The organism is Pseudomonas sp. Root401 (assembly GCF_001425105.1).
GTDB classification, from domain to species: Bacteria; Pseudomonadota; Gammaproteobacteria; order Pseudomonadales; family Pseudomonadaceae; genus Aquipseudomonas; species Aquipseudomonas brassicacearum.
This window is the reverse complement of sequence record NZ_LMDO01000001.1, coordinates 632,442-746,449: the sequence shown is the minus strand read 5'-3', so window position 1 is coordinate 746,449 and position 114,008 is coordinate 632,442. Positions and strand designations below refer to the sequence as shown.

The following is a 114,008-nucleotide window of genomic DNA, read 5'->3' as shown; positions in this document are numbered from 1 at the left end:
CCACAGGGGATTTTTGTTGGAAGGGAAATCGCAGGCTGACACCGATCCAAACTGTGGGAGCAAAGCTTGCTCGCGATGACGGCGGACATCCAACATCAAGGCAGACTGACACACCGCTATCGCGAGCAAACTTTGCTCCCACAGGGGATTTTTGTTGGCAGGGAAATCCCAGGCTGGCACCGATCCAAACCGTGGGAGCAAAGCTTGCTCGCGATGACGGCGGCACATCCAACATCAAGGCAGACTGACCCACCGCTATCGCGAGCAAGCTTTGCTCCCACAGGGGATTTTTGTTGGGAATGCATCCCGTGACGCTCTGCGTCACACTCCAGAAGCGGAACGCGGAGCGTCCCTGGCGACATTCCCACGCAGGAGCGTGGGAACGATCGATATGTNTGGGAATGCATCCCGTGACGCTCTGCGTCACACTCCAGAAGCGGAACGCGGAGCGTCCCTGGCGACATTCCCACGCAGGAGCGTGGGAACGATCGATATGTGTTTCAGCCTTAAAAATCGCATGGTTGCAATTTGTTCCATGAGAGCTTGCTCCCGCTCGGCTGCGCTGTAGGAGCTGTGTAGGAGCTGACGAGTGCAACGAGGCTGCGATCTTGTCCCAGACAATTGAGTCCCAAGCGAAAGATCAAGATCAAAAGATCGCAGGCTTGTAGGAGCTGACGAGTGCAACGAGGCTGCGATCTTGTCCCAGACAATTGAGTCCCAAGCGAAAGATCAAGATCAAAAGATCGCAGGCTTCGCCAGCTCCTACAGCCCCAGCGGGAGTAAGCTCCCCCGCCACAGGGGTAAGTGCAAACTTGAACCCTGGATTGTCTAGAACAAACTCTGCACCTGCTCCAGCACCGCGCGGTTCATCTGGCCGGTGTGGGTGTGCAGGCTCACATAACTCTGCAGCATGTCGAGCTTGGTGTTGAGCAGGTCTCGACGGGCCTGGAACAGCCGTTGCTGCGCGTCAAGAATATCCACCGTGGAGCGCACGCCGCCCTGGAAGCCTTTTTCCGTCGAGATCAGTGCTCGCTGATTGGACTCCACCGCCCGCTGCATGGCCTTGCTCTTGGCAAACCCGGCGACGACGCCCAGGTAGTCGGCCTCGATATCCTCGGCCAGTTGCTGGCGTTGCACGTCGTAGTCGGACTGGGCGCCGGCCAGTTGCGCTTCGGCCTTGGCCACCGAGGCCCGTACCGCCCCGCCGCGATACAACGGAATATCCAATTGCACACCCACGTAGTAGGTGTCCTGGCGCGGGTCGAGCTCCTGGTATTGACGGGTTTCCCGGCGGGTCAACTGGGTGGTCAACGACAAGGTTGGATAATGCCCGGCGCGCTGGCTGTCGGCCTGGGCCTCGGCCACTTTCACCGCCGCCAGCCGAGCGGCCAGTTCGGGGCTGGCTTCACGGGCAATCGCCGTCCAGTACGGCAAGTCCTGCTCCGGCGGGATCGGGCTACCGGCGGCCAATTCTTCGCGCATCGGCTGGATGTCCTCGATGGGCACGCTGGCACGCCCGGACAAGGCCCGCAACGCCGCCACGCGACGCGCATGGGCTTCAGCCTCCTGGGCTTGCACCAGGTCGAGCCGCGCCTGGGCTTCGTCGATATCGGTGATCGAGCCTTGGCCGCCCTCATAAAGCTTTTTGCTCTGGATGACCAAGCCTTGGATGGCCGCCTTTTGCTGCTGGATCAACTTGATCTCGTTCTCGGCCCGGGCGACGTCGAAATACCCCTTCGCCACCCGGTCATACAGGGTCTGGCCGGCCACATCGAACACCGTGGTACCCAGTTGACCGCGCGCCTTGCCCTCCTGATACGCCGCCCAGCGGGCCTTGTCGTAGAGCGGTTGTTGCGCCGCCAGGGTGACGTTGTTCGCCTGGTAATCGTTGCTGTTGACGTAGGTGCTGTCGTCACCGCCATCGGTTCGCCCGCCGTAGCCGTAGCGCGAGCTCAGCGACACCTGCGGGTAAAGGCCGCCACGCCCGATGTCCTCTTCATGCCGCGAAGCTTCAAAGGCGTGGGCCGCCGATTGCACGGTCGGATCGTTGAGGCGCGAGGCATCGTAGGCGGCGGTCAGGCTCAGCCCCCCCTCAGCGGCCCACCCCGGATTGAACGCCGCCCAACCCGCACACAGGCTCAGCAACACACGCAAACGGTAGCGGTAACGATCGACCATGCTCATTCCTCCTTGAAGGCTGCAAGCAAGCGTTCACGCAAAGGCTTCATCAGGTAATTCATCAAGGTGCGCTCGCCCGTCACCACCGTGACGTCGGCGAGCATGCCCGGGCGCACCAGCAGGCCGGCGCTCTGCAACGCAACCACGGTGTCGGCGGGAATCTCGACCTTGGCGGAGAAGTACGGTTGGTGTGTCTGCTCATCGATCAACTGGTCCGCCGACACCGTCGTCACCGTGCCGGTAACCGTCGGCGTATCCACCCGTTGCAGCGCGGTGAAATGCACATGCACCGGCAGGCCCGGGCGCAGTTTGTTGGCCATCAGCGGCTCGAAACGCGCGGTGATCGCCATCGGTGCATCCAGCGGCACCACCTGCATCAGGGTCTGGCCGGCCTGCACCACGCCGCCGACGGTATGAATGCTCACGTCCATGACCTGCCCGGCCACCGGCGCACGGATCGCACCGTTGTCGACTTCAAACTGCAAGGCGCAAATCTGATCGGCATAACCGGCAGCCTCGGCCGAGACTTCGCTGAGCTGGGTTTCGGCATCGCGGCGGAACTCCTGCTGCGCCTGCAAAGCCTTGAGCCGGCTTTCATTGATCGCCTGACGAGTCCTGCCGACATCACCCACACCAGAGGCGATCTGCCCCGCCAACTGGGCCGCGTTACGCTCGGCCTCGAAGAGTTTGTTGCGCGGAACGTAGCCTTCCCGGGCCAAATCGCGCAGGCCTTCAAGCTCCTGCTGCTGGAAGCGCATCTGCGCGTCGTAGTTGCGCTTGACGCCTTCGTAGCCAAGCAATTGCTGCTGCAAGGCCGCGGCTTCGTGCTCGATGATCTGCAAGCGGCTGCCCAGCTCCGCGCGACGGGTGAAGAACAACTGGCTCTGCAAGGCCATGGCCGCCTTGACTCGCGGTTCGTCGGCGTGGGCCAGCAGTTCCGCGGGCCATTGGATCTCGGCGTTGCCCAGGCGCTCGGCAATCAAGCGCGCCTCGATGCTGCGGTCATTGAGGAGCTTGCCCAGGGTCACGTCCAGTTGCGACTGCGCCTGCACCGTATTGAGCTGCACGAGCAATTGCCCTTGGGTGACGCGGTCGCCATCGCTGACCAGCAGTTTTTCCACCACGCCGCCGACCAGCGACTGCACCGCCTTGCGCTCCCCCGCCACCACCACGGTGCCGCTGCCTACCACCCCCTGGTCGAGCGGCGCCAGGCAGGCCCAGAGCAGGAAACCACCCAGCGTCAGGACCAGGAATCCCACGCCATAACGCGCCGCGCTTCCGGCGTCGGTACTGGCGCTGGGCAGCGTCGTGGTGCTGCGCACGCTCAGCCCTTGCTCGCTGTACGCTTGTGCCCCTGGAGTCAGATCACGCATCGCCGCCCGCCTCCCTGACCGCGGCCGGTCTCGGCCCCGGCATCAATGCCTTGAGCACCCGGTCCCGTGGGCCGAACGCTTGTTGAGTACCGTCCTTGAGCACCAGGATGTGATCGACCACCGCCAGCACACTGGGGCGGTGAGTAATCAACACCACGGTGCTGCCGGCCGCCTTGAGCGCACTGATAGCCTGCACCAGCGCCAGCTCACCGGCGTCATCGAGATTGGAGTTGGGCTCATCGAGCACGATCAGCGATGGCCGTCCGTAGAGCGCGCGAGCCAGGCCCAGGCGTTGTTTTTGCCCACCGGACAAGCCAAGCCCACCAGGGCCCAACGGCGTGTCGTAGCCCTTGGGAAAGCGCAGGATCATTTCGTGGATGCCGGCATGACGCCCGGCGGCGATGATCTTGTCGGCGTCCTGCTCACCGAAGCGGGCGATGTTGTCGGCGACCGTGCCATCGAACAACTCGATGTCCTGTGGCAGGTATCCAAGGTACGGCCCCAGGGCGTCGTGGGACCACTGGCTGATCTCGGCATCGTCCAGGCGCACCGACCCGCCCATGGCCGGCCAGACCCCGACCAAGGCGCGCGCCAGTGTCGATTTACCACTGGCGCTGGGCCCGACCACCGCAAGCACATCGCCCTTGGCGAGGCTGAAATTGATCCCGCGCAGGATCGGCTGCGAAGCACCTGGCGGACCGACATACAACTGTTCCAGGCGCACCGCGCCGGTGGGCGGTGGCAACGGCATGCGCAGACGCTCACGCGGATGCTGGGCCAGCAATTGACTCAGGCGCTGGTAGCTCTGGCGTCCGGCGTTGAACTGCTTCCACGAGCCGATGGCGATTTCCACGGGCGCCAGGGCTCGCCCCAGCAACAGCGACATCGCAATCATCATGCCCGCCGACAGTTGGCCTTCGAGCACCAGCAAAGCGCCCAGCCCCAGCGCCAGGGACTGCCCGGAGATCCGCACGAAACGGGTCGTCGAGGTGATACGCGCGCTCCGGTCGCTGGCATGGGCCTGGGCGGCAATGATCCGTTGCTGCAACAGGCTCCAGCGCTGACGCAACGGCCCGAGCATGCCCAGGGCCTGGATGACTTCGGCATTGTGCAGCGTGCTGTTCACATAGATCGACGACTGCACCCCCAGTCGATTGGCCTCCCCCAGGGGCGCTCGCGTCGCCAGTTCTCCCCACAGCGCCAGGCCGATCAGCACCAGGGCCAACACCAGTGTCAGCACGCCGAACCAGGGGTGAAAGATGAACGCCACCAGCAGGAAGATCGGCAGCCAGGGTGCATCGAGCAAGGCGATCAGGCCCTGCCCGGTAATCAACTGGCGCAGCGTCGCCAGGTCGGTGAGCACTTGCGCCGGGTTGGCGTTGTGCTCGCGCAGGCTGCGAGCGAAGGCGGCGTCGAAAATCCGCTCGCCCAAGGCTTCGTCCAGCCCCGCGCTCATGCGAATCATCACCTCGCCACGGACCCACTCGATCAGGGCACTGAACATGAACAGCCCCACGGCCATCAAGGTGAGCATGAACAAGGTGGTTTCGTTGCGGCTGGTCAAGACCCGGTCGTAGACCTGCATCATGTACAGCGACGGCACCAGCACCAACAGATTGATCACGCCACTGAACAATGCCAGCGCCCAGAACACCCGGCGGTAGCTCAATAAGGCAGCATCAATGTCATGACGCGGATCGAGTAGAAACCCCATGGGAAATCGCCTGCAAGAGAAATGGTCGGTCCAGGACGCAATCCATCGCAAGGCTCTTTTTCCCGAGAGTGATCGAGAAAAAACTATCCAGCTGGCGCGCTGTTATCAGGGGCGATCCTCATCCCTACAGGCGCCAATTACTGACAACGCAGCCGCGGGTTAGTGCCGGTTTGCAGGGGTGTGCTTGCAAGTGGGTGACAGGCGGACGGGCCGCGCTTCGAGACGAAGCTTATTGCCTCTCGAATGGGCCTGAAAAGCGGTTTTGTTGACGCCAGTAACGTGGCGTCAACAGGGTAAAAACAGCACGGCTAGCCGAGGGAAACGACCCGCTCAGGCTGGGGCGAATGCCGCGACGTCACCAGGCCGATAAAGGAAATGACCAGCGCCAGGCCCAGGGTGGTACTGACCTCACTGCGGTGCTCGGGCGTGATCATCATGACCGCCAGCGCAGCCGAGATGAACACGATGACCAACCAGGTCAGCCAGGGGAACAGCCACATGCGAAAAGGCAGCTCGATATTCTGCCGTTGCAACATCCGGCGCATGCGCAGCTGCGAGATGGCGATCACCAGATACACCAGCAACGCGATGGCGCCGGAGCTGGCGAGTAGAAATTGGAACAGGCCGGCGGGCATGAAGTAACTGAACAACGTGACGCCCGCGCCCAGCACGGTACTGGCAATCACCGCGGACCTTGGGACACCGGCCGAAGACGTGACCTTCAAGGTCTTAGGCGCATCGCCGCGACGCCCCAGGGAGTACAACATCCGCGAAGCGATGTAGATCGAGGAGTTCATGCAACTGGCCACGGCGATCAGCACCACCACATCCACCAGGAATTTGGCGTGGGGAATGTTCATCAGCTCCAGCGCTCGCTGGTAGGAACCCACTGAAGCCAGGAGTGGATCGTTCCAAGGCACGACGGAAATGACCACGAAGATCGACAGCAGGTAGAACACACCGATGCGCCAGATCACCGAACGGGTGGCCTTGGCAATGTTCTGCGCAGGGTTATCGGATTCGGCAGCAGCGATGGTCACCGCCTCCGTACCGATGAAGCTGAACATGATGGTAATGAACGCGCCCACCACCGCCGACAGACCGTTGGGGGCAAACCCGCCATGCTCCTCCATCAAGCGACTCAGGCCGCTGGCCTCACGCTCGGGAATCCACCCCATCAGCACCGCAAAACCCAGGGAGATGAAACCGATGATCGCCACGACCTTGGCCATGGCGAACCAGAACTCGAACTCGCCGTATTTGGACACACTGAACAGATTCGTCACCGCCAGTAGAACGATCGACACCGAGGCGAACAGCCAGGCATCGACGGCGGGAAACCATTGGTTCAACACATGGCCGGCGGCCAACGCTTCGATGGGAATCACCAGCACCCAGAACCACCAGTAGAGCCAACCAATGGTAAAGCCTGCCCAGCGTCCGATGGCCTGGTCGGCATAGGTAGAGAAGGAGCCGGTGTCCGGATTGGCAACCGCCATCTCGCCCAGCATGCGCATGACCAGGACCACCAACAGCCCGGAGAACAGGTAGGCCAGCATGACGGCCGGGCCGGCGGCGGCAATGGCATGGCCCGATCCCACGAACAGACCCGCACCGATGATTCCGGCAATGGACAGCATGGTGACGTGACGAGGCTTGAAGCCCTGTGCCAAATGGCCGTTCGAATCCTTGAAGCTGGGGCTGGTCATTTTCTTATTCTCTTGTGATCGAACATTGAGACGCGCGCAGGGGCAGTCGGTGCTCTGGTATTCCCGCCCCTCCTGGAAGCGGTACCTCTTGGTCGGGTTGATCCACCCTGGGCGAACGTGCGCACTTGCGGTGAAAAGTCGCGCCACGTTACCTGTCTTCCCTCCCGAGTCAGTTACCTGAACGCGCCATCTCTGTGCCTGATTTCGCCAAGTGGGGCATGGCGTTTTGCCGCTTGCCAGGTGTCTGGATCGCGGTATTCAGCCGCGTCCTTGAGGGGAGCCATGAAATAAACCCTTTAAAAACTTTACTGGGTTAAGTATTTTGCGTGATGCACTGGGCGCTATTGCATGCCTGTCAGTTCCTGTGGGAGCGAGCCTGCTCGCGAATGCGGAGTGTCAATCACATCAATGTTGGCTGACTCATCGCAATCGCGAGCAGGCTCGCTCCCACAGGTTGATTTCCAACTGGCTGGCATTACGCCGTTCGCCCTTTATTATTTCAACGACAAGGACCTCCCGTGAGCGGACTGCGTGAACGTCAAAAAGCCGAACGCCGCCAAGCCATCAGCAAGGCGGCGGTCGAACTGTTCGAGCGCCAGGGTTTCCAGAACACCACCATCGAACAGATCGCCAACCAGGCCGGCGTATCGGCGCCTACCGTCTTCAAGTACTTCGGCAACAAGCAGGAGATCATCCTGGAGATCCTGCACGACGCCGACCAGCGGGCACTCACGGACACCCGCAGCCAGATGCCTGAAATCGAGGACCCGGTCGAGGCGCTGTGTTATCTGGAGCGATTGTTGACCGGCTACGCGCTGGAGGTCATGCATCCGAGCCTTTGGCGCGAGTTGCTGCCGCTGATTCTGTTTGGCAGCGACAACGGGCTGCCCGAGGGTTATCGCGCCATGAACGATGCGCTCAGGGCCGAAATCAGTGGGCTGATCAGGGAATTGCAAGAGGCCGGAAAGCTGCGCGCCGACCTCGACGTCGACCTCGCCGCCTTCCTGTTGAACGACTATTCGCACTTGCAGCTGTTCAGGTTGGTCAACCAGGAACAGCCGGACATCGAGGCACACTCCACCCAGGTCCGGCGTATCACCGAATTGCTCTTCCTGGGCATGCGCGCCTGAGTGAACACCCCACCGATACGGACCCGGCGCCGCAACACCGGGTCACACTGATCAGCGATGCGTCTTGATGCTGGTCCAGGTGCGGGTGCGGATCCGCTCCACCGCCGCCGGCACCGGTTCCAAGGCGAACAGCGTCTTGCGCGCCTCGTCCGGTATATACATGGCGGGGTTGTTGCGAATTTCAGCATTGACCAGTGCCGTAGCTTCCTTGTTCGGGTTGGGGTAACCGATCTTGTTGCTGATCCGGGCAATGACATCGGGACGCAAGATGTAGTTGATGAACGCGTAGGCCTCTTGGGTATGAGGGGCGTTGGTGGGCACCATCATGACGTCCGACCACATCGGCGCGCCCTCCTTGGGCAGCGCCATTTCCACCTTGACCCCCTTCCCTGCGTCCTGGGCCAGTCGTTTGGCCAGGGCCACCCCACCGGACCAACCCACCCCGACACAGATCTCGCCGTTGGCCAAGTCCATGCCGTAGCGCGACGAATTGAAGTAAGTGATATACGGCCGAACCTTGAGCATGGCCGCCTGCGCCTTTGCGTAGTCCTCACGCTTCTGGCTGTTGGGGTCCAGACCTTCGTAGTGCAAGGCGATGGGCACGATCTCGTTGGCGGCGTCGAGCAGTCCCACACCGCAACTGGCCAGCTTGGCCATGTTCTCTTCCTTGAAAAGGATGTCCCAGGTGTTCATTTGCACATCGGCGCCCAGCACCTGGCGCACCTTGTCGACGTTGTAGCCGATCAGCGTCGTGCCCCACAGGTACGGCGCCGCATAGCGGTTACCTGGATCACCCACCGCCTCCAGGGACTTCATGAACTCGGGGTCCAGATGCTGCCAGTTCGGCAATTGGCTGCGGTCCAGGGGTTGGACGGCACCAGCGGCAATCAGGTGGCTGACGTTGGAACTGCTCGGGTAGACCACGTCATACCCGGAGTTGCCAGTCAGCAGCTTGGACTCCAAGGTCTCGACGCTGTCGAAGACGTCGTAGATGGGACGGATGCCGGTTTCCTCCTGGAAACTCTTGAGGATTTCTGGCGGCAGGTACTCGATCCAATTGTAGATTCGCACCGTCCGCTCTTCGGCCAGGCTTGCGCCACTGACCAGCATCGAAACGACAGCGCCCAGCAAGGTGTTGCGCAAATACATGCTCATGATCAAACACTCCAGCGCGGCCGCGAAGGCTCGCGGCACTTAATAGCGGTAGGTGAAGTAGAGTTCCAGCGCGCTGAATTTCCGGTCGTCGCCGAAGACTTGCTTGGCCGCTGCCATGGGCTTGACCCAGTTATAGGACAGCGAGGTGGACAGCGACTTCGAAGGCGCCCAATCCAGGAAGACTACACTCTCGTCGGCAAACCGTTTGTCGCTGACGGCGGTGCCCATGTAGTTTTTTTCGTCGAGCCAGAACTGGTAGTGGATCGCACCGAGCGTAAGGGTTTCGTTGAGGTGGGTCTTGAGGGAGAACTGCTGGACGTTTTCGTTGCTGTTGAACAGCAGGTAGTTGCCGACGACATCGCCGATCAGCCAGGTGCTCCAGTCGACGAAGCCCTTGCTCAACGGATCCCAGGCTTTCTGTCGGTTGTCGGTGAGGTTGTCGTCGCCGGAAAAGCTCGCGTAGCGGTAGCCGATCACCGGGGTCAACGGCAGCGTGCTGAAAGTGTAATCCGCCTGGCCGTACCAGGCCTTGGCGTCGTAATCCACGCCTTCGCCGCTGCCTCGCTCCAGGGCATATTCGGCATTCAGGGTCAGGTCCGCGATGCCCGGGAGCTTGGCGTTCAAGGCCCTGACGTTGTACACCAGCATGCCATCGCGGCGACGCGGCAATGTGCTGCCCTTGGGGCCCATGGCCTTGACCTTCAACGCGGTGGCGCCCAGCGTCACCTGGTCGTCGAGGTTGTAGTCCAGGTTCGCGCCGCTCATGCGGAAATCACCCAGGTCACTGTCGGTGCCCAGGCTGAAGCCCTGGACCTTCAACGCGCCGTGGTCCCAGGCGACCACCGCCGAATCCTTGAAGGCGGTGCGCGGGGCGAGCCAGTAGGCCCCGTCGTTCAATTGGTCGAGGTTGCCATCCATCACGATGAAACCGTTGCCGATCATATAATTCTGGCGACCGCCCGTGACCGTCCACTCCCCGGCCCGGAAACCGCCATAGAACTCTTCGGTCGACAGCTTGCCGTCGGAACTGCGGGTGAAGCCACCGGCATCGCCGTCACCGAAGGTGGTCGCCCCCACCAGGGAGCCGCCGGCCAACAGGCTGAAATCCGGCTGCACGGCATATTCCAACTTGACGCCCGGCTTGACGTAGAACTCCTGCCAGTCGATTTTCGTGCCGCGATTCTTGCCGCTGCGCATGTCCACCACGCCGCCGCCAAAGTTGACGTTGCGGGTAGACAGGACTGCGCCACCGGCCGTTAAGTTGACCTCGCCCTTGAGGTTGCCCTCCTCGAAGGTGTAGCCCGCCCAGGCAACCTGGGCGGTCAAGGGTAACCCGAGCACGAGGAACGTTCGGGACAAACGCATCATGGAAACCATATGGAGCTCCTGTGTGATTATTGTTGTTACAGGGCAGTAAATGGCGGCGCAAAACCGCGCCAACACCTGGTGGGGCCAGGTGAGCGGAACGAAATTCTTGTGTTTATCGGATGAAGTCAGGGCGTCAGTTGCGCCGCGATGGCACGCAACATACGCACGCTATCGCCGTCGAATGGGCTGACGGCTTCGCCCAGGGACGACTGCTTGACGATCACCACGCCGGACGGTTTGTCGATGAACAGGTATTGACCGTGGATGCCACCGGCCATGAGCGCCTGGCTGTGGTCGTTGAACACATACCACTGGCTGCGGTAGGACGCGCCTGGGGTCCAGCTCGAAAAGTCGGGGGATGCAGCGTAGATCGCCGGGTCGGCTCCGGCGGCGATACCGGCCAGCACCTCGGCCGAGAGCAGTTGTGTCCCACCCTGGCGGCCATCGTTGGCCAGCAGGCGACCGAAGCGCGCCATGTCACGCAAGGTCGCACTGAAACCGGCACCGGCGACGCTGCGGCCCCAGGGATCCGCCAGGAAGTAGCCGTCACGCTCACAGCCCAACTGGCTCCAGATCTCTTGCAGTAACTGATGACAGGCCTTGCCTGACGCCCGCTCCATGACCCAGGCCAACGCCTCGGTGGTGGCCGTCACGTAATGGAAAAAGCCGCCGTGACTGCCGCGTTTTCTCAGTGAGGGCAAATACTGATACAGGGATTCGAAGGTCGCATACTGCGCTGGCGCCGGCTGGAAACCGCAGGCGTAACCGTATTGGGAGCTCTCTGAATCCGGGTCCTCATAGACCTCGCTGTAATCGACGGCCACCGCCATGTCGAACAACTGGCGCACGGTGGCATCGGCAAACGCGCTGCCCGCCAACTCCGGTACGTAATGCTTGGCCGTCAACGTAGGGTCCAGCAAGCCTTCGCAGACCAGTTGCTCGCCCAAGGCACCGATCAGCGACTTGGTCACCGAAAACATGATGTGTCGGTCCTGGGGACGCTGGCCGTTGAAGTAGCGCTCAAACAGCACGGTGTCGCCCTGCAAGACCAGGAAAGCATCGGTCTGGCTGGCGACCAGGTGATCGATCACGCTGATGCTCAAGCCACACTCGCTGTCGAAGTGCAGCTCATCCAGCGGCTGGAGCGCCTGCTTGAACGCGCTGACCGGCCCACTGCCGGCCTGCACATCGATGGAAGGACGCAAGCGCGCCAGGTTGCGGAAACCCCATTGGTTGAACGGCGGGCTCATCCAGTTGTGCCAGGTGACGCGGCGCTGGGGTTCGGCGGGAAAGCCTTGCATGAGTGAAGGTGCCAGGCGTGCGTCAAATGGCGATTCGTGAGTCTCGACGTAAAGACTGGCCAGTGAAGGCACGGTGTTCTGATTCATCGGGTTGCCCCTGCAAAATGACTCTGCGTGAAAGCAGATGCAGGGAAATAATTACCCGATGTTATTTTTTAGTCAATAAAACTTTTTATCGTCATTCAATTAATTTCGTTAACGGCGACATGACCAATAGATCTGTGCTGAATTCTGGGACGAAAGCCCTAAGAAAATAACTAAAAGTTATTTGTTGTCTGTTTTTTAGATCACTTAGATTAAGCCTTAAGCCCAATGGCTTCGCGGTACTGCCTCAAGAACGTTGGCAATTACCCCTCCTCAGTCACGGCAAATCTCATTAACGGGCCACCGTCATGCAGCTTCTAACACTTCCTCCCTCCCCCGGCCTGGCCACCTCGATTCGTGCCACGGCCCAGGTCTTCGAAGACCCCACCTCCCGCGCTTTGCTGGCTCACCTGCAGCAAGTCGCGCCCAGTGACGCCAGCGTGCTGATCATCGGCCAGACCGGGACCGGCAAGGAACTGGTGGCGCGCCACGTACACAACCTCAGCGCCCGTCGCCACAAACCGTTTGTTGCGGTCAACTGCGGGGCGTTTTCCGAAACCCTGGTGGAGGCCGAGTTGTTCGGCCATGAAAAAGGCGCGTTCACCGGCGCACTGACGGCCAAGGCCGGTTGGTTCGAGGAAGCGGACGGCGGGACGTTGTTCCTGGATGAAATCGGTGATTTGCCGTTGCCGATCCAGGTCAAGTTGCTCCGGGTGCTACAGGAGCGCGAGGTGGTCCGGCTGGGTTCGCGCAAGAGCATCAAGATCAATGTGCGCGTGTTGGCGGCCACCAACGTGCAGTTGGAAAAAGCCATTAATGCCGGGCACTTTCGCGAAGACCTCTATTACCGCCTGAATGTGGTGAGCCTGGTGCTCAAGCCGCTGCGCGAACGCCCCGGTGACATCCTGCCGCTGATCCGCCACTTCATTGCCGAGTACAGCCGCAGGCTCGGGCACGGCGAGGTGACGCTGGATGCCCAGGCCCAGCGCAAATTGCTCGACTATTCCTGGCCGGGGAACATCCGCGAGCTGGAAAATGTCATCCACCACACCCTGTTGATTTGCCGTAACAACGTGATCGGCGTGCAGGACCTGCACCTGTCGAACTTGCGTATCGAACGCCAGGACAACCCACCACAATCGCCCCCTCAAAGCGCAGAGGCGCTCTTGCACAAAGCCTTCGAGAAACTGCTCGAGCAAGAACATGGCGACTTGTATGAAAAGGTCGAGGCCGAGCTGTTGCGCACCGCCTACCGCTACGCCAATTGCAATCAGGTCCACACCGCCAGCCTGCTGGGCCTGAGCCGCAATGTCACCCGCACGTTGCTGATCAGGATTGGCGAGCTGGTGGTCAATCGACGCCGCCCGGCACTGGACACCCGGGATGGCCGGGATGGCCGGGTGGTCAACCTGTCGACCTGAGCCCCAAAGGCTCCCGCTGGCCCCTGGGATCTCTGATCGTTCCCACGCTCCCGCGTGGGAATGTCTCCAGGGACGCTCCGCGTTCCACTTCTGGAGTGTGACGCAGAGCATCACGGGATGCGTTCCCACGCAGGAGCGTGGGAACGATCATGCTCCCTGGCCTCTCGTCCGCGCTCCCAGGTAGAAACCCTGCAGATCACTGCGAGCCGCCAGTTGTTCGGCGCTGCCTTCACTGACCACACGACCACTTTCCAACACGTAGCCATAGTGGGCGTAACGTAGGGCGACGTTGATGTTCTGTTCGGCGATCAGGAAACCGACGCCGTCGTGCTGATTAAGCTGGCGCACGATCTCGAAGATTTCCTCGACGATCTGCGGCGCCAGGCCCATCGACGGCTCGTCGAGCAAGACCAGTTGCGGCTTGGCCATCAGCGCACGGCCTATCGCGATCATCTGTTGCTCACCGCCCGAGGTGTAGCCGGCCAGGCTTTTGCGCCGCAGTTTCAGGCGCGGAAAATGGCCGTAGACCAATTCCAGGTCAGCCAGCAACTGGCGCCGTTTTGGTCACCACTTTGCGTTGCTCCAATTCACGCACCAGCGGCAGCACCTTGCGGCCGAAATACTCGACTTCTTCCTGGAAGTGCAGAAACCCGGCGAGCACCAGATCCACACCCACGGCCTTGAGCGCGACGATGCGTTCGGCGATCTGTTGCGGTGTGCCGATCAGGTTGGTCTTGAAGCCATCGTTGTACTGCACCAGGTCCTCGAAGCTGGACTTGGCCCAATTGCCCTCGCCTTCCGGGCTGGACTTGCCGGCCTGCTTCGCCGCATCGCCAAAGGCATTGACGGCCTCGGGATCGGCCTGGTCGATGATCTGGGCAAGGACCGCCCGCGCCTCTTCTTCGGTGTCGCGAGCAATAACGAAGGCGTTTACACCAACCTTGACCTTGTGATTGCTGGCCGCGGCTTTTGCCTGGAGGTCATTGATCTGCGCCTTGACGCCTTCCACGGTATTGCCGTTGGTGAAGTACCAGTCCGATACCCGGGCCGCCATGTCCCGCGCCGCCCGCGAGCTGCCGCCCTGGAAAATCTCCGGGTGCTGCTGCAGTGGTTTTGGCTTGAGGGTGTAGTCGTGGAAGCGGTAGAAGTCACCGCGCAAGGTGAAATTGTCCGTGGTCCAGATGCCCTTCAGCGCGGTGATGAACTCCTCGGAACGGCGATAGCGCTCATCGTGCTCCAACCATGGCTCGCCAATGGCGGTGAACTCGCCCTTGAACCATCCCGACACGATGTTGACCGCTACCCGGCCGCCGGTCAGGTGATCGATGGTTGCGATCTGCTTGGCCAATACCGACGGCGTCCACGGCCCAGGCAAAACCGCTGCGATGACTTTCAGGCGCGTGGTGGCGGCCAGCAAGGCATGACTGAACGCCACGGACTCATGCTGGTATTCGGCACCGTAACCGGCGGTAAAGCGCACTTGGGACAGGGCGTAGTCGAAGCCGGCCGCTTCAGCGATCTGGGCCAGCTTGCGGTTGTAGTCGATGCCCCAGTCGGTGCGTTGCTCGATTTTGCTGACCACCAGCCCGCCACTGACGTTGGGCACCCAGTAGGCAAATTTGATCGTGTCCTGGCTCATTGCATGTACTCCACGGCTCGTTTTGAAAGGAAGAGATTGATCAGGCGGCACTGGCGTCGCGTCGAACGCTCGGGACCAGGCTCAGCAACGCCGCCTCGACGGCGCGCTCGATACGCTCCAGCACCTCAGCGTCTGCACAAGATGTAGAGCAGCAACCGTGCCATCCTTATATTTCGTTAATAATCAATGCATTAGGAACAGTTCAGAATCACTGCACTGTCGCTCGACGGACAAGCTGTTGCTCCGCTGTTGCTTGGCGAACACCTGGCATGTCGATGCCCGTCGCAGCAAGTGTTGCCGGGCGCACAGTGGTGCAACAGATTGTCCACAGCAGGGACAGCCTTTCGCTGATGAGCGCTGTACAGCCCCCGTATTTACGGGCGTTGGGGCCTGGGCATGGACCGTGCAATGGCCGTTGGCACTGGCAGGTGCCCCCTGCCGGCCCACTCGCCATCTAGAAGGAACATCACCATGACCGCACAGCAACAACACCTGCCACCGATCCTTTCCACCGGCACCGACTATGAGCCCCTGGCCGAACGCTTTCGGCCGATCTTTGCACGCATCCAGGCCGGCGCCCTGGAGCGTGAGCAGACGCGCAGCCTGCCTTTTGAACAGGTGAAATGGTTGAAGGAAGCAGGCTTTGGTGCCATTCGCGTACCGGTCGAATATGGTGGCGCCGGGGCTTCGTTGCCGCAGCTGTTGCAACTGCTGATCGAACTGGCCGAAGCCGATTCCAACCTGCCCCAGGCGCTGCGCGGGCACTTCGCATTTGTCGAGGACCGTCTCAACGCCCACGCCAGCAGCCCACAAGACGTCTGGTTCAAGCGCTTCGTCGAGGGTGAACTGGTGGGCAATGCCTGGACGGAAGTCGGCGCCGTGAAAATCGGCGACGTCGGCACCCGGGTTTCCCGGCAAGGCAATCAATGGGTGGTTAATGGCACCAAGTACTACAGCACCGGCAGTATCTTCGCCGACTGGATCGACGTGTATGCCCAACGCGACGACAACGGCGCCGACGTGATTGCCGCCGTGCGCGTGCGCCAGCCGGGCGTCAAGCAAAGCGATGACTGGGACGGTTTTGGCCAACGCACCACCGGCAGCGGCACGTCGCTGTTCGAGAATGCGTTGGTCGAGACGGAAAACCTCATCGACTTCTCCACCCGTTTCAAATACCAGACCGCGTTTTATCAACTGGTCTTGCTGGCCGTGCTGACCGGTGCCGGCCGCGCTGCGGTTCATGACATCACCGAGCAAGTACGCAAACGCACGCGGGTCTTCAGCACCGGCAATGCCAGCGAAGTGAGCCAGGATGTGCAGGTGCAGCAAGTGGTCGGTAGGGCTTCGGCCCAGGTCTATGCCGCCGAAGCCACCGCCCTGCGAGCCGCGAGCGCCTCCCAACGCGCCTACGAAAGCCGCTTCAGTCAGAACGACGAGACCGAACACACCACCAACATCGCCGCCGAACTGGAATCGGCCCAGGCCCAGGTGGTCATCTGCGACCTGGTGCTACGCGCCACCAGCGACCTGTTCAATGCCCTTGGTGCCTCGGCCACCAGCACCAGCAAGGCCCTCGACCGCCACTGGCGCAACGCCCGCACCGCCGCTTCCCACAATCCGCTGATCTACAAGGAGCGCATTATTGGTGATTGGGAAATCAATGGTACGGAACCGCCGTATGTCTGGCAGATTGGCGGGGGGGCCAAGCAGGGGTGAGTGCTTGGGGTCCGTGTGTATATCCGTTGGCATTGCTCCGTGGGAGCAAAGCTTGCTCGCGATGGCGGTGGCTCAGTCGATGAAAATGTTGAATGTGCCGGCCTCTTCGCACGCAGGCTCGCACACAGGGGATTTGGGTGTTCATGAGTTTTGTGTTCACCGCAGGCCCATTGTGGGAGCGGGCCTGCTCGCGATGAAGATGTTGGATGGGCAGGCCTCTTCGCGAGCAAGCCCGCTCCCACAGGTTTTGCGGTGTACATGAGTTTTATGTCTGCTGAAGATCCAGTGTGCGAGCTTGCTCGCGATGGCAAAGGCTCAGCCACATAGATGCTGGCATGTGTCCCACTCTTGCTCTTGCCCTTGCTTTGGACTTTGATTTTGATCTGGGGCGCCCCATTAACCACGCTGGCCGAACGCAGGCATTGCGCAGTGGGCATCCCGGCATGGATGCCGGGATAGCCGCGCTGGGCCATGGATGGCCCTCCGCGGCGGCCCACGGAGCAATGCCTTCGTTCGGGCATGCCGAGCCTAAGCGAGGCACCAAGTGGTGGGGCAAGAGCGTTTTGCTTACTTTTGCGCTGTTCAAAAGTGAGCCCCCGTTCAGGGCGGAACCCTAAGTCGCCGTTACCGCAGAAACGGATATACACACCAACCAATCCAAAAAACGATGAACGATCTGCCCCAACGCAAACACATGAGACCAAGCACAAAAAGGATCAACTAGCTGACGACCAAAACACACCGCATAATCGATCTACCCCCATCCACCCGAAGGGTCGCTGAAGATGACAGTTATCCATAAGGCCGCTCAGATAGGATACTCAGCAGAAGCCAGCACCTATACCCAAGGGCGCCCAGACTACCCAAGCGAAATACAGGCATGGCTCAGCAGCGCGCTGGAAATCAGCCCAGGATCGACAGTCATTGAATTAGGAGCCGGTACCGGTAAGTTCACTCGCCTGCTGGACTCAATGACGATCAATACCATCGCCATCGAACCGGTCGAGGCGATGCGAATCGAATTTGCCAAGCATCTGCCGAACACCAGGATTTTGGAGGGAACGGCCGAATCCATTCCCCTCGAGGCAGGGGCGGCGCAGGCGCTCGTATGCGCCCAAGCCTTCCACTGGTTCGCGAATGAAACCGCGCTCCAAGAGATTCACCGAGTACTCAAACCGGGCGGCCGGCTCGGCCTGATCTGGAACGTGCGTGATGAGTCAGTGGACTGGGTGGCAGACATCACCAAAATCATCACCCCCTTCGAAGGCGATACCCCACGCTTTCATACTGGAAACTGGCGACGCCCCTTCAACGGACGTTACTTCTCGGAGCCCGAACTGACCTGTTTTAGTTACACCCACGCAGGCAGCCCCGAGACGGTCATCCTGGAACGCTTTCTGTCAGTGAGCTTCATCGCAGCGCTGCCTGACGCAGAGAAAAAACAGGTAGCGGATCAACTACGGGCCTTGATTCAGACCCATCCGGCGCTGCGCGGGCGCAAACACATTGAGTTCCCTTATCAGACCCACGCTTATTCATGTCGCCGCCTGGATTGAATCACGACTCCATCACCCCAGCAGGAACTCGTACCTGATGCCCTCAAAACACTGGCATCATGCCTTTTTCCTTGCACTCATGGAGTGACTGTGACGAATCTTTGTGCCGCCCCTGAGTTTGCTTCCGCCGCCACTTTACCGCCCTACCGCTTCTTTCCCCGGCTCGGGATGTTTGTACTTGCGACCCTGATAGTCTTCCTGGCAGCAGTGCCCGAAGTCCTTTTCATACCCGCAGACATGCAGGCCTACCTGACGTTCACGACCACCTCGGGTATCACCGCGCTCGTTCTCCTCGCTCTCTTCGTCCTGCAGTACCGCGCCGATGCGCGTACTCAATGGCATGGTCATTACATACGCAAACCCCTGCGGTGGGGCGCGCTTGGCATCGTTGGGTCCTACCTGTTTTTCGGGGTCGCCATATTCGTGCTGGGGTTGCCGCGAGAAGTGTTCATGGCCGAGCTACTGGACGGGCTCAACCATTGGCAGGCCACGATCAAGATCGCCTCGCTGATCGTGCTGCCACCCATCGCCGAAGAACTGTTTTTCCGCCATTACATGCTGCGACTGTTTCCCTACGAGAACAGCCGTGCCTGGACATGGATCGCGATCATCGTTACGTCAGCCATCTTCGCCGGCATGCACATCCAATACGGGAACTGGATAACCGTCGCGCTGATCTTCGCCTGTGGAGGCGTATTCGCCATTGCGAGAGTGGTCAGCGGTGGCCTGCTGGTGCCGGTGCTCCTGCACTCGCTGGCCGAAATGGTTGCACTGACCACTGACAAGTCTTTCTCGTTGATGGGGCTTTACGGCTGAGCCAGCGGTGCCAGGCCAGAGCCCTTTATGGCACCTGAACCTCGACTCGCGGCAGAGGAAGCTCGCCCAGCGGCGAGTAATGCATGGTCAGGACCGCCCATCTCAGCCCCTCCACGCCTGGCACGGCGCCGGATGCCTTGGATGAATGCTCGACGTAGCCGGCATATTCCTCGACGTACTGGAGATGCTTTTCCCAACGCGCCTGGTCAAAGTTCACGCCAAAGATAATGACGCTGCCCGTTGCCACCTTTTCCGCCTGGGCTTTCAAGCGGGTCATGTACCAATAGTCTCTGGCCGCACTGTCGAACATCTTGCCTTGGTTGGCATTGGCGAAGGGGGTCTTGAGTTCAATGAAGTGAAAGCGCTTTTCATCCTGGTCGCGGATCCACAGGTCGCATTGCTTGGTGACGATATCCATCTGCGACCAACGCTGATCAAGCGCCACCTTGTACTCGACCCCCACATCGGCCAGCTCGCGGTCGGGGCCACGAAGCCCACGGACATGGATCAACCAGAAATAGAACTCGAATTTCAGCCAGCCCTCGAAACCGTTAGCCAAGGCACTGATGGATGACGGCAGGTATTTACGGTCCTCCTTCCACGATTGCATGAAATCGTGAAACGCTGACGCGACGTCAGGGATTCCGGGCATGGGTCACTTCCTTGTATCGATCTGAGGGGTTTCGGCATAGTGCCATCACCGTCCTGATGGCTACAATGCCAGGCTATGATTTCGCAAACCTCAGCACCTCAAACAAGGGCAACCATGAACGCTCACGCAACGTGCCTCGGACTGTCTGCCTTGACGCTCGCCTTCCTGAGTGGGCCCGTCCAGGCCTCGACGTGGCAGATCTGCCACCTGGAGCTGCGTATCGTCGAGGTCCTGAAACAACCCTACCCACAGCTGCGGGCGCAGATCGTGAAAGCCAGGCCGAAATCCGCCTCGGTGGAGTGCCCCGCGCAAGGCTCATCGCTCACCTTCACCCCGGAAACCCAGGACTATCAAGCCACGCTGCCCCGCCGGCAATGGCCCCGGAAAGGACAGTCGCTACAGGTCGACTACCGCTACCTGGATGGCGTCTGTAAAGGTGACGGCAACTCATATGCGTGTCGTATCAAGCACTACCCGGTGGTGGGTCGATAATCAGGCGCCTGGAGACCGTGGCATTTAGCTGATGACCTCATCGCGAGCAAGCTCGCTCCCACAAAAGGGCCTTGCGCAACCTCCTGTGGGAGCGAGCTTGCTCGCGATGACGTCGGCACAGCCAACCGCAATGCAACTCAAGCCAACAGCTCAGTGATCCAGCGGGCCTGCCTGGCTATGTCTTGCAGCTTCTCTTCCGGCACGGCTTGCCGCGCCTTGGCGAAGCTGGTGAGGGTCTTTTGCTTCTGGCGCAGCAGGCGCTGCCACTTGGCCAGGAAGACCGGGGTGCGGGCTTGCAGCTGCAGCGGGCCGAAGTACAGCTCCTCGGCGGTGTACGTCACCGGCCCGGCGCGCTCGGCGACGATGATCTCGTAGTAGAAACGGTTTTCCCGCAGCACTTCCTCGCAGAGGATGCGGTAGTCATTCTCCATCAGCCATTGGCGCAGCGGTTGCTCGCCGCCGTTGGGTTGCAGAATCAGGCGTTCCTGACCACTCAACCGCGCTTTGCCGCTGTCCAGGATGTCGCGGATCGTCTCGCCGCCCATGCCACAGAGGCTGATCGCCGTGATCCCGTCTTCCGGCTCGATCGCCGCCAGGCCATTGGCCAGGCGCACGCTGATCTGCTGTTCCAGGCCATTCTCGCCAACGGTGCGTTCGGCGGCGCGAAACGGCGTCAGCGCCACCTCGCCCGCCACCGCCATCGCGATGGCGCCACGGCGCAGCAAGGCCACCGGCAGGTAAGCGTGATCCGAGCCGATGTCGGCCAGGCGCGCACCTGCCGGCATATGCGCCGCCACGCGCTCCAGGCGCATGGACAAGGTCTGTTCGTTCAACTGCAATTCCCTGGATTAATCGTAGAACGGCTCAACCGCCGTCCGACTGCCGACAAAAAAGCTGTCCGCGACCAACCGCAGCGGCTGCAAGTCCATGTCGCTGGTTTGGTCGGCAATCAGTTGCTGAAAATGTCGATACACCGCCGCGTACTCGCCTTCCTCGGAAACAGCCTGGCCCACGCCGTCGATGCTCAACAGTGCGCCACCGTTGTCCAGGCGCAGAACGCCTTCGGCGCAGCGAATCTCGATGCTCCAGAGTTCGTCATGACCATGGTCGAAATCGAATTCCGCACGAATATCGAGGTGGCGCGCGTCGGCCATCTTGATGCTGGCGGCAATCGGCGACTGGCAGTTGTCCGGCACGCGCAACTCGGCGGACTCCACGAACAGCGGCAACGCCAGCAGATGAGTCACAATCGACAAGGCATTGATACCCGGATCGAAGACGCCCAGGCCACCGGGTTGCCAGATCCATGCCTGGCCGGGGTGCCACTTGCGCACGTCTTCCTTCCAGTCGATCTGCACGCTCTGCAAAGTGCGACTCGCCAACCAGTCACGGGCGGCTGCGATGCCCGGCGCGTAACGCGAATGCCAGGCGAACAGGCCGCTGACGCCTTGCTCGCGGACCTGCTCCACCAATGCCATGGCTTCACCCAGCGTGGCGCACGGCGGTTTTTCCACCAGCACGTGTTTGCCTGCCGCCAGCGCCTGTTGCACCAGGGCAAATCGACCTTGTGGCGGTGTGCAAAACGCAATGGCATCGACCTGCGGACCGTTTTCGAGCAGTTCGCCCAGGGACCGGAAGTTCTCCACCCCGGCGCAAGGCTGCCCTTGGGTGGCGACAGCCACCAGTTGGAACGCGGGGTTGGCGTGGATGGCTGGAACATGTTGATCCTGGGCAATCTTGCCGTAGCCCACCAGCCCGAGACGAATCGGTTGCATCGATGACTCCTGATTTTTGTACTTGTGATCGGCCAGCAAACTAGACGCAAATCGCCCGGCGGACAATGGGGGCCGTGCAGTCTCTATACGATTGTCCTGCGCAATTGGGCAACAGCCGTGCCGCAAAGACCTCAGCTGCGCCGCGGCTCACTGGCTGCCGTCACGACGTTGGTCACCCGACCAAAGAAAGGTTCGAGTCGCTCCCGCGGCGCATCGTGCTCCACCACCAGGGTGGCGACCTCTTCGCAGGCGGCCACCTGATAGTGGGCAACGCTGGACAGCTTTTCATTGGTCACCGCCGCGATCACCTGCCCGCTTGCCGCGACCACCGCGCGCTTGAACTCCGCGTCATCCAGGCCGAACGCCGTGACGCCATTGTCCGGGTCGATGGCACAGGCACCGAGAAAGCACACATCAAAACTGAACTGGCGCAATTGCTGGACAGCCGTCAGCCCGATCACACCACCCGCGTTTGGACTCAAGCGGCCACCCAGCAGGATGACCTCAGCGCGGGGCAGCTTCATCAACTGAACCGCAATCAGCGGCGAATTGGTGGTGAGGGTCAGCTTTAATTGCGGATCAATGGCGCAGGCCACGGCCAGGTTGGTCGACCCGGCGTCGATGAAGACGTGCTGGCCCGCGCGCAGCAGCGCAGCGGCCGCTTGGCCGAGACTGCCCTTGCGCGCCGGGTCTTTGCGCACGCGTACGTCCAACGGCCCTTCGGCAGCGGGCAAGAGTATCGCGCCGCCATAAACGCGCTTGCACACCCCCGCCGCTGCCAATGCGCCCAGATCACGCCGTATCGAGTGCTCGGACACATTGAATTCGCTGGCCAAGTCGGCCGCGATCACCCGGCCATACCGGGCAAGACGCTGGCTGATCAATTGCTGGCGTTCGCCGGGGAACGCTTCGTGAGGAGAAGTCATGATGCTACAACCTGCATAAACGAGCACTAATGATCACAATCGAGCAAATAGTGCCGCTTATGCAGCGAGGCGTCAAACCCGCTCGTTCAAGCGGGCAGCCAAACATCAGAGGTCATGCGGCCCCAGGGACATTCGTGCCCATACCCAGGGGCAGGAAAGGTTGAATCTCGTCGATTTCCTCGGCACTGAGGCGTAGCTGTGCGCCGGCAATCAGTCCATCGACCTGCGCGGGACGGCGGGCGCCGACGATGGCACCGGTCACCACCGGCTTGCGCAGCACCCAGGCGATGGCCACTGCCGCCGCGCTCACCCCGTGCCGTTCGCCGATACCGGCCAAGACCTCGACCAGCGCCAGGTTCGCACTCAAGCGCGGCTCCTGGAAGTCCGCGCTGCGGGCCTTGCGCCAATCGTCATCGGGCAATTGGGCGATGCGCTCGCGCGTCATGCTCCCGGAAAGCAGTCCCGATTGAAGGGTGGAATAGGCCAGGACACCCACCCCCGCCTTCTCGCAGAATGGCAGGACGTCTTGCTCGATGTCTCGCATCAGGGCGGAATAAGGCGGCTGGAGTGAGACGATCTCGGTCACCGCCTGGGCCCGCTGGAGTTGCGCAACGTCAAAATTGGAGACGCCGATAGCGCGAATTTTTCCCTGTTCGCGGGCGGTGGCCAACGCCGAAAGCGCACTCTCGATTCCTTCACTGCTGCCGTCGGCAGGAAAGGCCGGCCAGTGGATCTGATAAAGATCGATGGTCTCGACTTGCAGCCGGCGCAAGCTTGCCTCGACCTCGGCAAGCAGCGATTGCGGCGCCAGCGAGTGCGAGATCGCTTTGGTGACCGGGTCCCAGACCAGACTGCCCTTGGTGAATACCAACGGCCGCCGTGAAGCCGGCACCCGACGCAACAGTTGCCCAACCAGTTGCTCGGCGTGGCCCAAGCCATAAACCGCCGCGGTATCGATCCAGTTCACACCGCGCTCGACGGCATATTCCAGGGCGCCCAGGCTGTCCTTGTCGTCCTGCGCGCCCCAACTGTATTCCCAGCCGGTACCAGCAATGGCCCAGGTTCCCAGGCCAATAGGCGAAATCAGAAGATCCGATGATCCAAGACGATTCTTTTGCATAGCGAGTTCTCCACAGATGATGGTGGCCAGTATCCGCGAGCGATCTCATGACGATAAGATGGGTAATCTTATTTGAACTACTGAACAGTATTCATGAGTCAGCACCCCGATCTTTCCGAGCTGGATGCCTTTGCCGCCGTCGCTCGCCATCGCAGCTTTCGCAAGGCTGCCGACGAGCGTGGCGTTTCGGCGTCTGCCTTGAGTCACGCGATGCGTGCACTGGAAGCACGCCTGGGTGTCAGGCTGCTCAATCGAACCACGCGCAGCGTTACCCCGACCGAGGCCGGCCACCAGCTATTGGCGACGCTGGCCCCGACCCTGCAGCAGGTTGCCGATGCGCTGGCGCAACTGACCTCGATGCAGGAAGTGCCCGCCGGCAAGCTTCGCCTCAACGTGGCGCGTCCGGCGGCGCGTGCGGTATTTGCGAAAATGCTCGCGCCATTCGTGGCCAGGTATCCACGTATTCAACTGGACCTGGTCACCGATGATGGCTTGACCGATATCGTGAACGGCGGGTTTGACGCGGGTGTGCGCTTTGGCGAAAGCCTGGCCGGCGACATGATCGCCGTCCCTGTCGGCCCCCCTCAATCGTTCGTGACCGTCGCTTCACAGGCTTATCTGGCCGCAAAGGGGATCATCCAGGCTCCACGGGACTTGCTCAACCATGCCTGCATCGCCCGACGTTTTCCCAGCGGCAAACTCTATGCCTGGGAGTATCAGGCAGAAGGGCAACCGATCCGCTTGTCCGTCACCGGCCCGCTCATTCTTGAAGACGATGCGCTGATGATCCAGGCGGCAAAAGATGGCGCCGGGATTGCCTATGTCTACGAGGAACTGGTGCGCGATGACATCCGCAATGGGCAACTCACGGAACTGCTTACACAATGGAAAGCGCCGCCAAGCCGGTTTTTTCTCTACTACCCCAGCCGACGCCATGTGCCACCGGCCCTGAAAGCGCTCATCGAGTTCATCCGGGCAGATGACTGGCCAACCTGAAACCGGCAGGCAAAAAAAAGCCCCGCGACCGAATACGGTGCGGGGCAAGGAATTGGTTGGTTGCGGCCAACCAAAGGAGCACAGTGAAAAACGTTTACGGGCCGGTCAGATGCATTCCTGTGCGGCGCGTTCAAAACTCGAAGGCAGGAGGTTGGAGGCCAGCAAATGTCGCTCGTAGATGAACACCTTGCCGCCGCTGCCAGCCTTGTAGGCTTCCAGCACGTTGTCCGCCGAGACTTTGCTCGGCACCACGATGCGGTAGCTGCGCTGGGTCTGCGAGACCATCGGGTTCAAGGCATTGCCCTGCAATTTCGGTATGACGCATTCAGCGTACTGGGCCGGTGTCTTGCTGGTCTGCAAGGTCAGGGTCGGGTCGTTCGGTGCCGAGGCACAACCGGCCAGCAACAACGGGGAAAACGCCAGGGGAAGCAAAAATAAAGGGCGCATGGGTGGGGTCCTGAAAATAAAAATAATGGGCTGCGTGTTCGATGGCGCTGATTTTCCAACGATTGTCGGCAAAGCAGAACTTGCATTTCGTAATGGTCACTATTACTCCTAGCAATAGTTGCAAGCCGAGAAAGATTGATGAGGTATAGCCATGAGAACGTTTGATCTGATTCGCGACGCGGTATTGCCCGACTTCCGTGAGCGGGTGGCTGATTACCTGATCCAGTACGAAAGCGTGCTGTTGAGCAGCACCGAACCCGACCCGGAGCTCAGGCGCGCCACGGCCAATCAACTACGCGGCTATTTGCGCGGGCTGAACACCACTCGGGTACTGGGCATGGCGGATTGGGAGGAGCTGGATCGGCGGGTGGTGAATACGTGGCTTTAGCGCCCGGCCAAGGACAGGCCGGACTTCCAGGAATGTGTTCGACTCATTGTGGCGAGGGAGCTTGCTCCCGCTGGACTGCGCTGTAGGAGCTGCCGAAGGCTCAGGCCGCGTTCGGACGATCTCTTGATCTTTCACTTGTGGCTCAAATGTCTGGGAAAGATCGCAGCCTCGCTTCGCTCGACAGCTCCTACAGGCCCAACGCTCGCTTGCGCCCTGTTCAGCAACCGTTGCACCCACGCGGCATCCTGGTCATTGATCACCCCATAGCGGTTCGGCGGTAGAAAATTCCAGTGATGGGCGGCCTCGTCCAGGCGCTTGAGTTCATCGACAGTCAGCCAGTACGGCGTCTCCACCAATGGCATCGGCCCACCGTCGAAACGCCGGCCCAGTTGCAGGTTCGTGCCGGGGGCGAAAGCGATCGCCAGTTGCTGGCGGGGTTGCAACAGCTTGTCCGGTGCAGGCATTTGCCCTTCCCGTCCGTAGCTGAAGTCGCCCGAAAACTGCTCCTTGAGCACCAGCCAGTGCCCCGCCGCGGTCCGGGCCAGGATCCATTGCGATACACCGCTGTCTTGCACGTACTTCACCTTGCCGTCGGACCATTGCATGAGGGTATTGCAATCCGGGTCATAGTCGTTGGACCACAGGCTGATGCCGCAGATAAGGGTATGGTGTTCGAGCTCCACCAGCCCTTGGTCGGGCATCGATAGCCAATAACGCTTGGTCGGGTCGCGCTTATCGCGCAAGTAGTTATGCAGGACCCAGGCAGCCATGAACAGCAAGGTGACGAGCGCAAGCCAGCCAAGGGAATCCCCGACGATTCGGTCAAGGTCGACGCCTGGGGCGGATAACCCTTGATAGACCAGCAGCCCCAGCAAAAAAGCGATGCCCGGCAGCACCGGCCCCAGGCACAACGGCGGCACCAGCACCACGATCCAGCTGAAGCGATGCATGGCAGCACGCTCACGCGCCCAGGCCTGCTCCTGGGCAAGCATCGGCACCTGCTCCCGGGGGCCGATGGCAGGATCGGGGGTCTGGAAGCGTGTGAACAGGTTGTAGATGTCATCGCTCATGGATCGGATCATGCCCTTGAAGTCATCATGTTCGAGTTCCCCTTCGGGACGCCCTTGACGCTGGAACACGCGTATTATCCGGGTAACCAGGCGCCATGTAGACACCCATTCATGTCCATCTCCCAAACTCGCCCCACACCCGCGCCCTTGCTCAAGCCAGGCGAGACAGTGGTCCTGTTCGACGGCGTTTGTAAACTGTGCAATGGCTGGGCAAAGTTCCTGATCCGCCATGACCACGCCCGCCGCGTGCGGTTGGCCTCCGTACAGTCGCCCGAAGGGCAAGCCCTACTTGCCTGGGCGGGCCTGCCCTTACAGCAGTTCGACACCATGGCCGTGGTTCGCGATCAGCATTACTGGGTGCGTTCGGATGCGATTTTTGAAGTCGTAGCGCTGCTGCCCTGGATCTGGCGCCCGGTGAAACTGCTTCGCTACGTTCCCCGCGCGCTTCGGGACTGGGCCTATGATCGCATTGCCCTGAATCGTTATCGGCTGTTTGGCAAATACGACGTGTGCCTTTTACCGAGCCCGGATCATGAGCGGCGTTTCTTGACGGCTCCAACGCCTGGGAGCAATCCGGTGGAACGGATTGGTACTTAGCCCAGCGGGGCCGCAACGCTCACACCGCCCGAACGCCTTGCAAAGCTGGGTTCTGTAGGAGCTGCCGAAGGCTGCGATCTTTTGATCTTGATCTTGATCTTGATCTTGATCTTGATCTTTCGCTTTTGACTCAATTGTCTGGGACAAGATCGCAGCCTCGTTGCACTCGACAGCTCCTACACAGCTCCTACACAGCTCCTACACAACTCCTACGACAACTCCTACATCGCCGCATTGGCCCCCTGCTGGTACTCCCGAGGCGTGCAGCCGAACTCGCGGCGAAACACGGTGTGCAGGTATTGCGCCGATTTGAAGCCGCAATTCTGGGCGATGTCGGCAATCGGCGAATTGGTGTTTTCCAGTCCGTTGGCGGCGGCGGCCAGTTTGAAGCGCAGGATTTCGTCGTGGACGCTGCAACCGCGCTCCTTGCGAAAATGCGATTCCAGCGATGAGCGCGACACTCCCACATAGGCCGCCACCTGGGCTGTCTTGATGCCCTGGCAGGCGTATTGGCGGATGAAGAGCAGTGCCTGCATGACATAAGGGTTGCCCAACGGTTGATGCAGGCTCGATACCTGCACATTGATCGCGTCAGGCGGGACCAGAATCTGCGTGCCGGTGGACGGCATGCCGTGCAGCATTTGATGGAGCAGGCGCGCGGCGGTGCGGCCCATGGTTTCGGTGCCCTGGATCACCGAGCTCAGCGGCACCCGCGTCAGGCTGCGGGTCAGGGGGTCGTTGTCGATGCCGATCAACGCCACTTCCTCCGGCACGGCGATCCCGGCGGTCAGGCAGGCTTGCAGCAGCTGCCGGGCGCGGGCATCGCTGACGGCGATGATGCCAATGGGTTTGGGCAGGCTTTGCAGCCAGGCGATCTGCTGTTCGACGGCGCTGTCCCACAGCGGTGCGCTGGTACCCATGCCGCGATAGACCTCGGCGTGCAGGCCATCGCGCTGCACCAGCCGGCGAAAGGCTTTTTCCCGTTCCTGGGCCCAGCGATTGGCTTGTGCTTCAGGCAGGCTGAAACAGGCAAAACGCGTCAATCCGGCCTCGATCAAGTGCTCGTAGGCCAATGTCATCAACGCATCATTGTCGGTGGCGACATAGGGAATGCCCTTCGGGTAGGCGCGTTCATCCTGATAGGAGCCGCCCACCGCCACCACCGGCAGCTTGATCCCGGCCAGCGCTTCGCCAATCAGCGGGTCGTCAAAGTCGGCAATGATCCCATCGCCCTGCCAGCGTTCGATGCCTTTCAAGCGACAGAGAAAATCTTCCTCGAGGAACAAGTCCCAGGACGCGCGCGTGCTGCTCAGGTAGTTGCCGATGCCGCTGATGATGCCGCGGTCGTAGATCTTGCTGCCGTTGAACAACAGTGCAATGCGGTGAACGGGCGGGACGGTTTTCATTGGTTTAACCCTGGGCCGATGCACACAGACTAGGCGCGCAAGCAGCGAACCTCAATACTCAAAATCGAACTGCTCGTTGGTGATTTTCATAATCAGCAGCCACAGGGCCGGCGTTAGTATCGAGACACCGCCAAGAATAAAAAGGAACTCGCCCATGTCGTACTTCCCCGCTGTCGACAAGATTCGCTACGAGGGCCCCGCCAGCGACTCGCCGCTTGCCTTCCGTCACTATGACGCCAATAAGCTGGTGCTCGGCAAGCCCATGCGCGAGCACCTGCGCATGGCGGTCTGCTACTGGCATACCTTCGTCTGGCCGGGGTCGGATGTGTTTGGTGCCGGCACATTCAAGCGCCCGTGGCAGCACGCCGGGGATCCGATGGAAGTGGCCATCGGCAAGGCCGAAGCGGCTTTCGAGTTCTTCTCCAAGCTGGGCATCGACTACTACTGCTTCCACGACACCGATGTCGCCCCGGAAGGCAGTTCGCTCAAAGAGTACCGCGAACACTTCGCCCAGATGGTCGACCATCTGGAGCGCCATCAGGAAGAGACCGGGATCAAGCTGCTGTGGGGCACCGCCAACTGCTTCAGCAACCCGCGTTTTGCCGCCGGCGCCGCCAGCAACCCGAACCCGGAGGTGTTCGCCTGCGCCGCCGCCCAAGTGTTCAGCGCCATGAACGCCACCCTGCGCCTCAAAGGCTCCAACTACGTGTTGTGGGGCGGCCGTGAAGGTTACGAAACCCTGCTCAACACCGACTTGAAGCGCGAGCGCGAACAGCTGGGCCGCTTCATGCGCATGGTGGTCGAGCACAAGCATAAAATCGGCTTCAAGGGCGACCTGCTGATCGAGCCCAAGCCCCAGGAACCGACCAAGCACCAGTACGATTACGACAGCGCCACGGTGTTCGGCTTCCTGCAGCAGTTCGGCCTGGAAAACGAGATCAAGGTCAACATCGAAGCCAACCACGCGACCCTGGCCGGGCACAGTTTCCATCACGAGATCGCCACGGCCGTCTCCCTGGGCATCTTCGGCAGCATCGACGCCAACCGTGGCGATCCGCAGAACGGCTGGGACACCGACCAGTTCCCCAACAGCGTCGAGGAAATGACCCTGGCCACCTATGAAATCCTCAAGGCCGGCGGTTTCAGCAATGGCGGGTTCAACTTCGATTCCAAGGTCCGGCGCCAGAGCCTGGACGATATCGACCTGTTCCACGGCCACGTCGCCGCCATGGACGTCCTCGCCCTCGCCCTGGAACGCGCGGCGGCCATGGTGCAGAACGATCAATTGCAAGCCTTCAAGGACCAGCGCTACGCCGGCTGGCAGCAACCATTTGGCAAAGCGGTACTGGCCGGTGACTTCAGCCTTGAATCACTGGCCGAGCATGCCTTCACCAACGAGCTGAATCCCCAAGCCGTCAGCGGCCGCCAAGAGATGCTCGAAAACGTGGTCAATCGGTTCATCTACCCCTGACAACGGGCAATGGCCGGGGCACAGGGGCTGTTACATTCGCGCGACAAATCTGTGCCCACGGCGCGCTGCAACGCTCTACAGTTCTATCCGGTATCACGCTCATCGTCAGGCAGTGTCTTTCAAACAACAATAAAAGGACGCACCACATGAATACATTCAAACGTACCCTGCTCGCCGGCGCCCTCGCCCTGCTCTCGCTTCCGGTCATGGCCGATGCGGCCCATCCGAAAATCGGTTTTTCCATCGATGACCTGCGCCTGGAACGCTGGTCGCGCGACCGTGACTACTTTGTCGCGGCGGCGGAAAAACTCGACGCCAAGGTCTTTGTCCAGTCGGCCGATGCCAACGAGCAGAAGCAGATCTCGCAGATCGAAAACCTGATCTCCCGTGGCGTCGATGTGATCGTCATCGTGCCATTCAACGCCACCGTGCTGACCAACGCCGTCGCCGAAGCCAAGAAGGCCGGGATCAAGGTCGTGTCCTACGACCGACTGATCCTCAACGCCGATATCGACGCCTACATTTCCTTCGATAACGAAAAGGTCGGCGAGATGCAGGCCAGCGGCGTGCTGAAGGCCGCGCCCAAGGGCAACTACTTCCTGCTCGGTGGCGCCCCGACGGACAACAACGCCAAGGTCCTGCGCGAAGGCCAGATGAAGGTGTTGCAACCGGCCATCGACAAGGGCGACATCAAGATCGTCGGCCAGCAGTGGGTGAAGGAATGGAACCCCACCGAAGCCCTGAGCATCGTGGAAAACGCCCTGACCCGGAACAACAACAAGATCGATGGCATCGTCGCCTCCAACGACGCCACCGCCGGCGGCGCCATCCAGGCCCTGGCCGCCCAGAAAATGGCCGGCAAGGTGCCGATCTCGGGCCAGGACGCCGACCTGGCAGCGGTCAAACGGGTGATCGATGGCACCCAGACCATGACCGTCTACAAGCCGCTGAAACTGATCGCCTCCGAAGCCGCCAAGCTCTCGGTGCAACTGGCGCGCAACGAGAAGCCGACCTTCAGCTCGCAATACGACAATGGCAGCAAGAAAGTCGACACCATCCTGCTCACCCCCACGCCGTTGACCAAGGACAACATCGACCTGCTGGAAAAGGACGGGTTCTACACCAAGGCGCAGATCGCCGGGCAGTGATCTGACCAGGCAATCAAGCGGTGGGACCTGTGGGAGCGAGCCTGCTCGCGATATCGGTGGTTCAGCTTGCATCAATGTTGGATGTGCTGCCGCCATCGCGAGCAGGTTCGCTCCCACAGGGGCTCTGCTTGACCGACCGGCATCGGCGGCCACAGTAACCCCACCCGCCAATGTGTGAGCCCTTTTTCATGAGTCCTTGCCATGTCCGACTACCTGCTGCAAATGAACGGCATCGTCAAAACCTTTGGCGGTGTCAAAGCCCTGAACGGCATCGACATCAAGGTCAGGCCGGGTGAGTGTGTCGGCCTGTGCGGTGAGAACGGCGCCGGCAAATCCACGCTGATGAAGGTGCTGTCGGCGGTCTATCCCTACGGCACTTGGGAGGGTGAAATTGTTTGGGACGGCCAGCCGCTCAAGGCGCAGTCCATCAGCGAAACCGAAGCCGCCGGGATCGTCATCATTCACCAGGAGCTGACCCTGGTCCCCGACTTGTCGGTGGCTGAAAACATCTTCATGGGCCACGAACTCACGCTGCCCGGCGGGCGCATGAACTACCCGGCGATGATCCACCGCGCCGAAGCCCTGATGCGCGAACTCAAAGTGCCGGACATGAACGTCTCGCTGCCGGTTTCGCAGTACGGCGGTGGCTACCAGCAACTGGTGGAAATCGCCAAGGCGCTGAACAAGCAGGCGCGGCTGTTGATCCTCGATGAGCCCTCCTCGGCCCTGACTCGTTCGGAAATCGAGGTGCTGCTGGACATCATCCGCGACCTCAAGACCAAAGGCGTCGCCTGCGTCTACATCTCCCACAAGCTCGATGAAGTGGCCGCCGTCTGCGACACCATCTCGGTGATCCGCGATGGCAAACACATCGCTACCACCGCCATGGCGGACATGAGCATCCCGAAGATCATCACCCAGATGGTCGGACGGGAAATGAGCAACCTCTACCCCACCGAACCCCACGACATCGGCGAGGTGATTTTCGAGGCGCGCCACGTCACCTGCTACGACGTCGACAACCCCAAGCGCAAACGGGTCGACGACATTTCATTCGTCCTCAAGCGCGGGGAAATCCTCGGCATCGCCGGGCTGGTCGGCGCCGGTCGCACGGAACTCGTCTCGGCGCTGTTCGGCGCCTACCCCGGCCGCTACGAAGGAGAAGTCTGGCTGGGCGGCCAACAAATCGACACGCGCACGCCGCTCAAGTCGATCCGTGCCGGCCTGTGCATGGTCCCCGAAGACCGCAAGCGCCAAGGCATCATTCCGGACCTGGGGGTGGGCCAGAACATCACCCTGGCGGTGCTGGACAATTATTCGAAACTGACGCGCATCGACGCCGAAGCCGAACTGGGCAGCATCGACAAGGAAATCGCGCGCATGCACCTCAAGACTGCGAGCCCGTTCCTGCCGATCACCAGCCTCTCCGGTGGCAACCAGCAAAAAGCCGTGCTGGCGAAAATGCTTCTGACCAAACCCCGCGTGCTGATTCTCGATGAACCGACCCGGGGTGTGGACGTCGGTGCCAAGTACGAGATCTACAAATTGATGGGCGCGCTGGCGGCCGAAGGCGTGTCGATCATCATGGTGTCCTCGGAACTGGCCGAAGTATTGGGGGTTTCCGACCGCGTCCTGGTGATCGGCGAAGGTCAGTTGCGCGGCGACTTCATCAACCACGAACTGACCCAGGAACAGGTGCTCGCCGCCGCGCTCAGCCATCCCGATGGCCATAACAATAATGATCGGAAGTCCGCGTAGATGAATCAGGTCAAACAGCTGTTTTCCCGCTACAAAATGCTCGCGCTGGTGATCGCCGTGGCGCTGATCTGGCTGTTCTTCAGTTGGCAGACCGACGGCGGATTCTTGACCCCGCGCAACCTCTCCAACCTGCTGCGGCAAATGTCCATCACCGGGATCCTTGCCTGCGGCATGGTGCTGGTGATCATCAGCGGCGAAATCGATTTGTCGGTGGGTTCGTTGCTTGGGCTATTGGGTGGCCTGGCGGCGATTCTCGATGTGGTCTATCACATCCCGTTGCTGGCGAACCTGAGCCTGGTGGCCCTGTGCGGCTTGGTGATCGGCTTGGGCAACGGCTACATGACCGCCTACCTGCGTATCCCGTCGTTCATCGTCGGCCTGGGTGGCATGCTCGCGTTTCGCGGCGTCCTGCTGGGGGTGACCGGCGGCACCACCATTGCCCCGGTGTCACCGGAACTGGTCTACGTTGGCCAGGGTTACTTGCCGCACACGGTCGGGACCGGGCTCGGCATCCTGCTGTTCGCCCTGACGCTGTTCCTGACCTGGAAACAGCGACGCAACCGCGCGCTCCATGGCCTCGCAGCTCACTCCCTGGTGCGTGACGTATTGCGCGTGGTGGTGATCGGCGCGGTGCTGGCCGGGTTTGTCTATACCCTCAACAGCTACGACGGCATCCCGGTGCCGGTGCTGCTCCTGTTGATCCTGCTGGGCGTATTCAGCTACGTCACCAGCCAGACCGTGTTCGGCCGCCGCGTCTATTCGGTAGGCAGCAACATGGAAGCCACGCGCCTGTCCGGCATCAACGTACAGGCGGTGAAGCTGTGGATCTTCGGCATCATGGGCGTGATGTGCGCCCTCGCCGGCGTGGTCAACACCGCACGCCTGGCCGCCGGTTCACCCTCGGCCGGCAACATGGGCGAACTCGACGCCATCGCCGCCTGCTTCATCGGCGGCACCTCCATGCGCGGCGGCTCCGGCACGGTCTACGGCGCCCTCCTCGGCGCACTGGTCATCACCAGCCTGGACAACGGCATGTCCATGCTCGACGTCGACAGCTACTGGCAGATGATCGTCAAAGGCAGCATTCTGGTGCTGGCGGTGTGGGTGGATGTGAGTACGCGGACAGGGCGGCGTTGAGGAAGCTCATCATTTGCTGGCAGACGCCATCAGCACGCCGAAACCCAGGAAGCTGATGCCCGACAGTTTGCCGACCATCCTGGCGCCCTGGCTCGACGAGAGCCAGCCCCTGGCGCCATTGGCCATCAGCGCATAACCGGAATGCACCAGGACGACAAGCACGCTATAGGACGACACCAGCAAGAAGAACTGGCTGTAGTAATCACCCGCCGGCTTGATGAACTGGGGGAACACGGCCAGGAAGAAAAACCCGGCCTTGGGGTTGAGCAACTGGATCGACAGCGCCTCGCCGAATCGCCGCCATGGGCGCGTGGACGTGCCCGTGAGTTCGGGCACGAAGCGTTGGGTGCGCCACATCTTGATGCCCAGGTACAACAAGTACAGCGCGCCGATGTATTTCAAAAGCGTGAAGGCCGTCGCCGAGGCGGCCAGGATCAACCCCAAGCTGCTGGCGCAGATACCCGCCACGATAAACGCGCCCGACGCGATCCCGAAGATGCCCGGCAGCGCACCGCGCCAGCCATGGCGCAAGGCATTGGAAATCGTCAGCACCACACCGGGGCCCGGGCTGAGCACCGTCAGGGTCGCCAGGATCAGAAAAAGTCCGTAACCGGCCATGCATCACTCCACATTGAAGGCGAATTGCTGTGGGCTTCAGGGTGGCGTGGCACCGGGACGCTGACAAACGCTTTAATTGCACTGCATATGTGACTAAATTAGACACATGATCGCCAACCTCCCCCCGTTGAACGCCGTCCGCGCCTTCGCCGCTGCCGCTCGCCACCAGAGTTTCAGCCGCGCCGCCGAAGAACTGCACGTCAGCCACAGTGCCGTCAGCCGCCACGTAAAGTTGCTCGAAGAGCGCTTGGGCGTGCTGCTGTTCGAACGTCGAACCCGCCAGTCCTTGCTCACACCGGCCGGCCGGGCTTTCTACGAACAGGTCAGCGAGGCCCTGACCCAGATCGCCAACGCCGCCACCGCACTGACACGCAGTGCTGCCCAGCGCAAAGTGACCATCAACGTGCGCCCCTCCTTCGCGGTGCGCTGGCTGATCCCGCGACTGCCCGACTTCATGGCGCTCCATCCAGGCATCAAGCCCGACGTCGTCACCAGCACCCGGCCTCCCGATCCATCACGGGAAACGTTCGACGTGGTCATCCGTCGCGGACACACCGGCTGGTCGCCCCATGTACAGCCCACGGTGCTGCTGGAAGACGACCTGCTGCTGGTCGCCGCCCCGTCGTTGCTGCAAAGCGCTCCATTGGAAAACGTCCACAACCTGGCCCGGCACACCTTATTGTCGGGCAGGACGCGCAGCAGCGATTGGCAAGACTGGGCGGAACACGCTGGGATCGAGCCATTGAACAACTCGCCGACCCTGCAATTCGATCACATGCACCTCGTGCTGCAGGCCGCCGTCGATGGACTGGGCGTGGCGTTGTGTCCGGCTTCGCTGCTGGGCAGGGATTTGTCCAACGGGCGCCTGACCTGTCCACTGCCGTCGTTGCGCCTGCCGCTAGTCCACTATTACTACGGGGTGTCCGGGGATGCGGTGGCTGAGACGCAGGTTTTTGTTGATTGGTTGTTTTCTCAGGTCCAGCAGAATTGGGATGGACGGGGTTTCAGTCATTCAGATCCAGTTAGCAGTGCTGCAAATAGCCAGACGCATCCAGGGTAAAGGTTAAAAAACGTAGCGCTCGACAAAAGACGGGATGACATTGGTCATAAGGTAAATCGTCGAACGGTGCCCAGAAGAACTCAAAGGCAAGACCGCCGCCGTCACACGTGTTGTATGTCCATTGCTCGGGGAGTGCGATCCTTGGGTCACATAGATGAAACGACCATACTTGGGCAAGATAATCAGCGTCCCAGCATCCGAGATCGGCCGAGACTGTCGCGCAGTCGATGCCAGCCTCCTCATTCAGCTCTCGCAGTGCGGCCTGCCGGGCAGACTCACCGGCCTCAATCGTGCCCTTCACAATTTGCACACCTGCCAACGGATGACGGAACAACAAGATTCGCGGCGGGTGAGAATGGGAAAGAATGATGGGACAAGCTTTGTTTGGACGCATCATGTTTTCCAGCGAGAAGGCCAGGTTGCTTAAGGCTTCTCAAGCAATGTCGGCTCAACGCAATCCGACAAAACTAGCCATTCAAAGCTGGTTTCGCGGTAGCTGTGCTGTTGTTTGTGAGGTGTGAAATCAGTATCAAGAGTGGCTACGGCAACCGATATCCACTCTGGAAACGCACCGTGAGGGTCAGACCAAAACAAGCTTGAACCGCAGCCCCCGCAGAACTGCCGTTTGACGCCAGTTTCGGATTCATACAACCTGAGCACGTTTCCATTTGCCGAGATTTGCAGTGATGCAGCCGGAACGCTGGCATAGGTTGCGAACGCAGCACCATGAGCTTTCTGGCAGCGCCTGCAATGGCAATGAGTCAACGCCTTGAGCTTTGCCGAAATTTCGTAACGTATCTCGCCGCATAGGCAGCTTCCGTGGTGACTTTCATTCATCCTTGACGCTCTGTTTAAACTTGGGCTGGGACTCTAGCGCAATGATCGCTGAGGGCCAACACATTGGGCAAGAATGTCCGAGAGCCTAGGTCGAAGCGATGCCGATGTCTAAGCCCCTGAGCCGCTTTGCCCTCAACTTCCAACAACCGCTTCCGAATCAGTAACTTTAATCCAGTGATTGAATCAACACGAGAACTGACGGTACGGCAACTGCTAGAACTTCCTTCAGCGATTCTGCAACTGGAGGCAGAATCTGTTACAGAGGGTTTTAGGTTTCTTACTCGCTTGATCGCCGATTGGAGAAACGGGTCCAATCGATTCGATCAACCTGGAGAGTGCTTTCTAGGAGTCTTCGACAACGGGCAACTGATTGCTGTTGGCGGACTTTCATGTGATCCCTATGTCGCCCCGAGTGTCGGGAGGTTGCGAAGGGTATATGTCACGCGAACCTCAAGGGGCCTGAAGGTGGGCAGGTTTTTGGTGGAGCATCTCTTGGAACATGCGGCATCACGGTTCCAAGCGGTGCGCCTGTCTACAGACACACCAGAGGGCGCAGCCTTTTACCTGCGCTGCGGATTTCGGCCGGTAGAAGATGATTTTGCGACCCATGTCATATCATTTTCAGATGTTAGGTAATCAGGACGAAAACACGCAGGCTCATTTGCCGCGTTGGAACAGCCGGAGTTGTTGGCGGAAGATATCAGGGCTTTTTTTCGCGGCTGTCGCTAGAAAAATCTGAAGATACTCGCCGCAAGCCTCCTGTAGGAGCACTGTTCCTGTGGGAGCAAGGCTTGCCCGCGATGAAGACGACGCGGTCTTCCGGGGAACCGAGGTGTCTGCATCGCGAGCAAGCTTTGCTCCCACAGAAAGCCATGCACTCCAGTGGTAGCGGCAAAAATCGGTCCGAAAATCTCGTAGGAATTTACCTCTGTGGCGAGGGGATTTATCCCCGCTGGGCTGCGAAGCGGCCCCAAACCAGGCACCTCTTTTCGCCAGGTACTCCGCAGGTACCGGTTTTGCGACTGCTGCGCAGCCGAGCGGGAGCAAGCTCCCTCGCCACAGGTGGAGCGTGCGTCCTACAGGTCGGTTGTGGGTGCCGGGATCGACTTCTATAGTTGGGTCGTCGCTGGCTTTGGCCGGTGGCTGGGTTTCGCAGCCCGCGTGAACAAATCTGAATACCGTCAAATGAAATTCAGGCAAACTTGCCCGCGTTCATTTTATGGCGGTTGTGCGCGGGAGACTTTCGGGTCTGCCGAGTTTTTGGATTGGTTCCTCGGTCTGCGAACCCTCGCGCAACTGCCACCCATTTGATTCGCAGCAAAAAGGTGGCGATTCTTTCTATCGAATGAGTGCAACCTTATGACAACGAATCAACCATCCAGCCGCTTCACCCCTCTCACCCAAACCGCCACCACCCACCCCGTCCTGCTGATCGACACCCAATCCCCACTCCCCGAACTCCACGCTTGCGCCAGCGAACGCCTGCACGCCACGCTCGATTACCTGACCTTGGTGGCGTGCAGCAGCCTGCGTGATTCGGCATCGAGCGACATCAACACCATCACCAACGTCGCCCGGATCCTGGTGCAGGATGTGGCGGATGTGTTTGGCGTGATCGAACAGCGCGGGCTCGAAGGCTAAACCGTTGAGACGGCGACGGCACAATTGATCGTTCCCACGCTCYGCGTGGGCATGCATCCTGTGACGCTCTGCGTCACCCTCCAGAAGCGGAACGCGGAGCGTCCCTGGCGGCATTCCCACGCGGANNNNCGCGTGGGCATGCATCCTGTGACGCTCTGCGTCACCCTCCAGAAGCGGAACGCGGAGCGTCCCTGGCGGCATTCCCACGCGGAGCGTGAGGAACGATCTCCACAGCCCCCGCRACCYGATCGTTCCCACGCTCYGCGTGGGCATGCATCCTGTGACGCTCTGCGTCACCCTCCAGAAGCGGAACGCGGAGCGTCCCTGGCGGCATTCCCACGCGGAGCGTGGGCATGCATCCTGTGACGCTCTGCGTCACCCTCCAGAAGCGGAACGCGGAGCGTCCCTGGCGGCATTCCCACGCGGAGCGTGAGGAACGATCTTCCACAGGCCCCGCAACCTGATCGTACCCACGCAGGAGCGTGGGAACGATCGACGGCTTTCGCAAGCAGGTGACATACCCGCTTGCCAAACCTGACGACCGGACGCTACTGTCAGGACCATGAACCTGCCGCAGATCGCCTCGACCACCACAACCACGACCGCCAAGGCGGGTCGTGAGGTGTCGTGAGCCAATAACACACGTATCTCAAAGGCCCGCCAGTGATGGTAAGGGCCTTTTCTTTTGCCCTTGCGTCGCTGGCCCACACGCAAGGAAAGCACCATGCACGCTCTGTTGATTGTCGATATGCAAGTTGGGTTGTTTCACGGCCCGGATAAACCCTGGGCCGGCGAAGCGTTGCTGGACACATTGAATGGCTTGCTGCTCAAGGCCCGAAGGGCTGGCGCACCGGTTTTCCTGGCTCGCCACGTAGGCCCTCCTGGCTCGCCCATCGAGCCTGCAAGCCCGCTGACGCAACTGGTGCAGGAACTGCAGTTGGAGGGTGATGAAGTCATCTTCGAAAAAAGTCGCCCCAACGCCTTCACCCAGACAGGCCTGGCAGAGCGGCTAAAGGCTTGCGCTGCTGAAGGCCTGGTCATCACCGGTATGAAAACCCAGTATTGTATCGACAGCACCTGCCGAGCCGCTCGGGACCTGGGGTTCGACGCGGTCCTGATCGCCGACGGTCATAGCTGTTCCGACACGCCTGAATTGAAGGCAGAAATGATCGTCGCCCATCACAACGCAACCCTGGCAGGCGCCTTCTGTCGTGTCGTTCGCGCTGAAGACTGGTGCTTCTAAACTCCATCAGAAGATCGGCTCGAGTCGGGCCGGTCTGTTCAACAAGCGGAGCTCACTGCATGGCCCCATTACAACCCTCGGAATGTACCGGCATGGAGGACATCCGACGCGAAATCGATGCCCTCGACCAAGCGGTCATCACGCTGCTGGGCAAGCGCTATCAATACGTGCTTGCGGCCTCTAAATTCAAGACCTCGGCAGCTTCGGTGCAGGCACCGGAGCGTTTCAAGGCCATGCTGGCGACACGACGCGTGTGGGCCGAGGCCGAAGGCTTGAACCCGGATGCCATCGAGAAGATGTACAGCGACCTGGTGCATCACTTCATTGCCGAAGAGATGAAGCGCTGGACGGCGAATCAGTCCCACAACTGAACCGCGGTCGATAATGGCTCCCATCCTCCGCAGGATCAGAAGCAGTCACCGACAACGGTTGTGCGCCTTTGTCCATTGATGCCCTCAGAAAACAACCAAGAGACCATTAAGAGATCGACCACGACAAAGGTAAATCAAAGCCTTGGTTGTGCTGCGCTTTGTTCCGTTTCGCCAGCGTCAATAATTGGAAATTTGACACTACAAAGCCATCACCTATCGTTCCTCCCGAGACCGCACCCAGGGACCGGGTGGCCCGGACACCCTTTGCAAGGGCGGTCGTCAATGCCATTACCCTCAAGGAGCAACAACATGTCTGGAGCGACCCAAACCATTGATGTGCTCGTCAACGTTGACGCCGATTACCTGCTCGCCCACCCCAACGACGTAGGCGGCGCGATTGCCATGCTGGTGACCCGCGGTGCCGTCGACAGCCATGCCAACACCAATGCCGGCGAAGGCGAAGGCGGCAACGAGTTGTGGTTCGACGTAAACCCTGGTGACAACATTCGCTGGCGCGCCACCACGCTGTCGCGCAACTTCGACCGCATCGCATTGATCAAGGACATCGAGATCGGCGACCCCCACCAGGGCGGTGATTACAAGGGCACCATTTCGAAACCTAACTCTTTCAACATCCCCGGTGTGGTGCCCTATCTGAACAAGGCTGCTCCCGGCGGTATTTCCAAAACCGATGTGATGTACACCATGTGGCAATCGACGGCGCTGAGCGCAGGAAAGCTCTGGTACAAAATCTACTTCGTTCTGCTGGATCGTGACCTGAACCAGATTGGCCCGACCAACACTTGGGACCCGTACGTCACCGTCAATTGACTGTTCGCTGAGTTGTAAACAACCCTGGCCGGCTTGCTATTCGCCATGACGATGCCGGCCAGGGTTGCCTATCGAAGCACTTGCGCTCCCCTCTTCAACTCATGGCAACATCTCAAAGGCCGCAGTCTGGGTCACCGGGATCATCTTCCCGGGCGTGGTCACCACCAATTGATACTTGCCAGCAAGCAAAGTGTTTGCGGGATAACTGAAGCACGACACGCTGGAGGTGGATTTACCCGGAACAATAGCCACGCTCTTGATCGGCGTAGGCTCAGCAGCCTCGTTCAATTGATAGAACGAATATTGGGGGTTGCTGACCGGCTTGGCGTGGGTAAGGCAAAACGAGTCGTTCTTGGCTGAAGGCGCGAATCGACCCTTGGCATCCAGGGGGGAAACGAACGTTATCCCACTCCGGCTCTCTTGCTCGGCCTGCTGGGCAGCATCCAGGGCCGTCCGCGCACGTTCATAGTCGGCACTCTTCAACAGCGCACTCGTCTCTTGCCTGTTGATGTATTGGACGGCTTTCTCTGCCTCGATCAACGCACGTCGCCGCCCCCAGAGCACGTCATCGCCACCCTTGCGGACCGCAAACGACACCCAGGTCTTGTCCAGGAACGTCTCGTTCTTGCCGCGCTGTTGCAGTCCGTGATTGGCGTACTCGATCTCTCCAGCCTGGATGTCCTCCAACGACGTACCGTCTGGCGTGTCAGTCCAACCGCGCCGCATGGCGGTAGGCACCAGCATCAGCGTATCCCCCAGCCAAGCCAGCGGGTTCTCTTTATTGCCACGATTCGTCAAATAGAAATAGCAGTTGGTGGGCGCACAGCGCTCCTGGTTGATCAGCACGTAATTCCCAGGCCTGAGCGCCAAGACCGAACCGTTATCTTCCACTGCCTCATCGTCGGGGCCAGCCACCAGATCCACGTCGATCTGCAGAACAATGTCGTCTTTGTTGAGGGCCAGCAGACTCTTGGCGACTTCTTTGGCAAATACTTGCTCAGCAGCTGTTATCGGGTTGGCCAGGGACAATGTCTTGCTGGCCGAGCCGATAAAGTCGAGAAATGCAGCGGAGTCTTCGTTCTCGCCCTGGTCGTATTCCAGGACAGTCAATTTCATCGACAGGTGATCGGACTCAAGCTTTTTGGGGCCGTACAACAATTTATTCAGCAGGTTCGGCTTGGCGTTGTCGGCGACCCCGAGATAAGGCCCGAGTACTTTGGTCACCGTTTCGCTTTTATTCTCGCCACCCACTTCGGTGAACTCGGCAACGATCACGACTTCGTTCACCCCACCGAGATCCTTGAGGTACTTAAAGTAAGCATCCGTCAAATAGACAGCGAACACATCGCCACCGTTGCCGTTGCTGTCAGGTTTACGAATAGCGCCAGCTTTATCGGCGCTGAAGATGTCACCATCGATGCGCAGGCGCTCGGCTTTCAAATCGCGGATGGCGTCCTGGAATTCTTTTCTTGCTTGCTGCGTTTGTGCATCGGCAGCAGCGAGGTCGGCGGAGGTCGCCCCTTTTTTCACAAGGGCAGCGTGGGCCTGCTGGGCTTGTTGCCACTTGAGCTTTAGTGCTGCCGCCTCTTCGAACTGCTTATCGACGACGGTCGAAGGACGAGCAGATTGAACCTTGAAAAGATGCGCCGTCCCTGTTGGAGCGGCGCAACCCGTGATGAAGAGCGACAATCCGCATACCAATGCGAATCGAGTGCTGAAGGCTGCGCGCAACGCCTTCGCTACCTGAACCGGTGCGTTTTCGGTGAACATCCCTTTCCCCTAGTCGTTGCTGGCACAATGCCTTGTCTCGGAGATTAGGGCAGCCACCTGATAAGCGCAACGCAGATAACTTGACGCCAGTAAACCGCGCTAGGTCGTCCCCTCCGGCTCCGTCAGCGCCTCCAGCACCAGGGGGTGCAGGACAGCCCCCGGATGCATCTGCTGCCAATCCTGCAATTGCCGGCGCATGCCCGGCGTCCAGAAGCTCTTGATGTGCTGGCGCACGCCATTCACCGCCAATGTGTGATCCGGCTCGGTGGCGAAGTACTGGGCGATCTGGTTGGCCATCTTGATCAAGCTGTCAGAGCTCATCGACGCACCTCGGCTTTCTCGGCATGGCGACGTTCCCTGAGCAAGCGGCTTTGTTCATCACTGAACGCCTGGTAGCGCTTCTGCCATTCCGAAGGCTGGCTGACCCGCACGATCTCGACCGCCGTCACCTTGTATTCCGGGCAGTTGGTGGCCCAATCGGAGTTGTCGGTGGTGATCACGTTGGCGCCCGATTCAGGGAAGTGGAACGTGGTGTAGACCACGCCCGGTGCCACCCGCTCGGTCACCTTCGCGCGCAGTACCGTCTGCCCGGCACGACTGCCGATACCCACCCAGTCTTCGTCGACGATCCCGCGGTTCTCGGCGTCGGTTGGGTGAATCTCCAACCGGTCCTCCTCGTGCCAGGCCACGTTGTCGGTACGCCGGGTCTGGGCGCCGACGTTGTACTGGCTGAGGATGCGTCCGGTGGTCAGCAGCAGCGGGTAGCGGCCGTTGACCTTCTCATCGGTGGGCACGTAGCCGGTGAGCATGAAGCGCCCTTTGCCGCGTACGAACTGGTCGATGTGCATGGTCGGCGTGCCGTCCGGTGCGGCATCGTTGCAAGGCCATTGCAGGCTGCCGTGACGATCCAGTTCGGCGTAGCTGACGCGGGTAAACGTCGGCGTCAGGCGGGCGATTTCATCCATGATTTCCGAAGGATGGTTGTAGTGCATCTTGTAGCCCAGGGCGTCGGCCAGGGCGATGGTGGCTTCCCAGTCGGCCTTGCCGGCCAGCGGGTCCATCACCTTGCGAACGCGGGAGATGCGGCGTTCGGCGTTGGTGAAGGTGCCGTCCTTCTCAAGGAACGAGCTGCCCGGCAGGAACACGTGGGCGAACTTGGCCGTCTCGTTGAGGAAGATGTCCTGGACGATCACGCATTCCAAAGCGGACAACGCGGCCGTCACATGCTGGGTGTTGGGGTCGCTCTGGGCGATGTCCTCGCCTTGGCAATAAAGCGCCTTGAAGGTGCCGTCCAGGGCCGCCTCGAACATGTTCGGGATACGCAGGCCCGGGTCGGGTTGCAGGGTGACGTTCCACGCCTGTTCGAACTCGGCGCGTACGGTTTCGTTGGAAATGTGCCGATAGCCCGGCAGCTCGTGGGGGAACGAGCCCATGTCGCAGGAGCCCTGGACGTTGTTCTGTCCACGCAGCGGGTTAACCCCGACACCTTCGCGACCGATGTTGCCGGTGGCCATGGCCAGGTTGGCGATGCCCATGACCGAGGTGCTGCCCTGGCTGTGCTCGGTGACGCCGAGGCCGTAGTAGATGGCCGCGTTGCCGCCGGTGGCGTAGAGCCGTGCGGCGGCGCGGATCTGCTCGGCAGGCACGCCACACACCGGGCCCAGGACCTCGGGGGAGTTTTCCGGCAGGCTGACGAAATCGCGCCAGCGAGCGAAGTCCGCCGCCTCGCAGCGTGCCTCGACAAAAGGCTGGTCAATCAAGCCCTCGGTGGCAATCACATGACCCAACGCGTTGAGCATTGCCACGTTGGTGCCCGGACGCAGTTGCAGGTGCAGCTCGGCACGGGCGTGAGGTGAATCCACCAGGTCGATGCGCCGTGGATCGATGACGATCAGCCGTGCGCCCTGGCGCAGGCGGCGCTTGAGCTGGGAGCCGAACACCGGGTGCGCGTCAGTGGGGTTGGCGCCCATCACCAGGATGACGTCGGCTTTCATCACCGAGTCGAAGTTCTGGGTACCAGCGGATTCGCCCAAAGTCTGCTTGAGGCCGTAACCGGTAGGCGAATGGCAGACGCGGGCACAGGTGTCGACGTTGTTGTTGCCGAACGCGGTGCGCACCAGTTTCTGCACCAGGTAGGTTTCTTCGTTGGTGCAGCGGCTGGAGGTGATGCCGCCGATGGAGTCGCGCCCGTACTTGAGCTGGATCCGGCGCAATTCGCTGGCGGCGTAAGTGACCGCCTCGTCCCAACTGACTTCCTGCCACGGGTCGTCGATGTGCTTGCGGATCATCGGCTTGGTGATGCGGTCCGGGTGCGTGGCGTAGCCCCAGGCGAAGCGGCCCTTGACGCAGGAGTGGCCGTGGTTGGCCTGGCCGTTCTTGTCCGGGACCATGCGCACCAGTTGTTCGCCTTTCATCTCGGCGCGGAACGAGCAACCCACACCGCAGTAGGCGCAAGTGGTGATGACGCTGCGCTCCGGCTGGCCGATCTCCACGACGCTCTTGTCGATCAGGGTCGCCGTCGGACATGCCTGCACGCAGGCGCCGCAGGACACGCATTCGGAATCGAGGAAGTTGTCACCGCCGGCCGCCGCCACTCGAGAGTCAAAACCGCGTCCGGTGATCGTCAGGGCGAAGGTGCCCTGGATTTCCTCGCAGGCACGCACGCAGCGGTTGCAGACGATGCACTTGCTCGGGTCGTACTCGAAATAGGGGTTGGAAACGTCCTTGGCTTCATCCAGGTGATTGGCGCCTTCGTAGCCGTAGCGCACTTCGCGCAGGCCCACCTGCCCCGCCACGGTCTGCAATTCGCAGTTGCCATTGGCCGAGCATGTCAGGCAGTCCAGCGGGTGGTCGGAAATGTACAGCTCCATCACGTTGCGTCGCAGCGTGGCGAGCTTGGAGGTTTGCGTGCGAACCACCATGCCTTCGGTTACCGGGGTGGTGCAGGACGCGGGATAGCCGCGCATGCCATCGATCTCCACCAGGCACATGCGGCAGGAGCCGAACGCCTCCAGGCTGTCGGTGGCGCAGAGTTTGGGAATGGTGGTGCCGAGCAAGGCCGCGGCACGCATGACCGAGGTGCCGGAGGCGACGCTGATTTCTCGGCCGTCGATGGTCAGGCTGACCTGCACGTCGCTTTCGCGCGCCGGGGTGCCCAGGTCGATATCGCTGCGGGGATCGAAGATGTTGATCATTGGTCGGCCTCCGTGGTCGCCAGACCGAAGTCGGCGGGGAAATACTTGAGGGCACTGGCGACAGGGTAGGACGTCATCCCACCGAGGGCACAGAGCGAACCGTATTGCAGGGTGTCGCACAGGTCCTGCAACAGCAGGGCCTGTTCCTGGCGAGCACCGGCTTCGGTGCTGGCGATCAAGCGATCCACCACTTCCACCCCACGGGTGGAGCCGATCCGGCACGGCGTGCACTTGCCGCAGGATTCCTCGGCGCAGAACTGCAAGGCGAACCGGGCCATCTGGGCCATGTCCAGGCTGTCGTCGGCGACCACCACGCCACCGTGGCCAAGCATCGCGCCCATGGCGGCGAACGCTTCGTAGTCCAGCGGTGTATCGAATTGCGCAGGCGGCACCCAGGCACCCAACGGCCCGCCCACTTGCGCGGCCTTCAGGGGCCGACCGCTGGCGGTACCGCCGCCATAGCCTTCCACCAGTTCACGCAGGCTCAGGCCGAAGGCGCGCTCCACCAGACCGCCCTGACGGACGTTGCCGGCCAGTTGGAACGGCATCGTGCCCAGGGAGCGGCCCATGCCGAAGTCGCGATAGAACTGCGCGCCCTTCTCCAGGATGATCGGCACCGAGGCCAGGGTCACCACGTTGTGCACCAGCGTCGGCAGCCCGAACAGGCCTTGAATCGCCGGCAGTGGCGGTTTGGCGCGAACCGTGCCGCGCTTGCCCTCGAGGGATTCCAGCAGTGCGGTTTCTTCGCCACAGATATAGGCGCCGGCCCCGACACGCACCTCAATGTCGAAGGCGCAGCCGCTACCGCTCACGTTCGCCCCCAGATAGCCGGCGCCGCGAGCAATGCGCAGCGCTTCGTTCAGCGTACTGATGGCGGCCGGGTATTCCGAACGCACGTAGATGTAGCCCATCGTCGCGCCTACGGCGACGCCAGCGATGATCATGCCTTCGATCAGCAGGAAAGGGTCGCCTTCCATCAACATGCGGTCGGCGAAGGTGCCGGAGTCGCCTTCATCGGCGTTACACACCACATACTTCTGTGCACCCACGGCATCACGCACCGTGCGCCACTTGATGCCCGCCGGGAACGCCGCCCCGCCCCGCCCGCGCAGGCCGGAATCCAGCACGCTGGCGACCACGTCGGCGCCATCCATCTGGATGGACCGGGTCAGGCCCAGGAAGCCGCCCCGGGCACAGTAGTCGTCCAGGGACAGCGGCTGCGTGATGCCGGCGCGCGCGAACAGCAGGCGCTGCTGGCTCTTGAGATAGGGAATCTCCTCCACCGGCCCCAGGGCCAGCGGATGGCTGCCGGGATCGCCTGCCAGCGCATCCAGCAAGCCCGGCACATCGGCCGGTGTGACAGGGCCAAAGCCCAGCCGGACGCCGGCGCTTTCAAGCTCCACCAGCGGTTCCAGCCAATAGAGGCCACGGGAACTGGTGCGCAACACCGTCAATGGCAGCTGTCGGCGCTCAGCCTCACGGGCCAACGCATCGGCCACCTTGTCCGCGCCCACGGCACGGGCTACCGAATCGCGGGGGATACAGAGCGTCAGCATGCGCCCTCCTCCATGCAGTCATTGACCAACTGACGCAGACGCTCGGGCGTGATCCGCGCATGCAACTCCCCATCCAGCTCCAGGGCCGGCGAGCAGACGCAGGCACCCAGGCAATAGACTGGCCGCAGGCTGATGCTCCCATCGGCGCTGGTGCCGTGATCGTCCAGCGCCAATTGCTCGCGCAACTGCGCAGCCAGGGTCTCGGCGCCCATGCTCTTGCAGGACTCGGCCCGGCACAGGCGCAAGGTATGGCGCGCCGGCGGCGTGGTGCGGAAATCGTGGTAGAAGCTGATGACCCCGCGCACTTCAGCCTGGCTGAGGTTGAGGGCGTGGGCGATCTCCGGGACGGCGCTGTCGGGGACATACCCGCAGCCTGCCTGGATGGCATGGAGAATAGGCAGCAGGGCACCGGGGGTGTCCTTTTCGCGCGCAAGCACGCTATGGATCAACGGCAGGTGAAGCGTCTCATCGGGCATAAACGTACCTCGGCATCTCGAACGCCACCGCCGCATAGCGGCAGCCGTCCGGAGTCTTGGCTTGGGCGTGCGGCCCACGTCACGGTCGCGTGGCACATCCGATCGCCATTCTCGCTCTCCGGCCAGGTGTCTTTGGCGCACCTGGTCCGGGGCATCCTCACAGCTTGCCACTCCCGGGGGTTGGCGATTGCACATGGACGACGAAACGTGTTCTGAAAGCGACTAGACGTGAAAAGTTGTCCTACGCCGCGGGAAGTCAAATACACAAGTGATTGTAGGCGACGCGCAGCGATCGGTGGCTATTGGCCGTTTTCCTGACTGCCAGCGTGGCGAGTGCTTTGCTGGATCACAACACAAGGTTACAAACACAATATATATGTATCGTTTTCACAGCGTAGTACCGAGAGATCATTAAGGGAGTTTAAAACCTAAAAACCGCAAGGACGCCCAATGTCACCCAAAATACTCGCCTCATACTCTCTGTCACTCTCACTGCTTGCCACCAGTTTTAACACAACAGCAGAGGAATATTATTGGCATATTCAACCGGAAGCTTGGAATTGGCACGGACCACAGAAAAATCATCTATCCCCAGAACTAGCCTGTCGTTTTTTGCACGAAAACACTGACTACGAAATGTATGAATACGGCTCTGCCACTCCCACTTCAAAGGAAAACCAATGGACCTGTAACCTTTTCTATGGCAACGTCCCCGATGACAATCTAGCCATATCGATATACAGGTATCGCAACTCATGCGAAGGCGGGAAATCTTTTAATAAATTTACCGAACAATGCGAAGCCCAAGGGGTGGACAATAGCTGCCCTTCAAGCCTCACGGGAAATCCGATAAATTTCGCAACAGGCTATAAAATACAACTCGAAAATGACTACTCTGTTTCGAACTCACATTCAGCTTTAAATCCACTCGAATTTTCAAAGTCCTACAGAAGCGCCGATGGAGCATGGCGACATGGTTATTCATCCTGGCTAAGCTTCGAAGAGAACCTGATCACGCTTGTTCATCATAATGGAAATCTCTCCTATTTCGAAAAGGAAGGTGCGTCGTATAAGGGTAAGCCACCAGAAACAGGCAAGCTCACCCGCCTGTCCAACCGCTGGAGCTATCATGCCTCCAACAACCAGGTGCTTGAGTTTGACAGCGACGGAAGGCTCATAGCGCTTATCAAATCAGGGATCGCATTAAACATCACATACTTAAATACCGTTGCAACTGTCACTGATGGCTTTGGCAACACCTTAACGTTTACCGAGGACGTAAAGAAGCAACCTCTTACCGTCACAGCGGACAACGTAAACATTAGCTACATCTATAATAATTACAAACAACTTACTTCAATGACCAAAAACTATCCAAACCACACTGAAAACAAACAATACCTCTATCAAGACCCCAACGACAGCAGACTGCTGACCGGCATTATCGATGAACGCGGGGTGCGTTACGCCACATGGACCTATGATGAACAAGGACGCGCCATTTCAGGTGAGCACGCTGCTGGAGCTGAAAAAGTCCTGGTCAGCTACAACAGCGATGGATCGTCCACGGTCACTAACGCGTTGGGCAAGCAGACGCACTATCAATTTGAATTGATTCAAAACATCAAACGCATCAAATCCATTACAGGGTTTCCATCGACCAACTGTCCCGATAGCAACTCAAGTTTCACTTACGACACCCGCGGTCTGCTGACAACAAAAACAGACAACAACGGCAATATAACCACCTACCTCTACAACGACCGTGGCCTGGAAACCTCTCGCACGGAAGCGAGCGGCACTTCTCAAGCGAGAACGACCACCACCGAATGGCACCCGACGCTGTATTCCCTAGTGCGCATCAACGAACCGGATCGCTCCATTCACTACACCTACGACACTCAAGGGCGCCAACTCAGTAAAACAATCATTTCACGTTAATTCAGAAGGATCTGAATATGAACACATTGACATGCAAGGTTGCTCTGCTCGCCCTCGCTATGGGCGGAACCATTACCACACTTCCTCTTTGCCAAGCTGCCGAACGTGGCTGGTCGTTCACCTACAATACCCAGGGGCAGCTGGAGTCGTCAGATGGGCCCCGAACAGATGTAAGTGACATTACCCGCTATGAATACGATACCAAAGGACACCTAGCACGCATTATCAACGCGCTCGGTCACACCACCACATTTTCCAACTTTGACACCGCCGGCAGCCCTAAGACAGTTGTCGATGCCAATGGTGTTATTACAAACCTGACCTATGCACCACAAGGCTGGCTGAGGTCGTTGAGTACCGCTACCGGCACTGTTCGCCTTGAGCACAATGCCGTGGGCGACATCACCAAGATCATTCGTGCAGACAATAGCTGGTCGACTTACACATGGGACGACGCAAGGCGGCTCATCCGATTGACCAATAACGCAGAGGAACAGATCGAATTTGATCTCGACCCGATGGGGAACCGGGCTGCAGTACGGATCAAGGACAAGACCGGTAAGCTGACCAAACAACATCAATGGGTGTATGACGAACTGGGTCGCTTGCTGCGCTCAGTGGGTGCGGCCGGCCAGACAAGCCGGACACTGTACGACCTCAACGATAATCCGATCGCGCTCACCACCCCCCGCAATCACAGCCATCAACGGGCCTTTGACTCACTGAACCGTTTGGTGACGAATACTGACCCGCTTAATGGCATCACTCAACTTGAGTACGACGTTCAAGATAACCTCACGCAAGTCCGCGACCCACGTGGTGTAACCACTCAATATCAATACGACGGCCTGGGAAACCTGACGCGAGTGAACAGCCCTGACAGCGGAGCCACTCACTACCAGCACGATGCCGCAGGCAACGTAACGCAACAGGTGGACGCGCGTGGTGTGGTCACGACTTTTACCTACGACGCGCTCAATCGCCTGACCGCCCGCCGCTATCCGACGAACCCGGCACTGGACGTTCAGTTCCACTACGATTCGATTGCCGCCGGTAACAAAGGCATCGGCCGACTGACAGCCGTGGAGGACGTCAACGGGGTGCTGAATTACACCTACGACGCCCAAGGCAACGTTACAGCCCAGCGGCAGACAGCGCCCGCAAACACAGCGACTCAGCCAGAACGAATAGGTTACGGATACGATGCAGCCAATCGATTGAGCAGGATCGATTATCCAACAGGTTTCAGCGTCGTCTACTCGCGCAACATCGCCGGAGAGATCAGCCAAGTGCAGGTCCGGCGCGGCACGGGGCAGCCGACCGCGTTCGCCAGCAACATCACGTATCAACCTTTCGGTTCGCTTAAAAACCTGACCTGGGCCAACGGGACTACGCTTCAACGTACCTACGATCTGGACTACCGACTTACCGCTCAAACCGTTGCAGGCCAGAGCAACGCCTATACCTACGACGGCCAGGGAAACATGACTCAAATGCAACGCGACTCAGTCGACAACCATGGCTACAGCTATGACCCGCTGGATCGCCTGATTGGAGAATCTACTGCTTTCAAACGGATGACTTACGTTTATGACCCCGCGGGTAACCGCACCCGAAAAGCACTCAGCACGTTGATTGACGGCGAGTTGCGTGTCACCGCTGGCACGTCTTATCAGTATGGGGCGAGCAACAATCGGTTGACGCAGGCAGGCACCCACTCGGTAGACTTCGACGCGGCAGGCAACCTGACCGCAGACCGCGCCAATCGTCAGTTTTACTACGACGAGCAGAATCGCCTGAGCAAAGTGAAAATCAAGGGTGCTGTCAAGGCTCGGTTCCGCTACAACGCTTTCGGCCAACGAACCAAAAAAATCACCTCTCAAGGCACTACAACATTTATCTACGGGTTGAGTGGCGAACTTCTTGGCGAGCACGTATTCGATAACCAAGACAAGAAGCTGAGAAGTCAGTTTTATATCTGGCTCGACGGGGTGCCCTTGGGCGGGATCAGTGTGAGCTACGGTACAACGGGCGCGCCAGCAAACAGCGCCGCGTTCTACCTCCATAGCGACCACCTCAACACACCGCGAATCGCAACGAACGCGGCGCGAACCAAGGTATGGGAGTGGGTTTCCGATGCATTTGGTACAAAGCAAGCCAGCGGACAACTGGAAATCAACCTGCGATTTCCCGGTCAGTACTACGATGTCGAAACTGGACTCCACTACAACTATTTTCGTGATTACGACCCGAAAACTGGACGCTATATGCAGAGCGATCCGATTGGGCTCAATGGTGGCCTTAATACCTATGGGTACGTAGAGGGGAACCCAATTTCCAAGTTCGATTTCTGGGGGCTGCAATCAGCATTCCCAAGAGTCGGCGGTATGAGTGCGGATCAACTTTCTAACTACGGGAAAGCGCAATCTACTATGAGTTCACCCACAGTTCAGGCTGCACAAGCAAGGGGAGCCTCAACATGGCAGAATCTTTATGCACCAGATTATGTCTCTGCCGAGGCAAGTGTTTATATGATGACATGCAGCGTGACTTACACCAGATATGGTGACGGATTTTGTGGCTGCGGTATTACACGCGGATACCCGAGCAGTGGGTTTGGCATAAATGCATCAGCTGGTTTTCTTCTATCCCCGCTCATGCCATCAAAACCTCAGCTGAATGACTATTTGACTGGCCATGGAGCATCGGCTAGCTATTACTACGGTTTTGGCGGTGCTTTTGCTGGAAACGCTGCCGGCGCAGCAGTAAATGTCGGAGTTGGGATTGGTGGTGGTGCGGCAACTCCTGGGGCAGTTAACAGCCAGATAAACAAATAATGAAGCACAAAGCAAACCACCTCATCCTGTCGGCCAAGGCCATTCTTGCCTTGATTATCCTATCCACTATTTTTTACTGGACTACAAGTCAAAGAGAGCAAAAAAATAGCTACGTGGGGATTTCAGTCCTTATTCGTGAAGTTGAGAAAGTACGCCCTCCTAGTGGTGCTGTACTCATAAACGAATGGAGCAATCACAAGATGAGCACAGCAATAGTTTCAAAACGATATAAGACCGCGCTGACTCAAAGCCAAATTTTCGATTATTACAAATCAGGTCTCGAGTCAACTGGATGGAGTCGTATAGATGGTAGTGGTCTCATCAGTGAGTACTGCAAGGGGGTATTGCGTGCAGGGGTTGAGTTCAACCCCGACATAGGCTTCTACACATTCTCTATAACTTGGCGGCAGCGGATTGCAGCCAAATGCGGCACTTAATTTAATGTAAAAACCAGCAACCTGCGACAAGAATGTAGCTTTGCGATGCTCATTGCATCGAAACAGCTTTGCGCTCCCCCTTCAAGCCAAACGGACTAAACGACAGACATTAAACAAATGAAAACCATTACTTCTCATACCAATTACTCGAACAGATTGAAATAGTTAAATGTTTGGATGGCGGCGGCCGTTGGAACCATGAAAAAAGCGGGTGCGAGCACAAATAAAAAATGGAATTAACATTTTAAACATGACGACTTATTTGTACGCTACTAAACGTTACGGTTTGCGCCAAGCCGTAACATTCCTTCAATAGCTAGTGTGAACTGCCCCTCCGCCAGAGCAAAGTGTGGCCGTGACTGGAAAGATAATATTCCGAGCGGAGAAATCGTATGGACACATACGCAGCCAAGGGCAACAATCCTCCTGAAACCGCCCCCAAAACTGCATGACATTTCTTAACAATGGAATCTTAAGGACAGAGACTAGCTCTGAAGGTGCATACTATTAATACCATTCTTAAACTGTCGAAAACATCAGCAGCACTGATTGCTCTGGTGACTGTGGTTTTTGCTACCATTGGACTCAGATACCAAGAACCCGTGAACATTGAACGGGCTTGCGAGGACTCTCCACCCCTGCTAATAAACAACTTCAATAGCTGCAGCTTTGTTGATCAGACTTTGAACCTCCTTGAAATAGAAGGCTACAAGCCTGTAATTCTAGAAAATTCAGAAAAAAACAGTGGTCTTTTGCGAAAAAATTCTCTTTAAAAATATTTGAAGTACACAACTACAAAATAGATAGCAGCACCGTCCCTGCGCAATTCAGCTTTATAAATGGACGATTATTTGCCATCTCCTACTTTCCGAAAGCATCAGACACGGTATTCGAAAGGCATCCAGCAAGTAAATCCGAGACACTGACTGTAAAACACCTGACCAACCACCAAGGATTTAAATACATATCATGGTCAAACAATCACCTTGAAATTTATATCACTTGGTGGATATCGAGATTCTCATAAGGGCTAGCATGTGAATTGCTGAGCGTTACGGCTTGCCCCAAGCCGTAACGTTTTTTAGAGGTATTTTGAGCGCCCGATTTCGATTCCGAACATGCTGACCAGAATACCCACACCGAAATGAACCCCGTGAAGAAAATCCGACATGGACGACGAAACGTGTTCTGAAGCGACTTTTTGAAAGCCTTACCCGTGAATCAACGTTTGCCTGAACTAGTAGACATGCGTTGGATCCGCTTATTTGAACCGTCGCTCGCCCTTAATCGGCTTGGCGCAACGCATTGGCGACCAATGTAAACGCAGGCGAGGGTTGCCGCCGGCTGGGATAGTACAAATAGTAGCCTGAAAACGGCGGACACCAATCTTCCAGCACGCGCACCAGCCGGCCTTCTTGCAGGTACGGTTCAAACTCTTCTTCTGGCAGGTACGCAACGCCCAGCCCGGCCACTGCCGCCTGCACGATATGAGTGGACGTGTTGAAAATCAGCTGGCCGTCAACTCGCACGTTCACCTGTTTGCCTCGCCGCTCAAAGTCCCAGACATAGAGCCCGCCTGATGTCTGCATGCGCTGGTTGATACAGCGATGGCTCATCAGGTCGCGCGGGGCCTTGGGAATGGCGTGGGCAGCGAAGTACGCTTGCGAAGCGACGACAGCCATCCGCAATGGAGGGCCTATCGGAACGGCAACCATGTCTTTGTCGATGGTATCGCCCAGGCGCACACCAGCATCAAACCGATCCGCCACGATGTCTCGAAAGCCGTAACACACGTCAAATTCAACGTTTACATCCGGGTAGTCGTGCAGCAACCCGGCAAGTTTGGGGAGCAAGGTCGTGCGCAAGACATGATCGCCGCAGGTGATGCGTACCGTACCTGCGGGCTTGTCGCGCATTTCCGTCAGCATATCCAGCTCCGCTTCTATTTCATCGAAGCGATTGCCTATTGCTTGCAGCAGCCGTTCGCCCGCGACGGTCGGCGAAACGCTGCGAGTGGTCCGCGTCAATAAGCGGATCTGCAAGCGTGCTTCCAGGCCATTGATTGCCTGGCTCAGTGCAGATTGTGTGACACCCAATGCCCCGGCAGCGCGCGTGAAGCTGCCTTCGCGCGCGACCGTGACGAAAGACAGCAGGTCATTGAGATTTCTTTTGATCATGGAGAAACGCATCTAAGCCAATTGATTAGCCATTCTTATAGCCTTGTTAAGCATTCATTAGCTAGTCGCGTGACTGTCCGTCGCTCACCATGTTCCCCATGAACAGGAATGAAAGCAGAACTGCGATGAGGGCGACCTGGCTTGGTTTGCTGGCTTCGATGCTCGTGCTCGGCAGCTATTCGACAATGAATGAAGCCGCATCGGCATCTTCGCTAACGGAGAACACTGGCATGTGGATGACCGTCGGGGAACAACGCGTCGCCATCACCCTGGCCGACAACGCAGCTGCCCGCGCGCTCGTCGCGTTATTGCCACTGACGTTGGACATGAGTGATCTCAACCGCAATGAAAAGTACGCAACCCTTCCCCAAGCGCTACCTGCCAAAGCAAACCAGCCGGGAACGATCCGCAATGGCGACCTGATGCTGTACGGCTCGGACACCTTGGTCGTCTTTTACACGAACTTCAACTCTACCTACGCCTACACCCGTCTGGGGCAAGTGGATGACACCGCGAAACTGGCTCAAGCGCTGGGTCGGCGGAGTGTGCAAGTGACGTTTTCCAAAAACTGATTACTCCGCATCGACAGGATTCCCAATGAAAAAGATCATCGTTTTATTAACCCTTCTTATCAGTTCGCTCTCAGCAATAGGAGCCGATATGTCCAACGGCGCAGATAACTTCTATACCAGCGACGACGTGACCGTACAGAAGGTCAATTTCAAGAACCAGTATCAAATGAACGTAGCCGGCAATCTGTTCATCCCGAAAAAACTCAATGGCAAGACAAGGAATCCGGCAATTGTCGTAGGCCACCCGATGGGCGCAGTGAAGGAACAGAGCGCCAATCTCTATGCCACGAAAATGGCGGAAAGAGGCTTCGTGACCCTTTCCCTGGACTTGTCATTCTGGGGCGAAAGCGAGGGGCAGCCGCGCAATGCAGTCTCGCCGGATATCTATGCCGAAGACTTCAGCGCAGCGGTGGACTTTCTCAGCGCCCAGCCTTTTGTCGATAAAGAGCGGATTGGCGCAATCGGCATCTGCGGCAGTGGCAGCTTTGTTATCAGTGCAGCCAAGATTGACCCACGCATGAAAGCCATTGCAACGGTGAGCATGTATGACATGGGTGCCGTCAATCGCAACGGATTGAAGCACTCCCAAACGCTTGAACAGCGCCGGGCGATCATCGCGCAGGCCACACAGCAGCGTAATGTGGAGTTCGCGGGCGGTGAAACGCTTTACACCAGCGGTACGGTGCATCAGTTGGATGAAAACACCCATCCTATCCAACGTGAGTTCTATGACTTCTACCGCACCCCCCGCGGTGAGTTCACGCCATCGAGCTCGTCCAAAGACCTGACCACGCACCCGACGCTGACAAGCAACATCAAGTTCATGAATTTCTACCCGCTCAATGACATCGAGACCATTTCGCCTCATCCGATGTTATTCATTGCTGGCGCCGATGCGCACTCCAGGGAGTTCAGCGAGGAGGCTTACAAGCTCGCCGGTCAACCCAAGGAACTTGTCATCATTCCTGGGGCAGGCCATGTCGATCTTTATGATCGGGTCAACCTCATTCCGTTCGATAAGCTGACGAGCTTCTTCCAGAGCAATCTGAAGTGACAAAGGGACTGGTTTCTTCACGGAGTTCCGGGGGAACACGGAAACAGGAACGCCGATTTGCCAGATATGTTCGTGCGAGCAAATATACCTGACAAAACCGGCGCAATTGGGCTGAGTCAGACAGGCGTTTCTAGCGCAGCACTCATCGCGTCAGCCGAGTAGTCAAGAGCGGTTTCGCCCCGGCAGCATCCGGGCCAGGGTATTGTCACGCACCCAGTAATGATGAAACAGACCCGCCGCCGCATGCAGGCCGATGAGCCAGTAGCCACTGCTGCCGAGCAATTCGTGCCAATACTTGAGCTGTTTGGCCAAATCGGGATCCACCGCCACGGGGGCCGGCAAGAAGAACCCGAAATACGGCATGGGCTTACCTCCGGCGGCCAGCATTAGCCAGGCCAGCACCGGTGTCGCGATCATCAAGCCATACAGGGCCGCATGCATCAGGTGGGAAATACCCGTCTGCCAGGCCGGCAGCGCGGGAGTGACTGGCGGGCGCGGTGTCAAGCGCCCGAACAGGCGGACCCAAACCAGTGCAAAAATGCTCAACCCGAAGAGCCCGTGCAACCCCAGGAACAGGCTTCGCCCGGTGCTGCCACGGGGCAACAGCCCCTTGATTTCAATGCAGGCATACACACCAACGAACAGCGCCAGCATCAGCCAGTGCAGGGTGATCGACAGTTTTCCATAACGGTTTACGGCAACATCGCGGGTCATAACACGCCTCGTGAAAGTCTGACGGCTGCCGACTCATTCGCCAGCCTCGATCCGGTCGCTGGGAACCGATGCTGCCAACTTGCAGGCAAAGTCTTAAGGCAGTCTGAAGACCGACATTTCAAGACGCTTTTTTTTTTACCTTTAGACGTTGTACCAAGTGCAAACCCGCGATCACCTCCAGAGCTCATGGGAAGCATTCGCCAGTCTCGAGACAACTCTGCGCGCACTCACACGCCACGAACAACCAAAGCAGGAAGATAGCGACGGCCTGTTGCCGCCGCTAAGTGTCCAAACTTCGGTCTGCTCCAAAATCTCCAAAGCATCATCCACCTCAATACCTAGGTGTGATCTCTCTGTAGGTTGTTCACTCGGGGCTTTTCCGGGAAATTGGGGGTGCGAACCAAACCAAGCACCCGGAGGCCCCGAGTGAACGCTCATAAAAATGCCCGATTAACCGTTTCCGGTCGAGCCCTTCTTGTTCAACGAATCTTTAAGGAAGGCCAGAGACCTGTTGAGGTAGTTCAGTCTCAAGGAGTCAGTGTTCGCACTGCCTACAAGTGACTTAATCGCTATCGAGCTGAAGGCGAGGAAGGACTGCAGACTTGCAGGAAATTCTGGGTGGTGGATTCGACACCCGGGCTACCAGCTGCAAATGCACTGTTAACGGCAAGGGCGAGCAGTCCGGCTGTGAGTGTGCGCGACAGTTTCATGATTCAAGCTCCTGGGCTATGGGCTGGGTCAGTTGGTAGCGGTGATGTTGGGGTGGATATCGCTTCTGCAGAGGCCCAGAGGGGCCTCTGCGATCTCTTGAGTGAGACATGAAAGTTAGGGTCAAGGCTCGCGTGAGGGCTCCTACCCTGATGCCAAAACTGGCCATCAGTTAATGTGTCGGCGCCGTATCAGTTCGTACAACCATTCCCCATTACGTGGTATTCCATGATGTGCCGGTCGCCCTTGGAGTCGTCGTAAGTTAAATGCATCGGCACTACAGCACAGACATTGGGTATCTCACTGATCGCCACTACGTGCGCGATATCCAGATTCTGAGAATACTGATAGGGCTCGACTGTAACCTGTGCAGTCTGAGTATCTTGCTCATCGGCCATAGCGACAGAACCGATGCAGCCGAGGAGGAAAACGAATAACAGTTTCATAGCAATCACCTGTATTGAGGGCGTGAGAAGTCCGAGACACTCAAGCCGTGCCCAGACGTAATGAAAGTTCGGGGGTGTAGCCCGGCGCCGTCAGACGCCGGGCGGAGTTACATCAGAAAGGCTTGGTAGGCAGGTACTTGCCGTCCAGGGTGATCACAGCGCGGTGGCCGCCGTCTGGATCTTCAACTTTCTTGATGTCCAGCTTGAAGTTAATGGCACTGATGATGCCGTCGCCGAACTTTTCGTGAACCAGCGCTTTGAGGGTGGTGCCGTATACCGACATCATTTCGTAGAAGCGGTAGATGGTCGGGTCGCTTGGTACGCCGTCGAAAAAGCTGCCGCGAATGGGCATCGATTGCAGCAGAGCGACTTGATCAGCACTGAGGTCGAGCTTCTTGCCCACGACATTCGCGGCGTTAGAGGGCAGCGGGTGCTGGCCAAGCAGGGCTGCGGTGACGAAGGCTTCGGACAGGCCGGTGCCATCAACGATCTCGGCGAAAGACAGGTCTTTGCGGGCCTTGGCCAAAATGATGACTTCGGTCAGTTCCTGGCGAGCGGTACGGGTGGCTTGAGTCTGGATCATGATGAATCTCCTGGGTAGGTAAAGGGGCTGATACGGGTTTCAGGCGATGTGCCTGGCTTGTGAGGAAACAGCGCGAACTTCAGGGTTTTCTGCGAGGGATACAAAGGTCCCTGTACGGCCATCGAAGGCGTCGATACGGCCGGTCTCGATGTCATAGATCCAGCCATGCAGGGTCACGCGGCCTTCTTCAAGCGCCAGGCGAACGGAAGGGTGGGTCTGGATGTTGGCCAGTTGGGCGATAACGTTTTCGCGCACCATGGACGAAACTTTGCTCGGTTGATCAGGGTGTTTGCGAGCTTCGTTAACCACCTTCGCCGAGTCGGCGTAGCGCAACCAGCCGGCCACTGCGGGCATGTGGTCGAGGCATTTACAGGTGGCAATGGCAGTCATTGCGCCGCAGTCGGAGTGGCCGCAGATCACGATGTCGGCGACGTTGAGTCCGGCCACCGCATATTCGACAGAAGCCGAAACACCGCCTGGCTCCGGGCCATACGACGGCACGATGTTGCCGGCATTACGGATGACAAACAGGTCGCCCGGTTCGCGTTGGGTGACCAGTTCCGGTACCAGTCGGCTGTCAGAGCAGGAGATGAACAGAGCTTTCGGGCTCTGCTGATTGGCCAGGTCCTTGAACAGTTTGACGCGCTCAGGGAAGGCATTTTTTTGAAATTTCAGAAAACCGTCGATGATCGCTTTCATGGTTGCTGTCTCAATGTTCGCTGGGTGTGGAACAAAGATTAAGCAACGCATTACATTAGGTAAAAGTCTCATTTATTATGGATTGGATCAGATTACCTTATGGGTTAAAACATGCTTGCTCGCCACATCCAGTATTTCCTCGCGGTTGCAGAACATCTCAGTTTCACTAAAGCTGCCGCAGCGCTGCACGTCTCTCAGCCGGCCCTTTCACAGCAGGTAAAGCAGTTGGAAGAAATCCTTGGAGCCCAGTTGTTTGACCGCTCAGGACGCACAACGCGATTGACTGACGCTGGAGATGCCTATCTTCTTTATGCGCGCCGTGCTTATCAGGAGCTGCGGGCAGCTAAAAGCGCCATTCATGATGTGAGCGACCTCACCCGCGGCTCATTGCGCGTAGCAGTAACACCAACGTTCACGGCCTATCTGGTAGGGCCGCTGATAGAGGCATTTCACTCCCGATACCCTAAAATCACCTTCAACCTGAAAGAGATCTCCCAGGAGCGGATTGAGGAGCTGCTTTTGGCAGGAGAACTGGACGTTGGAATCGCGTTCGATGAAATAAATACATCGGACATTGATGCGATCCCTTTGCTGAACGAAACCCTCGCCTTAGTGGTGAGCCGTAGGCACCCTCTGGCCGAGGAGCGGTCCATTGGATTGCAGGGCCTCAGCGCTGAGTCTCTGATTCTGCTCAGTACAGATTTTGCCACCCGCGAACAAATCGACCGTTACTGCCGTCAACACGCTATTCGCCCTCATGTGCAAATGGAGGCCAATGCTCTTGGGGCCGTGATCGAAATCGTCCGCCGCACTAATCTCTCGACCTTATTGCCTGCCAAAATCGCGTCGGCCTACGACGACCTGGTGGCCATCACTTTGGAGCCAGAACGCCTGCAGCGAACCGCCGTCCTTATGCGACGCAAAGACGCTTTTCAGAGCGCAGCAGCACAAATTTTTATTGAACTGGCTAAGGAAGTATCCAGTGAACTGGACGAGTGAGATGGCGCACAACTCACATTACGCATTCACCGGCGACGCTACCAGTACGAAAATCGACTGATTGTTGTCGGGACAGTTGAGGGGCTCTCGGAGGCTGATAGCTCTATGCCGTGCTCAGGGGATGAAAACGGGGCTGGCGGACTACTTCGCCGTGATAGCGAAGTCACGTAGCGGGAGGGAGTCATCATTGGCACCCTTAGTCGCCAAAGGCGCGCGGTCATGCCAATAAAAACTGGTATATCGATATACGGATATTACGAAACAAAAACCCGATCCTTTACGAATAAAGGACCAGGTTCAGTATGGCTTACAGGCCCAGTTCTGTCAGACTTGGGTGATCATCAGGGCGGCGACCCAGAGGCCAGAAAAATTTACGTTCACTTTCTTTGATGGGCATGTCATTGACGCAAGCAAAGCGACGCTGCATCAGACCATCCGCTTCAAATTCCCAGTTTTCGTTACCGTAAGAGCGGAACCAGTTACCTGAGTCGTCATGCCACTCGTAAGCATAGCGTACGGCGATGCGGTTGTCGGTGAAGGCCCAGAGCTCTTTGATCAGGCGATAATCGAGCTCTTTTTTCCATTTGCGAGTGAGAAACCCTCTGGCTTCTTCCCGATTGGTAGCGAATTCAGCGCGGTTACGCCATTTGGTATCCAGTGTATAGGCGAGCGAGACTTTCTCAGCGTCGCGGCTGTTCCAGCCATCTTCAGCGAGTCGGACTTTCTCAATCGCCGTTTCACGAGTGAAAGGAGGAAGTGGCGGACGAACTTTTGCATTAGACATGGTGGTGCCTCCAAATTAAGTGGACAAATCAACAAAGTTAGTATTCGTTAGACTAGGCCGATGCAGTTAGACCTAGCTTGAGCGATATCTCATATGCTTTAAGCGACGGCTGAAAGAGCGCAGCCGACAGCCACCGCTAATGGCAGAAACACAATTCTTACACCAACGGCTTATCCGAAAGCTTGATTCATTGCAGCGTTTACAGACCCAGATCACTCAGGCTTGGATGATCGTCAGGGCGGCGACCCAGTGGCCAGAAAAACTTACGCTCGCTTTCCTTGATCGGCATGTCATTAACACAGGCGAATCGACGCTGCATCAAACCGTCAGCTTCAAATTCCCAGTTTTCATTGCCGTAGGAGCGGAACCAGTTACCAGAATCATCGTGCCATTCGTAGGCGTAACGGACGGCGATGCGATTGTCGGTGAAGGCCCAAAGCTCTTTGATCAGGCGATAATCGAGCTCTTTTTTCCATTTGCGAGTGAGGAATCCTTTGGCTTCCTCGCGATTGGTAGCAAACTCAGCACGATTACGCCATTTGGTATCTAGCGTATAGGCAAGCGAAACTTTTTCTGCATCTCGGCTATTCCAGCCATCTTCAGCGAGTCGAACCTTTTCAATCGCCGATTCGCGAGTGAAAGGAGGAAGTGGCGGTCGAGCTTGTTCGTTAGACATGTTGGTGCCTCCAATATTTGGATAACTTCATTTAGGTTAGTACTTCTAAAGTTTCACGCGCTTGGGCGATGCACTTCTTTAAGCAAAATTACAGCAACTTCTCTTGCGCTATCTAGGGCTGTGTAGTCACCCATTACGCGGGCCACGGTTATCGCCCCTTCAATCAGTACAAAAAACTGTTTAGCCAGGGACTTCGGGTCTTCGACATCTAATTGGCAGGCCAACTCCAACGTATAATCGAGTAGCTTTTGTTTATGCAGCTTTGCGATATGACGAATAGGATCATCTACGTCGCCAACCTCCCCGGCCGTATTAATGAATGCGCATCCCCGAAAACCGTCTGACATAAACCAACTCTTGAGTACAGAAAAAATACTAATAATACGGTCGTGCGGAGTGTCCGCCTTTTCGCATTCGCTTCTGAACCACTGCATCCAGCGTACATCGCGCGCATTTAATGCCGCTGCCGCTATATCGTCTTTGTTCGCAAAATAGCGGTAAATACTTTTACGCGCTACGCCGGAAGTTTTTACCAAAAGGTCCATGCCAGTGGCGTGAATACCATTTTCGTAAATCAGCATCTCGGCAGTGGCCAAGATTTTTTCGCGTGTGTCGGTCATTTGCTTTTCCATGTAGCCAGAGTAGAACGATCGTTCTCCCTGGTCAAGCTTCTCAAAAAATTATTTTTGGCTGCGGGTTGGCGGTGGGGGTTCAGTGGGATCGCGCGTGCAGGTCTGTTCGGCCCCCATATCTTTCTCAACACCTTGCCGGTGCGGTCATCAGCCTTGGCCGCGTAAAAACTGGCACCAAATGCCGTTGGCGTGTTCAAAAGCGCGGTGAGTTGGACTTTCCTCAATAGCGGCTGGTCCTCTGTTTCCGTCAGTCGAATGTCCATGATCTACCCTGAAAGACTAGCTTCACCTCAACTCCTTAAAAGGTAGAGTAGAGGGAACCAGGTTTCGGCCGTTCTCTGCCGATCATGGTTACAAAGCGTGCTGGTCAGATCGAATGCAAGCGGATGGTCAAGTGGAGTGCAATTTCGCAGCTATGCTTTCTACGGATAGATGCGTCCGGGAAGCGACCATCTGCTGCTTAATATCAAGGAGGATTCCATGATGCGGGAAGCAACCACCGGACTCGAAAAACAGATAGAGATCGCTACAAAACTACTTTCCCTGTCGGCAAAAATCGGATTACTGATTGGCGGCACGTGCATCGTCAGTTATTTATTGAGCAACGGTCATTACCCGCAAGGCGTATCCGTTGGAGACAGTTTGTTGTTTCTGGTCACGGCGTTTTGCTTCGGACTGGTTTGTGTTTACTTTTCAGTCTCCGTCACGGCTGTCGGGATATTACTTTCGCCGTTCTTCATACCCGTGCTGAGAAGCTTCGTCTGGCTACATGGAAAAATCACCGATAAAAAACCCATACTGGAATTCAAACGACCAAAAATAACCTTCCTCTCGGTATTTTTTGGAATATTCGGCGCGGTGACCATTTATTTCCTTACTCATAAAAGCCCCTTGGAACACATTCAGCTCATCCTTCTGCCCATTTTTCAGTACATCGTTTACTCCGCCTATCTGGAGCAGAACAAGAAAATAAAAGCAGCGCAGCCATCGGCACCTGAAGTCGTCGATTCCGAGCATCCTGACCAGAATCCTCACGCCGAAATGAAACCCTTGAAGAGAACCAGGGCAGTGATCGTTGGGGTCATCCTCCTGACGCCCCTTCTCATGGGGGGCGTGACTTCGGACTTGTTGCAAGTGGCCATGAGCTTCGCGCAAATACGTATAGAAAGGGCAACGATTCTGGTGAAACCGCCTTACGCCAATCTATTGCCTGCCCCCAGGGATTCCCCGCTGGAAAATTACAAAAAATTTGAAAATGCGACGGTGATTTTCCGAGGCATTGGCAATTCGACGCTCATTGAAATGCACGCCGGGGAAACGGCGATCCGGTTGGAGATCCCGAATGACTCGATCATTATCGAGCGCCGTGTGAAGCCGCAAAGATGAGGAAAAATCCTGAGAAAACGGAAAGCTGATACCATCCGGAAAATTGACAGGCTGAGCAGAACACCATGAATCGCCGCAAGAAAATAAACCAGTTGTTAAAGGCTAACGCCAAAAAAGCCAGCGCCAAGCTGGCTCCCAAAAACAAGACTCAATACATCAGCAAAGCCGACCGACTGAAGCTGGCGGCAGAAGCCAGCGACGCCCCCATCACGCCCCCGGAAAGCTGATCCAGGTCGCTGAAGCTCCATGCTCAGGCCGTTTTGCACGTTAACCAGGCGCTCCAGAAAAGACTGCTGAAGAACCGGGTAGCACTGCCGAATCCTGTATCATTCAACAGTTTTTGAACCGCCGCCTCGGAATGTGGAGGGTCGGCGCCTTGAAGAATCTTGCCAAGCTTGACCGTCACTTCTTCCGGGCTGGCGCCATGCTGTCGCCACCGTTGCCCCCAGGCCGCGAGGAGTAGCGGCTGGCTGGCATACGCATAGTGGTTCCCGGCGACAATCAGCGGCGCTCCCGGCTTTAGATGTGCCTGGATGGACCGTAATATTTTCAACTTGGCTTCATCCCCTTCGAGATGATGGAGTACACCGATCAAGGTGGCAGCATCGTACGACCCGTTGGCGACCAGGTCTTCAACATGCCCAAGATGCATGGCGGTTCTTTCAAGCAAGTTGTTTGCGGCTAATTGCTGCTTCGCGGCCTCCAGCATAGGCTCGGACGGATCGACGGCAGTGAAGCGCCAACCCGGCTCCAGCTTGGCCATTGCAATGATCTCTTGCGCCGTACCGCCGGCGCCCACCACCAGTATTTTCGCCGAGCCCACATTCCCAAGGGTCGCCGCCAGCATGCACGCCGCCAGGTCCTGGCAGGCGTCGTATCCAGCGAGCGCAATGCGGCTCTGCCGGCCGTACTCGTTGGCCCGTGAAGTATCAAATTTTTCCGCTGAATTGAACGAGGATGATTTCAAGGCGCAGCTCTCCGTGTCCTGAAGTCAAGCTACGCCTCGCTTAGAGATAATAAAAATTCATTAATTTTATGCATAGCATTCCCACAAGGAATATCGGCTTGCATCGGCAGAATTTTGCTCGGTCAGCCAATTGCGGCTTGCGATGAACATATGGAAATACGAATATACTTCTTTCCATATGTTCTGGACCGAATTGGAGCTGTGTAATGACTGAGTTCTCCAGCGAAACCCCGCATGACTTCCCAAATCTTGACCTGTCACTCTTCGACGTACCAACAGCGGAAAAACTCGCAAAGAGCGCAGAACCCGAACATAAACCGCGCATACTTTTGCTGTACGGATCAACCCGCGAGCGCTCTTTCAGTCAGCTGCTGACCCGCGAAGCGGCCCGCCTGTTGGAACTCATGGGCGCCGAAACCGCAATCTTCGACCCGTCCGGATTGCCACTGCCGGACGATGCGCCCGTCGATCACCCCAAGGTGCAGGAACTGCGCGACTTGGTGATGTGGTCGGAGGGCCAGGTCTGGTGCTCGCCGGAACGCCACGGCTCGATGTCGGCGGTGTTCAAGGCGCAGATCGACTGGATCCCGCTCGCACTGGGCGCGGTTCGGCCTTCCCAAGGCAAGACATTGGCGGTGATGCAGGTATGCGGCGGCTCACAATCCTTCAACACGGTGAACCAACTCCGCGTGCTCGGTCGCTGGATGCGCATGGTCACGATCCCCAATCAATCCTCCGTCCCCAAAGCCTTCCTTGAATTCGACGAAGCCGGGCGCATGAAGCCGTCGTCCTATTACGACCGGGTCGTCGATGTCATGGAGGAACTGATGAAGTTCACCTTGCTGGTACGCGGCAGAGAAGCCTATTTGGTAGACCGCTACTCCGAGCGCAAGGAAAGCGCCGAAGCGCTCTCCAAACGCGTTAACCAGAGGTCTATCTAGGTGCAGCGATAGTGATAGGTTCTCGGTGTGTGCTGTAGGAATTTAACGGACGTAAGCTGCTTTCACATCGGCCTCGTCCTGAAGGGCAGCTACGGCCAATGAAGCAATCCAGACCACCGAAACCCCGTAATTGAGTCGCTGGTACAGGCCGAACAAATGACCGTCGGCCAATGCCGTCGCCATCAGCATAACCGTCACGATGGCCAGGACTACGCAGATCGCCGAGAACATTGCGAACCTGGCAGATGAAAGCAGCGACTTGCCAAGGAACGTCCACAGCGCCCCCGCCAGGGTGAGCGAGATGAACATCACCAGCCCCGCAAGATTGTGGCTCTGTTGCGAGACGGACGGTTGAACCGGCGCACAGCCTTGATCGCAGGAAAAATAGCCGGCCATAAAGCTTGCCAAGCCATGGATGAGAATCAGTGCAGCACTAAGCAAGGCCATCGGCGACGCCTTGAACAGTCTCGCCACGCCTATTGCGAAAAGCACGAACATCACGCCCAGCGGAAAATTGTTCACCCAGGCAGAGAAGCTGTGGGTTGGAGCTCCAACAGCGCCTAGTTGGCTCATGGCTTGATCCAGATGGCTGTAGCCTGGGTAGGCCCGCGCAGTCAGCGCAACACCCAAAAGCAGCCAGAATGGAATCAATATTCCGGAACCTAGCAAGGCACGATCAATGGTTTTCATGTTGTGACACTCCGTGTCGTTGTGATGTCCGTTTGTGGGGTGATGTGAAATCTGGCATTGATTCAAGCATCCACCCGCTCAATCAAGAACAGGGCGCAGGAAACTACGCTCATAACTCAGAATGAATCGTTGTTCCGTCGCCTGAGTCACCAATTCAACGCACTCTGGATCCTGTGCGGCTTTCCTTCGATAATTTTCGTAGTCGGCCAGGCTGGCAAAGCTGAACAGGCAGTAAGCGATGTTATTGGCGCCTTCGGCGGGAAGAAAGTAGCCATGATGGACTCCACCCATTCGGGTCACCACTTCAATCCATTGGCGCGAGTAGCTCTCGAAAGCTGGGATCTGGTAGGGGTCAATGACGTACCTGACATGGCAAGTAATCATGGGCTCAATCCTTTGAGAACTGGAAAAAACGGATTCTACACAGGATACGAGGCCTGTCGTCGATGATTGCCATTAGCCGGACAGCTTCGTTGCCCGCTCCATCTCATCACCCAGGATCGAAACACCATGGATGAACGCCAAGCAACCATCAAGAACAAGATCCACGCCGTGGTGAGGAGCAGCGAATCCGACGAGATCACCTATCGATCAGAGTGGCTCGGCTACCTGCCCTTCCCGGTTTTTCAATGGATTGAATATCAGGGTAAAAGCTTTTCCAGCGACTTCCCCTTTGATTGGACCCTTGAGGATCTGGTGAGTCTTGAGCGCACAGGGTTCTTGGAAACACTGGAAACTTACGAAAACCCGGAAGACCATTTCGATCGGGATATCAGGTATCGCGTTCATGTTGGGCGCGGGTAACGGTTGGCTGGAAAAATGGAAAACTCGAGGAAAGGAAATGGGCATTCTTGATCGCTTGTTCGGCGGCCGTTTTACGCTGCCGCCACCGGAGGAAACGACTGTCAGCGACGCGGCGATCATGCGGGAGCTGCATCCCTATCGCTCCGGGCTCAAGGCATTTGCTCAAGCCATATTGGCCCGGCTGCCGGAAGACGAGCGCGCCAGGCTGGTCCGGCGCGTGCTGCGCATCTACGGCTCGGGCCAGGAACCAGCCTCGGCGCTGGTGGAAGGATTGCTGGATACAGACCGGGGCCAGAAGCTCGAACACTTGGCTTTGCTCGGCGTCGACTGGAGAGGCTTTGATGGTTTCGAATACCTGGCGCCCTACCTTGTTAGCGCCAGCGGGGTGAAAGAGGCTTACGCCTATCGGCACGAGGGCACGCTATCGATGTCGGAAACGCTGGCCAGTTTCGATCAGTGGCTGGCGGCGTTCGACAAGCGCTACCTGCACCTGGACTCCGGTGGCGACGAATATGTGGGGTTCATCGCCGATGCCGACCAGGTTGAAGCCATGATCGAGCTTGCGCGGCAGGCAGGTCTTGCAGTGCGCCTCGATAGCTTCTGAACGAAGAGGCGTCATCGCTGGGTAGCGTTATCCCGCTGAACGAAGCGAGCAACGTAACAGTCGGAGCAACAAGACCCTCGGCAAAGAAACCTGGCTCATGCCCCTACGATCCGCTGCCCTCGCTACGTTGTTCACTTTTGCTGCCAGCACGGCAGCCGCTGTGCCTGAACCGCTGCGCCTGGAAAGCCTGAAACGCTGCGGCGACCTGCTACAAAGCCAGCAGCAGGACTGGTGCCTGACCGTACGCGGACTGGGCAACGCAACGCCGCAACTGAAACTGGGCGCAAAGGTGATACCCGCAGACAAGGTCCAGCGCGAAGGAGAAAGCCTGCGCTTGCGCCTGGACAGCGCCGACTACCAGAGCGGCCCGCTCTGGCTGCAGGACGGCCCACGCGCCAGCAATGCCGCCTGGCTGACCTTGCGCAACAGTCACGTACTGGCCGCCGGAGCGGACGAAGTAGCGAAGAACATGGATGGCCTGACCACCTACGTCGACCTGGTCAGCGTGCTGATCGAAGAAGACCGTGATGGCCGCCAGGAAACCGAGCGCCTGGCCCACAAGTACGGGGCAACGGTGGTCGGCAGCATCGCGCCGCTGAACCTGTATCAACTTCGCCTGCCGGCCAAGGACTTGGTGCAGCGCGACGCGCTGGTGCTGCGCCTGGGCAGCGAGACCAGCGTGGACGCCGTGGTCATCGAAGAGTCCTCGGCCGAAGAAGCCGAGCAAGCCGCAGCCCATCCTGAAGAACCGAAGAAGCCAGCCCTGGACTCCGATGAATGGGCCGCGAATCGCTTTCTCGACGCGGTGAATTATTACCAACGACGCATCCCCGGACGACAGCCGCCCATCCAGCCGCAACCGGTGCGCATCGGCCTGATCGAGCGCGATGTGGATTTCGACACGACGGACTTTGCAGACTACCTCGGCGCCTGCTCACCGCCGCGCACCTGCGTCTACGCCCGCGATGCAGACAAACCGGACAACCACGGCACGACCGTCGCCGGCATCCTCGCCGCGCGCTGGGACGACAGCGGCAACACTGGTTTTCTCCGCGGGCTGGACAAAACCAGCGGCGGTTTCGAAGTCATCGTCGAACGTAATTCCGATGCCGGGATCACCGCCAACATCGCCGCCTCCGTCAACCTCGTGGAGGACGGTGTACGCGTACTCAACTGGAGCTGGGGCATCCACCGCGTCGGCGCCAAAGACGTCAAAGGCGATGACGTCGATTCGCTGCTGCGCTCGGGCATCGCCATGGGCGGGTACGAGGAGTTGCTGGAGGAGTTTTTCCTCTGGCTGCGCAAGGAACACCCCGACGTCATCGTGGTGAACTCCGCCGGCAATGGCGCTTCGTTCTCGGGCAGCGACGAATACCGCCTGCCCTCCTCCTTCATCACCGAACAATTGCTGGTGGTCGGCGGGCACCAGCGCAGCGAACACACCGGTGTCGCCGTCGACGACCCGGCCTACGCGGTCAAGCGCAGCTCCTCGAACATCGACATGCGCGTCGACATCACCGCCGCCGCTTGCGCACATGCCTCGACGACCAACGCCGGCCAGCAAGGCGCAGTGCATTGCGGCACGTCCTACGCCACGCCCATGGTCGCGGGACTGCTGGCGGCGATGCTGTCCATCAACCCGCAACTGCAACCCGAGCAACTGCGCATGCTGCTACGCCGCAGCGCCATGACCATCGGCGACAATCACGACTTCGAACAGATGGACGCCGAAGACCTCACCGCGCCCATCCTGCCGTCGGAGCGCCGCTACCAACTCAACGACAAAGACGTCGGCCGCTCGGCGCGGCTGGACATGCAAAAGGCCCTGGACCTGGCCGCACAAAGCCGCGACCGCGTGCGTTGAAAACCAAGGTCACGTCTAACTCAAGACGATGTCTGCCTTGCGCGGGCAAAACCACCCATGCATCAGCCCCGCCTGGTAGAACTGTACCGGCGCCTCGAACCCAGCGGTCTCGATGAGACCGGCGACCTGCTGTGTCGGCAGGATAGCCACGTCTCGGGCGTAGGCGGCACGAGCTTTCAGCAGCATTTCCGGCTGTACGCCTGCAGAGGACATCAGCGTCATCCAGTTGCGCAGTAGCGCCTCATAGGCAGGTGATTCGGTATCAGCGGCGAGGTCGGCGTTTGCCAGTATTCCATCCGGCTTGAGCCGGCTAGCGATCTCGTGGAAGAACGCTATGCGGGCTTGTGGCTCGAGCAAAAATTGAGACACCAGAAAACAGGTAGCGCCGTCGTGGTCAGGCTCGGCAGGCAGCGCGTCAAGGTAACCATGGTGAAAGCTGCAACGCGAAAGGAAGCCTTCTTGTACCGCTTTCTGCCGGCAGATATCGAGCATGGCGTCCGAGGGGTCAACGGCGGTGAAATGCCAGCCGGGGTTCTGCTTGGCCAGGTGGGCCAGTTCCGCACCGGTGCCCACACCGACACAGAGTATCCGGGCATTCTCCGGTAAGTCAGCGAACACCGCGTCGAGCAGGGTGTACAGGGCGTCACGAATGGGCGCCATTCCCGCCCATTGTTTGTCGTAGCTGGCGGCCTGCTGATCGAACAAGGCCTTGAGTTCTTCATTGCGCATGGAGGGCACCTTCCTTTGCGTCGTGACGGGCTGAAGCCGCGATGGATGTGGCTACGCTTTGAGTATCCCATGGCTGTCAAGCCCCACCGGTTGTTCGGTAGGTGGACTGCACCAGCCCCGAAGGAAAGCTGCGGCTGGATATCAGTTTCAAAGCCACATCCCGCTCAAGCCCGCCGAACAACGGCCGCCCCGAGCCGATCAACACGGGAACGGTGGTGATCACCATATCGGTGACCAACCCCTCGCGCAGGAACGACTGCACCACCCGCCCGCCATCCACATAGACCCGCTGCACGCCTTGGCTCGCCAGCTCCGTCATCAAATCCTCGGGGGCCAGATTGGAGAAACGCAGCTTGCCCTTCAACGCCTCGGGCACCGGCGAATCGGCCAACTGTTCGGACAATACCACCACGGGCCGGTCGTAGAACCAGGTGTCGAAGGTCAGCACTTTTTCATAGCTCCCGCGCCCCATCACGATCACGTCCTTGTCGGCGATGAAGGCTGAGTAGCCGTGATCTTCGGAGGGGTCGTCGCGTTGTAGAAGCCAGTCGATGTCACCGTCGGGGCGAGCGATGAAGCCATCCAGGCTGGTGGCGATGAAGACGTGGGCGGTGGGCATTTTTGAGGGTTCCTTGTTGTTTTGCTTGAGCACCAATGCAAGACCATCAACGCCGATTATGGAAATGAAAGTAGCGGCCGCATTCGCGAACGCCACTTTCATCACGTATCAGTCAAGCGTTCTTAGCGCGTGCCTCCATGGGCCTTTTCGGCGTTGAAACCATCGAAGTTATCGAAGACACCCATGAAGCCGGGAACGGTCAACGCTCGCGCCCAGTCGCGCTGGAGTTCGCAGTACATCTGCACGCGGCTGATGAGCTTCGCGCCCGCCTGTTCCATTCGGCGCAACGCCGCCTCGTGCGCGGCCAGTGACGTGCCGCCGACCGCATCGACTGGCACATAGACTTCATAACCTTCCTGAATCGCGTCGAGTACCGGGAACGTCAGGCATGCTTCGGTCCAGAGCGCAGTCATGATGAGCTTCCTGCGGCCGATCGCTTTGACCGCCTGCTTGAACTCTGTGTCTTCCCAGCTGTTGATCGAGGTGCGGTCATAGGTTGGTAGATGGCCGAGCACGTCCTGCAGTTCCTGGATCGGTGGTTTGTTGCGGCCGGTCGCGACGTTGACGGTCGAGTGAATAATCGGAAGATTGTAATTGACCGCCGCCTTGGCGACGCTCGTTATGTTGAAGACGAGCTCGTCACGGGACATCGAGCGAATCGAGGAGACCTGGATCGGCTGGTAGTCGATGATGATCAATGCCGAGTTCTCGGGGGACAGGAGTTGGTCGGTCTGCGGGTTGCGGATATTCTCGCTTGCCATTGGCAAATCCTTTTATGGGTAATCCACGCTTGTGGGAGAAATGATTTTCCGGGAGACATGCACCAGCGGCGACGTTGCCCGGAAGCAGCATTGTGCTGTTCCCCTATTCGGTGCAGTAGTAGCATTGCGAGGCGAGCTGTGTCGCAAAATGGGGAACGCCGGAATGGACATTGAAGAGCTGCAGACCTTCGTCGAAGTGGCTGATGCGGGGGGCATTTCACCTGCCGCGCTTCGGCTTGGCGTGTCCAAATCGATCGTCAGTCGCAGGCTCGTTCGGCTTGAAACGGAACTTGGCGTCCAGCTGCTTGCACGATCCACACGCGGGGCGGCTCTCACTGAAGCCGGGGCTACGTTCCGCGACTATGCCGCCAGAGTCTGCGCCGAGATCGACATAGCCAAGGAAACGATCCTGCCCGCCGGAGCCCTTCGTGGCCGTTTGCGAGTCGCCGTACCACTCTCTTTCGGCCCGACGCATTTCGCGCCCGTGCTCGCGGAAATGGCACGACGCCACCCCCAGCTTCATATCCAGACCTGCTACAGCGATCGTTTCGTTGACCTCATCACGGAGGGTTACGATTGTGCGATACGGGTTGGCTACCTTCAGGACTCCAACTTGATCGCAAGGCGCATCGGCCCGATCTATGGGAAGCTCCTCGCCAGTCCGGACTACATCAAGGCGCACGGATCACCTGAGACGCCGGAGGAGATTGTCGCCCATCAGGCCCTGATGCAGAGCACCGAAGCCTGGCAATTCATGGATGGGGACAAGATCATCACGGTTCGTCCGCAGGGCCGCTTCAAGGCCGACAACGGCATCGCGTTAGTCGCTGCGGCAACAGCAGGCCTTGGAATCGCTTACCTGCCCGATTGCCTCACCTTTGAACATGTGGCCTCGGGGGCACTGGTGCCGATCATGACGCGTCATCCACCGCCCCCGGCAGGTGCCTATGTCATCCGCCCGTCAGGCCAGCATCCCGCACGCAAGATAAGGGTCCTCACCGAACTCCTGATCGAGTACTTCGGCGACTCTCCACACCTTGCGGCGCTGCCGCCGGTCTGAGGCATGACAGCGACCACAATGCTCGTCGTGACTCGACTCATCGAACAACCCGGTTCGTTGCATCAATGAGGTCTGCCTTACCTCCGGCAGCGAGGGCGCTGAAGCAGGCATCCATGGTAATCGCGGCAGGCAGAAATCGGCCATGTGCAGTCAGTGGTTACCACGACTTTGAGCTTGAAAAAGTGTCAACCCAAACGTTTTTCAAAGTAGACACGATCAAATCCATCCTCCGAGCGCCGCTGGACTTCGACGTAACCAAGTCGAGGATAAATTGACAGATTGTCGGTCATCTTCACATTCGTATAGAGACAAACGCTACCAAAGCCCAAGCGCGTCGCCTGCGCCTCGCAAAATTGAATGAGTGCTTTGCCGATCCCTTTCCCACGACCTGCTTTGGACACGGCTACATTTTCGAGAAACATCTGCTGACCCACAGGAAAGAAGACGATGAAGCCTCGCAATTCGTCTTGTTCTCCGATTGAAAGGTGCACAAAACCGGCTGCAATCTGAGCACTGAAATCCGCTAACATCGGTGCAGGCTTTCGTCCTATTACCGAAACATACGGGGCATACGCTTGCTCGGCACAAGCACGCACTGCTACTTCATCGTCTGCAACTGCTTGGCGGATCATTTGTATTTCGCCCATGGTAAATCCTGACGAATGTCTGTGTGATGTCGGCTCGGGAAGACAGTAAAGGCATCCGACCGACGCTGCGATATGATCGTTTGTGGCCGCAGAATAACCCGCGCAGACCGCTCTGCGGCATAGGCAAGCTCTTCGATGTGCGCCTATAGAGTGATCCGTAGCGAAGGCAGTTCGTAAGGTCACCAGAGTCGATTGCAGTCACTTGTGACAGGCAGCAATCGGCCAAAAACTGGCGCTCAGTAACATCAATGTAATGGTCTGTCCCCCTTAGCGACAACACAGACAACCGCTGACCACCGGCTGATCAGGGTCATTCTCAAGAAATGTGACCACGACTTCCATGCCCGTCCGAGGCGGCCCCATCTCACAACTCCAATCGGCGGTTCCCTTCAGCCAACAATGACTCTTGTCGTCAAATCTATCTTCGCGGTCCCAGGGGAACTTGACCTTGATCCGACCGCAGCGCCGATCGCTCTGGATGCCCTCGCCTTCTAGAGCGACGACTACAGCGGACTGGAGGCTTGGTACCTGAGGTTTCTTGTGAGCCAACGGCGGACGATATGAAACATTCCACGGAAGAACGACAAAGCGATTGCGGTAACCCTGATGAAAGTCATCTTCGTTTCCAGTGTTGTCAGTGGCGACGTTCTCACCCAATACCTGTGGTTGCCGGCCTTCGTGGATGACCTGGGTCATTAGCCATAGGGTGTTCCACTCTTGGCGCGGATGGCCTGAGATTTCCAGCACATGGCCGCTGACTAACCGAGCCTGGTCACTTTGCCCCTCGGCTTGTCGATAGGCCGCATGGCGGCGCTCCATAGTCCGAAGACGTATCTGCTTGCCGTGCTCATGACCGGTGAAACGCTCCGGTCTGTCATCTTTTTCAATGTCCAGCTGTTGCTCGAAATCATAATTGCGCGGCGAGATACGACTGGTGAACTGTCCCAGACGCAGGTTGATGCGTTTGATCAATGGCTCGTTGGCCACCCTATCGCTCTCATGCTTATAAGCAGTGGGTTGGCCAATACTGGGAAAAACCGACTGATCATCGCCAAAGACCAGCACGTGGCCTTGAGTGCTGTGCTGGAAGTGAAAGTGGATACCCTCTTCTTCGCACAAGCGCTGAATGAAGTGCAAATCCGTTTCGTCGTACTGGGTACAGTAGTCACGCTCGGGGTAGGTCGCCCCCAGATGAAACCGATAGGCATCGCCCAGAATGCCGTGCTCTTCCAGTATCAAGGCGACGATTTTCGGCACCGAGAACTGTTGATAGATCCTCTGGTTGATGCGATGGCGCAAGTAGGACAGGTGCGGTACGAGGGCCAGCCTGTAGCGCGTCAAACGCTCACCGTTACTGCTTTGAGCGATGTGGTAGACCCGCCCATGAATGCCGTTGCCCTTCGAGTCGAAGGTCAGAAAAGCCTCTACGTCGAAGAGGTTTTCGAGATCCAGGTCAGACCGCTCGCTAACAAATTCCACATTGAAGAGGTAAGGCCTGCTGATTGCCTCTTCTCCAGTGAATGCGAGCACTTGAAAATCGTGCTCAAAACCGTCGATGGTCAAACTGAAGTGCGTTTGATTGGCTGGGCTGAACATCCGCTGTTCTCTTCTTACATAAGGCGGCGCAAAGGACCGGAAGCCCCCAAGCAATACTGGGCTGGTGGATTAACAGGTACTAACCCACCCGCCCAGCGTCCCTGTATCTCGGCGTTTGCGTCTTACTTTCCAGACATACAAATCAAGTCAGATCAGATCAGATCAGACACCACTCTTCACTTTGGTCCAGACCCGCGTGCGAATCCGCTCCAACTTCAATGGCAGTGGCTCAAGTGGAATAAGTGTTGCGACCGTTTTTTTGTCTGGATAAATCCAAGGATTGTCTCGCAGCTTCTGCTCGACGAACTCGGTGGCATCTTTATTGGCGTTTGGGTATAGCGTGTGGTTTGAGGTCTTGGCGATAATTTCTGGTCGCATCATATAATTAATGAACGCCATACCTTCTTTGGGATGAGGAGCATCTTTCAGCAAAACCAGATTCTCCGACCAGGACAGCGCTCCTTCGCGAGGCAGGCTGTAGGCGATCTTGCGCCCCGTATTGGCCTTCTCGTTGATGGCCTGTGCAGCAAGGGCACCATTAGCCCATCCCACAACTGCACAAATATTGCCGTCAGCCAGGTCGGCGTCGATTCTGGATGAGTCGAAATAGAGGACATAAGGACGGATTTTCAACAGCAAGGCCTGAGCTTTCTGGTAATCCTCCGGGTTCTTGCTGTTGCTGGGGAGTCCAAGGTAATTCAACGCAATGGAAATGATCTCACTTGGAGAGTCAAGCATTGCCACACCACACGACTGGAGCTTACTAATGTTTTCTTCTTTGAAAATCAGGTCCCAACTATTCACCGGAGCATTATCACCCAACGCGCCCCTGACTTTGTCAACGTCATAACCAATGCCGGTAGTGCCCCATAGGTAAGGTACGGCGTAGCGGTTACCAGGGTCATTGACCGCGAGCTGGGCCAAGAGCTCAGGATCGATATGTGAAAAGTTACTCAGTTGACTACGATCCAACGGCTGGAGGACTCCCGCCTGGATCAGGCTGGGCAACACATTGGAGGTCGCCACAACCACGTCATACCCGGTGCGCCCGGCCATGACCTTGCTCTGCATGATTTCGGCGCTGTCGAACGCATCCATATGCACGCTCGTGCCAGTTTCCTGTTCAAACTCCTTTGGCGTCTCCGGCGCAAGCAACCCGAACCAGTTATACAGATACATCCCGGGCTCTACAGCCGCTACTGATGTGCTTATCCCTGCACAGAGAAGCGAGGCGGAAAAAATGGTTCGCAAATGTGACTTTCTCATGCAACATCCTTGTCAAGACGATATGCCCTCATGGCTATCGTAAACCCTGGCAGCGAATATACCGGGTGTTACCGAATAGTAAATACCTACGAATACTTACCTTTGACCTGCGAATCCCTAACCCTAAAGGGGTAGAAAATGCCGTTTGACCTCCACAGCCTGGCTTGGCATCGATCGATTGGGAAGCTGATCATGCAGCTGAACCGTCCAGATTTCTGGAGTTCACTTGTTCGCACATTAAATGAATATGTACAGATCGATAATTGGGTTGTATTGATTTTCAGCAATCAACACGTGCAGGTCGTTAGCCTTCCTGAAGTAGCCGATGCGGAAGAAGTCGACGCATTCGTTCATCGCTACGTGAAAGGTCTTTACTTGCTGGACCCGTTTTATATAGCTAATCGAGAAAACCCGCAAACTGGTTTCTTCCACCTATTGGACATTGCACCGGAATACTTTCTTGAAACCGAGTACTACCACAAGTATTTTGCACAATACATCTCCATGGATGAGGCACAGTACAATGTCCAGCTCGACCCCGACAGAACGTTGTGCATTTCTATTGGCAGCAAAGTCCGTTTCAACCAAGAACAGATAACCATGCTTGACATCATCAAGCCGTGGGTAACCGCATTGATGCATCAGCGCATGGGTTTTGAAATTGATGTAGAGAAAACCCTGACTGAGCCGCCTCTGTGGCCGGAAACGGTCAATCAGCTTGGCACACAAATAACAGCACGCGAGAGTGACGTGCTCCGTTTATTGCTCAGCGGCTTCTCCAATAAAGAGATAGCCGGAAAGCTGTCCCTCTCGGCGGAGACCATAAAAGTTCACCGCCGCAACATTTACGCAAAATTAAATATCAAGTCACAATCTGAGCTGTTTGCTCGATTCTTCATGCCCAAACAAAATACTCCCGCTACCCATTAAAGTCAGGGCATCAGGCCGATTTGCGCGGTCATGCGCCTGCAAGCATCAAGTCCAGATTCTGCACCGCCGCGCCAGCGGCGCCCTTCCCAAGATTGTCAAACACCGCAGCCAGCAAAACCTGCCCGGTCTCATCATTCTCAAACACCGACAATCGCAAATCATCGGTTCCGTTAAGCGCTTGAGGATCAAGGGACGTCAACTCTTTAGCTTCCTGCATCGACATCACCTGTACATGGCTCGCATCGGCGTAGTGCTGCATCAGACAGGCATGCAACTGCACCGCGCTCACGCCTGGCGCCAACAACCGGGTTTGCAAGGGTATGGTCAGCACGATCCCCTGCCGAAAAGCGCCATAGGCCGGCACAAACATCGGCCGCTCCGTCAGCCCGCTTTGCTGCTGAATCTCCGGAACATGCTTGTGTGCCAGTCCCAGCCCATAGACCTGAAATGCCGACGCCTGCGCTGCGCCCGCACCCTCATGCTCTTCCACGCCGGTCCGTCCTTTTCCGGAATAACCCGACACGGCATGAATGCTCATCGGGTAATCCCTGGGCACCAATCCGGCCTCCAGCAATGGGCGCAGCAACCCGATCGCCCCCGTTGGGTAGCAACCGGGATTGCTGACCCGACGCGCGGCGGCGATGCGTTGGGCCTGTTGCGGATTCATCTCTGCGAAACCATAGGTCCAGTCTGGGTGGGTGCGGTGCGCCGAACTCGCATCGATCACCCGAACGGCGGAGTTTTCGATGGTCGCTACAGCGTCGCGGGCGGCTTGGTCGGGCAAGCAGAGAATCGCGATGTCGCAGTGGTTGATGGCTTCGGCGCGACGTTGCGAATCCTTGCGATGTTCGGGGCTGAGTGTGAAAAGCCGCAGATCGCTGCGCTCGCGCAGACGTTGATGGATTTGCAGCCCGGTGGTGCCTTGGTCGCCATCGATGAATACAAGGGGACTTGCCATGGAATGCTCTCGGACATTGGAAATCAGGAGCTCCAATGTTCAGCGAGACGCTAAGATAGGAAAAGTTGAATTTATAAACACTCAGATTCAGTTTTTCTGAACAAGGATTCCTTTATGCGGGAAATCAGCCTGGACCGTCTGCGCACATTGGTGGCGATTGCCGACCTCGGGTCGTTTGCCGAGGCGGCGCGTGTGCTGCACCTTGCGCCACCCACCGTCAGCCTGCATATCGCCGACCTGGAGTCGCGGGTGGGCGGCAAGCTGTTGTCGCGCACACGTGGGCGCGTTCAGCCCTCAGCGATAGGGAACACACTGGTGGAGCGCGCGCGGCGTCTGTTGGCGGATGCGGAGCAGGCGCTTGAAGACGTGGAGCGTCAGGTACAGGGATTGGCCGGGCGAGTGCGGCTAGGCGCCTCCACGGGGGCCATCGCCCAGTTGCTACCGAACGCTTTGGAAACACTGAGCCAACGCCACCCCGCGATCGATGTGCAGGTCGCGGTGCTCACCTCCCAGGAAACCTTGAAGAGGCTTGCCGAAGGCTCCTTGGAGATTGGCTTGGTCGCACTGCCACAGCCGCCGGTGAAGGGCCTGCGGATCGAGCCGTGGCGACGGGACCCGGTCATGGCGTTCCTGCCGGCTCGCTGGGAGCCCCCGAAGGTTGTGACCCCCGCTTGGTTGGCCGCTCAGCCGTTGATATTGAATGACGCCACCACACGTCTTTCGCGCTTGACGGCGGAGTGGTTCGCCAGTGATGGGCAGCAGCCTGCGCCGCGCATTCAACTGAACTACAACGACGCGATCAAAAGCCTGGTGGCGGCGGGATATGGTGCGACGCTGTTGCCCCATGAGGCGGCCACGCCATTGCTCGATAACAGGATCGTCATGCGGCCATTAAAGCCCTTATTGTGGCGTCAACTGGGTATTGCCCACCGCAGTCAGGAGATCGAACGACCTACGCAACATGTGCTGGATGTGTTGTGGGAGTTGAGCGCGGAGTGATTTTGTCTGGGCATGAGGTATTCTGCGCGGCGTAAAACACGATCCAGGTCTGCGGCGTACAACCGATTGTCACGTCCCCTTGATCGATCTAAAAGCGGCGCACCAGGAGATCTGCATGTTGTTTGGACATCGGTTCGAGCGCACCGCGCAGGATGACCTGCACATCCACTCGCGCAATCTGGTGCAGAGCGCCTTCGTGCTGCTGACCGGCGCGCTAGCCTTCATCTTGCCGGTGGCGTTCGCCGTGTTTGTGACCTCTGATGAAGGCTCGCCCCTGACTGACCTGGATCCGCTGACTTCACTGCTGATCGTGCTCGGGCTGCTGCTGATTCCTGCACTCGGCCTCCTCCTGATGGTGTACACCGGCATCCGCGAGACCTTGCTGTTATCGCGACGCGACGGTGAAGGCAAGCGCCGCACCCGAAACTTTTTTGGGCGCCGCGAGCGTGTGCATTCGGTGTTTAGAATCGATACCCCAAAATGCCTCGAACTTCGCCACCACCCGGATGCCAAGCCGGCCTACACCCAACTGTGGCTGGTGATGCGCGATGGCACCGAGCACCGCCTGACGACCGACAACGTTCCGGTGGTACCGGGAAGTCAATGCACCAACGTATGGCTGCGTGAGCTGGCCGACTACCTGAACGTGGCAGTGCCCACCGAAGTCGTGGTGGGCTCGGCGGCGGGTGTGAAGAAGGCAACCTACAAGCCTGCTCCAGCCCCAACCAGCGGTAAAGCGGTGAGGGAAGCCAGGCAGCGCAAAGCCAAGGGGCTCACGCCTTCCCATCAGGTCACCGAAAAACTCGGCACGCCCGCACGCGCCCTGCTCCTTCTAATGGGTGTTTTCCTGGCACTATTGGAGCTGAGTCGCGTCATCGCATTGGTGCCCGCTCTGTTTGCCGGGCGGCTGCGTGTTGGCGGTCGAACGGGCACGACAACCTTCTACTGGGCCGAGCAACCGCTCACCTTCTCATTCAACATGCTGGTGGGCATGGCCGAGGTGTTGATCATCGGATTCATCGCCTGGGGTTGTCTGCGCATGGCGATCCGGGGCCGGATGAGCTCCAATCCCTGAGGGCGGTCAATTCGACCACTGCTCGGTCAGAAACGGTGAGCAGGACGCTGTCCCGTCAATATGGTAGACCCTCGGTTCTTCCGAAAAATAGTCCTCCAAACCCATCATGAACATCCGATGGTCTTCACTCTCTTCGAAACCCGGCGTGTGATCCTCGAGCGATTGCCATCGCACGATCAGGTTGAATTGTTGGGGGGACTCAATCCCTTGCGCTAGCAGGTGACCGCAGTAACCCTTTGCGCGGGTGAGCAAAGGAGCGACCTCGGCAAATGCACGCCTGAACATTTCAATGCGTTCTTTGTGAATGGGGAGCAGAGCGATCTCATAAATCATGGCGTTCCTCGAGCATGACTTGAACGGTTAACAGTACGCACTTACGAGATGAGCGATGGCTCGACTGCTATCGCGATTTTTCCTCGAACGCCGTTGTTGGGACTCTCCAACCGGGCATGGGCGAGCGCAATGTCGGCAAGCGAATAGACGGCGCCAACATGTGGCCGCAGCTGACCTCGCTCGACCAATGCGCTCAACTCATCGAGCTTGCCGCGGTTCTGTCTTGTGAAAACGAAGTGATAACTCGCGTTCTTGCCCCAGGCCTGAACAACGTTTTGTGGCTGTGCAATGTCCACGATCGTGACAACGCGGCCAAGCTGTGCCAGCGCGTCGGGGCTGCGCGACAAGGTATTGCCGCCGATGGTGTCGAACACAACATCAACGCCGCGGCCACCCGTTTCCCGCATGATGGCGTCGACGTAATCCTCCTTTTCATAGTCGATGACCACGTCGGCCCCCAGACTTCGCACGAACTCAGCGTTTATCTCGCGCACGGTCGTGAACACCCGTGCCCCCATGGCTTTTGCCATCTGGATCGCCACATGACCGACGCCTCCCGCTCCGCCGTGGATCAGAATGCTTTCCCCCACTCTGAGCGCCGCACGCACGATCAATGCTTCCCACACCGTCCCGCCAACCAAACTCAGGCTCGCCGCCTCTAGATGGCTTAGCGAGGGGGGCTTCTTCCCAATGATGCTTTCAGCAGCAACGTGGTACTCGGCATAACTGCCTGGCCCGTCAAATATTTGCGGGGTGTACCAGACTTCGTCTCCTGGGGCGAAGGTTGTCACGCCTGGCCCAACTTCTTCGACGACGCCCGATACATCGTGTCCGGTAATGGCCGGCAGTTGCACCAGGTCGGGATAATCGCCGCGTCGAACCTGGTAATCCAACGGATTGATGGAGGTTGCGTGTACCCGGACCAGGACTTGTCCGGTGTGCGGCACAGGCTTGGGCACATCGCGGAGTTCGAACGATCCCGACCCGCCGAATGATTTAAGTACCATTGCTTTCATCGTAAAATCCTCGAATCTACAAAAAGGAATATCGAGATATCTCGATATACTACGGTAAAAAATTACAGCTCTTTCCCTATGACCTCGGCAAGCGCCCTGATGGTTGCTTCATTGCGCTTGTAGTAGGTCCACTGACCGATGCGCCGGACTTCGACCAAGCCCACTCGTTGCAGCGTTGCAAGGTAACCAGACACCGTTGACTGCGACAGTCCGATACCTTCTTGAATACTGCTGACGCAGACACCCACCGTGAGAACGTCACCTTCATCCTGTGGAGGGAAGTTCTTTGCGGGATCCTTCAAGCCTTTCAAGATTTGCAGGCGTGTAGGGTTTGAGAGTGCTTTGAATATTTCGATCAATTCCATGCCTCGAGAATATCGAGATTTTTCGATATGTCAATACGTAGCTTAGCTCCCCTCACGGCAACCCGATATCTTGAGCAGCATGCCAATAGAACCATACCCACCACTCCACATAACCCTCAAAGCCACCTTTAAATGGCAGAATCTCCTCAATTGATCGTTTTGGAGACCACCATGCTTCGCGTGTTTGAACAAAGACTCGACCCCTTCCCACCCGACGAGGTTCCGCCGCCACCCCAAGGCCTGGCGCGGTTTCTGTGGGCGTGCACACGGGGCGCCCGCGGTTACATCCTTGCGTTTGCGCTGCTCAGCGCAGCTGTGTCGATCTACGAAGCCTGGCTGTTTTCCTTCCTCGGTCAGGTCGTGGATCTGCTCTCAACCTGGCAAGCCGGTGGTGAGGCGGCGGCGCAGGAAAGTCGCGTGCTGTGGGGCATGGGCATCGTCATGGTGGCCAGCATCGGGCTGGTGGCTTTGCGAACCATGGTGCAGCACCAGGTATTGGCGATCAATCTGCCGTTGCGGCTGCGTTGGGACTTCCACCGCCTGATGCTGCGGCAGAGCCTTTCGTTCTTTTCCGATGAGTTCTCCGGCCGGGTCACCACCAAGGTGATGCAGACTGCGCTGGCCGTGCGCGACGTGCTGTTCACCCTGATCGAGATCGCACCCGGCATCGGTGTGTACTTCATTGCGATCATCGCATTGGCCGGCGGCTTCGCCCTGAAACTGATGCTGCCGTTCATTGCCTGGATCGTGTTGTTCGGGCTGGCCATGCTCTACTTCGTGCCCCGCTTGGGGAAAGTCGGGCAGGAACAGGCCCATGCGCGCTCCTCGATGACCGGACGTATCTCGGACGCCTACACCAACATCACCACCGTGAAGCTGTTCTCCCATTCCAACCGCGAAGCGCACTTCGCGCGCGCAGCCATGGAGGACTTCAAGCAGACCGGCTTTCGCCAGATGCGCCTGGTCAGCCAATTCGAAATCGTCAACCAAGCGTTGGTGGTGGGGTTGATCATGGCTGCAGGCGGTTATGCCCTTTGGCTGTGGCACCAGGGCGACGTCGGCGCCGGTGCTGTGGCGGCGATTACCGCCATGGCGTTGCGTATCAACGGCATGTCGCACTGGATCATGTGGCAAATGACCTCGCTGTTCGAGAGCATCGGCACCGTGCAGGACGGCATGGCCACCCTGACCCGCGGCCCCAAGGTGCAGGACGCGCCGGACGCCGGGGTGCTGGTGACCTCCGGCGGAGCCGTCACCTTCGACGATGTGAGCTTCAACTACAACGGTGAACGCCAGGTGCTCGATGGCCTGAGCCTGGACATTCGCCCGGGCGAGAAAATCGGCCTGGTAGGCCGCTCCGGCGCGGGCAAATCCACGCTCATCAACTTGCTGCTGCGCTTCTATGATGTCGACAGCGGGCAGATCCGCATTGACGGGCAAGACATCGCGCGCGTGACGCAAGACAGCCTGCGCAGCGCCATCGGCATGGTCACCCAGGATACGTCCCTGCTGCACCGCTCCATTCGCGACAACATCGCCTACGGCCGCCCCGATGCGAACGACGCACAAATCCGCCGCGCCGCGGCCAATGCCCAGGCCGATGAGTTCATCAGCCAACTGAGTGACCGCCAAGGTCACAGCGGCTACGACACCTTGGTGGGCGAGCGCGGCATCAAGCTGTCGGGCGGTCAGCGCCAACGCATCGCGATTGCCCGAGTGATGCTCAAGAACGCCCCGATCCTGCTCCTCGACGAGGCGACCAGCGCGCTGGATTCGGAAGTCGAAGTGGCCATCCAGGAAAGCCTCGATGAAATGATGCAGGGCAAAACCGTCATCGCCATCGCCCATCGGCTGTCCACGATCGCGGCGATGGATCGACTGATTGTCATGGATGATGGGCGCATTATTGAACAGGGTACTCACGCTGAATTGCTCGCCAAGAACGGTATTTATGCGCGGCTGTGGCACCATCAGAGTGGCGGGTTCCTGGGTGAGGATCGGGGGGTGGGCGAGGCGATGGATCAGGTGTGAGCGTGAAGGGCCTGGGGTGATCTGCAAGTGGGTGTTTTGGGTCGGAAGCTTGTCCTTCACAACGGGCAGCTTTCGGCCAAAAGCAGCCGTTTGGAATAGACTGCTTCCGACCAATTTGGACTTAGTACGCCAATTTGCGCTGCTAGGTTCGCAGCCAATAGTAGAGGTCGAACTTCGACTTCATGTGTTGAGGATGCTGGTTGTCGGAGTCGGGATCTGGAATGGCGACTCGGCGAGTCCAGAGTGGGAACCACTCACCATCCCGCATATCGCTATCGCTAACCATTCGCACATTCTTCAACATGGTTCGCTCGCAGGCACCGAATTGGACGAAATTGACCTGCGCCTCGATCAAGCTACATCTATTCGGTCCATCCACCTGGTGAGGGTAATAGAGTTGGAACACGTCATCCTCCCAGAAGCAAATTGGGCAAATGTCGTATGACCCTGGGTGTTCCTCGAAGACTGCATATCCGCAGCATGGGCAGGTAAACATCAGTTTTCACTTATGGGTGGCAGTCTATTCTTGGTCGATTTTAGCCACATGCTGAACGGTTGCAATGGGTCGGTGGCTGCCCTTAATGACAGGCCGCAACCGGCCAAAAAGAGACAGTGGACATTACCCACGCCAAGGCGCTAGCGTCAGCCCCTTCAATTCGAGGGCTACACCATGGATGCTATTGCCGACTACTCAAATGAACACCATCGCCGTTGCGTCGTGGAACTCTGGGAAACCGTATTCGGTTATGAAACCGCGCATAACACCCCCAGCTTGGCTATCGACAAAAAACTGGCCGCAGCGGATGGCCTTTTCTTTGTGGCCCCGTCAGGACATGAAGTTGTTGGCACCGTTCTCGCCGGATACGACGGCCATCGTGGATGGTTGTACTCGGTGGCGGTGCACCCGTCGCACCGCAGAAAAGGCATAGGGATGAGTCTAGTCCGTCATGCAGAGGATGCTCTGACCGCGCGAGGCTGCATGAAAATCAACCTGCAAATCGTCAGCTCAAATGAAAGTGTCAAAACCTTCTACGAATCTCTGGGCTACTCGACCGAGCCGCGAATCAGTATGGGCAAAAAGATCGAATCGAATATCGAGATGCCGGAAGAGCAGGCTTGGTAAACGTCCGCTTCGGGTCAGAAGCAGCCCTTCGCTTCCGACCCGATCCATCTTGGGAAAAATGGAATCTATTCCACCGGACGCTTATCTAGGGTCGATGACATCCAGCGCCCGGTTTGCCAATAGCTGACCCAGCTCGATCAACTGCTGCAGCCCTAGTGCAACATGCCGTCGAGAATCCTCCAGATCGAACGCTAAATCGTTGGCCATGGCATTGGCAGAGGCCAAGGTTTCGCTGAGGTTGGCCAACAGGCTTTCCGCATCGACGCCCTCCACGACGGTGAATAGCTGGTCCGGAGGTGGCTTCTTGTCAGGCTGGGCGGGTTTGGGGTTCAGATAGGAATCGATGACACGTTCGGCGTTGGCATCGGCCGCGATGTCCAGGTGCAGCGGTGGAACGGGTGGGTCTGGGATGAGTTTGTCCATATGGACCTCCTAACGTCAGTCGGATCCGCCACTGTTCGCGACTAAACGAAGTGGGGTGGCGGCTGTGCGCAGGTTAGTCGACCGGGACGTTAGGAAACCGGCGCACCCTAAAGTGCCCTGCGCACAGCCACCATAAAATCAGCGAGAAAACCGTAGCCTGACTTCAAGGGGACCTTGCGCCTAACGAAATACCGAGCGACTAAACCCGACCGCTGAATTGGCAGCGGTGGACAAAGACTAGGCACCGGAATCAGCAGGCGCAAGAGGCTGGAATTTTCTAGGAAATGTCCTGCAAGTCAATGGGGAATATTCGTTCCGTCGATTCCTACGACACGCTCGTTCAACCATTCCCCCACCGAAGCGCGACGCGACGGGTGCGATGTGATTGGAAGACGGTGGCGGGCGCAAGCTGCGGAACAAATAAAAAATGAGCGATCTTGATCGCCCATTCAATTCAGGTGCTAAGGCAAATTTGCGACAGGAATACGTTCCTGTGCCTGGGTGACATCGTAGACATGCTGCTCACAACGATCACCCACAAACTTTGGCAACATCCCCCAGGACGTGCCCAACCCAAACACCTGGCTGTGGCCGCTCAGGTATTTGGTCAGGCCATGATCGAAATGTCTGCACAAGCCAGCGGCACGGGAACTGATGCACCGGTGCCCCTTTTAAGATCTTGCCCAGCATCAGGCTCCTGAACGAATGCGCTCGACCAGACGCGCCTGGAGTGCTTCCAGCTCCTCGGGATCGGCCTTGCCCCTGCCATGTATACCGGGTGCTTCACCGTCCCAGCGAGGAATGATGTGCATGTGAATGTGATAGACCGTTTGCCCGGCCACAGCACCATTGAACTGCGCGACCTGGACCCCGTCCGGCTGCAATTCGTCCACGATGATCCGCGTCAGGCGCTGCACGGCAGACATCATCGCACCCAGGACGGCGGGCTCGACCTCGAGGATATTTCGCGCCTGGGAGGCTTGGGGAATGACCAGGACATGCCCGCGCGATTGGGGGAAGAGATCCAGGAAGGCCAATACATCGGCGTCTTCGTAAATCTTGTAGCACGGCGCATCGCCGCGAAGGATCAGCGCAAAAATGTTCTGCGGATCGTAATGACCGTGGAGACTCATGATCACTCCTTGAATGGGTTTGGAGAGGTAGGTGGGTTGCTGGTAAGAGATTTAGCACAGTCCAGGGGCAACGTCTTGTCGAGGGCTGCTTGAACACCGGGACTGGGCTTGCTGGGGAGGGGGTGGATCAGTGGGGATCGGTGCTGAATGTCGGGCCGCCATCGCGAGCAGGCTCGCTCCCACAGGGGGATTTGTGGAGGTCACTCAATCACAGCCCACCGCCGATCCATTGTGGGAGCGGGCTTGCTCGCGAAGGCGGCGGACCTGTCGGCATCGTAGTTGATTGACCCACCGCTTTCGCGAGCCCGCTCCCACAGGGGACTTGTGGTGATTACCCACTTACAAGTCCACCGCTACCCCATTGTGGGAGCGAGCCTGTTCGCGATGGTGGCGGGTCAGTTGGCATCGGTGTTGGATGCCAAGCCGCTTTCGCGGGCCTCCGTCAGCGTAACGGCAATTTTCTGCTGCAACTCACTTTGCGAAAACGGCTTGTGCAGGACCGGGCACCCGGCGTATTCGGCTGGCAGCCCTCTGGCGCCGTATCCGGTGCTGAACAGGAAGGGAATATGGCGACCGCGAAGGATTTCGGCCACCGGAAAAACCCGCTCGCCAGCCAGGTTGACGTCGAGGATCGCCAGATCAACCTGCACCGAGCCGGCCATGTCACGTGCCGCAGCGAGCCGGGCGACTGAGGCCACCACTTCGCATCCGAACTCCTCCAGCATGTCCTCGATCAACAGGGCAACCGCGCCTTCGTCCTCGACGACCAGCACCCTGACGCCAACAAATGGGGTCATGCCCCGGTCACCCCAATCAGGAACGAAAAGCGGCAGCAAACGCCTTCTGGAGCGTAGGTGAGATCGAACTTGCCGGCCAAGTCGCGCTCGATGCAGCGCCTCATCAAGCGCGAACCCAGCCCTTCCCGTTCCGGCGGTGACACAGGCGGCCCTCCTTGTTCGCGCCAGTCGAGGGTCAGCAACGTTCCGTCCACCTGGGTCTGCAGGTGCCAGGTGACGGCAAGCGTCCCGCTCTCGACCGACATCGAGCCATATTTCAGCGCGTTGATCGCCAATTCATTGAGGGTCATCGTAAGGTTGAGCGCCACGCGAGTGCCGACGTCCACAGAAGGGCCTTCAATCACGATGCGGCCAGGCTCATGCCCAAACACCGGCATCAGCACCTCGGGGGCCAGGGTGTCGAGCGGCGTCTGCCCCCAATGCCGCTTCGTCAAGAGATCGTGTGCCCGCGACAACGCCAGGAGCCTTGCCTCGAAACGCCTGTAGCCGTCTTTCGCATCCTCTGCGTTGCGTGCCGTCTGGGCGGCCAGCGATTGCACCGTGGCCAGGGTGTTCTTGACCCGGTGATTGAGCTCATCGATCAGCGTCTTCTGCCGGTTTTCCGCCTGCTTTCGCTCGGAGATATCCACCAGCATGTTGATAGCGCCCACCAGGTTTCCATCGGCATCATGCAAGGGCGTGGGAAAAGGCGTGAACGGAACGCGGCTACCGTCCGGCCGCTCTGCAATTGCCTCGACGCCGCGAATCGGCCGGTTTTCCTTCAGGGCCACCGCCATCGGGCATTGGTCGTGGGGCAGGAAACTGCCGTCCGTGTTGAACAGTTTCCAGGTCACGCACCACTGGTCGCCCAGCCGAGGGGTGCGCCCGGACAGTTCGACAGCGGCGCGATTGTAGAAGGTGATGCGGCCATCGGCGTCAGTGGTGTACACCGCGGCAGGCAACGCCTCGAGAAGATTGCGCATGTGCCGTTCGCTTTCGCGGACCTGGTTTTCCATCCGCCGCGCCAGCGTGACGTCCTGCAGCACTCGCACGCCATAACGAAACGTACCGCTGGCGTCCCTCACCGAGGAACTGTGGATGTCGAGGTAAACGACCTCGCCATCGGGCTTCAAGGCGCGTTTGCGCAGCACGTAGTTATCAAGTTCACCGGCCACCTGGCGGGCGTACAACCCCGCGTCCTGCGGGATGCAATCGGGGTGGGTATAGTCCAGGAATGTCATCGACAGAAGCTCTTCCCGCGAGCGACCCAGCATGTTGCACAGGGCATCGTTGACGCGGAGCAAGCGACCGTCGACGTCGGCCTCGGCAATACCGATGGTCGCCGCCTCGTAGGTCGCCGAAAGCCGGTCATCGCTGTCCTGGCGCGCCGCCTCGGCTGCATGGATACAGCTCCTGTCGAGGGTGAAGCAGCGCGTATTGAAGAGTTTTCCGTCTTCGAACCGGCCATTGGAAGTGATCATGACATGCTTGATCGAGCCGTCCTTTGCCCTCAGTCGCGCTGGATAGCTTTCCAGGCAGTCGCCGCTGCCCAGCTTGGTGAGGATGTCGCCAATGACCGGCTCGTCGAGGTGAAATTCGGTGATGTGGCGGCCAATGTACTCGTCGGCTGAATAGCCCAGCAGCGTCAGCTCCGCCTTGTTGGCGCGCAGGATAATGCCCTCGCCACTGACGATATGCAGGCCCACCGCGCTGTTTTCGAAAAAGTCTTCCAGGTCGGCGCTCTTGCGCCGAAGCTCTGCGGCCATGGCGTGGTGCGCCGAGACGTCCTGGAAGCAGTTGATCACCCCTTGAATGACACCCCGCCAATCCCTGAGGGCGCGAATGTTCATCAGCGCCACGAACCGCGAGCCGTCCGGGCGCTCGATGAGCACTTCCTGATTGCGCGAGGCAATGCCGGTATTGAGTGCCGAGGCTGTCGGGCAGTGTTCGAATGCCAGCGGCGTACCGTCAGTCAGGAACAGTCGATGGGCGCCGCAGAAACGATCACCGTTCTCACCAAGTGCCGGCGTCCTTCCCCACAGCTCGGCCGCCTCGCTGTTGTATCTGACGAGCCATCCCTGGCGATCACAGAGGTACACCGCACCAGGAATGGCATCGAGTGCGCTCGTCCCCATGGCGATCAAGCTCTCGTACTCGCTTGGCGCACGGGTTTCCCTGGATAGCTCTTCAATGTTCGACATCAGTCATCCTCAAACCGCCTGGCTGAAACCTTTCACAGGGCATCAATGGAGTCTAGATCCCTATTCACCGGGCGAGTTCAGGAAAACTCGACGTCACAAGCCTCGTGCCTCAAAACTTGAACAGTGCCTGGGGTGCCTGGACCATTAACGCCCGCCTAAGTGGCGCCGAACATTCCAACGCACGCAACTGAGCCATGACTGTTTCGAAACCGACATGTTCTTCATGCTGCGTGTGCGGCCAGTCGCTGCCCCACACCAGGCGCTCGGGGCCAAAGCTGTGTTCCAGCGACGTTAACGAGGCACGAGCGAATTCAAGATTCCGCGGCGCCGTAGCGCCCAATCGATAGATGCCGGACACCTTCATCCACACCTGCCCGCCCTGCCCCAGTTCCAGCAATTGGGCAAAGCCAGGTTGATCCAGCCCCAAACGCGCATCCGGACGACCGAAGTGATCGACCACCAGTTTGATGCCCAATGGCAACAGTTGTCCTATCAGCCCCGGCAAGTCCACCAGGTTGGCATGCAACTCGACATGCCAATCCAGCTCTGCGATGTGGCCCAAAAAGCCTTTCCAGGTAGGGTCGCGAAAATCAGGTAAAGCTTGGCCCATCAGGTTCAAGCGAACACCGACCACGCCCAACCGGGCCATGTCGTCCAGCTCGACTCGGCTGACGTCTCGCGCCACCACCACGACCCCACGCAATTGCTCTGGCGCTTGCCGTAGCGCGGCCAGCAAGTAGCGGTTATCCGTGCCGAGAAAACTTGGCTGCACCAACACGCCGTGGCTCAAGCCGTGGGCATGCAACTGGCCCAGGTACTGGGCGAGCGTGGCGTCGTAGTCAGGTGTGTAGCGCCGGACAGCCGCCAGTTCCAACTCGCGGCTGAATACGTGGGCGTGACAGTCAATGCCGGTGATCGGCGTAGTACGGGTATCAACCATGGGTTTCATCTATCGAAATAAGGGAAATCAGGCTCGGGCGCCCTGACCGTCACTCTCCACCGCAGGCGCCGATGCAGCAGTGGCTTCCAGGCTGCGACCGCGGGTTTCCGGCAGGCAAAGCGCCGCGATCACCGCCACGCCGTAGGCAATCCCGGCGTCGATGCCAATGGCCGAGCCCAAGGACATGGAGTCGCTCATGTGCCCGACCAGGAACGGAAACACCGCCGAAAGCACCCGGCCGAAGTTGTAGCAGAACCCCACGCCGGCGCCGCGGACATCCGCCGGGTACAACTCGTTGAAAAACGCCCCGAGGCTCGCCGGAATACCCGCAGCGAAGAAGCCGAGCGGGAAACCCAGGAACAGCATCTGCGTGTTACTCAACGGCAGGAACACATAACACTGCACGGTCACCACGCAGCACAGCGCGAACAGCACGATGTTCTTGCGACGGCCTATACGATCGATCAACAGGCCACTGACCACGCAGCCGCACCAGAAGGCGAAGATGATCACCGCCAGGTAGCCACCGGAGTTGAGCACCGACAGGTTGCGCTCGGTCTTGAGGAAGGTTGGCAGCCACGTCATCACCGCGTGGTAACCGCCGTGCGCCCCCAGCCCCAACAGCCCGCCAAACAAAGTCACGCGCAGCAGCTCGGGGCGAAAGATACCGCTCAGGGATTTGAAGAAACTTTGCGGGATGACGTTGGCTTTTTGCAGGCGCTGGAAGCTATCGGGTTCCTCAACGTTGCGCCGTACCCAGATGATCAGGAACGACGGCAGCAGGCCCACGATGAACATCACCCGCCAGGCCATGTCTTGCGGCACAAGGGAGTAGATCAGCGTGAAGACGCCGACCGCCAGTCCCCAACCCACCGCCCAGGCGCTTTGTACCGTGCCCATGACCTTGCCGCGGTATTTGGGGTTGATGGTCTCGGCCATCAATACCGCACCGGCGGCCCATTCACCGCCGATGCCGAAGCCCTGCAGCGCCTTGACGATCAACAACGAGTGGAAGCCGGTGACGAACGCCGACAGGAAGGTAAAAAAGGAAAACCACAGGATCATCCATTGCAGCGTGCGCACCCGTCCGTAACGGTCCGACAGCGTCCCGCCGACCCAGCCACCAATGGCCGAAGTGACCAGGGTCACGCCGCTGACCAGCCCGGCATCGCCCTTGGTCAGGGCGAACGCGGCGATCAACGCCGGTATCGCCAGGCCGAACATCTGTACTTCCAGCGCGTCGAGCGACCATCCGCCGAAACAGGCCCAAAACGTTTTACGCTCCCGCGCAGTGACTTGGCGATACCAGCTGAACATGATTCTTATCCTTGTAAGTGGAACGAAAGGCAGCCGAGAGCGAACCGCGCCGCTACAGGGCCAGTCATGGCAAACAAAACGATAAGGGCTGCGGCGACCGACTCGCCGCTAACCCGGTGGGGTCAGCGGATTTCCACGCTGTAGCGGAAGTGTTCGGCATGCCCGCGCGAGCGTCGCCACTCCAGGGGATTGCCGGCGTAGTCCCGCGCCAGACGCTCGATCACCACCACCGGACTGTTGACCGGCACCTGCAGCAGCCGCGCGTACACCTCATTCACCGATTCAGCGGTGAGGGTTTCTTCGGCAGAGGCGACCACCTGACCGCAGGTTTCTTCATAGATGGGATAAAGCAGCGGTCCCTTTTGACTCAGGTCGATCTCGAGCAAGGGTTGGAAACGGCTGCGGGGCAGCCAGATTTCTTCGGCGAGCACCGGCGCCACATCCAGCAGACGCACCCGCACGATGCGAATCACCGGCGCATCCGCTGGCAACCCCAGCGCCTGGGCCACCGCCGAAGGCGCGACCACAGGTTCCACGGACAGGATCCGGCTCTCGGGAACCCGGCGTTCGCCTGAAGCGCTTTGAAAGCGGAAAAACCGGAACAGCGACGACTGGAATTGCGGCCGGCGAATGAAGGTGCCGCGCCCCTGCTGGCGCTCCAGGACGCCCTCGCTGACCAGCGCATCGATGGCCTTGCGCACCGTGCCGGTAGACAACTGGTATTCGGCCGAGAGTACCGCCTCAGTAGGAATCGCCTCCCCCGGACGCCAGCGGTTATTGGCGATCTGTTCAGCCAATTGGTCGCGTAAACGTTGATACAGCGGCAGGCGGACATCACTGGAGAGAGATTTCATTGACCTTATTCACCTTGTTATCTAGTCATATATATGAATATGGACGCGAGTATTTGCTCAAGGTCGATTGCTTGTCAAGAATGCTCAGGCTAGCTGGCTGACGAATGGCCGGTGGCGGCGGTGGCAAGCGGTAGCCGGACCCGCACCTCGAACCCCTCCTGCCGGTCTTTTGCCGGGGACAGCAGTTCGATTCGCCCATTGATCCCCTGCACGATCGTCTTGACGATCGCCAACCCCAATCCCGACCCACTGGTTTGGCTCTGGCCGCGCACGAAACGTTCGGTCAGGTGCTGCAGGACGGCCACCGGCACCACCGGTCCGGCATTGATCACCCGCAGCAGTGCCTGGTCCGTGAGGGTGACTTCGATGGGTTGATCCATCGCGCCGTACTTCAATGCGTTCTCGATCAGATTGCGCAACAGAATGCCGAAGGCGTCCGGGTCGACGGTCGAATACACATGGGCCTGGGCAGGAAGTTGCAGCGCGATCCGGCGGGTGCTGTTGTGCCGCCACTCGTCCACCACGTGGGCCAACAATGGGACCAGATCCTGGGGCGTTTGCGAGAGCAGTCCGCCCCCTTCAGCCTTGGCCAATTGCATGAGTTTTTCCGATAACCGGGCCAATTCGCGCAAAGCGCTTTCGATCTTTTTCGCACGCAAACGCAACGGACCTTCAGGGGCCTCCTGGTACAGCCGCTGGACTTGCGCCAATGTCGCGGCCAAGGGTGTACGCAACTCATGTGCGCTATTGGCGGTGAAGCTGCGCTCGGCCTCCAGGGCCTTGCGCAAGCGCTCCAGCAGGCGGTTTACCGCATCCGCCAAGGGGTTGATTTCTGCCGGCAGGCGCGACACCTTGATCGGCGACAGATCCCCCACGCCACGGGCCTCTACCGCGTACCGATAGGCCAGCACGCTACCCAGGCTCATGCGCACCAATAGCCAGGTCCCCAGCAGGCTGATGGGGACCAGCGCCAATAACGGCCACAACAAGGTAAACAAGGCCTGTCGTGCGGCCTCGCGGCGATGGCGCAACGGCTCGGCGACTTCGATGAATAGCGTCTCACGCAGCGCACTGGCGCCATACAGACGGTACTTTCCAATCGTGGAGAACCCCTCAGCCGGGTGTTTGCTGAAGATCTGCGGGTTGGCATCGTGGGACTGCATCAGGACCTTGCCTGCGGCATCGCGCACCAGATAAGTCAGGTGCTCCTTGTGCATCTTCAGGGTGGCTACCTGTTGCACCTCCCCCGGGTTTTCCCGGTTGCTGATTTCCAGCACGGCCAGGGGCAGGATGCGTTGGGCGGTCTCCTCCAGTGCGCTGTCAAAGGCCTCGTTCAGCTCATGTTGCACCCCGCGCCAAGTGCCGATGGTCGCCATTAGCCAGAGCAACGTCATGCCCAGCGTCAGTCCCAGGCCCAGACGTTTTTGCAGGCTGAAGGTCGTCTTCATACCGACACCATCCGGTAACCCATGCCCCGCACGGTTTCAATCAGGTCGCGCCCGAGTTTCTTGCGCAATCGACTGATATAGACCTCGATCGTGTTGCTTTCGATTTCGGCGCCGAAAGCGTACAGCCGATCTTCGAGTTGCCCCTTGGACAGCAGCGCGCCGGGACGCTGGATGAATGCCTCCAACAGCGCCCATTCCCGGGCCGTGAGTTCCACGGCCACACCGGCCCGCTGCAACGTACGGGCCGTCATATCGACGTGCAGCTCACCAAGCCTGATCTGGGGATTGGGGTTGCCGCTGTAACGACGGGCCACCGCAGCCACACGGGCCGACAGTTCAAACAGATCGAAGGGTTTGACCAAGTAATCGTCGGCGCCGGCATTGAGGCCGGCGATTCGATCAGAGATCTGGTCCTGGGCCGTCAGGATGATCACCGCCGTCGCGTCACCTGCACTGCGCCGCTGACGCAGGAAATCCAGCCCTCGACCGTCCGGCAACATCAAGTCAAGCAGGATCAGATCATAAGCGGTGGTGCTCACGTTGCTGCGTGCATGGGCAAGGTTCTGCACCCAATCAACGGCATGGCCGTCATCGGCGATCTGCTCGCGCACCGCCTCCCCCAACCTTGGCGAGTCCTCAACCAATAAAACCCGCATCGGGCAGCTCCTGTCATCGTGGTTTGCCGCACCTTAGCGGCCTTACCTGACGTGAATCTGAAGATTCAGCTGGCTGTCAGGAATGCCCCGTAGGGTATGCCCACGACGAAACCCCGGCAGGAGACAGATCATGAAATCAGGTTTTATTGCCAGCACTGCGCTGATAAGTGTGCTGGCCAACGGTTACGCCTTGGCCGATGACGACTGCAGCGAACCGGTCAATGACTGGCAACCACGGGAAACCCTGCGCCTGCAGGTGGAACAGCGGTACGGCTGGAAGGTGCAGCGCATCAAGGTCGACGACGGCTGCTACAAGCTCAAGGGCCTGGACCGCCAGGGCAATGTCATCGAAGCCCGCTACACACCGGCGTCGCTGCACCTGCGCGAGCTCGAGATCTACTTCCGGGACGATGACGATGCCAGCGCTTACCTCGCCCCTGCGCCCGCGCCGTGACATTTCGACGCGTTGATCCTGCCGTTCAGGTTGCTGTCAGCAAGCAGGTCCAGGCTCTCGCCCCAACGATCAAAAGGACAACCCCCATGAAAAAAATCATCGCTGCAACCTGCCTCGCCGGCGCCATCATCCTGCCGGGGCTGGCTCAGGCCCGTGAAGTAACCCTCACGACCCAGCTCAAGCGCTACAGCGGCAACGATGCGTACCTGGCGATCTACGTCACCGACGCCAGCGGCCAGTACCAGAAAACCCTCTGGGTGGCCGGCAAAAAGGCCAAGTACTACAAGCACCTGGCCGACTGGGCCCGCGGAAGCAAGCTGAGCCCCAGCGAGTACGACGGCGTCAGCGGCGCCAGCGTTGGCAGCGGCGACACCCTCAAAGTCAGCGTCGAGCTGGCAGACACCCTGATCGATGCCGGGTATCAGATCCGTATCGATAGCGCCGTCGAGGATAAGCGTGATGCCCGGGCCGACGTCAGCGTGCCATTGACCCGCGAAGGCGCAGGCAAGCCGGCGGCCGGTAATACCTACGTCGAATCCTTTACTTACGATTTGTAGCATCTATCTGTTCGGAGGCCGAACATGCTTCGCCAGCTCCACTCCCTGCCCGGTCTGATCGCCGCCCTGTTGGTCATGCTCTTGGCCATCAGCGGCGCGACGTTGTCTATCGATCCGGCCCTTGAACGCCTGAACAACACGTCCACTGCGATTGGGCAAGTCAATGTCGGCCAGTTGGCCGGACGTGTTGCCAGTCACTTTCCGGGCGTGGAGCAGATCCAGCGCACCGCGTCCGGGACCGTCATTGTCTACTTCAATCAGGACGGCCGGGTCGGGGCCGAAAAGGTCGACCCACTGACCGGGCGAGGCCTGGCCCCCTACGAACCCTCCGCTTTCTCACGCTGGATGAAAGACCTGCACCGCTCGCTGTTTCTTGGCACACCGGGCCACGGGGTGTCAGGCGTCGGCGCGCTGTTCATGCTGATGCTGTCGGTGTCCGGGGCACTGCTGCTGGTTCGGCGGGTCGGCGGCTGGCGCAACCTGCTGCGGCCATTGCGGGGCGACTTCAGCCAGCGCTGGCACGCAGAGGTCGGTCGCTTCGCGTTGCTTGGGCTGCTGTTATCGGCACTGAGCGGGCTCTACATGTGCGCCACGACCTTCGACTTCATCGCCGATGGCAGTCAGAGCGAACCTGCATTCCCCGACCACATCAGCGCGGGCTCGGCCTCGCCCGTGGCGAGCCTGCAAGCTTTGCAGGCCACCGATCTGACTGATCTGCGCGAGCTCGTCTACCCCAGCCCGAATAATCCGCAAGACGTGTTTTCCCTGCGCACGGCCCAGGGCGACGGCTACGTGGACCCGGTCAGCGGCGCCCTGTTGTCCTATCAAGCTCACGACTCGATGGGCAACGTCTACGAGTTGGTCTATCAGTTGCACACCGGTGAAGGACTCTGGTGGCTGGGCCTGTTGCTGGGCCTCTGTGCCCTCGGCGTGCCCGTGATGAGCATCACCGGCATCCTGATCTGGTGGCGTCGCCGCCAGGCCGGGCCGAATATCCGCCACAACAGCGCTGCGCAATCCGCCGACACCGTTATCCTGGTCGGCAGCGAAACCAACAGCACCTGGGGCTTTGCCAACACCTTGCATGAAGCCTTGCATCAAGCCGGCCACCGCGTTCACAGCGCGGCAATGAATCAATACGCCAACGACTACGGCAACGCTCAACGCGTGTTCATCCTCACCGCGACCCACGGTGACGGCAATGCCCCGGCCTCGGCTTCGCAGTTCCTGGCACGGCTGGCCGAAGCCGGCCTGAAACCTGGCCAGCCGTTTGCCGTGCTGGGTTTTGGTGACCGGCAGTTTACGCAGTTCTGTCAGTTTGCCCATCAGGTACAGGAAGCCTTGTTGCAGGCCGGTGGCACGCCGTTGATGGAGTTGGAAACCATCAACCGCCAATCCCCCCAGGCGTTTTCTCGCTGGGGTCACGCCTTGGGTGAAGTGCTGGGGCAAGACCTGACGCTGGTCCATACCGCATCGCATCCACAGACCCATCAACTGATCCTGAACGAGCGCATTGCCTATGGTGAACAGGTCGGCGCGCCCACCCACGTGCTGCGGTTCAAAGCCTCAGGGACATTACCGGCCTTTGAAGCCGGTGATCTGGTCGGCATCCTGCCCCCTGGCAACCCTCTCCCGCGGTTCTACTCGCTGGCCAGCAGCTCACAGGACGGCGTGCTGGAGATCTGCGTACGCAAACACAAAGGAGGTCTGTGCTCATCATTCCTTCACAGCGTGGAGATCGGGGCGACCATCGACGCCTTTATCCAACCGAATCCACAATTTCGCCCGGCGTCGGGGGCGCACCCAGTGATCCTGATCGGCGCCGGTACCGGCATCGGCCCGCTGGCCGGTTTTATCCGCAACAACAAGGCCCACCACCCCATGCACTTGTATTGGGGCGGGCGTAATCCGGCCTCGGACTTCCTCTACGAAACCGAGCTCAACCATTACCTGGCTGACCGGCGCCTGACGGCATTGCACGCGGCCTTTTCCCAGGTAACGGACCGTTCCTACGTGCAAGACCGGCTGATCAGCGACGCCCTGATGTTGCGTCGGCTGATTGAGAAAGGCGCCCAGGTATTGGTGTGCGGCGGTCGCGAGATGGCCAAGGGGGTAATGCTGGCCCTGGACGAAGTACTGGCACCGCTGAACCTGAATGTGCGGACCCTCAAGGCACAAGGACGCTATCGTGAAGACGTCTACTGAATTGCAACGCTACAGCCTGAGCGGCGAAACCATGGGCACGCGCTATACCGCCCTGTTCTATGCCGGAACCGAACTCGACACCCGCCCGATCAGTCACAGCCTGGCGCATGCCGTGGGCCGGGTGGACCAGCAAATGTCGACCTGGAAAGCCGATTCGGATCTCAATCGCCTCAACAACGCACCGTTGCAGGAATGGATAGCGCTGCCCGAGGAACTGACCGCGGTATTGTCTGCGGCGCTGCGCGTCAGCCGGCAATCGGGCGGCGCCTTCGACATCGCCGTTGGTGATCTGGTGGACGCCTGGGGCTTCGGTCCCGGCGAGCTGTCCATCACCGAACCGGCGCTCGATGGATTGCCTGCGCCAACTCGACGCTCGACCAGTGCAGCGCTGGTCGTTGATTCACAACGCAACCAGGTGCGCAAACAGGCACCGCTTAACCTCAACTTGAACGGCATTGCCAAAGGTTTTGGTGTCGATGAGCTGGCCCGCTGCCTGGACAGGTTTGGCATCGCGCGCTACCTGGTAGGCATCGACGGCGAGATGCGCGCCCGCGGCAGCAAACCTGATGGGCAGCCCTGGGTCGTGGCCATGGAAAAACCCCGTCGGGGCGTGCGTGAGGTCATGGGTGTGATGGAACTCAGCGACGCCGCCATCGCCACCTCCGGGGATTATCGACACTGGGTCGACGTCTGTGGGCAATCCTTCGCCCACACAATGAACCCGGCCACCGGCGCCCCCCTGTGCAACCCGCTCGCAGCCGTCACGGTGGTGTCGACTTCATGCATGCTCGCCGACGCCTGGGCCACAGCGCTGATGGTACTGGGCGAAACCCAAGGCCCCCGCCTGGCACAAGAACGCGGGATGGACGCATTGTTCGTCGTGCGCGACGGTTTGCAGCTCAAGGAAATATCCATAGTCGGCGGACAGTTGCAGGCTCAGGTCCAAACGCGCTGATGCCGACGCTCGGGTGTTGAGTCAGAAGAACGGCCACTCATGCACCAGCCGGAGAAGGTCATCATGCACCCGCCTCACAACGCAAAACCTGCAGCCATGTGCTGAGGGAGTGCAGCGTCCGGCGCGGTACCTGAACGCTGCCCCCTGTGGGAGCAAAGCTTGCTCGCGATAGGGCCAAAACAGCTGAACGCAATTAACAACGTTTAACTCGCGCGCGCGCGTCCCACGCCCAAGAATGAAGCTCTTGTCTTCCTGGCGCGAAAGCCCTCCTTCGCCCGCCCAATGTCACATGGAAATGAAGCATGTTGCCTGCACCACACCACTCAACCACCGCCCTGAAACCGCTCTGGCTGCTTGCCCTGCTCACCGGCAGCGCCGCACCAGCGATGGCAGCGGAACTCGCGCAAAGCACGCCTGGTTTTCTCGACGGGGCGACGCAGCAAGTCCTCAGCCGCAACTTCTACCTCAACAATGACTATCGCACCGCGACCCCGGCAGGCAAAAGCTACAAACAGGAATGGGCCCAGGGCTTCATCGCCTCGTTCGAGTCCGGCTTCACCCCTGGCACGATCGGCGTAGGCATCGATGCCCATGCGTTCCTGGGGTTGAAACTGGACGGCGGCAAGGGGCATTCCGGAACGGGATTATTGCCGCTGGATGAGAACGGGCGAAGCGAGGACCACTACTCCAGCGCCGGCGGCGCGCTGAAATTCAACACCTCACGCACCACCCTGGCGGTCGGCGAAATGACCGTGCAGAGCCCGGTATTCGACACCGCAGACAAGCGCCTGCAACCCGAATACGCCAGCGGCCTGCTGCTCTCCAGCCGCGAGTTCGAAGGGATCGACCTGCAGGCGGGCCACTTCAGTGCGTTCAAGAATCAGGACGCCTCGACCAGCAAGGGTGACTTTTCCGGGTATGGGGCGACGACGCGCAACGGCGCCATCGACTTCATCGGCGCCGACCTGTTCACCGGCCAAGCCCTGGGCGGCGCACTCTACTCCTCCGAACTGAGCGACACCTGGCGCCAGTACTATGCCAACCTGCATGCCACCCTTGGCGAACTGTTCCTCGACGGCAACCTGTATCACACCCGCGACTATGGCAAGGCCAACGCCGGGGCCATCGACACCACGGCCTATAGCCTGAGTGGCAAATACCGGCTCAATGCCCAGGCGTTCACCCTGGCCTATCAGAAAATCAACGGCGACACGCCCTTCGATTTCGTCGGCGGCGACTCCATCTACCTGGCCAACTCGATCAAATATGCCGACTTCAACGGCCCGGGCGAGCGCTCATGGCAAGCGCGCTACGACCTTGACCTGGGCACCTTGGGCATCCCCGGCCTGAGCTTCATGGCCCGCTATGTGACTGGACGCGGGATAGACGGCAGCCATGCCCCCCAAGGCGGTGCCTACAACCCGTTCGATAGCGACACGGGCACTTACAGTCCGCAACAAGGCACTGGCGGACGCCATTGGGAGCGCGACCTGGACCTGCATTACATCGTGCAGTCAGGCCCGGCCAAGGACCTGTCGCTGCAACTGTCCCATGTCACCCATCGCGCCAATAGCAGCCAGGGCGGCGATGACATCGACCGGCTGTATATCGTCATCCAGTACCCCCTCAAGCTGGGGCCGTTCTGACCCTGCCACAACGGATACCCAATACTTTATCCGTCATGGCGGCTTCAACGGTTTAACCGCGACTGACCGAAGTCGGTCTGACGATCACTTCCCAGTTCACCTTCAAGCCAGTCGAGCAGCGCGCTTACCTCAACCCGACCTTCCCCGCCCGGCCGGCTGAATACCGATATCGCATCAGGCAAAGGGACGCTTTCTGCGCAAGGTCTCACCAACGCACCGCTCTCAAGCAGCCCTTGGGCGGTGCGCCGCCACCCCAACGCGATGCCATGCCCCTCGACCGCCGCCTGGAGCATCAAGGGGTAGCTATCGAACACCGAGCCCTTGGGAGAGTTGTCAAACGACTGTCCAAACGCCTGGAACCAAGCACCCCACTGCATCCAATGAGGCGGCGTAGCGTGATAGTGCAAAAGGGTGTGGGACTTCAGGTCACGGACTTGCAACACTTCGTGGGTACGCAGGTAATGAGGACTGCATACGGGAAACACTTCATCAGCGGCGGTAAACATCAAGCCATGGACGCCGCTGGGCCGTCCCGTGCTTTGCAGGGCCACGTCAAAATGCTCATTGAACTCAGTCAGCGGCCCGGTAGATGTGGCCACCTGGATCTCGATTTCCGGGTATCGCTGGTGGAACGTCGAGAGCCGCGGCATCAACCAGTAGAACGCTTCGCATAATTGGCACAGCAAAACGACGCGGTTTTTACCTGGCGATTGACGAAGGCTGACAGCACTGGCACTGATACTTTGCAACGCGTTACTCACCACACGTCCCAACTCACGCCCTTGCTGGGTCAGGAAAACGGCGCGGTTACGACGGCAGAAAAGTTTCAGCCCCAAGTCCTCTTCGAGCCCACGGATCTGCCGACTGATCGCCGCTTGGGTGATGTGCAGCTCCTCGGCGGCCTTGGAAAAACTCTCCAGGCGCGCAGCCGCTTCGAAGGGCAACAAGCTGGCAAGCGGCGGCAATGTTTTTCCAAGGGTATTCATAATCAGAGGTAATGCATCCAAGGCCGAGAACTCGTTTGTAGCATAGCTGCGACGCTGTGCAACATGCGCTCAATGCCTTAAGGATATGCATGAATGCCCAATGCCTACTCGAACACCCTCGCCGGCGTGAGCCTTGCCGTCGTCGCGACACTGAGCTGGGCATTGAATTTCATTGCGCCTTACGTCGTCGGTGCCTACACGATCCACGATTTGATGATCATACGGTTCCTGATCGCCGGGGCGCTGGGTGTGGCTGTCGTGATGGGCTATCGAACCCAGCTTCGGCGTATGCATCGCAGCCAACTGCTACTTGGCGCAAGCCTGGGGGTCATCGGGTACCTCGGCTACAGCAGTTGCATTGCCGCAGGCGTCATGTTTGCCGGGCCGGTACTGACCCCGGCGTTTATTGGCATGGTGCCGGTCCTGCAGGCACTGCTCGGCAACGCTACCCACAAAACCCTCCCATGGCGAAGGCTGGCGATACCGCTGGTTTTTTTAACGGGAGGGCTATTGCTATCGAACATCAGCAGCATCCAGCAGCCCCTGAGCGACGACGGCTCATGGTTGACGGGCGTGTTTTTCTCGATCGGTGCGGTGCTCTTGTGGCTCGTATTCAGTTGGTTGAACCAGGGCGCCTTGGTCAACCTGTCGGCCAGCGTTTCGCGGGCCTGGACCGGCCTCATGATGGTCGGCGCAAGGATCGGCACCTTGTGCTTGTTACCGGCGGCGCAGGCGTTTGACCTTCTCAAGCTGCCAAGCCTGGGTTTCAGTGTTTCCCTGGCGGGACACCTGTACGCCTGGGGTCTTGTGATTGCGCTGATGTCGTCAGTCATCGGGGCCTGGGCGTGGAACGCGGCGTCCCGTCGCCTTCCCATGGTGCTTTCCGGGCAGTTGATAGCCCTGGAATCACTATTTGCCACACTACTGGGCCTGTTGTTTCATCAGCGGCTGCCAACGCTTCTAGAAGCGTCCGGTCTTACTGGCGTGCTGGCGGGGGTGGTGATGGCAGTTCGTATCATCCTGACGTCCACTGTCCCCGATAGAAATGCCTCCTTCATCCGCTGATTACTTGCGCGTGGCCCACTCTGATTTTTGTCAACTGCATGGCTCGTCCGACGCCCTCACCGCGCTGACTTGAACCTAGTTGATTTAGCTCAATGTCTTTGCAGCCCTCAGGCGTAGAAAAAACAAACCAGGGAGCCTGATATCTCCCCGACCATTTATGCACGGCCATCCGAGGCCTTTTATTGAGTCGAGGCCATGAAAAAAACCCACCAATGGAACCTGTCCTACTTCTTCATTGCACTGGCCGTGTTCAGCCTGGTGCAGTTCCTGTTTTTCGAACGCCCCGCGGTGCAGGTCATCCCCTATAGCCAGTTCCTACAGCTGTTGAGCAATCAGAAGGTCAGCGATTTACGCGTCGAAAAAGAACACATCAGCGGCAAATTGCAGGAACCGATTGAGGGTCACAACCTGTTCTCGACCGTACGGGTCGATCCGGCTCTGGCAACGGACCTTGCCCAATCAGGTGTCGGTTTTACAGGCATCAACGAAAACACTTTTTTGAACGGCTTGCTGGGCTGGCTGCTGCCCTTCGTGCTGATCATGGTGGTCTGGCATTTCCTGTTTCGTGGGTTGGCGGAAAAACAGGGCATGGGTGGCTTGATGAACATCGGCAAGTCCCGCGCCAAGGTGTTCGTCGAACGCGATACCGGGGTGACCTTTGCCGACGTCGCCGGCATCGACGAAGCCAAGGCCGAGTTGGTGGAAATTGTCTCCTTTCTCAAGGACAAGGCGAAATATGCGCGCCTGGGCGCACACATCCCCAAGGGGACGTTACTGGTCGGCCCGCCGGGCACCGGCAAGACCCTGGTCGCCAAGGCCATCGCCGGAGAGGCCGGCGTGCCCTTCTTCTCGATATCGGGGTCGGAATTCGTCGAGATGTTCGTCGGTGTTGGTGCCGCTCGCGTGCATGACTTGTTCGAACAGGCCCGGCAGGCCGCGCCCTGCATCATTTTTATCGATGAGCTCGATGCGCTGGGCAAAATGCGCGGCGTCGGCGCCTTCGGGGGCAATGACGAGAAAGAACAAACCCTCAACCAATTGCTGGCAGAGCTCGATGGGTTCGACCCGCGTGAGGGTGTCGTGCTGCTCGCGGCGACCAACCGCCCCGAGGTACTGGACCCGGCGCTGTTGCGAGCCGGCCGGATCGACCGACAGATTCTGATCGATCGCCCCGACCGTAAAGGCCGGCAGGCGATCCTCAAGGTCCACCTGCAGAAAATCGTCACCGGCCAGGACCTCGATAGCGAGCGTATCGCCGACATCACCACCGGTTTTACTGGCGCTGACCTGGCCAACCTGGTCAACGAGGCCGCCATCATCGCCACTCGACGGGGTGCCGAAACGGTCAGCCTCGACGACTTCACCGCGGCCGTGGAGCGCATCGTTGCCGGGATCGAACGCAAGAGCAGCCTGCTGCACCCCGATGAACGCCAAGTGGTGGCCTACCACGAAATGGGCCATGCACTGGCGGCCAGCAACCTGCCAGACATGGACCCGGTCCATAAGGTCTCGATCGTGCCGCGTGCCATTGGCTCGCTGGGCTATACCCTGCAGCGACCGACGGAAGATCATTTTCTTGTCAGCTACCAGATGCTCAAGGACCGCATGGTCGTCCTGATGGCGGGACGTGCCGCCGAATGCCTGGCCTATGGCCAAGTCTCGACCGGGGCCGCCGATGACCTGGCCCACGCCACGGATATCGCCCGGCAGTTGATCACCCGCTTTGGCATGAGCACGGAGCTTGGCCTGGCGGTGCTGGAACGCAAAAGTGCGAGCTACCTGGGCGAGCGCATGGAAATCGGTGACAAGGACTATTCGGAACAAACCGCCAGGGAAGTCGACCTGGCTATTCGCGCCTTGCTCGCTGAAGCCTATCAACGCGCCAGGACACTGCTGGAAAACCATCGGGAAGACCTGGACGCCGGGGCCCATCTGCTGGTGGAAAAGGAAACCCTGACACCTGAAGAGTTTGCCCCGCTCCTGCCGCTTAAACACGCTGCGCTGGCCTTGCGACTGGTTTGACGGCGCCTGGCCGTTGATCGATCTGTCACGGCGTGAACGAATCCAACGCACCCTGTACACACACCCACGACGCAATAGCGTCATCTGCAAGCCCCATAGTGAAGGTTTGCACCCCCATCCTTTGTACCCGTTCTGCGTCTATCGACAGCCGGTAGCACTTTAGGCCGACAAAAAACAAGCGCAGCTGAATTGTTCTTCTATGCTTGCACCAGATAAAGGAAATTTCCCCATGAGCGAGCTTGAACCGCGACTTCTGCACGTGCATGCGCTCAAGACCGCTTGTTCGAACTGCAGCGTGCTCGAACTGTGCCTGCCCATTGGCCTGACGGGCGGCGAAGTCGAGCGCCTGGACACGCTGATCGCCCAGCGGATGAAGGTCAAGAAAGGCGCCGCGCTGTATCGGACCGGCGACCCACTGCGCTCGTTGTATGCCGTGAGGTTGGGCTTCTTCAAGACCAGCGTCCTTTCGGTAGACGGTCGCGAACAAGTCACCGGTTTCCAGATGCAAGGCGAAATGCTCGGCCTGGACGCTATCAGCACCGATCACTACGCCTGTAATGCCATCGCCCTGGAAGACAGCGAAGTCTGCCCGCTGCCTTTCAACCTCCTGGAAAAACTGGCCCACGACTTGCCGTCGTTGCAGCACAACCTGAACAAACTCCTGAGCCAGGAAATCGTGCGTGACCACGGCATGCTGTTGATGCTCGGCAACATGAACGCCGACGAACGCCTGGCGGCGTTTCTATTGAACCTATCCCAGCGGCTTAACATGCGCGGTTATTCCTCCAGGGAATTTGTGCTGCGCATGAGCCGCGAAGCCATCGGCTCCTACCTGGGCCTGCGTCTGGAAACCATCTGCCGGGGCATCGCCCACCTGCGCCAGGAGGAACTGGTAGACATGCATGGGCGCAATGTCACCATTCTGGACTTGCCCGGCCTCAAACAAAAAGTCGCCGGTTGCCATCGTCATACGGAACTGTGACGCTTGCTCTGCATGACATCTGATCTACGTCAATACCCCTCAACGCCTCCAAGCCGAAATTAAGACTCAGCGTTCGAACCTTTGCATCGACGAAGGTTACCGAACCTCCCGTCTCATGGAGGCTTTGATCATGGCAACGCACCTGCAAGGTACAGAACCGGTCATCCCGACCGTCAAACCTCACCCTTTGGCCGGCAGTTTGCGAAAGGTCGAGCCCAGGCGCCTGTCGCTGAGCCTGCTGATCGCCCTGGTCGTCGGTTCGATGATCGGCAGCGGCATCTTCAGCCTGCCCCAGAACATGGCCGCCAGCGCTGGCGCCGGGGCGATCCTGATCGGCTGGCTCATCACCGGCGTGGGCATGCTCTCGCTGGCCCTGGTCTACCAGACCCTCTCCAACCGCCAACCGGAACTGGACAACGGTGTGTTTGCCTATGCCCGTGCCTTGGGCGGCGAATTCCTCGGTTTCAATTCGGCGTGGGGCTATTGGATCAGCGCCTGGATCGGCAACGTCAGCTACCTGGTGATTCTGTTCGCCGCGCTCAGTTACTTTTTCCCCGTGTTTGGCGAAGGCAATAACAAAGCCGCGATCATCGGCGCGTCCGTGGTGCTGTGGGCGTTGCATTGGATGATCCTGCGCGGAATGCGCACCGCCGCCAAGGCCAACGCCCTGACGACGATCGCCAAGGTGGTGCCGTTGCTGTTGTTCATCGGGCTGGTGATTGCCGCTTTCTCCAAGGACACCTTCATGGTGGATTTCTGGGGTACGCCGGCGCTGGGCAGTACGCTGGACCAGGTCAAGAGCACCATGCTGGTGACGGTCTGGGTGTTCATCGGTATTGAAGGCGCCAACGTATTCTCCGCCCGGGCCGCCGAACGGGCCGACGTCGGCCGCGCCACCGTGATTGGCTTCGTCCTCACATTGATGTTGCTGATCGCCGTTTCCCTATTGTCCTTGGGCATCCTCAGACAGCCCGAACTGGCCGCCCTGAAGAACCCTTCCATGGCGGGTGTACTGGAAGCGGTGGCCGGGCCTTGGGGCGCGGTGCTGATCAGCATTGGCCTGATTGTGTCAGTGGGCGGTGCGTTGCTGGCCTGGACGCTGTTGGCAGCCGAATCGGTGTTCACCCCGGCCAAGGAAAAGGTCATGCCGCGCCTGCTGGCCACGGAAAACCAACATGGCGCACCGGCCAACGCGCTGTGGATCACCAATGGCTGCATCCAATTGTTCCTGTTGCTGACCCTGTATTCGAGCGCCAGCTACCTGGCGCTGATTTCACTCGCCACCTCGATGATCCTGCTGCCGTATCTGTTCAGTGGCCTGTATGCACTGAAGATGACCTGGCAAGGCCAGACCTACGCCGGCCATCGCGGCCTGCAACTGCGCGACATGGTCATCGCTGTGGTCGCGACGGGCTATTGCGTCTGGCTGCTCTACGCCGCCGGCCCCCGCTACATGCTGCTCAGTGCCCTGCTCTATGCCCCCGGTTCGCTGATCTACCTGAGCGCTCAACGGGCCAGGACGGGACGGGCCTTCAATGGTTTTGGCTGGGGCCTGCTGCTGGTGATCTGGGCGGCGGCGATTTTCGCCGGCTGGATGCTCTGGTCCGGCCAACTGTCTTTGTAAGTTCGCAAGCGTGCATTGATCCGTTCGGCAGCGGTATCTGGTCATCTGGCCAGGTACCTGCCCGGACATCACCCAAGAGGGAAATCAAATGTCCAATTCAGTGAAAAAAATGCCGGTCAAAACCGAAGAAGACGCTCCGCATCCCGCCAAGACTGACCTCAGGCATCCATTTGAAAAGCTGCGCCAGCAGGTGGATCGCCTGTTCGATGACTTCAACCGGGGCACGGGGATTTCTCCTTTCAGTCGCGGGCTGTTCGATGTCGAGCCCTTCTGGCGCCGAGAGTTCTCCTTGAGCAGCCTGCCGGCCGTTGACATCAGCGAGAAGGAAAAGAGCTTTGAAATCACCGCCGAGTTGCCCGGCATGGATCAGAAAGACATCGAAATCCGCCTGGCCAATGGCAACCTGATCATCAAGGGGGAGAAAAAAGAAACCAAGGAAGAAAAGAAAAAGGGTTATCACCTGTCCGAGCGCCATTACGGTTCCTTCGAACGCGTGTTCAACCTGCCAAAAGGCGTCGACAGCGACAAGATCGAAGCCCAGTTCAGCAAAGGCGTGCTGACCCTGATACTGCCAAAAAAACCAGAAGCACTGAAAGCGGAAAAGGTCGTGCCGATCAAGGCCGATTGATCGCTTTGAACCCTGCCCCTCGCCGGCCAACGACGAGGGGCTTTTTCATGCCTGCGCTTATTTCAGGCCGAATGCGTCGTTGAAGCGGCCGCCCCCTTCGCGAGCAGGCTCGCTCCCACATTGGGCCGTGGCGGGCACTAATCCGGCGACCACTGAAAATCCTCTGTGGGAGCGAGCCTGCTCGCGATAGCGGTGGATCAGTTAGCATCTATTTCGGCTAGGCCGCCCCGCCGCCTTCGCGAGCAAGCTCGCTCCCACACAGGGCCGTGGCGGGCACTAATCCGGCGACCACTGAAAATCCTCTGTGGGAGCGAGCCTGCTCGCGATAGCGGTGGCTCAGAGTTCGACGCTATCGCGGTACTCCGGCACCGATACCGACCAACCCAATTCATCGCAAATGCGGTGGCGCAAGACATCGGACGCATTAGGTTCGCCATGCACGACATAGGTGTGCCGGGGTGGTGTCTTGAAGCCGCGCAGCCATTGCATGATTTCGTCGGCATCGGCATGGGCCGAGAGCGTTTGCATGGGCACCACTTCGGCATTGATCGGCACGTCCTTGCCGTGGATGCGCACCGCAGGCTCGCCCGCCACAATCCTCGCACCTCGCGTACCGCCTGCCTGGAAGCCGGGCATCAGCAAGGTGTTGATGGGGTTGGGCGCCAGGCTCTTGAGGTGGTGCAGCACGCGCCCGCCGGTGGCCATGCCACTGGCGGCGATGATCACCGCCGGGGTGCGTTGCAGGTCCAGGGCCATGGAGTCCTTGACCGAGCGCACCGGATGGGCGATGTGGCACATGCCTTCGCACTCCTCCCTGGAAAGACGATGCTCGTCACCAAAGCGCTGGTACAACCGGGTGACATCAATGGCCATGGGGCTGTTGAGGTAGATCGGGATATCGGGAATCGCCCGGCGTTGCTTCAGGCGATACAAGTGGTACATCAACAACTGGGCCCGGCCAACCGTGAACGAGGGCACCAACGTGATGCCACGGCGCAGCGCGGTGCGAGTGATCACCTCAGCCAATTGGTCTTCCGGCGACTCGTGTGGGTGTCGACGGTCGCCATAGGTGGACTCCACCAACAGAACGTCCGCCTGCTCGATGACCTTCGGCGCGAACATCACCGGATCCTCGGGTCGCCCCAGGTCCCCGGAACACACCAGCGTCACCCCACCGGCCTGGACCTGTACCGTCGCGGCACCGAGGATGTGCCCGGCGCGACGCAGCAAGATGGTTATCCCCCGGGCGATCTCCACCGGGTGTTCGAATGCAATCGGGCGCAGCAGTTTCAGCGCTCGTTCAGCGTGTTCACGGGTGTACAGCGGAAAGGCCGGCGCATGTTTGGAGAACCCCTTGCGGTTGGCGTATTCGGCTTCTTCTTCCTGCAAGCGAGCACTGTCACGCAGCAGGATCTTCACCAGCTCGCAGGTCGCCGGCGAGGCATAGATAGGGCCGCGATAGCCATTACGCACCAGCACCGGCAGGTAGCCGCTGTGGTCCAGGTGGGCGTGGGTCAGTACGATCGCATCCAGGTCACGCATCGGCAGTTCGAAGGGATCCCAGTTGTGCAGGCGCAACTGCTTGTAGCCCTGGAACAGGCCGCAATCTATCAGGATGCGCTGATCGTCATGTTCCAGCAGGTACTTGCTGCCAGTGACCGTACCGGCGGCCCCGAGAAATGTCATGCGCATGGCGGTGCTCCTGGACAATCGATCGTTAGTCTATTGGTCCCATTGTTTGACCTCGGTGCCGTTGATCTTTATCAACAACCCAGCGGTCAAGCCCGATTCATCACACCGCCAGAACACTGCACGACACCTGGTACAGGATGTGCTCGGTCGTGCTGCCCAGTAGCCCATACAGATCGTCGTGCTGGAATCGCCCCATGACGATCACGTCCACTTCATGCTCCAGGGCAAATTCACTCAGGGCCGAGACCGGATGCCCCAGCAGAAAATGCCTGCGCTCGGCCGGCACACCAAACAGGTTCGCCAGTTCCAGGAAGGTTTTTTCCAGGCTCCTGCGCAATTCCTTGCTGAGCTGCGACAGCGACAGGCCGCCACCGCCCGCATCCCCCAGATAGACTGACGACACCTCATAGGCGTGAACCAGATGCAGCTCGGCGTCGCACTGCAAGGCCAGGCTCATTGCCTGGCGGATGATCCGGTCGTTCAGCCCGCTGTTCTGGGCAAACGCACTGGAAGGGTCCACCGCCGCGACCACTGTACGCGGCAGCGCATGACCGGTGGCCCCCACCAGGTACATCGGCACCGGGCAGTTGCGCAGCAGTTGCCAGTCCAGCGGGGTGAAGAAAGCCCGCTTGAGCATGGGCTCGTGTTGTACCTGCTTGATCAGCAAATCCGGCTGGATTTGCGTAACGTGTTGCAGGATCTGCTTGCCCATCTTCTGGGCCCATTCCACCTCAGTGGTGACCCGCAGGCCACGGCGACGCATCTTGTCCGCCTCATCCTCCAACCAATGACGATGGTCCTGGAGATAGTTCTGCCGCGCTTCCTCACGAGGCTCCTCTTCGAGCAGCGAAAGAATGTCCAGCGAGGGAACCAAGGCGGTGACATGCAAGTGCGCGCCGCTGGCCGCCGCCAGGGCCGCGGCGTGATGCAAGGCGGGCGAATGACGTTGTGCCGGGTTGAGGATCAGCAACAGGCGTTGGTACTGGCTCATGATGGGTCTCCAAAGTCGGGCTCGAATGCCACGGCGCAGCGTCGATGCCATGAGGCATGTCGGCCGTCATTGCGGCGTCGGCGTCCAGCGCCAATTCAAGACTTCGGGCATGTCCTGCCCGTGCTCGATGAGGTACAGCTGGTGCTTTTCCATGGTTGCCCAGTAGCGATCCCGAGCGCTGTCCACCAGCGGCTGCAACCGCGGCACGCGCTGGATGACATCGAGCGCCAGTTGGTAGCGATCCAGGTGGTTGATGACCGCCATGTCGAACGGCGTAGTGGTGGCGCCCTCCTCCATGAAACCGCGAACATGGAAGTTATCGTGGTTGTGACGCTTGTAGACCAGCCGATGGATCAGCGACGGATAGCCGTGGAAGGCGAAAATCACTGGTTTGTCCACGGTAAACAACCCATCGAACTCGGCGTCCGGCAACCCGTGGGCATGCTGTTGCGGCGGTTGCAGGGCCAGCAGGTCGACGACGTTCACCACCCGCACGCGCAGGTCGGGCACGTATTCACGCAGCAGTGTGACAGCGGCCAGGGTTTCCAAGGTCGGCACGTCACCGGCACAGGCCATCACCACGTCCGGGTCTTCGTCGTTGTTGCAGGCAAAGGCCCAGCGACCGATCCCGACCGAGCTGTGCCGAACGGCCGCATCGATGTCCAGCCACTGCCATTCCGGCTGCTTGCCGGCCACGATCACATTGATGTAATCGCGGCTCTTGAGGCAGTGATCGGCAACGGACAACAGGCAATTGGCGTCTGCTGGCAGGTAGATACGCACCACGTCAGCGCTCTTGTTCGCCACCAGGTCGATGAACCCCGGGTCCTGATGGGAAAAGCCATTGTGGTCCTGACGCCAGACATGGGACGTGAGCAGGTAATTGAGCGAAGCGATCGACGCCCGCCACGGGATCTGGGCGGCGGTCTTGAGCCATTTGGCGTGCTGATTGAACATCGAATCGACGATGTGGATGAACGCCTCATAGCAGGAAAACAGCCCATGCCGGCCAGTCAGCAAATACCCCTCCAGCCAGCCTTCACACACTTGCTCACTGAGGATTTCCATCACCCGGCCATCGCACGCCAGGTTCGTATCGCCCGCCTCCAGGGCCGCCATCCAGGTCTTGCCACTGACCTCGTACACCGCATCAAGGCGATTGGAGGCGGTTTCGTCGGGGCCGAACAGGCGGAAATTGCCTGCCCGCAGGTTGTGCTTCATCACATCACGGACAAAACCGCCCAACACCCGGGTGGCCTCCGCCTGCACGCTGCCGGGCGCGCTGAATTGCACGGCGTAATCGGTGAACCTGGGCAGTTCCAAGGGTTTGAGCAGCACGCCGCCATTGGCATGGGGATTGGCGCCCAGGCGCCGATGTCCCGTCGGTGCCAACGCGGCAATGTCCGGGAGCAACGCCCCGTTGTCGTCGAACAATTGCTGCGGACGGTAGCTCTGGAGCCATTGCTCCAGTTGCGTCAAATGCACGGGCAGCTCGAAGTGGCTCAGCGGCACCTGGTGGGCGCGCCAGGTACCTTCGACCTGCTGGCCATCGACGAACTTCGGACCGGTCCAGCCCTTGGGCGTGCGCAACACCAGCATCGGCCAGAGCTGGCGTTCCAGGGTACGTCCCGACGAATCCGCACGGGCCATGCGCTGGATTTCGCGAATCTTGAGCAACATGCCGTCCAGGGTCCTGGCCAACTGTTGGTGCACCGCTTGCGGATCGTCGCCTTCGACAAAATAAGGATCGTAGCCGTAGCCATACATCAGGGCCGACAGCTCGTCTTCACTGATGCGCGAAAGCAGCGTGGGGTTGGCGATCTTGAAACCGTTGAGATGAAGAATGGGCAGTACGGCGCCGTCACGCCTGGGGTTGAGGAACTTGTTGGAGTGCCAGCTCGCCGCCAACGTGCCGGTTTCAGCCTCACCGTCGCCGATGACGCAAGCCACGATCAGGTCCGGGTTGTCGAACGCCGCGCCATAGGCATGGGCCAGGGAATAACCCAACTCCCCACCTTCATGGATGGAGCCGGGAATCTGCGCGGAGACATGGCTGGATAAGCCATAAGGCCAGGAGAACTGTCGGAACAGGCGCAACATGCCGTTTTCGTTCTGCTCCACCGAGGGATAACACTGGGTGAAGCTGCCCTCCAGGTAACTCTGGGCGACGATGGCCGGGCCGCCATGACCAGGGCCGGTGATCAGAATCATGTTCAAGTCACGGGACTTGATCAGGTGATTGAGGTGCACGTAAATCAGATTCAGCCCCGGCGTCGTGCCCCAGTGGCCC

The 114,008-nt window shown here is 59.0% G+C and carries 107 protein-coding genes and 4 pseudogenes (2 of these 111 cut by a window edge); 49 read left to right on the top strand and 62 right to left on the bottom strand.

Features of this window, described 5'->3' with window-relative positions:
- The coding region annotated (locus ASC85_RS32890; RefSeq protein WP_236712313.1) for a hypothetical protein crosses the window boundary (this coding region is incomplete at its 5' end): on the top strand, nt 1–39 show 39 of its 237 nt. 198 nt of the annotated region lie to the left of the window's left edge.
- A gap of 789 nt (nt 40–828) precedes the next feature.
- On the opposite strand, the gene ASC85_RS03085 is transcribed toward ASC85_RS32890, so the two are convergent.
- From ASC85_RS03085 to gabP, 4 genes are all read right to left on the bottom strand, one after another.
- Nucleotides 829–2,178 (bottom strand): TolC family outer membrane protein, encoded by a 1,350-nt coding sequence (locus tag ASC85_RS03085; protein WP_057448197.1) that lies wholly within the window; start codon nt 2,176–2,178, stop codon nt 829–831.
- 2 nt (nt 2,179–2,180) lie between these two features.
- Nucleotides 2,181–3,551, bottom strand: a complete 1,371-nt coding sequence (locus ASC85_RS03080; RefSeq protein WP_057448196.1) for an HlyD family type I secretion periplasmic adaptor subunit — start codon at nt 3,549–3,551, stop codon at nt 2,181–2,183.
- Nucleotides 3,544–5,265 carry a type I secretion system permease/ATPase gene (locus ASC85_RS03075; RefSeq protein ID WP_057448195.1) on the bottom strand — a complete coding sequence of 574 codons (1,722 nt, stop codon included), beginning with the start codon at nt 5,263–5,265 and terminating at the stop codon, nt 3,544–3,546. Before ASC85_RS03075 ends, ASC85_RS03080 begins: the two co-directional genes overlap by 8 nt.
- Nucleotides 5,266–5,573: 308 nt before the next feature.
- Nucleotides 5,574–6,974, bottom strand: a complete 1,401-nt coding sequence (gene gabP, locus ASC85_RS03070; RefSeq protein ID WP_057448194.1) for a GABA permease — start codon at nt 6,972–6,974, stop codon at nt 5,574–5,576.
- A gap of 518 nt (nt 6,975–7,492) precedes the next feature.
- On the opposite strand from gabP, the gene ASC85_RS03065 reads away from it, so the two are divergent.
- On the top strand, nt 7,493–8,104 hold the full coding sequence (locus ASC85_RS03065; RefSeq protein ID WP_057448193.1) for a TetR/AcrR family transcriptional regulator: 612 nt from the start codon (nt 7,493–7,495) through the stop codon (nt 8,102–8,104).
- Nucleotides 8,105–8,155: 51 nt separating this feature from the next.
- Here ASC85_RS03065 and ASC85_RS03060 read toward each other — a convergent pair whose 3' ends face one another.
- The 3 genes from ASC85_RS03060 to ASC85_RS03050 form a co-directional block, all read right to left on the bottom strand.
- A complete protein-coding gene (locus ASC85_RS03060) occupies nt 8,156–9,259 on the bottom strand; it encodes a polyamine ABC transporter substrate-binding protein (RefSeq protein WP_057448192.1) in 1,104 nt (367 codons plus the stop codon).
- Nucleotides 9,260–9,298: 39 nt separating this feature from the next.
- Nucleotides 9,299–10,636, bottom strand: coding sequence for an alginate export family protein (locus ASC85_RS03055; RefSeq protein WP_057448191.1), 1,338 nt, complete (start codon nt 10,634–10,636; stop codon nt 9,299–9,301).
- Between the two features lie 116 nt (nt 10,637–10,752).
- The gene (locus ASC85_RS03050) at nt 10,753–12,015 is read right to left on the bottom strand and encodes a serine hydrolase domain-containing protein (RefSeq protein WP_057448190.1); all 1,263 of its coding nucleotides are present in this window, start codon (nt 12,013–12,015) and stop codon (nt 10,753–10,755) included.
- 305 nt (nt 12,016–12,320) lie between these two features.
- Here ASC85_RS03050 and ASC85_RS03045 point away from each other — a divergent pair, with 305 nt between their 5' ends.
- The gene (locus ASC85_RS03045) at nt 12,321–13,433 is read left to right on the top strand and encodes a sigma-54 interaction domain-containing protein (protein WP_057448189.1); all 1,113 of its coding nucleotides are present in this window, start codon (nt 12,321–12,323) and stop codon (nt 13,431–13,433) included.
- A 147-nt stretch (nt 13,434–13,580) separates the two neighbouring features.
- On the opposite strand, the pseudogene ASC85_RS03040 reads toward ASC85_RS03045, so the two are convergent.
- Nucleotides 13,581–13,991 (bottom strand): annotated as a pseudogene (locus ASC85_RS03040) (ATP-binding cassette domain-containing protein); the annotation flags it as partial.
- Nucleotides 13,972–15,072 (bottom strand): dimethylsulfone monooxygenase SfnG, encoded by a 1,101-nt coding sequence (gene sfnG, locus ASC85_RS03035; protein ID WP_057448188.1) that lies wholly within the window; start codon nt 15,070–15,072, stop codon nt 13,972–13,974. The pseudogene ASC85_RS03040 and the gene sfnG, both read right to left, overlap by 20 nt.
- Before the next feature lie 471 nt (nt 15,073–15,543).
- On the opposite strand from sfnG, the gene ASC85_RS03030 reads away from it, so the two are divergent.
- The 3 genes from ASC85_RS03030 to ASC85_RS03015 all read left to right on the top strand — a co-directional run bounded on the left by ASC85_RS03030 (nt 15,544) and on the right by ASC85_RS03015 (nt 19,160).
- Complete coding sequence (locus ASC85_RS03030) at nt 15,544–16,788, top strand: acyl-CoA dehydrogenase family protein (RefSeq protein ID WP_057448187.1); 1,245 nt, start codon at nt 15,544–15,546, stop codon at nt 16,786–16,788.
- Nucleotides 16,789–17,573: 785 nt separating this feature from the next.
- A complete protein-coding gene (locus ASC85_RS03020) occupies nt 17,574–18,344 on the top strand; it encodes a class I SAM-dependent methyltransferase (protein ID WP_057448185.1) in 771 nt (256 codons plus the stop codon).
- Nucleotides 18,345–18,434: 90 nt separating this feature from the next.
- Nucleotides 18,435–19,160, top strand: coding sequence for a CPBP family intramembrane glutamic endopeptidase (locus ASC85_RS03015; protein WP_057448184.1), 726 nt, complete (start codon nt 18,435–18,437; stop codon nt 19,158–19,160).
- A gap of 25 nt (nt 19,161–19,185) precedes the next feature.
- Here ASC85_RS03015 and ASC85_RS03010 read toward each other — a convergent pair whose 3' ends face one another.
- Nucleotides 19,186–19,812 (bottom strand): hypothetical protein, encoded by a 627-nt coding sequence (locus ASC85_RS03010; protein ID WP_057448183.1) that lies wholly within the window; start codon nt 19,810–19,812, stop codon nt 19,186–19,188.
- A 114-nt stretch (nt 19,813–19,926) separates the two neighbouring features.
- Between ASC85_RS03010 and ASC85_RS03005 the strand changes: the two genes are divergently transcribed.
- Nucleotides 19,927–20,304, top strand: a complete 378-nt coding sequence (locus ASC85_RS03005) for a hypothetical protein (protein ID WP_057448182.1) — start codon at nt 19,927–19,929, stop codon at nt 20,302–20,304.
- 137 nt (nt 20,305–20,441) lie between these two features.
- On the opposite strand, the gene ASC85_RS03000 is transcribed toward ASC85_RS03005, so the two are convergent.
- The 4 genes from ASC85_RS03000 to ASC85_RS02985 all read right to left on the bottom strand — a co-directional run bounded on the left by ASC85_RS03000 (nt 20,442) and on the right by ASC85_RS02985 (nt 24,125).
- On the bottom strand, nt 20,442–21,137 hold the full coding sequence (locus tag ASC85_RS03000; RefSeq protein WP_057448181.1) for a tRNA (adenine(22)-N(1))-methyltransferase: 696 nt from the start codon (nt 21,135–21,137) through the stop codon (nt 20,442–20,444).
- Between the two features lie 15 nt (nt 21,138–21,152).
- The gene (locus ASC85_RS02995) at nt 21,153–22,079 is read right to left on the bottom strand and encodes a Gfo/Idh/MocA family protein (protein WP_057448180.1); all 927 of its coding nucleotides are present in this window, start codon (nt 22,077–22,079) and stop codon (nt 21,153–21,155) included.
- A gap of 131 nt (nt 22,080–22,210) precedes the next feature.
- Nucleotides 22,211–23,005: a DeoR/GlpR family DNA-binding transcription regulator gene (locus ASC85_RS02990; RefSeq protein WP_057448179.1), complete on the bottom strand. Its 795-nt coding sequence runs from the start codon at nt 23,003–23,005 to the stop codon at nt 22,211–22,213.
- Nucleotides 23,006–23,117: 112 nt separating this feature from the next.
- Nucleotides 23,118–24,125: an aldo/keto reductase gene (locus ASC85_RS02985; protein WP_057448178.1), complete on the bottom strand. Its 1,008-nt coding sequence runs from the start codon at nt 24,123–24,125 to the stop codon at nt 23,118–23,120.
- A 93-nt stretch (nt 24,126–24,218) separates the two neighbouring features.
- Here ASC85_RS02985 and ASC85_RS02980 point away from each other — a divergent pair, with 93 nt between their 5' ends.
- The gene (locus tag ASC85_RS02980) at nt 24,219–25,121 is read left to right on the top strand and encodes a LysR family transcriptional regulator (protein WP_057448177.1); all 903 of its coding nucleotides are present in this window, start codon (nt 24,219–24,221) and stop codon (nt 25,119–25,121) included.
- 105 nt (nt 25,122–25,226) lie between these two features.
- Here ASC85_RS02980 and ASC85_RS02975 read toward each other — a convergent pair whose 3' ends face one another.
- On the bottom strand, nt 25,227–25,568 hold the full coding sequence (locus tag ASC85_RS02975) for a hypothetical protein (RefSeq protein ID WP_003201332.1): 342 nt from the start codon (nt 25,566–25,568) through the stop codon (nt 25,227–25,229).
- Between the two features lie 151 nt (nt 25,569–25,719).
- Between ASC85_RS02975 and ASC85_RS02970 the strand changes: the two genes are divergently transcribed.
- Nucleotides 25,720–25,956: a hypothetical protein gene (locus ASC85_RS02970; protein WP_003201330.1), complete on the top strand. Its 237-nt coding sequence runs from the start codon at nt 25,720–25,722 to the stop codon at nt 25,954–25,956.
- A 131-nt stretch (nt 25,957–26,087) separates the two neighbouring features.
- Here the strand turns inward: ASC85_RS02970 and ASC85_RS02965 are convergent, their stop codons facing one another.
- Entirely contained in the window at nt 26,088–27,095 is a 1,008-nt protein-coding gene (locus ASC85_RS02965; protein ID WP_236712311.1) for a hypothetical protein, read from the bottom strand.
- A gap of 42 nt (nt 27,096–27,137) precedes the next feature.
- On the opposite strand from ASC85_RS02965, the gene ASC85_RS02960 reads away from it, so the two are divergent.
- A complete protein-coding gene (locus ASC85_RS02960; protein WP_057448176.1) occupies nt 27,138–27,623 on the top strand; it encodes a thiol-disulfide oxidoreductase DCC family protein in 486 nt (161 codons plus the stop codon).
- Nucleotides 27,624–27,844: 221 nt separating this feature from the next.
- On the opposite strand, the gene ASC85_RS02955 is transcribed toward ASC85_RS02960, so the two are convergent.
- The gene (locus ASC85_RS02955; RefSeq protein WP_057448175.1) at nt 27,845–29,029 is read right to left on the bottom strand and encodes a XylR family transcriptional regulator; all 1,185 of its coding nucleotides are present in this window, start codon (nt 29,027–29,029) and stop codon (nt 27,845–27,847) included.
- 154 nt (nt 29,030–29,183) lie between these two features.
- Between ASC85_RS02955 and xylA the strand changes: the two genes are divergently transcribed.
- From xylA to ASC85_RS02935, 4 genes are all read left to right on the top strand, one after another.
- The gene (xylA, locus tag ASC85_RS02950; RefSeq protein WP_057448174.1) at nt 29,184–30,500 is read left to right on the top strand and encodes a xylose isomerase; all 1,317 of its coding nucleotides are present in this window, start codon (nt 29,184–29,186) and stop codon (nt 30,498–30,500) included.
- Between the two features lie 146 nt (nt 30,501–30,646).
- Nucleotides 30,647–31,648 carry a D-xylose ABC transporter substrate-binding protein gene (xylF, locus tag ASC85_RS02945; RefSeq protein WP_013693217.1) on the top strand — a complete coding sequence of 334 codons (1,002 nt, stop codon included), beginning with the start codon at nt 30,647–30,649 and terminating at the stop codon, nt 31,646–31,648.
- A gap of 201 nt (nt 31,649–31,849) precedes the next feature.
- Nucleotides 31,850–33,406, top strand: a complete 1,557-nt coding sequence (gene xylG / locus ASC85_RS02940) for a D-xylose ABC transporter ATP-binding protein (protein ID WP_057448173.1) — start codon at nt 31,850–31,852, stop codon at nt 33,404–33,406.
- On the top strand, nt 33,407–34,543 hold the full coding sequence (locus tag ASC85_RS02935; RefSeq protein ID WP_018612820.1) for a sugar ABC transporter permease: 1,137 nt from the start codon (nt 33,407–33,409) through the stop codon (nt 34,541–34,543).
- Nucleotides 34,544–34,552: 9 nt separating this feature from the next.
- Here the strand turns inward: ASC85_RS02935 and ASC85_RS02930 are convergent, their stop codons facing one another.
- On the bottom strand, nt 34,553–35,161 hold the full coding sequence (locus tag ASC85_RS02930; RefSeq protein ID WP_057448172.1) for a LysE family translocator: 609 nt from the start codon (nt 35,159–35,161) through the stop codon (nt 34,553–34,555).
- Between the two features lie 106 nt (nt 35,162–35,267).
- Between ASC85_RS02930 and gcvA the strand changes: the two genes are divergently transcribed.
- Complete coding sequence (gene gcvA, locus ASC85_RS02925) at nt 35,268–36,221, top strand: transcriptional regulator GcvA (protein ID WP_057448171.1); 954 nt, start codon at nt 35,268–35,270, stop codon at nt 36,219–36,221.
- Here gcvA and ASC85_RS30760 read toward each other — a convergent pair.
- Complete coding sequence (locus ASC85_RS30760; RefSeq protein ID WP_082534299.1) at nt 36,184–36,615, bottom strand: NUDIX hydrolase; 432 nt, start codon at nt 36,613–36,615, stop codon at nt 36,184–36,186. The two genes, gcvA and ASC85_RS30760, sit on opposite strands and share 38 nt — an antisense overlap.
- A 29-nt stretch (nt 36,616–36,644) precedes the next feature.
- Nucleotides 36,645–37,058: a GFA family protein gene (locus ASC85_RS30755; RefSeq protein ID WP_080587829.1), complete on the bottom strand. Its 414-nt coding sequence runs from the start codon at nt 37,056–37,058 to the stop codon at nt 36,645–36,647.
- A gap of 174 nt (nt 37,059–37,232) precedes the next feature.
- Between ASC85_RS30755 and ASC85_RS30750 the strand changes: the two genes are divergently transcribed.
- The 5 genes from ASC85_RS30750 to ASC85_RS02905 all read left to right on the top strand — a co-directional run bounded on the left by ASC85_RS30750 (nt 37,233) and on the right by ASC85_RS02905 (nt 41,144).
- Nucleotides 37,233–37,694, top strand: coding sequence for a GNAT family N-acetyltransferase (locus ASC85_RS30750; RefSeq protein ID WP_082534306.1), 462 nt, complete (start codon nt 37,233–37,235; stop codon nt 37,692–37,694).
- Between the two features lie 723 nt (nt 37,695–38,417).
- Nucleotides 38,418–38,699, top strand: coding sequence for a hypothetical protein (locus ASC85_RS02920; RefSeq protein ID WP_057448170.1), 282 nt, complete (start codon nt 38,418–38,420; stop codon nt 38,697–38,699).
- A 724-nt stretch (nt 38,700–39,423) separates the two neighbouring features.
- Nucleotides 39,424–39,942: an isochorismatase family protein gene (locus ASC85_RS02915; RefSeq protein ID WP_057448169.1), complete on the top strand. Its 519-nt coding sequence runs from the start codon at nt 39,424–39,426 to the stop codon at nt 39,940–39,942.
- A gap of 59 nt (nt 39,943–40,001) precedes the next feature.
- The gene (locus ASC85_RS02910) at nt 40,002–40,313 is read left to right on the top strand and encodes an isochorismate lyase (RefSeq protein WP_041475969.1); all 312 of its coding nucleotides are present in this window, start codon (nt 40,002–40,004) and stop codon (nt 40,311–40,313) included.
- A 309-nt stretch (nt 40,314–40,622) separates the two neighbouring features.
- Complete coding sequence (locus ASC85_RS02905; RefSeq protein ID WP_057448168.1) at nt 40,623–41,144, top strand: AidA/PixA family protein; 522 nt, start codon at nt 40,623–40,625, stop codon at nt 41,142–41,144.
- Nucleotides 41,145–41,243: 99 nt separating this feature from the next.
- Here the strand turns inward: ASC85_RS02905 and ASC85_RS02900 are convergent, their stop codons facing one another.
- The 5 genes from ASC85_RS02900 to ASC85_RS02880 form a co-directional block, all read right to left on the bottom strand.
- Entirely contained in the window at nt 41,244–42,914 is a 1,671-nt protein-coding gene (locus ASC85_RS02900) for a hypothetical protein (protein ID WP_057448167.1), read from the bottom strand.
- A gap of 99 nt (nt 42,915–43,013) precedes the next feature.
- Nucleotides 43,014–43,235, bottom strand: a complete 222-nt coding sequence (locus ASC85_RS02895; protein WP_003201292.1) for a formate dehydrogenase subunit delta — start codon at nt 43,233–43,235, stop codon at nt 43,014–43,016.
- Nucleotides 43,232–46,108 carry a formate dehydrogenase subunit alpha gene (gene fdhF / locus ASC85_RS02890; protein WP_057448166.1) on the bottom strand — a complete coding sequence of 959 codons (2,877 nt, stop codon included), beginning with the start codon at nt 46,106–46,108 and terminating at the stop codon, nt 43,232–43,234. The genes ASC85_RS02895 and fdhF overlap by 4 nt, the downstream gene beginning before the upstream one ends.
- The gene (locus ASC85_RS02885) at nt 46,105–47,664 is read right to left on the bottom strand and encodes a formate dehydrogenase beta subunit (RefSeq protein ID WP_057448165.1); all 1,560 of its coding nucleotides are present in this window, start codon (nt 47,662–47,664) and stop codon (nt 46,105–46,107) included. The genes fdhF and ASC85_RS02885 overlap by 4 nt, the downstream gene beginning before the upstream one ends.
- Entirely contained in the window at nt 47,658–48,140 is a 483-nt protein-coding gene (locus ASC85_RS02880) for a formate dehydrogenase subunit gamma (RefSeq protein WP_003201284.1), read from the bottom strand. The genes ASC85_RS02885 and ASC85_RS02880 overlap by 7 nt, the downstream gene beginning before the upstream one ends.
- 450 nt (nt 48,141–48,590) lie before the next feature.
- On the opposite strand from ASC85_RS02880, the gene ASC85_RS02875 reads away from it, so the two are divergent.
- From ASC85_RS02875 to ASC85_RS32040, 3 genes are read left to right on the top strand one after another with little or no spacing between them, the layout of a single operon-like run.
- Entirely contained in the window at nt 48,591–50,081 is a 1,491-nt protein-coding gene (locus tag ASC85_RS02875) for a DUF6531 domain-containing protein (RefSeq protein ID WP_057448164.1), read from the top strand.
- 17 nt (nt 50,082–50,098) lie between these two features.
- Entirely contained in the window at nt 50,099–52,918 is a 2,820-nt protein-coding gene (locus tag ASC85_RS02870; RefSeq protein WP_236712310.1) for an RHS repeat-associated core domain-containing protein, read from the top strand.
- The gene (locus ASC85_RS32040) at nt 52,918–53,355 is read left to right on the top strand and encodes a hypothetical protein (protein ID WP_152667492.1); all 438 of its coding nucleotides are present in this window, start codon (nt 52,918–52,920) and stop codon (nt 53,353–53,355) included. Before ASC85_RS02870 ends, ASC85_RS32040 begins: the two co-directional genes overlap by 1 nt.
- Before the next feature lie 1,283 nt (nt 53,356–54,638).
- On the opposite strand, the gene ASC85_RS02865 is transcribed toward ASC85_RS32040, so the two are convergent.
- Nucleotides 54,639–55,532, bottom strand: coding sequence for a LysR family transcriptional regulator (locus tag ASC85_RS02865; protein ID WP_057448241.1), 894 nt, complete (start codon nt 55,530–55,532; stop codon nt 54,639–54,641).
- Between the two features lie 125 nt (nt 55,533–55,657).
- Here ASC85_RS02865 and ASC85_RS02860 point away from each other — a divergent pair, with 125 nt between their 5' ends.
- Both ASC85_RS02860 and ASC85_RS02855 read left to right on the top strand, forming a co-directional pair.
- Nucleotides 55,658–56,104, top strand: a complete 447-nt coding sequence (locus ASC85_RS02860; RefSeq protein ID WP_057448163.1) for a cyclophilin-like fold protein — start codon at nt 55,658–55,660, stop codon at nt 56,102–56,104.
- A 25-nt stretch (nt 56,105–56,129) separates the two neighbouring features.
- Nucleotides 56,130–57,158, top strand: coding sequence for an alpha/beta hydrolase (locus ASC85_RS02855; RefSeq protein ID WP_057448162.1), 1,029 nt, complete (start codon nt 56,130–56,132; stop codon nt 57,156–57,158).
- Between the two features lie 162 nt (nt 57,159–57,320).
- On the opposite strand, the gene ASC85_RS02850 is transcribed toward ASC85_RS02855, so the two are convergent.
- Complete coding sequence (locus tag ASC85_RS02850) at nt 57,321–57,872, bottom strand: cytochrome b (RefSeq protein ID WP_057448161.1); 552 nt, start codon at nt 57,870–57,872, stop codon at nt 57,321–57,323.
- 426 nt (nt 57,873–58,298) lie between these two features.
- On the opposite strand from ASC85_RS02850, the pseudogene ASC85_RS30745 reads away from it, so the two are divergent.
- Nucleotides 58,299–58,430, top strand: a pseudogene (locus tag ASC85_RS30745) (leucine zipper domain-containing protein); the annotation flags it as partial.
- Between the two features lie 47 nt (nt 58,431–58,477).
- Here ASC85_RS30745 and ASC85_RS32885 read toward each other — a convergent pair.
- The 4 genes and pseudogenes from ASC85_RS32885 to ASC85_RS02835 form a co-directional block, all read right to left on the bottom strand.
- Nucleotides 58,478–58,582, bottom strand: a pseudogene (locus ASC85_RS32885) (alpha/beta hydrolase); the annotation flags it as partial.
- 189 nt (nt 58,583–58,771) lie between these two features.
- A complete protein-coding gene (locus tag ASC85_RS02845; protein WP_057448160.1) occupies nt 58,772–59,026 on the bottom strand; it encodes a DUF2790 domain-containing protein in 255 nt (84 codons plus the stop codon).
- Nucleotides 59,027–59,138: 112 nt separating this feature from the next.
- Entirely contained in the window at nt 59,139–59,609 is a 471-nt protein-coding gene (gene cynS / locus ASC85_RS02840) for a cyanase (RefSeq protein ID WP_053162525.1), read from the bottom strand.
- 39 nt (nt 59,610–59,648) lie between these two features.
- Entirely contained in the window at nt 59,649–60,308 is a 660-nt protein-coding gene (locus tag ASC85_RS02835; protein WP_053162523.1) for a carbonic anhydrase, read from the bottom strand.
- 111 nt (nt 60,309–60,419) lie between these two features.
- On the opposite strand from ASC85_RS02835, the gene cynR reads away from it, so the two are divergent.
- Entirely contained in the window at nt 60,420–61,307 is an 888-nt protein-coding gene (gene cynR / locus ASC85_RS02830) for a transcriptional regulator CynR (protein ID WP_053162521.1), read from the top strand.
- A gap of 307 nt (nt 61,308–61,614) precedes the next feature.
- On the opposite strand, the gene ASC85_RS02825 is transcribed toward cynR, so the two are convergent.
- The 4 genes from ASC85_RS02825 to ASC85_RS30740 all read right to left on the bottom strand — a co-directional run bounded on the left by ASC85_RS02825 (nt 61,615) and on the right by ASC85_RS30740 (nt 63,662).
- Entirely contained in the window at nt 61,615–62,091 is a 477-nt protein-coding gene (locus ASC85_RS02825) for a nuclear transport factor 2 family protein (RefSeq protein WP_053162519.1), read from the bottom strand.
- Nucleotides 62,092–62,290: 199 nt separating this feature from the next.
- Nucleotides 62,291–62,767: a nuclear transport factor 2 family protein gene (locus ASC85_RS02820; protein ID WP_057448159.1), complete on the bottom strand. Its 477-nt coding sequence runs from the start codon at nt 62,765–62,767 to the stop codon at nt 62,291–62,293.
- Between the two features lie 53 nt (nt 62,768–62,820).
- Nucleotides 62,821–63,399 carry a TetR/AcrR family transcriptional regulator gene (locus ASC85_RS02815; protein ID WP_057448158.1) on the bottom strand — a complete coding sequence of 193 codons (579 nt, stop codon included), beginning with the start codon at nt 63,397–63,399 and terminating at the stop codon, nt 62,821–62,823.
- Nucleotides 63,384–63,662 carry a hypothetical protein gene (locus ASC85_RS30740; RefSeq protein ID WP_081001139.1) on the bottom strand — a complete coding sequence of 93 codons (279 nt, stop codon included), beginning with the start codon at nt 63,660–63,662 and terminating at the stop codon, nt 63,384–63,386. Before ASC85_RS30740 ends, ASC85_RS02815 begins: the two co-directional genes overlap by 16 nt.
- A gap of 217 nt (nt 63,663–63,879) precedes the next feature.
- On the opposite strand from ASC85_RS30740, the gene ASC85_RS02810 reads away from it, so the two are divergent.
- Together ASC85_RS02810 and ASC85_RS30735 are read left to right on the top strand one after the other, a co-directional pair.
- Complete coding sequence (locus tag ASC85_RS02810) at nt 63,880–64,785, top strand: hypothetical protein (RefSeq protein ID WP_236712309.1); 906 nt, start codon at nt 63,880–63,882, stop codon at nt 64,783–64,785.
- A gap of 65 nt (nt 64,786–64,850) precedes the next feature.
- Nucleotides 64,851–65,012: a DUF2986 domain-containing protein gene (locus ASC85_RS30735; RefSeq protein ID WP_080766468.1), complete on the top strand. Its 162-nt coding sequence runs from the start codon at nt 64,851–64,853 to the stop codon at nt 65,010–65,012.
- A gap of 23 nt (nt 65,013–65,035) precedes the next feature.
- Here ASC85_RS30735 and ASC85_RS02805 read toward each other — a convergent pair whose 3' ends face one another.
- Entirely contained in the window at nt 65,036–65,752 is a 717-nt protein-coding gene (locus ASC85_RS02805; protein ID WP_057448157.1) for a class I SAM-dependent methyltransferase, read from the bottom strand.
- A 206-nt stretch (nt 65,753–65,958) separates the two neighbouring features.
- On the opposite strand from ASC85_RS02805, the gene arsH reads away from it, so the two are divergent.
- On the top strand, nt 65,959–66,693 hold the full coding sequence (gene arsH, locus ASC85_RS02800; RefSeq protein ID WP_057448156.1) for an arsenical resistance protein ArsH: 735 nt from the start codon (nt 65,959–65,961) through the stop codon (nt 66,691–66,693).
- A gap of 42 nt (nt 66,694–66,735) precedes the next feature.
- On the opposite strand, the gene ASC85_RS02795 is transcribed toward arsH, so the two are convergent.
- Both ASC85_RS02795 and ASC85_RS02790 read right to left on the bottom strand, forming a co-directional pair.
- A complete protein-coding gene (locus ASC85_RS02795; protein WP_057448155.1) occupies nt 66,736–67,383 on the bottom strand; it encodes a DUF998 domain-containing protein in 648 nt (215 codons plus the stop codon).
- Nucleotides 67,384–67,461: 78 nt separating this feature from the next.
- Nucleotides 67,462–67,767, bottom strand: a complete 306-nt coding sequence (locus tag ASC85_RS02790) for an NIPSNAP family protein (protein WP_057448154.1) — start codon at nt 67,765–67,767, stop codon at nt 67,462–67,464.
- 126 nt (nt 67,768–67,893) lie between these two features.
- On the opposite strand from ASC85_RS02790, the gene ASC85_RS02785 reads away from it, so the two are divergent.
- The 3 genes from ASC85_RS02785 to ASC85_RS02775 all read left to right on the top strand — a co-directional run bounded on the left by ASC85_RS02785 (nt 67,894) and on the right by ASC85_RS02775 (nt 70,655).
- A complete protein-coding gene (locus ASC85_RS02785) occupies nt 67,894–68,187 on the top strand; it encodes a hypothetical protein (protein ID WP_053162504.1) in 294 nt (97 codons plus the stop codon).
- 37 nt (nt 68,188–68,224) lie between these two features.
- Complete coding sequence (locus tag ASC85_RS02780) at nt 68,225–68,791, top strand: DUF6630 family protein (RefSeq protein ID WP_053162550.1); 567 nt, start codon at nt 68,225–68,227, stop codon at nt 68,789–68,791.
- Between the two features lie 97 nt (nt 68,792–68,888).
- Nucleotides 68,889–70,655 (top strand): S8/S53 family peptidase, encoded by a 1,767-nt coding sequence (locus ASC85_RS02775; protein WP_053162502.1) that lies wholly within the window; start codon nt 68,889–68,891, stop codon nt 70,653–70,655.
- A gap of 15 nt (nt 70,656–70,670) precedes the next feature.
- On the opposite strand, the gene ASC85_RS02770 is transcribed toward ASC85_RS02775, so the two are convergent.
- The 3 genes from ASC85_RS02770 to ASC85_RS02760 form a co-directional block, all read right to left on the bottom strand.
- Nucleotides 70,671–71,384 (bottom strand): class I SAM-dependent methyltransferase, encoded by a 714-nt coding sequence (locus tag ASC85_RS02770; RefSeq protein WP_057448153.1) that lies wholly within the window; start codon nt 71,382–71,384, stop codon nt 70,671–70,673.
- Nucleotides 71,385–71,460: 76 nt separating this feature from the next.
- Nucleotides 71,461–72,003, bottom strand: a complete 543-nt coding sequence (locus ASC85_RS02765) for a dihydrofolate reductase family protein (RefSeq protein ID WP_057448240.1) — start codon at nt 72,001–72,003, stop codon at nt 71,461–71,463.
- A 122-nt stretch (nt 72,004–72,125) separates the two neighbouring features.
- Entirely contained in the window at nt 72,126–72,764 is a 639-nt protein-coding gene (locus ASC85_RS02760; protein ID WP_003201256.1) for a hydrolase, read from the bottom strand.
- A 163-nt stretch (nt 72,765–72,927) separates the two neighbouring features.
- On the opposite strand from ASC85_RS02760, the gene ASC85_RS02755 reads away from it, so the two are divergent.
- Nucleotides 72,928–73,824 (top strand): LysR family transcriptional regulator, encoded by an 897-nt coding sequence (locus tag ASC85_RS02755; RefSeq protein WP_003201254.1) that lies wholly within the window; start codon nt 72,928–72,930, stop codon nt 73,822–73,824.
- 185 nt (nt 73,825–74,009) lie between these two features.
- On the opposite strand, the gene ASC85_RS02750 is transcribed toward ASC85_RS02755, so the two are convergent.
- The 3 genes from ASC85_RS02750 to ASC85_RS02740 all read right to left on the bottom strand — a co-directional run bounded on the left by ASC85_RS02750 (nt 74,010) and on the right by ASC85_RS02740 (nt 77,333).
- A complete protein-coding gene (locus ASC85_RS02750) occupies nt 74,010–74,471 on the bottom strand; it encodes a GNAT family N-acetyltransferase (protein WP_057448152.1) in 462 nt (153 codons plus the stop codon).
- A 267-nt stretch (nt 74,472–74,738) separates the two neighbouring features.
- Nucleotides 74,739–76,067 (bottom strand): type VI secretion system tip protein TssI/VgrG, encoded by a 1,329-nt coding sequence (gene tssI / locus ASC85_RS02745; RefSeq protein WP_057448151.1) that lies wholly within the window; start codon nt 76,065–76,067, stop codon nt 74,739–74,741.
- A gap of 162 nt (nt 76,068–76,229) precedes the next feature.
- Nucleotides 76,230–77,333 carry a polyamine ABC transporter substrate-binding protein gene (locus ASC85_RS02740; RefSeq protein WP_057448150.1) on the bottom strand — a complete coding sequence of 368 codons (1,104 nt, stop codon included), beginning with the start codon at nt 77,331–77,333 and terminating at the stop codon, nt 76,230–76,232.
- A gap of 138 nt (nt 77,334–77,471) precedes the next feature.
- On the opposite strand from ASC85_RS02740, the gene ASC85_RS02735 reads away from it, so the two are divergent.
- Entirely contained in the window at nt 77,472–78,263 is a 792-nt protein-coding gene (locus ASC85_RS02735; RefSeq protein ID WP_041475960.1) for a response regulator transcription factor, read from the top strand.
- Between the two features lie 28 nt (nt 78,264–78,291).
- Here ASC85_RS02735 and argC read toward each other — a convergent pair whose 3' ends face one another.
- Nucleotides 78,292–79,221: an N-acetyl-gamma-glutamyl-phosphate reductase gene (gene argC / locus ASC85_RS02730; RefSeq protein ID WP_057448149.1), complete on the bottom strand. Its 930-nt coding sequence runs from the start codon at nt 79,219–79,221 to the stop codon at nt 78,292–78,294.
- Between the two features lie 114 nt (nt 79,222–79,335).
- Here argC and ASC85_RS02725 point away from each other — a divergent pair, with 114 nt between their 5' ends.
- Together ASC85_RS02725 and ASC85_RS02720 are read left to right on the top strand one after the other, a co-directional pair.
- A complete protein-coding gene (locus ASC85_RS02725) occupies nt 79,336–80,220 on the top strand; it encodes a LysR family transcriptional regulator (RefSeq protein WP_057448148.1) in 885 nt (294 codons plus the stop codon).
- A gap of 115 nt (nt 80,221–80,335) precedes the next feature.
- Complete coding sequence (locus ASC85_RS02720) at nt 80,336–81,295, top strand: hypothetical protein (protein WP_057448147.1); 960 nt, start codon at nt 80,336–80,338, stop codon at nt 81,293–81,295.
- Between the two features lie 6 nt (nt 81,296–81,301).
- Here the strand turns inward: ASC85_RS02720 and ASC85_RS02715 are convergent, their stop codons facing one another.
- The 3 genes from ASC85_RS02715 to ASC85_RS02705 all read right to left on the bottom strand — a co-directional run bounded on the left by ASC85_RS02715 (nt 81,302) and on the right by ASC85_RS02705 (nt 83,009).
- A complete protein-coding gene (locus ASC85_RS02715) occupies nt 81,302–81,628 on the bottom strand; it encodes an antibiotic biosynthesis monooxygenase family protein (protein WP_027912269.1) in 327 nt (108 codons plus the stop codon).
- Nucleotides 81,629–81,669: 41 nt separating this feature from the next.
- The gene (locus ASC85_RS02710) at nt 81,670–82,644 is read right to left on the bottom strand and encodes a zinc-dependent alcohol dehydrogenase family protein (RefSeq protein WP_057448146.1); all 975 of its coding nucleotides are present in this window, start codon (nt 82,642–82,644) and stop codon (nt 81,670–81,672) included.
- A 62-nt stretch (nt 82,645–82,706) separates the two neighbouring features.
- On the bottom strand, nt 82,707–83,009 hold the full coding sequence (locus tag ASC85_RS02705) for an ArsR/SmtB family transcription factor (protein WP_046062264.1): 303 nt from the start codon (nt 83,007–83,009) through the stop codon (nt 82,707–82,709).
- A gap of 171 nt (nt 83,010–83,180) precedes the next feature.
- On the opposite strand from ASC85_RS02705, the gene ASC85_RS02700 reads away from it, so the two are divergent.
- Nucleotides 83,181–85,040: an ABC transporter ATP-binding protein gene (locus tag ASC85_RS02700; protein WP_057448145.1), complete on the top strand. Its 1,860-nt coding sequence runs from the start codon at nt 83,181–83,183 to the stop codon at nt 85,038–85,040.
- A 142-nt stretch (nt 85,041–85,182) separates the two neighbouring features.
- On the opposite strand, the gene ASC85_RS30730 is transcribed toward ASC85_RS02700, so the two are convergent.
- On the bottom strand, nt 85,183–85,536 hold the full coding sequence (locus ASC85_RS30730; protein ID WP_082534297.1) for a CPCC family cysteine-rich protein: 354 nt from the start codon (nt 85,534–85,536) through the stop codon (nt 85,183–85,185).
- 183 nt (nt 85,537–85,719) lie between these two features.
- Between ASC85_RS30730 and ASC85_RS02690 the strand changes: the two are divergent.
- A pseudogene (locus tag ASC85_RS02690) lies at nt 85,720–86,163 on the top strand (GNAT family acetyltransferase); the annotation flags it as partial.
- A gap of 81 nt (nt 86,164–86,244) precedes the next feature.
- Here ASC85_RS02690 and ASC85_RS02685 read toward each other — a convergent pair.
- The 9 genes from ASC85_RS02685 to ASC85_RS02645 all read right to left on the bottom strand — a co-directional run bounded on the left by ASC85_RS02685 (nt 86,245) and on the right by ASC85_RS02645 (nt 95,911).
- Complete coding sequence (locus ASC85_RS02685) at nt 86,245–86,586, bottom strand: DUF6124 family protein (protein WP_046062260.1); 342 nt, start codon at nt 86,584–86,586, stop codon at nt 86,245–86,247.
- Between the two features lie 689 nt (nt 86,587–87,275).
- On the bottom strand, nt 87,276–87,719 hold the full coding sequence (locus ASC85_RS02680) for an HIT family protein (protein WP_057448143.1): 444 nt from the start codon (nt 87,717–87,719) through the stop codon (nt 87,276–87,278).
- Between the two features lie 395 nt (nt 87,720–88,114).
- A complete protein-coding gene (locus ASC85_RS02675) occupies nt 88,115–88,516 on the bottom strand; it encodes a response regulator (RefSeq protein ID WP_057448142.1) in 402 nt (133 codons plus the stop codon).
- Nucleotides 88,513–90,696, bottom strand: coding sequence for a PAS domain-containing sensor histidine kinase (locus tag ASC85_RS02670; protein ID WP_057448141.1), 2,184 nt, complete (start codon nt 90,694–90,696; stop codon nt 88,513–88,515). The genes ASC85_RS02675 and ASC85_RS02670 overlap by 4 nt, the downstream gene beginning before the upstream one ends.
- Before the next feature lie 109 nt (nt 90,697–90,805).
- Nucleotides 90,806–91,636: an amidohydrolase family protein gene (locus tag ASC85_RS02665; RefSeq protein ID WP_057448140.1), complete on the bottom strand. Its 831-nt coding sequence runs from the start codon at nt 91,634–91,636 to the stop codon at nt 90,806–90,808.
- A gap of 27 nt (nt 91,637–91,663) precedes the next feature.
- Nucleotides 91,664–92,953 (bottom strand): MFS transporter, encoded by a 1,290-nt coding sequence (locus tag ASC85_RS02660; protein WP_057448139.1) that lies wholly within the window; start codon nt 92,951–92,953, stop codon nt 91,664–91,666.
- Nucleotides 92,954–93,075: 122 nt separating this feature from the next.
- A complete protein-coding gene (locus tag ASC85_RS02655; protein ID WP_057448138.1) occupies nt 93,076–93,807 on the bottom strand; it encodes a GntR family transcriptional regulator in 732 nt (243 codons plus the stop codon).
- An 89-nt stretch (nt 93,808–93,896) separates the two neighbouring features.
- A complete protein-coding gene (locus ASC85_RS02650) occupies nt 93,897–95,255 on the bottom strand; it encodes a sensor histidine kinase (RefSeq protein ID WP_057448137.1) in 1,359 nt (452 codons plus the stop codon).
- Nucleotides 95,252–95,911 (bottom strand): response regulator transcription factor, encoded by a 660-nt coding sequence (locus tag ASC85_RS02645; RefSeq protein ID WP_057448136.1) that lies wholly within the window; start codon nt 95,909–95,911, stop codon nt 95,252–95,254. The genes ASC85_RS02650 and ASC85_RS02645 overlap by 4 nt, the downstream gene beginning before the upstream one ends.
- A gap of 130 nt (nt 95,912–96,041) precedes the next feature.
- On the opposite strand from ASC85_RS02645, the gene ASC85_RS02640 reads away from it, so the two are divergent.
- The 5 genes from ASC85_RS02640 (at nt 96,042) to ASC85_RS02620 (ending at nt 101,728) form a co-directional block, all read left to right on the top strand.
- Nucleotides 96,042–96,365: a PepSY domain-containing protein gene (locus ASC85_RS02640; RefSeq protein WP_046062249.1), complete on the top strand. Its 324-nt coding sequence runs from the start codon at nt 96,042–96,044 to the stop codon at nt 96,363–96,365.
- A gap of 86 nt (nt 96,366–96,451) precedes the next feature.
- The gene (locus ASC85_RS02635; protein ID WP_046062248.1) at nt 96,452–96,922 is read left to right on the top strand and encodes a DUF2271 domain-containing protein; all 471 of its coding nucleotides are present in this window, start codon (nt 96,452–96,454) and stop codon (nt 96,920–96,922) included.
- Nucleotides 96,923–96,946: 24 nt separating this feature from the next.
- A complete protein-coding gene (locus ASC85_RS02630; protein ID WP_057448135.1) occupies nt 96,947–99,127 on the top strand; it encodes a PepSY domain-containing protein in 2,181 nt (726 codons plus the stop codon).
- Nucleotides 99,111–100,082 carry an FAD:protein FMN transferase gene (locus ASC85_RS02625; RefSeq protein WP_082534296.1) on the top strand — a complete coding sequence of 324 codons (972 nt, stop codon included), beginning with the start codon at nt 99,111–99,113 and terminating at the stop codon, nt 100,080–100,082. The genes ASC85_RS02630 and ASC85_RS02625 overlap by 17 nt, the downstream gene beginning before the upstream one ends.
- 302 nt (nt 100,083–100,384) lie before the next feature.
- Nucleotides 100,385–101,728 (top strand): OprD family porin, encoded by a 1,344-nt coding sequence (locus ASC85_RS02620; RefSeq protein ID WP_057448133.1) that lies wholly within the window; start codon nt 100,385–100,387, stop codon nt 101,726–101,728.
- Between the two features lie 44 nt (nt 101,729–101,772).
- Here ASC85_RS02620 and ASC85_RS02615 read toward each other — a convergent pair whose 3' ends face one another.
- Nucleotides 101,773–102,714, bottom strand: coding sequence for a LysR substrate-binding domain-containing protein (locus ASC85_RS02615; protein ID WP_057448132.1), 942 nt, complete (start codon nt 102,712–102,714; stop codon nt 101,773–101,775).
- Between the two features lie 93 nt (nt 102,715–102,807).
- Here ASC85_RS02615 and ASC85_RS02610 point away from each other — a divergent pair, with 93 nt between their 5' ends.
- The 5 genes from ASC85_RS02610 to ASC85_RS02590 all read left to right on the top strand — a co-directional run bounded on the left by ASC85_RS02610 (nt 102,808) and on the right by ASC85_RS02590 (nt 109,035).
- Entirely contained in the window at nt 102,808–103,779 is a 972-nt protein-coding gene (locus tag ASC85_RS02610) for a DMT family transporter (RefSeq protein ID WP_057448131.1), read from the top strand.
- Nucleotides 103,780–103,974: 195 nt separating this feature from the next.
- Nucleotides 103,975–105,801, top strand: a complete 1,827-nt coding sequence (gene ftsH / locus ASC85_RS02605; protein WP_057448130.1) for an ATP-dependent zinc metalloprotease FtsH — start codon at nt 103,975–103,977, stop codon at nt 105,799–105,801.
- A gap of 229 nt (nt 105,802–106,030) precedes the next feature.
- Complete coding sequence (gene fnr / locus ASC85_RS02600; protein ID WP_057448129.1) at nt 106,031–106,783, top strand: fumarate/nitrate reduction transcriptional regulator Fnr; 753 nt, start codon at nt 106,031–106,033, stop codon at nt 106,781–106,783.
- 130 nt (nt 106,784–106,913) lie between these two features.
- Nucleotides 106,914–108,407: an arginine-ornithine antiporter gene (gene arcD, locus ASC85_RS02595; protein WP_057448128.1), complete on the top strand. Its 1,494-nt coding sequence runs from the start codon at nt 106,914–106,916 to the stop codon at nt 108,405–108,407.
- An 88-nt stretch (nt 108,408–108,495) separates the two neighbouring features.
- Nucleotides 108,496–109,035: an Hsp20/alpha crystallin family protein gene (locus ASC85_RS02590; protein ID WP_057448127.1), complete on the top strand. Its 540-nt coding sequence runs from the start codon at nt 108,496–108,498 to the stop codon at nt 109,033–109,035.
- Nucleotides 109,036–109,371: 336 nt separating this feature from the next.
- On the opposite strand, the gene ASC85_RS02585 is transcribed toward ASC85_RS02590, so the two are convergent.
- The 3 genes from ASC85_RS02585 to ASC85_RS02575 form a co-directional block, all read right to left on the bottom strand.
- Nucleotides 109,372–110,727 (bottom strand): MBL fold metallo-hydrolase RNA specificity domain-containing protein, encoded by a 1,356-nt coding sequence (locus ASC85_RS02585; RefSeq protein WP_057448126.1) that lies wholly within the window; start codon nt 110,725–110,727, stop codon nt 109,372–109,374.
- 100 nt (nt 110,728–110,827) lie between these two features.
- A complete protein-coding gene (locus ASC85_RS02580) occupies nt 110,828–111,718 on the bottom strand; it encodes a universal stress protein (protein WP_057448125.1) in 891 nt (296 codons plus the stop codon).
- A gap of 66 nt (nt 111,719–111,784) precedes the next feature.
- Nucleotides 111,785–114,008 carry the 3' portion of a phosphoketolase family protein gene (locus ASC85_RS02575; RefSeq protein WP_057448238.1) on the bottom strand. 149 nt of this gene lie beyond the right edge of the window, so the window shows 2,224 of its 2,373 coding nt (coding positions 150–2,373); its start codon lies beyond the right edge, outside the window; the stop codon is at nt 111,785–111,787.

Coding starts and splice junctions, on each gene's coding strand:
- cynR (WP_053162521.1), top strand. CDS start 60,420: ATGCTTGCTCGCCACATCCAGTATTTCCTCGCGGTTGCAGAACATCTC.
- ASC85_RS03010 (WP_057448183.1), bottom strand. CDS start 19,812: ATGCCCGGAATCCCTGACGTCGCGTCAGCGTTTCACGATTTCATGCAA.
- ASC85_RS02770 (WP_057448153.1), bottom strand. CDS start 71,384: ATGCGCAATGAAGAACTCAAGGCCTTGTTCGATCAGCAGGCCGCCAGC.
- ASC85_RS03060 (WP_057448192.1), bottom strand. CDS start 9,259: ATGAGCATGTATTTGCGCAACACCTTGCTGGGCGCTGTCGTTTCGATG.
- ASC85_RS02640 (WP_046062249.1), top strand. CDS start 96,042: ATGAAATCAGGTTTTATTGCCAGCACTGCGCTGATAAGTGTGCTGGCC.
- ASC85_RS02815 (WP_057448158.1), bottom strand. CDS start 63,399: ATGGAAAAGCAAATGACCGACACACGCGAAAAAATCTTGGCCACTGCC.
- ASC85_RS02655 (WP_057448138.1), bottom strand. CDS start 93,807: ATGAAATCTCTCTCCAGTGATGTCCGCCTGCCGCTGTATCAACGTTTA.
- ASC85_RS02615 (WP_057448132.1), bottom strand. CDS start 102,714: ATGAATACCCTTGGAAAAACATTGCCGCCGCTTGCCAGCTTGTTGCCC.
- gcvA (WP_057448171.1), top strand. CDS start 35,268: ATGATCGCCAACCTCCCCCCGTTGAACGCCGTCCGCGCCTTCGCCGCT.
- ASC85_RS03050 (WP_057448190.1), bottom strand. CDS start 12,015: ATGAATCAGAACACCGTGCCTTCACTGGCCAGTCTTTACGTCGAGACT.
- ASC85_RS32040 (WP_152667492.1), top strand. CDS start 52,918: ATGAAGCACAAAGCAAACCACCTCATCCTGTCGGCCAAGGCCATTCTT.
- ASC85_RS02865 (WP_057448241.1), bottom strand. CDS start 55,532: ATGATCAAAAGAAATCTCAATGACCTGCTGTCTTTCGTCACGGTCGCG.
- ASC85_RS03005 (WP_057448182.1), top strand. CDS start 19,927: ATGAACGCTCACGCAACGTGCCTCGGACTGTCTGCCTTGACGCTCGCC.
- ASC85_RS03030 (WP_057448187.1), top strand. CDS start 15,544: ATGACCGCACAGCAACAACACCTGCCACCGATCCTTTCCACCGGCACC.
- ASC85_RS02955 (WP_057448175.1), bottom strand. CDS start 29,029: ATGAAAACCGTCCCGCCCGTTCACCGCATTGCACTGTTGTTCAACGGC.
- ASC85_RS02980 (WP_057448177.1), top strand. CDS start 24,219: ATGAGTCAGCACCCCGATCTTTCCGAGCTGGATGCCTTTGCCGCCGTC.
- ASC85_RS02795 (WP_057448155.1), bottom strand. CDS start 67,383: ATGAAAACCATTGATCGTGCCTTGCTAGGTTCCGGAATATTGATTCCA.
- ASC85_RS02750 (WP_057448152.1), bottom strand. CDS start 74,471: ATGGGCGAAATACAAATGATCCGCCAAGCAGTTGCAGACGATGAAGTA.
- ASC85_RS02785 (WP_053162504.1), top strand. CDS start 67,894: ATGGATGAACGCCAAGCAACCATCAAGAACAAGATCCACGCCGTGGTG.
- ASC85_RS02635 (WP_046062248.1), top strand. CDS start 96,452: ATGAAAAAAATCATCGCTGCAACCTGCCTCGCCGGCGCCATCATCCTG.
- ASC85_RS02630 (WP_057448135.1), top strand. CDS start 96,947: ATGCTTCGCCAGCTCCACTCCCTGCCCGGTCTGATCGCCGCCCTGTTG.
- ASC85_RS03020 (WP_057448185.1), top strand. CDS start 17,574: ATGACAGTTATCCATAAGGCCGCTCAGATAGGATACTCAGCAGAAGCC.
- ASC85_RS03045 (WP_057448189.1), top strand. CDS start 12,321: ATGCAGCTTCTAACACTTCCTCCCTCCCCCGGCCTGGCCACCTCGATT.
- gabP (WP_057448194.1), bottom strand. CDS start 6,974: ATGACCAGCCCCAGCTTCAAGGATTCGAACGGCCATTTGGCACAGGGC.
- ASC85_RS02720 (WP_057448147.1), top strand. CDS start 80,336: ATGTTGTTTGGACATCGGTTCGAGCGCACCGCGCAGGATGACCTGCAC.
- ASC85_RS30740 (WP_081001139.1), bottom strand. CDS start 63,662: ATGGACATTCGACTGACGGAAACAGAGGACCAGCCGCTATTGAGGAAA.
- ASC85_RS02610 (WP_057448131.1), top strand. CDS start 102,808: ATGCCCAATGCCTACTCGAACACCCTCGCCGGCGTGAGCCTTGCCGTC.
- ASC85_RS02855 (WP_057448162.1), top strand. CDS start 56,130: ATGAAAAAGATCATCGTTTTATTAACCCTTCTTATCAGTTCGCTCTCA.
- ASC85_RS02920 (WP_057448170.1), top strand. CDS start 38,418: ATGACAACGAATCAACCATCCAGCCGCTTCACCCCTCTCACCCAAACC.
- fdhF (WP_057448166.1), bottom strand. CDS start 46,108: ATGATCAACATCTTCGATCCCCGCAGCGATATCGACCTGGGCACCCCG.
- sfnG (WP_057448188.1), bottom strand. CDS start 15,072: ATGAGCCAGGACACGATCAAATTTGCCTACTGGGTGCCCAACGTCAGT.
- ASC85_RS02820 (WP_057448159.1), bottom strand. CDS start 62,767: ATGTCTAACGAACAAGCTCGACCGCCACTTCCTCCTTTCACTCGCGAA.
- ASC85_RS30730 (WP_082534297.1), bottom strand. CDS start 85,536: ATGTTTACCTGCCCATGCTGCGGATATGCAGTCTTCGAGGAACACCCA.
- ASC85_RS30735 (WP_080766468.1), top strand. CDS start 64,851: ATGAATCGCCGCAAGAAAATAAACCAGTTGTTAAAGGCTAACGCCAAA.
- ASC85_RS02870 (WP_236712310.1), top strand. CDS start 50,099: ATGAACACATTGACATGCAAGGTTGCTCTGCTCGCCCTCGCTATGGGC.
- ASC85_RS02985 (WP_057448178.1), bottom strand. CDS start 24,125: ATGCAAAAGAATCGTCTTGGATCATCGGATCTTCTGATTTCGCCTATT.
- ASC85_RS02825 (WP_053162519.1), bottom strand. CDS start 62,091: ATGTCTAATGCAAAAGTTCGTCCGCCACTTCCTCCTTTCACTCGTGAA.
- ASC85_RS30755 (WP_080587829.1), bottom strand. CDS start 37,058: ATGAATGAAAGTCACCACGGAAGCTGCCTATGCGGCGAGATACGTTAC.
- argC (WP_057448149.1), bottom strand. CDS start 79,221: ATGGCAAGTCCCCTTGTATTCATCGATGGCGACCAAGGCACCACCGGG.
- ASC85_RS02580 (WP_057448125.1), bottom strand. CDS start 111,718: ATGAGCCAGTACCAACGCCTGTTGCTGATCCTCAACCCGGCACAACGT.
- ASC85_RS02680 (WP_057448143.1), bottom strand. CDS start 87,719: ATGAGTCTCCACGGTCATTACGATCCGCAGAACATTTTTGCGCTGATC.
- ASC85_RS02880 (WP_003201284.1), bottom strand. CDS start 48,140: ATGCCCGATGAGACGCTTCACCTGCCGTTGATCCATAGCGTGCTTGCG.
- ASC85_RS02755 (WP_003201254.1), top strand. CDS start 72,928: ATGGACATTGAAGAGCTGCAGACCTTCGTCGAAGTGGCTGATGCGGGG.
- ASC85_RS02995 (WP_057448180.1), bottom strand. CDS start 22,079: ATGCAACCGATTCGTCTCGGGCTGGTGGGCTACGGCAAGATTGCCCAG.
- ASC85_RS02885 (WP_057448165.1), bottom strand. CDS start 47,664: ATGCTGACGCTCTGTATCCCCCGCGATTCGGTAGCCCGTGCCGTGGGC.
- ASC85_RS30760 (WP_082534299.1), bottom strand. CDS start 36,615: ATGCGTCCAAACAAAGCTTGTCCCATCATTCTTTCCCATTCTCACCCG.
- ASC85_RS02710 (WP_057448146.1), bottom strand. CDS start 82,644: ATGAAAGCAATGGTACTTAAATCATTCGGCGGGTCGGGATCGTTCGAA.
- ASC85_RS03055 (WP_057448191.1), bottom strand. CDS start 10,636: ATGGTTTCCATGATGCGTTTGTCCCGAACGTTCCTCGTGCTCGGGTTA.
- ASC85_RS03075 (WP_057448195.1), bottom strand. CDS start 5,265: ATGGGGTTTCTACTCGATCCGCGTCATGACATTGATGCTGCCTTATTG.
- ASC85_RS02590 (WP_057448127.1), top strand. CDS start 108,496: ATGTCCAATTCAGTGAAAAAAATGCCGGTCAAAACCGAAGAAGACGCT.
- ASC85_RS02585 (WP_057448126.1), bottom strand. CDS start 110,727: ATGCGCATGACATTTCTCGGGGCCGCCGGTACGGTCACTGGCAGCAAG.
- ASC85_RS02860 (WP_057448163.1), top strand. CDS start 55,658: ATGAGGGCGACCTGGCTTGGTTTGCTGGCTTCGATGCTCGTGCTCGGC.
- ASC85_RS02765 (WP_057448240.1), bottom strand. CDS start 72,003: ATGCCCACCGCCCACGTCTTCATCGCCACCAGCCTGGATGGCTTCATC.
- ASC85_RS02910 (WP_041475969.1), top strand. CDS start 40,002: ATGGCCCCATTACAACCCTCGGAATGTACCGGCATGGAGGACATCCGA.
- ASC85_RS02810 (WP_236712309.1), top strand. CDS start 63,880: ATGATGCGGGAAGCAACCACCGGACTCGAAAAACAGATAGAGATCGCT.
- cynS (WP_053162525.1), bottom strand. CDS start 59,609: ATGATCCAGACTCAAGCCACCCGTACCGCTCGCCAGGAACTGACCGAA.
- fnr (WP_057448129.1), top strand. CDS start 106,031: ATGAGCGAGCTTGAACCGCGACTTCTGCACGTGCATGCGCTCAAGACC.
- ASC85_RS02715 (WP_027912269.1), bottom strand. CDS start 81,628: ATGATTTATGAGATCGCTCTGCTCCCCATTCACAAAGAACGCATTGAA.
- ASC85_RS02900 (WP_057448167.1), bottom strand. CDS start 42,914: ATGTTCACCGAAAACGCACCGGTTCAGGTAGCGAAGGCGTTGCGCGCA.
- ASC85_RS02740 (WP_057448150.1), bottom strand. CDS start 77,333: ATGAGAAAGTCACATTTGCGAACCATTTTTTCCGCCTCGCTTCTCTGT.
- ftsH (WP_057448130.1), top strand. CDS start 103,975: ATGAAAAAAACCCACCAATGGAACCTGTCCTACTTCTTCATTGCACTG.
- ASC85_RS02735 (WP_041475960.1), top strand. CDS start 77,472: ATGCCGTTTGACCTCCACAGCCTGGCTTGGCATCGATCGATTGGGAAG.
- xylA (WP_057448174.1), top strand. CDS start 29,184: ATGTCGTACTTCCCCGCTGTCGACAAGATTCGCTACGAGGGCCCCGCC.
- ASC85_RS03080 (WP_057448196.1), bottom strand. CDS start 3,551: ATGCGTGATCTGACTCCAGGGGCACAAGCGTACAGCGAGCAAGGGCTG.
- ASC85_RS02760 (WP_003201256.1), bottom strand. CDS start 72,764: ATGGCAAGCGAGAATATCCGCAACCCGCAGACCGACCAACTCCTGTCC.
- xylG (WP_057448173.1), top strand. CDS start 31,850: ATGTCCGACTACCTGCTGCAAATGAACGGCATCGTCAAAACCTTTGGC.
- ASC85_RS02700 (WP_057448145.1), top strand. CDS start 83,181: ATGCTTCGCGTGTTTGAACAAAGACTCGACCCCTTCCCACCCGACGAG.
- ASC85_RS02835 (WP_053162523.1), bottom strand. CDS start 60,308: ATGAAAGCGATCATCGACGGTTTTCTGAAATTTCAAAAAAATGCCTTC.
- ASC85_RS02935 (WP_018612820.1), top strand. CDS start 33,407: ATGAATCAGGTCAAACAGCTGTTTTCCCGCTACAAAATGCTCGCGCTG.
- ASC85_RS02660 (WP_057448139.1), bottom strand. CDS start 92,953: ATGTTCAGCTGGTATCGCCAAGTCACTGCGCGGGAGCGTAAAACGTTT.
- xylF (WP_013693217.1), top strand. CDS start 30,647: ATGAATACATTCAAACGTACCCTGCTCGCCGGCGCCCTCGCCCTGCTC.
- tssI (WP_057448151.1), bottom strand. CDS start 76,067: ATGTTCAGCCCAGCCAATCAAACGCACTTCAGTTTGACCATCGACGGT.
- arcD (WP_057448128.1), top strand. CDS start 106,914: ATGGCAACGCACCTGCAAGGTACAGAACCGGTCATCCCGACCGTCAAA.
- ASC85_RS02665 (WP_057448140.1), bottom strand. CDS start 91,636: ATGGTTGATACCCGTACTACGCCGATCACCGGCATTGACTGTCACGCC.
- ASC85_RS02620 (WP_057448133.1), top strand. CDS start 100,385: ATGTTGCCTGCACCACACCACTCAACCACCGCCCTGAAACCGCTCTGG.
- ASC85_RS03085 (WP_057448197.1), bottom strand. CDS start 2,178: ATGGTCGATCGTTACCGCTACCGTTTGCGTGTGTTGCTGAGCCTGTGT.
- ASC85_RS02990 (WP_057448179.1), bottom strand. CDS start 23,005: ATGACTTCTCCTCACGAAGCGTTCCCCGGCGAACGCCAGCAATTGATC.
- ASC85_RS02895 (WP_003201292.1), bottom strand. CDS start 43,235: ATGAGCTCTGACAGCTTGATCAAGATGGCCAACCAGATCGCCCAGTAC.
- ASC85_RS02705 (WP_046062264.1), bottom strand. CDS start 83,009: ATGGAATTGATCGAAATATTCAAAGCACTCTCAAACCCTACACGCCTG.
- ASC85_RS02650 (WP_057448137.1), bottom strand. CDS start 95,255: ATGAAGACGACCTTCAGCCTGCAAAAACGTCTGGGCCTGGGACTGACG.
- ASC85_RS02905 (WP_057448168.1), top strand. CDS start 40,623: ATGTCTGGAGCGACCCAAACCATTGATGTGCTCGTCAACGTTGACGCC.
- ASC85_RS02960 (WP_057448176.1), top strand. CDS start 27,138: ATGTCCATCTCCCAAACTCGCCCCACACCCGCGCCCTTGCTCAAGCCA.
- ASC85_RS02725 (WP_057448148.1), top strand. CDS start 79,336: ATGCGGGAAATCAGCCTGGACCGTCTGCGCACATTGGTGGCGATTGCC.
- ASC85_RS02930 (WP_057448172.1), bottom strand. CDS start 35,161: ATGGCCGGTTACGGACTTTTTCTGATCCTGGCGACCCTGACGGTGCTC.
- ASC85_RS02845 (WP_057448160.1), bottom strand. CDS start 59,026: ATGAAACTGTTATTCGTTTTCCTCCTCGGCTGCATCGGTTCTGTCGCT.
- arsH (WP_057448156.1), top strand. CDS start 65,959: ATGACTGAGTTCTCCAGCGAAACCCCGCATGACTTCCCAAATCTTGAC.
- ASC85_RS02875 (WP_057448164.1), top strand. CDS start 48,591: ATGTCACCCAAAATACTCGCCTCATACTCTCTGTCACTCTCACTGCTT.
- ASC85_RS02970 (WP_003201330.1), top strand. CDS start 25,720: ATGAGAACGTTTGATCTGATTCGCGACGCGGTATTGCCCGACTTCCGT.
- ASC85_RS02675 (WP_057448142.1), bottom strand. CDS start 88,516: ATGACCCCATTTGTTGGCGTCAGGGTGCTGGTCGTCGAGGACGAAGGC.
- ASC85_RS02780 (WP_053162550.1), top strand. CDS start 68,225: ATGGGCATTCTTGATCGCTTGTTCGGCGGCCGTTTTACGCTGCCGCCA.
- ASC85_RS02850 (WP_057448161.1), bottom strand. CDS start 57,872: ATGACCCGCGATGTTGCCGTAAACCGTTATGGAAAACTGTCGATCACC.
- ASC85_RS02645 (WP_057448136.1), bottom strand. CDS start 95,911: ATGCGGGTTTTATTGGTTGAGGACTCGCCAAGGTTGGGGGAGGCGGTG.
- ASC85_RS02775 (WP_053162502.1), top strand. CDS start 68,889: ATGCCCCTACGATCCGCTGCCCTCGCTACGTTGTTCACTTTTGCTGCC.
- ASC85_RS02685 (WP_046062260.1), bottom strand. CDS start 86,586: ATGGACAAACTCATCCCAGACCCACCCGTTCCACCGCTGCACCTGGAC.
- ASC85_RS02915 (WP_057448169.1), top strand. CDS start 39,424: ATGCACGCTCTGTTGATTGTCGATATGCAAGTTGGGTTGTTTCACGGC.
- ASC85_RS02975 (WP_003201332.1), bottom strand. CDS start 25,568: ATGCGCCCTTTATTTTTGCTTCCCCTGGCGTTTTCCCCGTTGTTGCTG.
- ASC85_RS02670 (WP_057448141.1), bottom strand. CDS start 90,696: ATGTCGAACATTGAAGAGCTATCCAGGGAAACCCGTGCGCCAAGCGAG.
- ASC85_RS02790 (WP_057448154.1), bottom strand. CDS start 67,767: ATGATTACTTGCCATGTCAGGTACGTCATTGACCCCTACCAGATCCCA.